At 38.0% G+C, this 115,343-nt stretch carries 114 protein-coding genes and 2 tRNA genes (2 of these 116 running past the window's edge); 62 read left to right on the plus strand and 54 right to left on the minus strand.

The window, feature by feature from the left end; genetic code table 11:
* The 3 genes from A37Q_RS0100575 to A37Q_RS0100585 all read left to right on the plus strand — a co-directional run.
* Window positions 1-48: the 3' end of a glutathione peroxidase gene (locus tag A37Q_RS0100575; RefSeq protein ID WP_018298314.1), read on the plus strand. The gene continues 681 nt to the left of window position 1, outside the view; only the last 48 of its 729 coding nucleotides appear in the window; its start codon lies off the left edge, out of view; it ends in the stop codon at window positions 46-48.
* Window positions 49-224: 176 nt separating this feature from the next.
* Entirely contained in the window at window positions 225-1,565 is a 1,341-nt protein-coding gene (locus A37Q_RS0100580) for a dihydroorotase (RefSeq protein ID WP_018298315.1), read from the plus strand.
* A gap of 54 nt (window positions 1,566-1,619) precedes the next feature.
* Window positions 1,620-2,105: a methylated-DNA--[protein]-cysteine S-methyltransferase gene (locus A37Q_RS0100585; RefSeq protein WP_018298316.1), complete on the plus strand. Its 486-nt coding sequence runs from the start codon at window positions 1,620-1,622 to the stop codon at window positions 2,103-2,105.
* Here the strand turns inward: A37Q_RS0100585 and A37Q_RS0100590 are convergent.
* A complete protein-coding gene (locus A37Q_RS0100590) occupies window positions 2,102-3,043 on the minus strand; it encodes an RluA family pseudouridine synthase (RefSeq protein ID WP_018298317.1) in 942 nt (313 codons plus the stop codon). The two genes, A37Q_RS0100585 and A37Q_RS0100590, sit on opposite strands and share 4 nt — an antisense overlap.
* Window positions 3,044-3,214: 171 nt before the next feature.
* Between A37Q_RS0100590 and A37Q_RS16565 the strand changes: the two genes are divergently transcribed.
* From A37Q_RS16565 to A37Q_RS0100605, 3 genes are all read left to right on the plus strand, one after another.
* The gene (locus A37Q_RS16565) at window positions 3,215-3,415 is read left to right on the plus strand and encodes a hypothetical protein (protein ID WP_234393746.1); all 201 of its coding nucleotides are present in this window, start codon (window positions 3,215-3,217) and stop codon (window positions 3,413-3,415) included.
* A gap of 114 nt (window positions 3,416-3,529) precedes the next feature.
* Window positions 3,530-3,820, plus strand: coding sequence for a helix-turn-helix domain-containing protein (locus A37Q_RS0100600; RefSeq protein ID WP_018298318.1), 291 nt, complete (start codon window positions 3,530-3,532; stop codon window positions 3,818-3,820).
* 145 nt (window positions 3,821-3,965) lie between these two features.
* On the plus strand, window positions 3,966-4,247 hold the full coding sequence (locus A37Q_RS0100605) for a GNAT family N-acetyltransferase (protein ID WP_018298319.1): 282 nt from the start codon (window positions 3,966-3,968) through the stop codon (window positions 4,245-4,247).
* A 243-nt stretch (window positions 4,248-4,490) separates the two neighbouring features.
* On the opposite strand, the gene A37Q_RS0100615 is transcribed toward A37Q_RS0100605, so the two are convergent.
* Complete coding sequence (locus A37Q_RS0100615; RefSeq protein WP_018298321.1) at window positions 4,491-4,931, minus strand: hypothetical protein; 441 nt, start codon at window positions 4,929-4,931, stop codon at window positions 4,491-4,493.
* Between the two features lie 343 nt (window positions 4,932-5,274).
* Here A37Q_RS0100615 and A37Q_RS0100620 point away from each other — a divergent pair, with 343 nt between their 5' ends.
* From A37Q_RS0100620 to A37Q_RS14260, 6 genes are all read left to right on the plus strand, one after another.
* Complete coding sequence (locus A37Q_RS0100620) at window positions 5,275-5,991, plus strand: response regulator transcription factor (RefSeq protein WP_018298322.1); 717 nt, start codon at window positions 5,275-5,277, stop codon at window positions 5,989-5,991.
* 6 nt (window positions 5,992-5,997) lie between these two features.
* A complete protein-coding gene (locus tag A37Q_RS15700; RefSeq protein WP_018298323.1) occupies window positions 5,998-7,242 on the plus strand; it encodes a sensor histidine kinase in 1,245 nt (414 codons plus the stop codon).
* A 157-nt stretch (window positions 7,243-7,399) separates the two neighbouring features.
* The gene (groES, locus tag A37Q_RS0100630) at window positions 7,400-7,687 is read left to right on the plus strand and encodes a co-chaperone GroES (protein WP_018298324.1); all 288 of its coding nucleotides are present in this window, start codon (window positions 7,400-7,402) and stop codon (window positions 7,685-7,687) included.
* 60 nt (window positions 7,688-7,747) lie between these two features.
* A complete protein-coding gene (groL, locus tag A37Q_RS0100635; RefSeq protein WP_018298325.1) occupies window positions 7,748-9,397 on the plus strand; it encodes a chaperonin GroEL in 1,650 nt (549 codons plus the stop codon).
* 438 nt (window positions 9,398-9,835) lie between these two features.
* The gene (locus A37Q_RS16350; RefSeq protein WP_018298326.1) at window positions 9,836-9,994 is read left to right on the plus strand and encodes a hypothetical protein; all 159 of its coding nucleotides are present in this window, start codon (window positions 9,836-9,838) and stop codon (window positions 9,992-9,994) included.
* A 12-nt stretch (window positions 9,995-10,006) separates the two neighbouring features.
* Window positions 10,007-10,843: an alpha/beta fold hydrolase gene (locus tag A37Q_RS14260; protein ID WP_018298327.1), complete on the plus strand. Its 837-nt coding sequence runs from the start codon at window positions 10,007-10,009 to the stop codon at window positions 10,841-10,843.
* 409 nt (window positions 10,844-11,252) lie between these two features.
* On the opposite strand, the gene A37Q_RS0100650 is transcribed toward A37Q_RS14260, so the two are convergent.
* Complete coding sequence (locus A37Q_RS0100650; protein WP_018298328.1) at window positions 11,253-12,290, minus strand: type IV pilus assembly protein FimV; 1,038 nt, start codon at window positions 12,288-12,290, stop codon at window positions 11,253-11,255.
* 174 nt (window positions 12,291-12,464) lie between these two features.
* On the opposite strand from A37Q_RS0100650, the gene A37Q_RS14265 reads away from it, so the two are divergent.
* Genes A37Q_RS14265 through sufD form a run of 4 tightly spaced genes read left to right on the plus strand, consistent with a single transcriptional unit; the run spans window position 12,465 to window position 16,396 of the window.
* Complete coding sequence (locus A37Q_RS14265) at window positions 12,465-12,935, plus strand: SUF system Fe-S cluster assembly regulator (RefSeq protein WP_018298329.1); 471 nt, start codon at window positions 12,465-12,467, stop codon at window positions 12,933-12,935.
* Window positions 12,925-14,367: a Fe-S cluster assembly protein SufB gene (sufB, locus tag A37Q_RS0100660; RefSeq protein WP_018298330.1), complete on the plus strand. Its 1,443-nt coding sequence runs from the start codon at window positions 12,925-12,927 to the stop codon at window positions 14,365-14,367. The genes A37Q_RS14265 and sufB overlap by 11 nt, the downstream gene beginning before the upstream one ends.
* Window positions 14,368-14,388: 21 nt before the next feature.
* Window positions 14,389-15,132 (plus strand): Fe-S cluster assembly ATPase SufC, encoded by a 744-nt coding sequence (sufC, locus tag A37Q_RS0100665; protein ID WP_018298331.1) that lies wholly within the window; start codon window positions 14,389-14,391, stop codon window positions 15,130-15,132.
* Window positions 15,133-15,139: 7 nt separating this feature from the next.
* Window positions 15,140-16,396 (plus strand): Fe-S cluster assembly protein SufD, encoded by a 1,257-nt coding sequence (gene sufD, locus A37Q_RS0100670; protein WP_083906938.1) that lies wholly within the window; start codon window positions 15,140-15,142, stop codon window positions 16,394-16,396.
* A 1-nt stretch (window position 16,397) separates the two neighbouring features.
* Here sufD and A37Q_RS14270 read toward each other — a convergent pair whose 3' ends face one another.
* From A37Q_RS14270 to A37Q_RS0100685, 3 genes are all read right to left on the minus strand, one after another.
* Complete coding sequence (locus A37Q_RS14270; protein ID WP_051074460.1) at window positions 16,398-16,793, minus strand: response regulator; 396 nt, start codon at window positions 16,791-16,793, stop codon at window positions 16,398-16,400.
* 78 nt (window positions 16,794-16,871) lie between these two features.
* Window positions 16,872-17,390: a porin family protein gene (locus A37Q_RS0100680; RefSeq protein WP_018298334.1), complete on the minus strand. Its 519-nt coding sequence runs from the start codon at window positions 17,388-17,390 to the stop codon at window positions 16,872-16,874.
* A gap of 90 nt (window positions 17,391-17,480) precedes the next feature.
* Window positions 17,481-17,870: a hypothetical protein gene (locus tag A37Q_RS0100685; protein ID WP_018298335.1), complete on the minus strand. Its 390-nt coding sequence runs from the start codon at window positions 17,868-17,870 to the stop codon at window positions 17,481-17,483.
* Window positions 17,871-17,923: 53 nt separating this feature from the next.
* Between A37Q_RS0100685 and A37Q_RS0100690 the strand changes: the two genes are divergently transcribed.
* On the plus strand, window positions 17,924-19,132 hold the full coding sequence (locus tag A37Q_RS0100690) for an AGE family epimerase/isomerase (protein ID WP_154648591.1): 1,209 nt from the start codon (window positions 17,924-17,926) through the stop codon (window positions 19,130-19,132).
* Here A37Q_RS0100690 and A37Q_RS0100695 read toward each other — a convergent pair.
* The 6 genes from A37Q_RS0100695 to A37Q_RS0100720 form a co-directional block, all read right to left on the minus strand.
* On the minus strand, window positions 19,129-19,695 hold the full coding sequence (locus tag A37Q_RS0100695) for an NUDIX hydrolase (RefSeq protein WP_018298337.1): 567 nt from the start codon (window positions 19,693-19,695) through the stop codon (window positions 19,129-19,131). The genes A37Q_RS0100690 and A37Q_RS0100695 overlap by 4 nt on opposite strands.
* Before the next feature lie 212 nt (window positions 19,696-19,907).
* Window positions 19,908-21,473, minus strand: coding sequence for a hypothetical protein (locus A37Q_RS0100700; protein ID WP_018298338.1), 1,566 nt, complete (start codon window positions 21,471-21,473; stop codon window positions 19,908-19,910).
* A gap of 69 nt (window positions 21,474-21,542) precedes the next feature.
* Entirely contained in the window at window positions 21,543-21,722 is a 180-nt protein-coding gene (locus tag A37Q_RS0100705) for a hypothetical protein (RefSeq protein WP_018298339.1), read from the minus strand.
* A 253-nt stretch (window positions 21,723-21,975) separates the two neighbouring features.
* The gene (locus A37Q_RS0100710; protein WP_018298340.1) at window positions 21,976-22,803 is read right to left on the minus strand and encodes an amidohydrolase family protein; all 828 of its coding nucleotides are present in this window, start codon (window positions 22,801-22,803) and stop codon (window positions 21,976-21,978) included.
* A gap of 98 nt (window positions 22,804-22,901) precedes the next feature.
* Window positions 22,902-22,976: transfer RNA gene (locus A37Q_RS0100715), tRNA-Gly, on the minus strand.
* 6 nt (window positions 22,977-22,982) lie between these two features.
* Window positions 22,983-23,059: transfer RNA gene (locus A37Q_RS0100720), tRNA-Arg, on the minus strand.
* Window positions 23,060-23,283: 224 nt separating this feature from the next.
* On the opposite strand from A37Q_RS0100720, the gene A37Q_RS0100725 reads away from it, so the two are divergent.
* From A37Q_RS0100725 to A37Q_RS16435, 11 genes are all read left to right on the plus strand, one after another.
* Window positions 23,284-25,095 carry a hypothetical protein gene (locus A37Q_RS0100725; protein WP_018298341.1) on the plus strand — a complete coding sequence of 604 codons (1,812 nt, stop codon included), beginning with the start codon at window positions 23,284-23,286 and terminating at the stop codon, window positions 25,093-25,095.
* 70 nt (window positions 25,096-25,165) lie between these two features.
* On the plus strand, window positions 25,166-26,281 hold the full coding sequence (proB, locus tag A37Q_RS0100730; protein ID WP_018298342.1) for a glutamate 5-kinase: 1,116 nt from the start codon (window positions 25,166-25,168) through the stop codon (window positions 26,279-26,281).
* Window positions 26,278-27,543, plus strand: coding sequence for a glutamate-5-semialdehyde dehydrogenase (locus A37Q_RS0100735; protein ID WP_018298343.1), 1,266 nt, complete (start codon window positions 26,278-26,280; stop codon window positions 27,541-27,543). Before proB ends, A37Q_RS0100735 begins: the two co-directional genes overlap by 4 nt.
* 181 nt (window positions 27,544-27,724) lie before the next feature.
* Window positions 27,725-28,159, plus strand: coding sequence for a hypothetical protein (locus A37Q_RS0100740; protein WP_018298344.1), 435 nt, complete (start codon window positions 27,725-27,727; stop codon window positions 28,157-28,159).
* A gap of 123 nt (window positions 28,160-28,282) precedes the next feature.
* Complete coding sequence (gene hpf, locus A37Q_RS14275) at window positions 28,283-28,681, plus strand: ribosome hibernation-promoting factor, HPF/YfiA family (RefSeq protein ID WP_018298345.1); 399 nt, start codon at window positions 28,283-28,285, stop codon at window positions 28,679-28,681.
* Window positions 28,682-28,757: 76 nt separating this feature from the next.
* Complete coding sequence (locus A37Q_RS0100750; RefSeq protein WP_018298346.1) at window positions 28,758-29,204, plus strand: PTS sugar transporter subunit IIA; 447 nt, start codon at window positions 28,758-28,760, stop codon at window positions 29,202-29,204.
* 29 nt (window positions 29,205-29,233) lie between these two features.
* The gene (locus tag A37Q_RS0100755) at window positions 29,234-29,662 is read left to right on the plus strand and encodes a phosphoenolpyruvate carboxykinase (ATP) (protein ID WP_018298347.1); all 429 of its coding nucleotides are present in this window, start codon (window positions 29,234-29,236) and stop codon (window positions 29,660-29,662) included.
* Between the two features lie 49 nt (window positions 29,663-29,711).
* Window positions 29,712-30,611, plus strand: coding sequence for an RNase adapter RapZ (gene rapZ / locus A37Q_RS0100760; RefSeq protein WP_018298348.1), 900 nt, complete (start codon window positions 29,712-29,714; stop codon window positions 30,609-30,611).
* The gene (locus A37Q_RS0100765) at window positions 30,608-31,009 is read left to right on the plus strand and encodes a PTS sugar transporter subunit IIA (protein ID WP_018298349.1); all 402 of its coding nucleotides are present in this window, start codon (window positions 30,608-30,610) and stop codon (window positions 31,007-31,009) included. Before rapZ ends, A37Q_RS0100765 begins: the two co-directional genes overlap by 4 nt.
* Window positions 31,002-31,277 carry an HPr family phosphocarrier protein gene (locus tag A37Q_RS0100770; protein WP_018298350.1) on the plus strand — a complete coding sequence of 92 codons (276 nt, stop codon included), beginning with the start codon at window positions 31,002-31,004 and terminating at the stop codon, window positions 31,275-31,277. The genes A37Q_RS0100765 and A37Q_RS0100770 overlap by 8 nt, the downstream gene beginning before the upstream one ends.
* Window positions 31,278-31,486: 209 nt before the next feature.
* Entirely contained in the window at window positions 31,487-31,789 is a 303-nt protein-coding gene (locus tag A37Q_RS16435) for a helix-turn-helix domain-containing protein (protein WP_018298351.1), read from the plus strand.
* 10 nt (window positions 31,790-31,799) lie between these two features.
* On the opposite strand, the gene asd is transcribed toward A37Q_RS16435, so the two are convergent.
* Window positions 31,800-32,675 (minus strand): archaetidylserine decarboxylase, encoded by an 876-nt coding sequence (gene asd, locus A37Q_RS0100780; RefSeq protein WP_018298352.1) that lies wholly within the window; start codon window positions 32,673-32,675, stop codon window positions 31,800-31,802.
* A gap of 92 nt (window positions 32,676-32,767) precedes the next feature.
* Here asd and A37Q_RS0100785 point away from each other — a divergent pair, with 92 nt between their 5' ends.
* The gene (locus A37Q_RS0100785) at window positions 32,768-34,129 is read left to right on the plus strand and encodes an L-serine ammonia-lyase (RefSeq protein ID WP_018298353.1); all 1,362 of its coding nucleotides are present in this window, start codon (window positions 32,768-32,770) and stop codon (window positions 34,127-34,129) included.
* Here the strand turns inward: A37Q_RS0100785 and A37Q_RS0100790 are convergent.
* The 3 genes from A37Q_RS0100790 to ttcA all read right to left on the minus strand — a co-directional run bounded on the left by A37Q_RS0100790 (window position 34,126) and on the right by ttcA (window position 36,770).
* Window positions 34,126-34,902 carry an exodeoxyribonuclease III gene (locus tag A37Q_RS0100790; RefSeq protein WP_026196430.1) on the minus strand — a complete coding sequence of 259 codons (777 nt, stop codon included), beginning with the start codon at window positions 34,900-34,902 and terminating at the stop codon, window positions 34,126-34,128. The genes A37Q_RS0100785 and A37Q_RS0100790 overlap by 4 nt on opposite strands.
* A gap of 92 nt (window positions 34,903-34,994) precedes the next feature.
* Window positions 34,995-35,870: an FKBP-type peptidyl-prolyl cis-trans isomerase gene (locus A37Q_RS14280; RefSeq protein WP_018298355.1), complete on the minus strand. Its 876-nt coding sequence runs from the start codon at window positions 35,868-35,870 to the stop codon at window positions 34,995-34,997.
* Between the two features lie 69 nt (window positions 35,871-35,939).
* Window positions 35,940-36,770 (minus strand): tRNA 2-thiocytidine(32) synthetase TtcA, encoded by an 831-nt coding sequence (gene ttcA / locus A37Q_RS0100800; RefSeq protein WP_018298356.1) that lies wholly within the window; start codon window positions 36,768-36,770, stop codon window positions 35,940-35,942.
* Window positions 36,771-36,939: 169 nt separating this feature from the next.
* Between ttcA and A37Q_RS0100805 the strand changes: the two genes are divergently transcribed.
* Together A37Q_RS0100805 and A37Q_RS0100810 are read left to right on the plus strand one after the other, a co-directional pair.
* The gene (locus A37Q_RS0100805) at window positions 36,940-39,954 is read left to right on the plus strand and encodes a DEAD/DEAH box helicase (RefSeq protein WP_018298357.1); all 3,015 of its coding nucleotides are present in this window, start codon (window positions 36,940-36,942) and stop codon (window positions 39,952-39,954) included.
* Window positions 39,951-40,778: an SWIM zinc finger family protein gene (locus tag A37Q_RS0100810; RefSeq protein ID WP_018298358.1), complete on the plus strand. Its 828-nt coding sequence runs from the start codon at window positions 39,951-39,953 to the stop codon at window positions 40,776-40,778. Before A37Q_RS0100805 ends, A37Q_RS0100810 begins: the two co-directional genes overlap by 4 nt.
* 91 nt (window positions 40,779-40,869) lie before the next feature.
* Here A37Q_RS0100810 and A37Q_RS0100815 read toward each other — a convergent pair whose 3' ends face one another.
* Both A37Q_RS0100815 and A37Q_RS0100820 read right to left on the minus strand, forming a co-directional pair.
* Window positions 40,870-41,817, minus strand: a complete 948-nt coding sequence (locus A37Q_RS0100815) for an acetyl-CoA carboxylase carboxyltransferase subunit alpha (protein ID WP_018298359.1) — start codon at window positions 41,815-41,817, stop codon at window positions 40,870-40,872.
* Between the two features lie 15 nt (window positions 41,818-41,832).
* A complete protein-coding gene (locus tag A37Q_RS0100820) occupies window positions 41,833-43,119 on the minus strand; it encodes an MFS transporter (protein ID WP_018298360.1) in 1,287 nt (428 codons plus the stop codon).
* Window positions 43,120-43,517: 398 nt separating this feature from the next.
* Here A37Q_RS0100820 and greA point away from each other — a divergent pair, with 398 nt between their 5' ends.
* Genes greA through A37Q_RS0100835 form a run of 3 tightly spaced genes read left to right on the plus strand, consistent with a single transcriptional unit; the run spans window position 43,518 to window position 45,533 of the window.
* Window positions 43,518-44,000, plus strand: coding sequence for a transcription elongation factor GreA (gene greA, locus A37Q_RS0100825; RefSeq protein ID WP_018298361.1), 483 nt, complete (start codon window positions 43,518-43,520; stop codon window positions 43,998-44,000).
* Between the two features lie 3 nt (window positions 44,001-44,003).
* Entirely contained in the window at window positions 44,004-44,912 is a 909-nt protein-coding gene (locus A37Q_RS0100830; RefSeq protein WP_018298362.1) for a DMT family transporter, read from the plus strand.
* Window positions 44,913-44,969: 57 nt separating this feature from the next.
* On the plus strand, window positions 44,970-45,533 hold the full coding sequence (locus tag A37Q_RS0100835; protein WP_026196432.1) for a DUF4823 domain-containing protein: 564 nt from the start codon (window positions 44,970-44,972) through the stop codon (window positions 45,531-45,533).
* A 12-nt stretch (window positions 45,534-45,545) separates the two neighbouring features.
* On the opposite strand, the gene mltA is transcribed toward A37Q_RS0100835, so the two are convergent.
* Window positions 45,546-46,667, minus strand: a complete 1,122-nt coding sequence (gene mltA, locus A37Q_RS0100840; protein ID WP_026196433.1) for a murein transglycosylase A — start codon at window positions 46,665-46,667, stop codon at window positions 45,546-45,548.
* Window positions 46,668-46,970: 303 nt separating this feature from the next.
* Between mltA and grpE the strand changes: the two genes are divergently transcribed.
* The 5 genes from grpE (at window position 46,971) to A37Q_RS0100865 (ending at window position 52,713) form a co-directional block, all read left to right on the plus strand.
* Window positions 46,971-47,582, plus strand: a complete 612-nt coding sequence (gene grpE, locus A37Q_RS0100845; RefSeq protein WP_018298365.1) for a nucleotide exchange factor GrpE — start codon at window positions 46,971-46,973, stop codon at window positions 47,580-47,582.
* Between the two features lie 76 nt (window positions 47,583-47,658).
* Window positions 47,659-49,611 carry a molecular chaperone DnaK gene (gene dnaK / locus A37Q_RS0100850; protein WP_018298366.1) on the plus strand — a complete coding sequence of 651 codons (1,953 nt, stop codon included), beginning with the start codon at window positions 47,659-47,661 and terminating at the stop codon, window positions 49,609-49,611.
* A 161-nt stretch (window positions 49,612-49,772) separates the two neighbouring features.
* Entirely contained in the window at window positions 49,773-50,909 is a 1,137-nt protein-coding gene (gene dnaJ / locus A37Q_RS0100855; protein WP_018298367.1) for a molecular chaperone DnaJ, read from the plus strand.
* 106 nt (window positions 50,910-51,015) lie between these two features.
* On the plus strand, window positions 51,016-51,954 hold the full coding sequence (locus A37Q_RS0100860) for an alpha/beta hydrolase (RefSeq protein ID WP_018298368.1): 939 nt from the start codon (window positions 51,016-51,018) through the stop codon (window positions 51,952-51,954).
* Between the two features lie 114 nt (window positions 51,955-52,068).
* Window positions 52,069-52,713: an O-methyltransferase gene (locus A37Q_RS0100865; protein WP_018298369.1), complete on the plus strand. Its 645-nt coding sequence runs from the start codon at window positions 52,069-52,071 to the stop codon at window positions 52,711-52,713.
* Here the strand turns inward: A37Q_RS0100865 and A37Q_RS0100870 are convergent.
* Window positions 52,701-54,053: a hypothetical protein gene (locus tag A37Q_RS0100870; RefSeq protein ID WP_018298370.1), complete on the minus strand. Its 1,353-nt coding sequence runs from the start codon at window positions 54,051-54,053 to the stop codon at window positions 52,701-52,703. The two genes, A37Q_RS0100865 and A37Q_RS0100870, sit on opposite strands and share 13 nt — an antisense overlap.
* Before the next feature lie 676 nt (window positions 54,054-54,729).
* On the opposite strand from A37Q_RS0100870, the gene A37Q_RS0100875 reads away from it, so the two are divergent.
* From A37Q_RS0100875 to hflC, 9 genes are all read left to right on the plus strand, one after another.
* Window positions 54,730-56,439 carry a hypothetical protein gene (locus tag A37Q_RS0100875; RefSeq protein WP_018298371.1) on the plus strand — a complete coding sequence of 570 codons (1,710 nt, stop codon included), beginning with the start codon at window positions 54,730-54,732 and terminating at the stop codon, window positions 56,437-56,439.
* Window positions 56,440-56,675: 236 nt separating this feature from the next.
* Window positions 56,676-59,495 (plus strand): cyanophycin synthetase, encoded by a 2,820-nt coding sequence (gene cphA, locus A37Q_RS0100880; RefSeq protein ID WP_018298372.1) that lies wholly within the window; start codon window positions 56,676-56,678, stop codon window positions 59,493-59,495.
* An 18-nt stretch (window positions 59,496-59,513) separates the two neighbouring features.
* Complete coding sequence (locus A37Q_RS0100885) at window positions 59,514-61,211, plus strand: Mur ligase family protein (protein WP_018298373.1); 1,698 nt, start codon at window positions 59,514-59,516, stop codon at window positions 61,209-61,211.
* Between the two features lie 22 nt (window positions 61,212-61,233).
* On the plus strand, window positions 61,234-62,055 hold the full coding sequence (locus A37Q_RS0100890) for a cyanophycinase (protein WP_026196435.1): 822 nt from the start codon (window positions 61,234-61,236) through the stop codon (window positions 62,053-62,055).
* 184 nt (window positions 62,056-62,239) lie between these two features.
* Window positions 62,240-62,761 carry a hypothetical protein gene (locus A37Q_RS0100895; protein ID WP_154648592.1) on the plus strand — a complete coding sequence of 174 codons (522 nt, stop codon included), beginning with the start codon at window positions 62,240-62,242 and terminating at the stop codon, window positions 62,759-62,761.
* 174 nt (window positions 62,762-62,935) lie between these two features.
* The gene (hfq, locus tag A37Q_RS14285) at window positions 62,936-63,304 is read left to right on the plus strand and encodes an RNA chaperone Hfq (protein ID WP_018298376.1); all 369 of its coding nucleotides are present in this window, start codon (window positions 62,936-62,938) and stop codon (window positions 63,302-63,304) included.
* A gap of 82 nt (window positions 63,305-63,386) precedes the next feature.
* A complete protein-coding gene (hflX, locus tag A37Q_RS14290; protein ID WP_018298377.1) occupies window positions 63,387-64,685 on the plus strand; it encodes a ribosome rescue GTPase HflX in 1,299 nt (432 codons plus the stop codon).
* Window positions 64,686-64,721: 36 nt separating this feature from the next.
* Complete coding sequence (gene hflK, locus A37Q_RS0100910; protein WP_018298378.1) at window positions 64,722-65,804, plus strand: FtsH protease activity modulator HflK; 1,083 nt, start codon at window positions 64,722-64,724, stop codon at window positions 65,802-65,804.
* Complete coding sequence (hflC, locus tag A37Q_RS0100915; RefSeq protein ID WP_018298379.1) at window positions 65,801-66,727, plus strand: protease modulator HflC; 927 nt, start codon at window positions 65,801-65,803, stop codon at window positions 66,725-66,727. Before hflK ends, hflC begins: the two co-directional genes overlap by 4 nt.
* A gap of 11 nt (window positions 66,728-66,738) precedes the next feature.
* Here hflC and A37Q_RS0100920 read toward each other — a convergent pair whose 3' ends face one another.
* From A37Q_RS0100920 to plsY, 8 genes are all read right to left on the minus strand, one after another.
* A complete protein-coding gene (locus A37Q_RS0100920; RefSeq protein ID WP_018298380.1) occupies window positions 66,739-67,755 on the minus strand; it encodes an FUSC family protein in 1,017 nt (338 codons plus the stop codon).
* Window positions 67,742-68,710, minus strand: coding sequence for an HlyD family secretion protein (locus A37Q_RS0100925; protein ID WP_018298381.1), 969 nt, complete (start codon window positions 68,708-68,710; stop codon window positions 67,742-67,744). The genes A37Q_RS0100920 and A37Q_RS0100925 overlap by 14 nt, the downstream gene beginning before the upstream one ends.
* Before the next feature lie 103 nt (window positions 68,711-68,813).
* Window positions 68,814-69,596 carry a sulfite exporter TauE/SafE family protein gene (locus A37Q_RS0100930; protein WP_018298382.1) on the minus strand — a complete coding sequence of 261 codons (783 nt, stop codon included), beginning with the start codon at window positions 69,594-69,596 and terminating at the stop codon, window positions 68,814-68,816.
* A 236-nt stretch (window positions 69,597-69,832) separates the two neighbouring features.
* A complete protein-coding gene (gene dinB, locus A37Q_RS0100940) occupies window positions 69,833-70,876 on the minus strand; it encodes a DNA polymerase IV (RefSeq protein WP_018298384.1) in 1,044 nt (347 codons plus the stop codon).
* A gap of 71 nt (window positions 70,877-70,947) precedes the next feature.
* The gene (ychF, locus tag A37Q_RS0100945; RefSeq protein WP_018298385.1) at window positions 70,948-72,039 is read right to left on the minus strand and encodes a redox-regulated ATPase YchF; all 1,092 of its coding nucleotides are present in this window, start codon (window positions 72,037-72,039) and stop codon (window positions 70,948-70,950) included.
* 20 nt (window positions 72,040-72,059) lie between these two features.
* Window positions 72,060-72,641 carry an aminoacyl-tRNA hydrolase gene (pth, locus tag A37Q_RS0100950; protein ID WP_018298386.1) on the minus strand — a complete coding sequence of 194 codons (582 nt, stop codon included), beginning with the start codon at window positions 72,639-72,641 and terminating at the stop codon, window positions 72,060-72,062.
* Window positions 72,642-72,776: 135 nt separating this feature from the next.
* On the minus strand, window positions 72,777-73,067 hold the full coding sequence (gene rplY, locus A37Q_RS0100955) for a 50S ribosomal protein L25 (protein ID WP_018298387.1): 291 nt from the start codon (window positions 73,065-73,067) through the stop codon (window positions 72,777-72,779).
* Window positions 73,068-73,177: 110 nt separating this feature from the next.
* The gene (gene plsY, locus A37Q_RS0100960; protein ID WP_018298388.1) at window positions 73,178-73,768 is read right to left on the minus strand and encodes a glycerol-3-phosphate 1-O-acyltransferase PlsY; all 591 of its coding nucleotides are present in this window, start codon (window positions 73,766-73,768) and stop codon (window positions 73,178-73,180) included.
* A gap of 445 nt (window positions 73,769-74,213) precedes the next feature.
* On the opposite strand from plsY, the gene A37Q_RS0100970 reads away from it, so the two are divergent.
* Both A37Q_RS0100970 and A37Q_RS0100975 read left to right on the plus strand, forming a co-directional pair.
* The gene (locus A37Q_RS0100970) at window positions 74,214-76,418 is read left to right on the plus strand and encodes a glycosyl hydrolase family 18 protein (protein WP_018298390.1); all 2,205 of its coding nucleotides are present in this window, start codon (window positions 74,214-74,216) and stop codon (window positions 76,416-76,418) included.
* Window positions 76,419-76,479: 61 nt separating this feature from the next.
* The gene (locus A37Q_RS0100975; protein ID WP_018298391.1) at window positions 76,480-77,196 is read left to right on the plus strand and encodes a hypothetical protein; all 717 of its coding nucleotides are present in this window, start codon (window positions 76,480-76,482) and stop codon (window positions 77,194-77,196) included.
* On the opposite strand, the gene A37Q_RS0100980 is transcribed toward A37Q_RS0100975, so the two are convergent.
* Together A37Q_RS0100980 and A37Q_RS0100985 are read right to left on the minus strand one after the other, a co-directional pair.
* Window positions 77,193-77,939, minus strand: a complete 747-nt coding sequence (locus A37Q_RS0100980) for an endonuclease/exonuclease/phosphatase family protein (protein ID WP_018298392.1) — start codon at window positions 77,937-77,939, stop codon at window positions 77,193-77,195. The genes A37Q_RS0100975 and A37Q_RS0100980 overlap by 4 nt on opposite strands.
* Window positions 77,940-77,957: 18 nt before the next feature.
* Window positions 77,958-79,352 carry a phospholipase D-like domain-containing protein gene (locus A37Q_RS0100985; protein WP_018298393.1) on the minus strand — a complete coding sequence of 465 codons (1,395 nt, stop codon included), beginning with the start codon at window positions 79,350-79,352 and terminating at the stop codon, window positions 77,958-77,960.
* 142 nt (window positions 79,353-79,494) lie between these two features.
* Here A37Q_RS0100985 and hemH point away from each other — a divergent pair, with 142 nt between their 5' ends.
* From hemH to ilvD, 7 genes are all read left to right on the plus strand, one after another.
* Entirely contained in the window at window positions 79,495-80,457 is a 963-nt protein-coding gene (hemH, locus tag A37Q_RS0100990; RefSeq protein WP_018298394.1) for a ferrochelatase, read from the plus strand.
* Window positions 80,458-80,564: 107 nt separating this feature from the next.
* Window positions 80,565-82,124: a glycoside hydrolase family 15 protein gene (locus A37Q_RS0100995; protein WP_018298395.1), complete on the plus strand. Its 1,560-nt coding sequence runs from the start codon at window positions 80,565-80,567 to the stop codon at window positions 82,122-82,124.
* Window positions 82,125-82,235: 111 nt separating this feature from the next.
* Complete coding sequence (locus A37Q_RS14295; protein ID WP_018298396.1) at window positions 82,236-82,937, plus strand: DUF2147 domain-containing protein; 702 nt, start codon at window positions 82,236-82,238, stop codon at window positions 82,935-82,937.
* A gap of 265 nt (window positions 82,938-83,202) precedes the next feature.
* Window positions 83,203-84,903, plus strand: coding sequence for a biosynthetic-type acetolactate synthase large subunit (ilvB, locus tag A37Q_RS0101005; protein WP_018298397.1), 1,701 nt, complete (start codon window positions 83,203-83,205; stop codon window positions 84,901-84,903).
* A gap of 4 nt (window positions 84,904-84,907) precedes the next feature.
* Window positions 84,908-85,213 carry an acetolactate synthase small subunit gene (locus tag A37Q_RS0101010; RefSeq protein WP_018298398.1) on the plus strand — a complete coding sequence of 102 codons (306 nt, stop codon included), beginning with the start codon at window positions 84,908-84,910 and terminating at the stop codon, window positions 85,211-85,213.
* Between the two features lie 9 nt (window positions 85,214-85,222).
* On the plus strand, window positions 85,223-87,016 hold the full coding sequence (thrC, locus tag A37Q_RS0101015; RefSeq protein WP_018298399.1) for a threonine synthase: 1,794 nt from the start codon (window positions 85,223-85,225) through the stop codon (window positions 87,014-87,016).
* Between the two features lie 76 nt (window positions 87,017-87,092).
* Complete coding sequence (ilvD, locus tag A37Q_RS0101020) at window positions 87,093-88,778, plus strand: dihydroxy-acid dehydratase (protein WP_018298400.1); 1,686 nt, start codon at window positions 87,093-87,095, stop codon at window positions 88,776-88,778.
* 69 nt (window positions 88,779-88,847) lie between these two features.
* On the opposite strand, the gene A37Q_RS0101025 is transcribed toward ilvD, so the two are convergent.
* Both A37Q_RS0101025 and A37Q_RS0101030 read right to left on the minus strand, forming a co-directional pair.
* Window positions 88,848-89,720 (minus strand): helix-turn-helix transcriptional regulator, encoded by an 873-nt coding sequence (locus A37Q_RS0101025; protein ID WP_018298401.1) that lies wholly within the window; start codon window positions 89,718-89,720, stop codon window positions 88,848-88,850.
* A gap of 151 nt (window positions 89,721-89,871) precedes the next feature.
* Window positions 89,872-90,612 carry an HTH domain-containing protein gene (locus A37Q_RS0101030; protein WP_026196438.1) on the minus strand — a complete coding sequence of 247 codons (741 nt, stop codon included), beginning with the start codon at window positions 90,610-90,612 and terminating at the stop codon, window positions 89,872-89,874.
* 390 nt (window positions 90,613-91,002) lie between these two features.
* Here A37Q_RS0101030 and A37Q_RS0101035 point away from each other — a divergent pair, with 390 nt between their 5' ends.
* A complete protein-coding gene (locus A37Q_RS0101035; protein ID WP_154648595.1) occupies window positions 91,003-92,472 on the plus strand; it encodes a phosphatidylinositol-specific phospholipase C domain-containing protein in 1,470 nt (489 codons plus the stop codon).
* A 32-nt stretch (window positions 92,473-92,504) separates the two neighbouring features.
* Here A37Q_RS0101035 and A37Q_RS15705 read toward each other — a convergent pair whose 3' ends face one another.
* From A37Q_RS15705 to A37Q_RS0101115, 15 genes are all read right to left on the minus strand, one after another.
* Window positions 92,505-93,239 carry a prepilin peptidase gene (locus A37Q_RS15705; protein WP_169710219.1) on the minus strand — a complete coding sequence of 245 codons (735 nt, stop codon included), beginning with the start codon at window positions 93,237-93,239 and terminating at the stop codon, window positions 92,505-92,507.
* A 16-nt stretch (window positions 93,240-93,255) separates the two neighbouring features.
* Window positions 93,256-94,293 carry a type II secretion system F family protein gene (locus tag A37Q_RS0101045; RefSeq protein ID WP_018298405.1) on the minus strand — a complete coding sequence of 346 codons (1,038 nt, stop codon included), beginning with the start codon at window positions 94,291-94,293 and terminating at the stop codon, window positions 93,256-93,258.
* Complete coding sequence (locus tag A37Q_RS0101050) at window positions 94,259-95,833, minus strand: GspE/PulE family protein (RefSeq protein WP_018298406.1); 1,575 nt, start codon at window positions 95,831-95,833, stop codon at window positions 94,259-94,261. The genes A37Q_RS0101045 and A37Q_RS0101050 overlap by 35 nt, the downstream gene beginning before the upstream one ends.
* 9 nt (window positions 95,834-95,842) lie before the next feature.
* On the minus strand, window positions 95,843-96,469 hold the full coding sequence (locus A37Q_RS0101055) for a hypothetical protein (RefSeq protein ID WP_018298407.1): 627 nt from the start codon (window positions 96,467-96,469) through the stop codon (window positions 95,843-95,845).
* Between the two features lie 63 nt (window positions 96,470-96,532).
* The gene (locus A37Q_RS0101060) at window positions 96,533-97,753 is read right to left on the minus strand and encodes a hypothetical protein (RefSeq protein ID WP_018298408.1); all 1,221 of its coding nucleotides are present in this window, start codon (window positions 97,751-97,753) and stop codon (window positions 96,533-96,535) included.
* 8 nt (window positions 97,754-97,761) lie between these two features.
* Entirely contained in the window at window positions 97,762-99,255 is a 1,494-nt protein-coding gene (locus A37Q_RS0101065) for a hypothetical protein (protein WP_018298409.1), read from the minus strand.
* A gap of 10 nt (window positions 99,256-99,265) precedes the next feature.
* Window positions 99,266-99,781: a hypothetical protein gene (locus A37Q_RS0101070; RefSeq protein ID WP_018298410.1), complete on the minus strand. Its 516-nt coding sequence runs from the start codon at window positions 99,779-99,781 to the stop codon at window positions 99,266-99,268.
* On the minus strand, window positions 99,778-100,464 hold the full coding sequence (locus tag A37Q_RS0101075) for a type II secretion system protein (RefSeq protein WP_018298411.1): 687 nt from the start codon (window positions 100,462-100,464) through the stop codon (window positions 99,778-99,780). Before A37Q_RS0101075 ends, A37Q_RS0101070 begins: the two co-directional genes overlap by 4 nt.
* Window positions 100,461-100,910, minus strand: a complete 450-nt coding sequence (locus tag A37Q_RS0101080; RefSeq protein ID WP_018298412.1) for a hypothetical protein — start codon at window positions 100,908-100,910, stop codon at window positions 100,461-100,463. The genes A37Q_RS0101075 and A37Q_RS0101080 overlap by 4 nt, the downstream gene beginning before the upstream one ends.
* A gap of 65 nt (window positions 100,911-100,975) precedes the next feature.
* Window positions 100,976-101,503 carry a type II secretion system protein gene (locus A37Q_RS0101085; RefSeq protein ID WP_018298413.1) on the minus strand — a complete coding sequence of 176 codons (528 nt, stop codon included), beginning with the start codon at window positions 101,501-101,503 and terminating at the stop codon, window positions 100,976-100,978.
* A gap of 39 nt (window positions 101,504-101,542) precedes the next feature.
* Complete coding sequence (locus tag A37Q_RS0101090; RefSeq protein ID WP_018298414.1) at window positions 101,543-102,070, minus strand: type II secretion system protein; 528 nt, start codon at window positions 102,068-102,070, stop codon at window positions 101,543-101,545.
* 38 nt (window positions 102,071-102,108) lie between these two features.
* Window positions 102,109-102,576 (minus strand): type II secretion system protein, encoded by a 468-nt coding sequence (locus tag A37Q_RS0101095; protein ID WP_018298415.1) that lies wholly within the window; start codon window positions 102,574-102,576, stop codon window positions 102,109-102,111.
* Between the two features lie 64 nt (window positions 102,577-102,640).
* Window positions 102,641-103,240: a type II secretion system protein gene (locus tag A37Q_RS0101100; RefSeq protein WP_018298416.1), complete on the minus strand. Its 600-nt coding sequence runs from the start codon at window positions 103,238-103,240 to the stop codon at window positions 102,641-102,643.
* Between the two features lie 402 nt (window positions 103,241-103,642).
* Window positions 103,643-104,902: an MFS transporter gene (locus A37Q_RS0101105; RefSeq protein ID WP_018298417.1), complete on the minus strand. Its 1,260-nt coding sequence runs from the start codon at window positions 104,900-104,902 to the stop codon at window positions 103,643-103,645.
* Window positions 104,903-105,225: 323 nt separating this feature from the next.
* Window positions 105,226-105,846 (minus strand): LysE/ArgO family amino acid transporter, encoded by a 621-nt coding sequence (locus tag A37Q_RS0101115; RefSeq protein WP_018298419.1) that lies wholly within the window; start codon window positions 105,844-105,846, stop codon window positions 105,226-105,228.
* 92 nt (window positions 105,847-105,938) lie between these two features.
* On the opposite strand from A37Q_RS0101115, the gene A37Q_RS0101120 reads away from it, so the two are divergent.
* The 3 genes from A37Q_RS0101120 to A37Q_RS0101130 all read left to right on the plus strand — a co-directional run bounded on the left by A37Q_RS0101120 (window position 105,939) and on the right by A37Q_RS0101130 (window position 109,326).
* Window positions 105,939-106,838, plus strand: coding sequence for an ArgP/LysG family DNA-binding transcriptional regulator (locus A37Q_RS0101120; RefSeq protein WP_018298420.1), 900 nt, complete (start codon window positions 105,939-105,941; stop codon window positions 106,836-106,838).
* A 52-nt stretch (window positions 106,839-106,890) separates the two neighbouring features.
* Complete coding sequence (locus tag A37Q_RS14305; protein ID WP_018298421.1) at window positions 106,891-107,463, plus strand: flavodoxin family protein; 573 nt, start codon at window positions 106,891-106,893, stop codon at window positions 107,461-107,463.
* 90 nt (window positions 107,464-107,553) lie between these two features.
* The gene (locus tag A37Q_RS0101130) at window positions 107,554-109,326 is read left to right on the plus strand and encodes a TIGR03546 family protein (RefSeq protein ID WP_018298422.1); all 1,773 of its coding nucleotides are present in this window, start codon (window positions 107,554-107,556) and stop codon (window positions 109,324-109,326) included.
* A gap of 162 nt (window positions 109,327-109,488) precedes the next feature.
* On the opposite strand, the gene A37Q_RS0101135 is transcribed toward A37Q_RS0101130, so the two are convergent.
* The 5 genes from A37Q_RS0101135 to A37Q_RS0101155 form a co-directional block, all read right to left on the minus strand.
* Entirely contained in the window at window positions 109,489-109,797 is a 309-nt protein-coding gene (locus A37Q_RS0101135) for a helix-turn-helix domain-containing protein (protein ID WP_018298423.1), read from the minus strand.
* Window position 109,798: 1 nt separating this feature from the next.
* Window positions 109,799-110,152, minus strand: a complete 354-nt coding sequence (locus A37Q_RS0101140; protein WP_018298424.1) for a type II toxin-antitoxin system RelE/ParE family toxin — start codon at window positions 110,150-110,152, stop codon at window positions 109,799-109,801.
* 286 nt (window positions 110,153-110,438) lie between these two features.
* Complete coding sequence (gene zapE, locus A37Q_RS0101145; RefSeq protein WP_018298425.1) at window positions 110,439-111,506, minus strand: cell division protein ZapE; 1,068 nt, start codon at window positions 111,504-111,506, stop codon at window positions 110,439-110,441.
* A 15-nt stretch (window positions 111,507-111,521) separates the two neighbouring features.
* Window positions 111,522-112,838 (minus strand): MFS transporter, encoded by a 1,317-nt coding sequence (locus A37Q_RS0101150; RefSeq protein WP_018298426.1) that lies wholly within the window; start codon window positions 112,836-112,838, stop codon window positions 111,522-111,524.
* Between the two features lie 115 nt (window positions 112,839-112,953).
* A complete protein-coding gene (locus tag A37Q_RS0101155) occupies window positions 112,954-113,961 on the minus strand; it encodes a sigma-70 family RNA polymerase sigma factor (RefSeq protein WP_018298427.1) in 1,008 nt (335 codons plus the stop codon).
* 242 nt (window positions 113,962-114,203) lie between these two features.
* Here A37Q_RS0101155 and A37Q_RS0101160 point away from each other — a divergent pair, with 242 nt between their 5' ends.
* Complete coding sequence (locus A37Q_RS0101160) at window positions 114,204-114,383, plus strand: hypothetical protein (protein ID WP_018298428.1); 180 nt, start codon at window positions 114,204-114,206, stop codon at window positions 114,381-114,383.
* On the opposite strand, the gene secB is transcribed toward A37Q_RS0101160, so the two are convergent.
* Together secB and mutS are read right to left on the minus strand one after the other, a co-directional pair.
* Window positions 114,380-114,841 carry a protein-export chaperone SecB gene (gene secB / locus A37Q_RS0101165; protein WP_018298429.1) on the minus strand — a complete coding sequence of 154 codons (462 nt, stop codon included), beginning with the start codon at window positions 114,839-114,841 and terminating at the stop codon, window positions 114,380-114,382. The genes A37Q_RS0101160 and secB overlap by 4 nt on opposite strands.
* Window positions 114,842-114,914: 73 nt before the next feature.
* Window positions 114,915-115,343, minus strand: partial view of a DNA mismatch repair protein MutS gene (gene mutS / locus A37Q_RS0101170; RefSeq protein WP_018298430.1) — the end only. It continues 2,154 nt past the right edge of the window; 429 of the gene's 2,583 nt are visible here — the last part of the coding sequence; the start codon falls outside the window, past its right edge; it ends in the stop codon at window positions 114,915-114,917.

Genomic DNA, 115,343 nt, shown 5'->3' on the forward strand with positions numbered 1-115,343 from the left:
GGTAAACACATCGGCGGCGCGGATGATTTGGAAGCATATTTCAAATAAATTAAGCTCTTATCTGACCAATTAATCAGATAAGTCACTAAAAACATGATCAAAGCACTTTTTAGGATATCACTGTCTTAAACGGTGCTTTTTCTTTTATCATTGCTAAAGTGCTGCCAAATTGATAAACGACGCGTTATACTAAAGACACATTAAATAGTGCAAAGCAATCTCTCATGTCCTCTTATTTGATTAAAAACCCAACGATTGTAAATGAAGGAAAAACATTTATAGCAGATGTTTATATCAATAACGGAAGAATTGAAAAAATCGGCAGTGATTTAACAGTTGAAAATGCTGAAATTATCGATGCAGAAGGCTTACATCTTTTCCCGGGGATGATCGATGATCAGGTGCATTTTCGTGAGCCAGGTTTAACCTATAAAGCAGATATTGAGTCAGAGTCAAAAGCTGCCGTTATGGGTGGGATCACCTCTTATATGGAGATGCCCAACTGTACGCCTCCTACGGTGACAATTGAAAAGTTAAATGATAAAAAAGCACTGGGTGCACAAAAGTCGCATGCTAATTTTGCCTTTTATCTTGGTGCGACCAATGATAATGTCTCTGAGTTACAGCGTTTAAAACCCTCAGATGCTTGTGGGGTGAAAATCTTTATGGGCGCCTCAACGGGCAATATGCTGGTTGATAATCAAAAAACATTGGAAGGTTTTTTTGAGAACTGTCCAATCTTAATTGCAACTCACTGTGAAGACACGCCAATGATTGCAGCGAATGAAAAGCGATATAAAGAGCAATATGGCGAGAATATGCCATTTGATTTACATGCAGAGATTCGCTCTCGAGAAGCGTGTTTAAAATCCTCAAATTTAGCCGTTGCATTAGCCAAAAAGTTCAACAGCAAGCTGCATGTTTTACATATTACAACACAAGATGAATTGGCGCAGTTTAAAACAGATTTACCATTACATCAAAAACGCATTACTGCTGAAGTTTGCGCGCATCATTTGTTTTTCTCAAGGAAAGACTATCAAACACATGGCGCTTTAATTAAATGTAATCCTTCGGTTAAAGAGGAATCTGACCGCTTGGCACTGCTTAAAGCGGTGAATGAAAATGTAATTGATGTGATTGCAACTGACCATGCACCACATACTTGGGCGGAAAAATCGGGGAGTTATTTCAAAGCACCCTCTGGGCTGCCATTGGTGCAAGATGCCTTTTTATCTCTTTTAGAGCATTATCATAAAGGGGTATTTACTTTGGAAAAAATTGTGCAAAAAACAGCACATGCACCAGCAATTGTCTATCAAGTGAAAGAAAGAGGTTTTATTCGAGAGGGCTATTTTGCTGATTTGGTACTGGTTAATCTTAATGCGAAAAATATGAGATTAGATGCAAAGGCAAAATACAAATGTGGTTGGACACCTTTTAACGGGGCTGTTTTCTCTTCAAATATTGAAAAGACATTTGTAAATGGTGTACTGAAATATGCCGATGATAAAATTGTATCTGATCAAAAAGGAGAAGCTTTAGCTTTTTCACATGCATTTTAATCGCCTATAAATGCATTAAACTAATTTACAGTCTCTAATAAAGAGGAAAGCTCTATGTTAAATGCAGTCGCTTATGATCAAAGTGTTATTCATACGCCAGTTGGTTTTTTAAGGCTTGTGGCGGATGATCAACATTTACTAAGATGTGATTGGTCTTCAGATCAAAAAAATGATACTGACTCGAGAGAGACTCATTCAAAAATCATTCGTGAAACCATCAAGCAGCTAACTGCCTATTTTGATCGAAAATCATCACAATTTGATTTACCTATTTCACTTGAGGGGACACACTTTCAAAAGTGTGTATGGCAGGCGCTACAAAACATTCCCTTTGGGCAAACCATCAGCTATAAAACACTGGCTAAGAATGTTGATAACCCAAAGGCTCTAAGAGCGGTGGGATCAGCAAATGGCAAAAATCCCATCTCTATTATTGTCCCTTGCCATCGGGTTATTCGAGAAAGTGGCAATATCGGTGGCTATGGTGGTGGGCTTAAAGCGAAAAGAACACTCTTAGCACTGGAAGGTATCAATCTTTAGTTTTTCTTGCTAAGTGCGCTCAGTAGTTTGTTACACTTTTGGTCATAAGGTGCAGTGAAAAGTTGTCTTTCATTTGTTTTTGGATCAATAAAGGAAATACTATAAGCATGTAAGAACAAGCGATTAAATCCTTTTTTCATTATTTTCAAATCACGCTCTTGCCAGCCATATTTCTTGTCACAGACAATAGGGTGATTCTCAGAGGCAAGATGCACACGAATCTGGTGTGTTCTGCCTGTATGTGGCTTGGCTTCAACGAGTGTATAATCAGAAAAAGTTTGTAGTGGTTTAACTGAAGTTAGCGCCTCTTTGCCTTCAGAGTGATCTATTTTCACAATACGCTCGCCATGGGCAAGTAAGTGCCTTTTAAGGGGTGCATTAATTTTCTTTTGAGGCGACTGCCAGTGACCGTGAACAAGTGCATGATAGATTTTTTGTGCTTTTCGGTCTTTTAAGATTTGATGAAAATACGTCAAAATACTGTACTTTTTAGCGATGATAATACAGCCTGAGGTTTCTTTATCGAGCCTGTGTGCAAGCTCAAGTTTTTTGGCTTTTGGTCTAAGCTGTCTTAATCTTTCAATTAAACCTGAGTTCACGCCTGACCCGCCATGCACGGCTATGCCTGATGGCTTGTTGATAACCATATAATCTTCATTTTCAAATAAAATCAACGACTCAAGATAGGTTAAATGATCCTCTTTTACTGGGATGATTTCTTCTTTGTCTTCTAATTGAAAAGGTGGAATGCGGATAGTATCTCCCGCTGTAACACGATAAGTGGGCTTGATGCGTTTTTTGTTAACACGCAATTCACCTTTACGCAGCCAGCGATAGATCAGTGTCTTAGGCAATCGGTTAAAATGACCGATAAGGAAGTTATCAATACGCTGCCCCTCTCTATCAGGGTCAACGCTTAGATACTGTACTTCTGGCATAATAAGGTCTGTTACACTGTTTGATCGTTTAATCTTGCTACAGTGTAAAAGATTATCACTTAAGCGACAAAGGATTTGTGATTTTATATGATAAATATTTTGTACGCCATTGACTTACTTTTTGATGAAGTATAAACTCAATAACAAGTAGGTAATGCTAGGTGTATCAAATTGATCTTTATTGAAACAGATATTTTTACTGAAGATGTAAAGGCATTACTTAGCGATGATGAATATGCCGAGTTTCAGTCCTATTTAGCTGAAAACCCTTTGATTGGTGATGTAATACAACAAACTGGTGGATTAAGAAAAGTCAGGTGGTCAGCAAAAGGTAAAGGGAAACGAGGTGGTGTTAGAGTTATATATTATTAACGTATTGCCTGATTCACAGATCAGGCTTTTATTGATTTATCAAAAAGGCAAACAAGATGACTTAACACTAGCGCAAAAGAAAATATTAAAGCAGCTAAATGAAAGGTGGCAGTGATGGAAAATAAACTTTTTGATCGATTGGTTGAAAGCATGCAGCAAATGAATGAAATTGTAGATGGAACACGTCCCCCATCGCGTGAATTCACAATCAATGCTATGAAAGTAAAAGAGATTCGCAATAAAACAGGATTGTCTCAAGCAAAGTTCTCCCAATTAATTAATGTAAAGTTGCCAACCTTAAGAAATTGGGAACAAGGGCGTAGAGAGCCTACTGGACCTGCCAAAGCTTTGCTAAAAGCCATATCAAAAGATCCAAAGCATGTTTTGCTTGCGCTATCTCAATGAAAAAAGATACTGAGAAATCCACAATATTATGTGGATTTCCTGAAGGGATTCATTTTATTTGTTGAAGTACAAGAAAAACGAGGGTTGAATTGGTGGTTTTGATATATCACTAATAAGTGAATGTAAATAGAAGTAGGTAAAGATAATGACTAAATTTGACTTACGTAGGTTTAACAACAATGATGCTATGTCGCTATTTGATTCCTTAAAAGATGGTCGTGTAATCAAACACATGGCTAGCACTGGTTTTACGATAAAAATTTGTCAGGAAATTGTAGATAAATCTGACAAGCATTGGAAGGAATATAATATCGGTGATTTTGCAGTTATTAATAAAGTAACAAATGAAATTATAGGATGGGCGGGATTTAAGCTTTGGCAAGCAAATCAATTTGAGATTCTTGTAGTATTAAATCCAAGCTCATGAGGGCTAGGGTACCAAGTATATTCAGAACTAATTAATTTGGCAAAAAATAAATTTAAGTTAAATGAAATTTATATTTTACTGCCAAAAACTCGAAAATCATTTCGTGTAGTAGAGTCACTTGGATTTAAATTTAGTGAAGAAACTATGTTTAATGATGAAGTTTTTATTAAGTTCATCAAAAAACTATAAAAGTTTACATTTTTTGCATTGATGCATTTAATCCGCCAATATAAGTTGTAAACCTTATGGAGCAAGCGCTGGTTGTACAGGAACGGGTGGTTGTGGTTGGTAAGCCCCCATTGCAGCTCTTGGCATTGCTCTTTTATGCTTAAAACGTGGTTTTGGATAGACTTGTATGCGACCATTTTGTGCATTAACCACAAAGAAGTTCGTGTTATTATCCTGTGCTTTTTTACCAACATAAACAAGATAGAATACCTGATCTTTTCCAAGGCGAATCGTATCGACTTTTTTGATCTGCTTCTTGTCTGCTTGACCATGTTCAATAAGTCCTGCATTGACCAGAGTTTTAGCTTGTTCCTGTGTTAAGTTGAGTGGCTTTTTATGGGCTTTTTTAACCATCGGGCCTTGTGGTTGCATAGGCATGTTGGGAATGGCATTAGCAATAGAAAATCCACCAATTGCTGCTGTTGTCACTGCTAGAGTTGTGATAAGCTTTTTCATAGGTATCTCCTTAATTATAAACGATTTGAATCATTGCATTTGGCGATGCAAGTGTTAGTTTATAAATGAAACGTAATAGGCATATGACAAATGGAAAGTTTTTTGTAACAACTTTGTTATATATACCACTCGCGAATCATTTTGCGGTGTTTAATGTTGAAGAAGTTTTTGATAGTTTTGAGTCATTGGGTTGCAGGTAATAGCTCGGACTATTAGCAATATTTGATGACTCAAAAGAACAAGAAATTCAATGGCAGAAATAGGGTAAAATGGTTTGCGGGTGGTATAAAGTGACTTAGATTTATTTTGTCATGGGTATGCTCAACGTTAAAAGGGAAGAAGTATGGATAAAAAACGTGTATTAATTATTGATGATGACAAAGAAATAGGCGCATTATTATCAGAATTTTTGAGTAACTTTCATTACGAAGTCATCTATTTTCTAGACGGTGATCAAGCGATTAAAGCGATGAAAAACTCGCTTTTTGATATTGTCCTTTTGGATATTATGTTGCCAAATACAAATGGGTTTGAACTTTGTAAAATCCTGCGTGAAAGTTATGATGTTCCCATTATTATTATCAGCGCGCTTGATCAAGATAGTGATCGGATTTTAGGTCTTGAAGTTGGCGCGGATGATTATTTGCCAAAGCCGTTTAATACAAGGGAATTGCTGGCAAGGATGAAAGCACTTTTACGCCGCGCAAATGGTCATATGATTAAAGGAAGCTCAACAAGGCACATGGTTCATTTTGAAAAGTGGAAGCTTGATAGACACAGGCATGTGCTTGTCGATCAAAATGAGATCACCATTGCATTAAGTGCTAAAGAGTATCGCTTGTTGGAGATATTTTTGGCACATCCAAATCAAATTCTAACGCGTGATCAAATTATGGAACATCTATATGATCGCGATTTTGACCCATTTGATCGAACAGTTGATGTATTGATCGGTCGTTTAAGAAAGAAAATTGAGGTGGATTTGAAATCCCCCAAATTGTTAAAAACAGTGCGCGGTGAAGGATACCAGTTCTGTGTTTCAAAACATGATGTAGGGTAATAAGTCATGAAAACAAAATTAGCAAAGCAAACCTATTTGATCTTAATCAGTGGGCTTTTATTTATGGGTTTTTTACTGTGCTTGATTGGCTTTCAATTAAAAGAGCTCTCTGGCAACAGCATTTATGGGCGCATGGCACAGATGAATATTTTACGGATATTAAATGATACGAATCAGTCAGTTGATGAGCTTAAAAGGCGCTTAGAGATGATCCCCGGAATTCGTGTAAGGCCTGATAAGAATGTTCAGCAGCGACAAGAAAAGCGACAGTTACCAGTTTTTATGCTTGGCGAGTTAAAACCACCATTTGACTGGACGCGGCCTTTTATTATTGATTATCAAAATAAGAAGATACTCGTTAATTTCACTGCCTTTAATATGGTATCGGTGATGGTGGGTATTTATATTTTTGTGATGGCAATATTGGTGATTGCGATGCTGCTTTTGTGTTATTGGGCAATGAGACGCTTAGAGAAAATAAACCTTTTGGCAAGGGCTGCATTGGCGCAATTAGCAGAGAATATAAACACACAGATTGTTTTACCGATTGATCATCGAGAGGCGGCATTATTACATAATGATATACAGCGAATTCAAAATATCATGCAAGAGTCATTACAAAAAAGAACACAAATGCTGGCAGCTATTTCACATGATTTGAAAACACCTATTACACGTTTGAAACTTAGAGTTGAGCTATTGCATGAGCATGAGAAAAAAGAGGCGCTATTAACAGATATTGAAAAACTAGAGAGCATGTTGGCTTCTATCCTTGCCTTTTCAAAGAACTTCTTACAGGAGGAAAACACGGTACAATTTAATCTCTCAGATCTTGTGAGTTCACTGTGTGAAGATGCAGTGGATATTGGAGAGAGTATTGATGCCGAAATTGAGGAGAACATTCTCTATCAGGGGCGTTTGATGGGAATCAAGCGTGCCATTGGTAATGTGCTTGATAATGCACTTAAATACGGAAAGGTAGATGTTGTTGTTAAATTATTTGAAGATAAACAAAAAAAACGGATTCTCTGTGAGATTAGCGATCAGGGAAAAGGGGTAGATGCGTCTTTGTATCAAAGGTTGTTTGAGCCCTTTTATCGTGTTGATCAATCAAGGGGAGATCAAGTGTCAGGTTCAGGTTTGGGCTTAAGTATTACCAAAGAAATTATCGAAGGGCATGGTGGTAAAATCAGGCTGATGCCTCGAAAACCACATGGATTGTTGGTGCAGATTGTTTTGCCGTGCTCTTAAAGAATATTTCATACTAATTTTGTGCATTTATAGCACTTTTCCTTTGTGGGGATAAAAAATTTTGTTTTTTTCCTTGAAATCAAAAATCACAGCTCCATATATCTCGGTGCAACTTAACAAACAAATGAATGTTAAACGGTTATAGGAGTAAAACATTATGTCAATTCGTCCATTACATGACAGAGTCTTAGTGCGTCGTGCTGAAGAAGAAACTACAACAGCCGGTGGTATTGTATTACCAGGCAGCGCACAAGAAAAACCAATGCAAGGTGAAATTATTGCAGCGGGTAATGGTAAGATTTTAACAGATGGTGGCGTTCGTGCGCTTGATGTTAAAATTGGTGATAAAGTTCTTTTTGGCAAGTACTCAGGCACAGAAGTGAAGCTTGATGGTGAAGAGCTTTTGATGATGCGTGAAGAAGATATTATGGCGGTTGTTGAGTAATCTTTTGCTCAGTACCATTCAAAAATTAAAAAGATAAAGTTTAAAGAAGAGGAAAATTTTATGGCAGCTAAACAGGTAATGTTTTCAGATGATGCACGTTCTCGTATGCTAGAAGGTGTTAACACATTAGCAAATGCAGTTAAAGTAACACTTGGGCCTAAAGGTCGTAACGTTGTATTAGACAAGTCTTTCGGTGCACCGAATATCACAAAAGATGGTGTTTCTGTTGCAAAAGAAATCGAGTTAGAAGATAAGTTTGCTAACATGGGCGCGCAAATGGTTAAAGAAGTTGCTTCTAAAACATCTGATATTGCAGGTGATGGAACAACAACAGCAACTGTTTTAGCGCAAGCAGTTTTAACAGAAGGTTTAAAAGCAGTTGCAGCTGGTATGAATCCGATGGATCTTAAGCGTGGTATCGATAAAGCAACAATCAAAGCTGTTGAAGCATTAAAAGGTCTATCTAAGCCATGTTCTGACAATAAAGCGATTGAGCAAGTTGGAACAATCTCTGCGAACTCTGATGCAACTGTAGGTAAAATCATCGCTGAAGCAATGGCAAAAGTTGGCTCTGAAGGTGTGATTACGGTTGAAGAAGGCAAAGGCTTTGAAGATGAGCTTGACGTTGTTGAAGGTATGCAGTTTGATCGTGGTTACTTATCACCATACTTTGCAACAAATCAAGAGAATATGACAGCTGAGTTAGAAAGCCCTTATATTTTATTGGTTGACAAGAAAATCTCCAATATCCGTGATTTACTTCCAACACTAGAAGCAGTTGCAAAATCTGGCAAGCCACTTTTAATCATTGCTGAAGATGTTGAAGGTGAAGCCTTAGCAACACTTGTTGTGAATAATATTCGCGGTATTGTTAAAGTTGCAGCGGTTAAGGCACCGGGTTTTGGTGATCGTCGTAAAGCAATGCTTGAAGATATCGCTATTTTAACAGGCGCAACAGTGATCTCTGAAGAAGTTGGTCTATCACTTGAAAGTGCAACTTTAGAGCATCTTGGTACAGCTGGCCGTGTTCAAATTACTAAAGATGACACAACAGTGATTGATGGCGCAGGTCAAAAAGAAGCAATTGATGCGCGTGTTTCACAAATTCGTAAGCAAATTGAAGAGTCTACTTCTGATTATGATCGTGAAAAACTACAAGAGCGCCTTGCTAAATTAGCAGGCGGTGTTGCCGTTATCCGTGTGGGTGCTGTTACTGAAGTTGAAATGAAAGAGAAAAAAGATCGTGTTGACGATGCGCTTCATGCAACTCGTGCAGCGGTTGAAGAAGGTGTTGTTGCCGGTGGTGGTGTTGCGCTATTACGTGCACAAGCAGCTATCTCTGAGTTAACAGGTGACAACGAAGATCAAAACCACGGTATTGCTTTAATGCGCCGTGCAATGGAAGCACCTCTTCGTCAAATCGTTAAAAATGCTGGCGGCGAAGCATCTGTTGTTGTAAACAATGTTCGCTCTGGCGATGGCAGTTATGGCTATAATGCAGCAAATGACAGCTATGGCGATATGATTGAAATGGGTATTTTGGATCCAACAAAAGTAACTCGCTCAGCATTACAACACGCAGCATCTGTTGCAGGTTTAATGATTACAACTGAAGCCATGGTTGGTGAAATTAAAGAAGACAAACCTGAAATGCCAGCCGGTGGAATGGGTGGCATGGGCGGAATGGGCGGCATGCCTGGGATGATGTAATCCTTTCGCTTAAGCTAAAACCAGTAGTTTCAATCTGGTTATTCTAAAATAAAAAGCCACTGTGATGTTGTTACAGTGGCTTTTTTTGTGCATAGCAAAAAAGTTATAAATTGTAAGGAAACTACATGGATTTTATGGAAGATAGTCGGTAGAATCATAGCAATATGCACTGATAGCAGCATAAAGCATTACAAATTTGAGCGTTAAAATAGGCTCGAATGTGTTTGATTGCTATAGCGCATACTCAGAGGTTTACTGTTTTGATAGCTGTAGACGATAGTTACAAATAAATGCGTATTTGCATAGCTTACAAGGAAAGGTGTCAGTTGTTGCTGACATAGTCAGGTTAGCAAGTTTGTTTGTAATAGCAGTAGTAAAACCCAATAGATGGCAATGAATCATTGTTATGTATCAACCAGTTAACTCAGGGAGAGAATAATGCAACCAAAAGAAGTGAAGGCGCAAAAAAGTAATTTGGCTCAAAATAGAGATAAGTTACGTGAGGCACAAGAGATGAAAAAGCTCGGTGTTCCAATTTCGGTGATTGCGAAAACAACAGGCTTAACACCAAAGCAAATTATTTCAAATAAATCATAAAAAGGATGATCTATGCATTCGGCAAATATAACTGTCAGTGATGGAGCTGTACTACATTATATGGAGTCAGGCTCAGGGCAAAATATGTTAATGCTATCAGGTGGTGGATTTGCTGTGAGAAGTTTTAAGCACCAGATAGAACACTTCTCACAAAAAATGCATGTAATTGCACTTGATAAAAGAGGGCATGGCGATTCTGAAAAAGTTGTCCATGGTTATCGAATCGCACGATTTGCTAAAGACTTACATGATGTGATAGAAGCGCTGGGGCTAGATAATATTACCTTACTTGCACATTCGCTTGGTGCGGCAATGGTTTATGCATATATTGATTTATTTGGCTGCGATAAATTATCAAAACTGATTATTGTTGATGAGCCGCCGGCACTATTGATCAATCCTATTTGGTCGGAAGATGAAAGAAAAAGTTACGGTGCTATTTATGATGCGGCGAGTTTACATGAGTTAACAAACGGATTTGTTGGTGATGATGTGGAGGCGCTTAATCAAAAAATTGTTGATGTGATGACCACTCAGTATGCAACAGAAGAGCAAAAGGCCTTTTTGAGAAGTTGCATTGATATTGAAGGGGCGGCTGCACAGAGGCTCTATTTAAATAATATCATGCAAGATTTTCGTGATGTAATGGAGAAAATTACGATACCAACATTATTTATCACCGGCGATAATAGTCTTCACCCACCGGAATCACATCATTGGATGCATAGCAAAGTGCCCAATTCAAAACTTACTCTTTTCAGTGAAAAAGAGGGCGGGAATCATTTTATGTTTATAGAGAATCCTGAAAAGTTTAATGAGGTAGTTGATAAGTTTATTTCCAATTCATGATAGATTTTTGTTCAAAAATATTCAAAAAGCATTTATCTCCAACTAAGATTAAAATACAATCTAATTTAAGTTATTCACTGATCAGTAGTCATGGATGATTTAAATGTGATGAAAGTATCGTTTATAAAAGCTAAACCAAGGTTAATAAGTTAAGCGCTTATTGAAAGGCTATAAAGTGATAGTATTTTCGACTTGGAGTTGTATCTGATATTAATTTTAGTACTAGATATGCACTTTTAAACACTAAAAATAGCTGAAGTTACCAACTATGGAGGATGCGTATGCGATTGTTAAGAAAGATATGGGCGTTGGAAAAGGAATTTATTAAAGAGACAAAATCAGAGGATGGAAGGTATATTTCTCATTTGTTGTTGTTTAAATAACTAGGCGCATAAGCTGGCTGATAGCTTTACCGGCCAAAGAAGTATTTTCGATGCATTGCATCTATTGTTTTCCAGCGCACATCATCATACGGAAGCAGGTTAGAAGCAAGATAATCTCTTTCACTATTAAATGAAATCTCATCATTATCTGCACCATAAACAGCTAATAGTTTAATGCGAATATCTAGGTTTTTAGGTTCATGGTTAAGCGCTTCTTGCAAGGTTGCTTTTGCTTGAGGAATGTCACCTTTAGCGATGTATTCATCAGCTTTTTTTAAAATATTGTTTAAATTAAAAGGTGCCTTTTTTTGCGGGTGTGGAATGTCTTTAGCATCAATATTCGGCGTATCAACAAGCTTTTCTTGATAGAATGCATCTTTCATGTTTTTTGTACTGTTTTGCTCTTGTTTTTTTGAGCGTCGGCGCCAAAGAAATACAACCAAAATCACCAATATAACTAAAAGAAACCAGCCAAAATTAGTACTGGAGCCATCTTGTGCTTTTTCTGTTTTGACAGGGCTCGTTGCTTCTTTATTGTTGTTTCCTTGAATAACAGCCGGTGGAACAATCACTGTGTTACTATTGCTCGCTGTATTTTGAGCACCTTTATTTTCAGGTGTTACTTGTGCATTGACTGTATTATTTTGTGGTGGGTTGTTAGTGGCGCTATTAGTATTAGGTTCTGTTGTTTTAGCTGCGCTGATACTTTTAGTATCTGAGCTTACAGCTGGGGTGCTTGGTGTAGGGTTTTTACGCACATATTGAGAGTGCCTTAAATGATACAGTTTTAAACCATCCTCAACCTCGCTTTTGCTGTCAGGCAAAGCAAGTTTTTGATTGATATTAACAATGTCATCATTGATCGATGGGTTTTCTTTAGAGTTGATCCCTTTGATTGCTTTAATTAAATCTTTACTACTATAGCCTTTTACAGGGTGTTTGCTGGCAATTTTCCATAGCGAGTCGCCGGATTTTACCGTATAGACGGTAATGGAAAATGCCGGTAGTGTGAAAATAGCAAAGCTAAGTGAAATAAGGATTTTAAATGTGCTACGCCGTGACACGTGAATGCTCTCTTTGAATAAACAGGTTATGACTGTAAATTGTAATCTAAATATTCTTTGATGCCTATAGTCTTCTGTAGCGCATATCAGGAAAATTCAAATGACTTATTAATTGACACACACATTAAAACAAATTACCCTTTGTCGGATATGATACTAAGCTAGTACTATTTCATGTTAAGAGTGAGCAAGTTGGCTGATTATGGGGTAATGATTGTTGTGAGGATGGCAAAAGATCCAATGCGCTTATATAGTGCAACGGAGCTAGTTGAGCTGACACGTTTAAATCTGCCAACAGTCAGAAAAATTCTTAAATTATTGAGTGTTAATGGTGTGTTAAAAGCAAAGCGTGGCGTTGAAGGTGGCTATGTATTGTCAAAAGCAATCAATAGCATTTCGATGGTTGAAATTATTGAAGCCATTGATGGCCCAATCGCCTTTACTGAATGTTGTGTTGATGATGCACATAAGTGTTTGACTATTAATTGCCAAATGCACTCACATTGGAGAATTATCAACCAAAAGGTAAAAGGGGCATTGTCACATTTCATGCTTTCTGAGTTAATCAACAATGACAAAATAAAAGACAATCAAGAGAATAAAAAAAGTGGGTATAAGCAAGAGATAAATCACTATGGCGGATGAAAAAATTAATAAATTTATCAATGATGAATACCAGCATGGGTTTGTTACTGATATTGAGCAAGAAACTTTCCGTGTGGGATTGGATGAAGAGATTATTGCCAAGATTTCAGCGCGTAAGAATGAGCCGGCATTTATGCTTGAGTGGCGTCTTCAAGCCTATAAAAAATGGCTTGAAATGAAAGAGCCCACTTGGGCACATGTAAAGTATGAGCCTGTTGACTATCAGAAAATTAGTTATTACTCAGCACCAAAATCAGATAGTGATCGCCCAAAATCTTTAGATGAAGTTGACCCTGAGCTACTTGAAACTTACAACAAGCTTGGTATTCCGCTTCATGAGCAAGAGATGCTTGCTGGGGTTGCTGTTGATGCGGTATTTGATTCGGTTTCAGTTGTCACTACTTTTAAAGATAAGCTCAAAGAAGCTGGGGTGATTTTCTGCTCTATCTCAGAGGCGCTACAAGAATACCCTGAATTGGTGAAAAAATATTTAGGTACGGTTGTTCCACAGGGAGATAATTATTTTGCTGCGCTTAATTCGGCAGTATTTAGTGATGGCTCTTTTGTTTATATTCCAAAAGGGGTGCGTTGTCCGATGGAGCTCTCTACATATTTTAGGATTAATGCTTCAAATACAGGGCAATTTGAACGTACATTAATTATTGCCGATGAAGGAAGTTATGTCAGTTACTTAGAAGGCTGTACAGCGCCTATGCGTGATGAAAACCAGCTTCATGCAGCAGTAGTTGAACTGGTTGCATTAAAAGATGCTGAGATTAAATACTCAACGGTACAAAACTGGTATCCCGGTGATAAGGATGGCAAGGGAGGTATCTACAATTTTGTCACCAAACGTGGGGTATGTAAGGGAGATAATGCCAAGATATCATGGACGCAAGTTGAAACTGGCTCTTCGATCACATGGAAATACCCCTCTGTGATTTTGAAAGGAAATAACAGTGTCGGTGAGTTCTATTCTGTAGCATTGACGCGTCATGCACAACAAGCAGATACCGGCACAAAGATGATTCATATGGGTAAAAATACCAAAAGTACGATTATCTCTAAAGGTATTTCAGCTGGCAAAGCACAAAATGCCTATCGTGGTTTGGTACGCATTCTCCCAACGGCAGATAATGCAAGGAATTTTTCTCAATGTGATTCACTGCTTATTGGGCATCACTCAGGTGCGCATACCTATCCTTACATTGAAAATAAGAATAATAGCTCTCAGATTGAGCATGAAGCAACCACCTCAAAAATATCAGATGAGCAATTATTTTACTGTCGTCAGCGCGGTATGAGTGAAGAAGATGCGGTGGCGATGATCGTGAATGGTTTTTGTAAAGATGTATTTAAAAAGCTGCCACTAGAGTTTGCAGTAGAAGCACAAAAACTAATGGAAGTCAGCCTTGAAGGGGCAATTGGTTAAACTGAAATAAACGAGCAAAAAATGTTATTAGAAATTAAAAACCTACATGCAAGTGTTGAAGATAAAGAAATTTTAAAGGGTGTGAATCTAACGATTAAAGCAGGTGAAGTTCACGCAATCATGGGGCCAAATGGTGCAGGGAAAAGTACTTTAGGTAATATTTTATCTGGGAAAGATGGTTATAAGATAACAAAAGGTGAAGTGCTTTTTAATGGTAAGAGTATTTTGGATTTAGACCCAGAGGAGAGGGCTGCTTTAGGTGTGTTTTTAAGCTTTCAATATCCAGTTGAGATCCCCGGTGTGAGTAATACGCAATTTCTAAAAACAGCGGTTAATAGCGTGCGCAAAGCACGAGGTGAAGATGAACTTGATGCGATGAATTTCATGAAGACACTTCGCCAAAATATGCAGATTTTGCAGATGGATCAAAAATATATGAAACGTGGTGTAAATGAAGGCTTTTCAGGTGGCGAGAAAAAAAGAAATGAAATGCTTCAGATGATGATGCTTGAACCAAAGTTGTGTATTTTGGATGAGACGGATTCAGGTTTAGACATTGATGCGCTTCAGGTTGTATCTAAAGGGGCAAATCATATGCGCACGGAAGATCGAGGATTTATTGTTATTACGCACTACCAGCGCCTTTTAAATTATATTACACCGGATTATGTACATGTTTTAGCCGAAGGTAAAATCGTTCGCTCTGGTGATAAAACACTAGCGCTTGAGCTTGAAGAAAAAGGTTATAGCTGGGTTAACGCATAGGAGCTAAATGATGTTACATCTGGAAAAGTCCTTACAAGATCTATTTGAAGATGTTGGTGAAGCGATGAAACTTCGCTCATCGTATTGGGAGAAGTTTCAACAAAGCGGATTACCAAGCAAAAAAGAAGAAAATTGGAAATATACAGATATTCGGTCGCTGTATAAAAAATATGGCATTGATAAGCTGCAGGCCGAATGTAATTGCCAAGAAGAGTTTTGCTCATTGGTGAAGCTTAATCTGGATGACAGTAATTATAATATTATTGTTTATGATGGCAGTATCATGCATGATGATGTTGCTCAAAAAGGGGTGAAGCTTAGTGCCATAACGCCAAAGCTCTCTGAGAATGTAACTAATGAGAGTGAGCTTGTTTCATTAAATCAAGCGGCATCAGTCAGCGGCATTTCACTTGAAGTTATGGATGATGTTGTGTTAGATAAACCAGTTGTGATTTCCTATGTGCAAGATGCATATAATCATCGCTCGGTGATGAATTATCGAAATAGTATTCACTTTGGTCAAAATGCAAAAGGGATGATCTATGAGCGTTTTATTAACCTTACAGAGCATAACTCAGCACTTAATATTAGAAGTGACTTTGATTTAGAAGCTGGGGCGAGCTGCCAATTTGATCGAGATCAAGGACAAAATGAGACATCTTTACTATTAACGTATCATTGTGAAATAAACCTCAAAGAAGCTGCCAAGTTTTCAAGTTTCCATCTTGTTTCTAATTCAGCACTAACACGTTATGATTTCCATGTGAATTTAAATGGCAAAGAGGCTTTATTTGATGCCGATGGAATTTATATTCTCTCAGCTAAAGCGCATTTAGATTATCACTTTTATGTGAATCATTTGGCTTCTTACACTCAAAGTGATGTTAATTTCAGAGGTGTTGTAGGGGGTGATGCCAGGGCTGTGTTTAATGCAAAAGCCATGGTAGGTGAAGGACTTTGTGGCATCAAAGCGATGCAAAATAATCGTAATCTACAGCTGACAAAAACTTCAGAGATTAATACTAAGCCTGAGCTTGAAATCTACTCAGATGATGTGGTTTGTTCACATGGTGCGACCGTGGGGCAGCTAGATAAAAGTGCACTTTTTTATTTAAGATCTCGCGGTATTGATAAAAAAGATGCTGAAAGACTTTTGATGGAAGGTTTTACCAAAGAGGTTGTGTTAGCTTTAACAAGAGATCAAAAGAAGATAGAGCATTATATGGAGATATTGTCTGAATATTTGCAGAATATAGGAAGCTAGATTATTGTTGTGATGCGTCGCAAAGGCGTTTCACTTTTTCAAGGAAAGCCTGCATGGAAAAGGGCTTTTGGATAAAATCAACAAAGCCTCTTTTTCGAAGTTCAATAATTTCATCGTTTTCGGTATAACCACTTGAAAATAAAATAGGCACCTCAGGGTTAATCGCTCTTAAAGCTTTAAATGCATCTATCCCATCCATAACAGGCATGATTAAATCAAGTATAACCATTGTGATATGTGCTTGATGTTCCTCATAAAGCGCTACGCCAATTTGACCATTTTCAGCAGTAAGATATTCGATGTCTTCATTAACGCTTTCGATAAAGCCCATTGCAACTTCTCGGATGATCTCCTCATCATCAATAATCAGAATTTTTTCTGCTTGTATCTCTAGCACAGTGCCATCCTTTGGTAAGCATTTGATATTATCAGTATATACCAAAATGCTGCAAAATCATCCTCTATACATGGATGCTTAAAACTTATACATCAATCCCAGGGTGTATGAGCCAACATAAGATGAACTGCCGCGGTTATCAGTAAAGAAACGGCTTGATTGGAAAAACAGGTTAAAGCCAAATAAATCGTATCCAACTTGAATGGCCGCTGCAGGGCGCCAAAGTGTTGAAGGTATCGCTGAGTCATTAACGTTAAAGCGATTATAAGCATAGCCAAGTTTGGCGGCAAGGTTAAGACCAAGTGGAAGATCGACTGTTGCTGTGGCATAAAGTGGAATGTTATACATGCCGCCACTTTGACCATTTGTGTCAATGGCTTTGCCAACATAGTTATATTGCGTTTCAAGGCCGAGGCTTAAAATAGGAAGTATTTTAAAGTCATACCCGGCAAGAAGTGTGGTTGCAAGGTTTGTGCCACCGTTTAGATTCTCTGAAGTCCCGCTGACCCCAGCGCCTGCACCAATATAGGGGCCTGCATTCAATGAGCCAATAGCTAAAGTACTGCATGCGCTTAAAAGTAAAATTTTTTTGATCATATTATTTCTACATTCAAATGATAAGAGTGCTTACTATAGCACTTTTTTTGCTGTGTTAAGAGTGAGCGAGTGGTATATAGATGAGATGCGCTAAGATTTCAATTTCGCTGCACTTTGAATGAGCGCGGCAATCACTCCCCATAGATAATTAAACACAATGTTCATAAGTACGATTTGAAGTGGTGCATGAATCCCAAATAAGCCGTAACCTTTGGCTGGGAAAAGGATAATAAAGTTAAATAGTATCACTATAATGCCTAAAATAGAGCCACGAATAAGCACACCTTTTGGTTTTGGGATAACCAGTAAAATAGCCCAGATACCTCCCCATACCATAAGCTTGTAGAGTTGTTGCTTAAATTCAGCATTGATAACAAGCGTTCCATGGTGCATGACTAAGGTTGCAATAAAAAATAAAAAAGCGGCACTGATAAGCCCCGCAGTAAATGAAATAAATAAGAGGTTTAATGATTTTTTCACACCTATTTTCCCTGTTAATCGTGTTATGACTAGTCCAAGTATAGAAAACACCTGTGAAAAATATACCCCTAATCGATTATTTTCCAGTATTATGCTTTGTACTTAGAGTTGATAGCTGGGTTAATATGGCAGTGAATAATCATTTATTAGAGAGAGTTGAGAAGTTTATACAAACGACATTGGCAACTTGGTCAGAAGTAGGAGTGGATAGAGAAACTTTTGATTTTATTGAAGCTTTAGACTTTGATGCAAAACCACTTAGAAAGCTTGCGCGTAGAGGCAGAGTGCAAGCAAGGCAAATTCTAACGTTGGCAATGGCAAATAAGATGGGGGATGATCAAAATAATACCTATCTTTCACTTGCTGAGAGTGTTATTGAAAAAGGGCTTAATCACTATCTGGAAGATGGGGCATTAATTGCTAAGTTAGATCATAATAAAGAGAAAGATGGACATTTATTTGCCTATGAGCAAGCCTTCTTATTATCAGCCTACGCTTGGCTTTATGCTGCAACAGGCAAACAAATATATGCACGAAAAGCAGAAGCGATCTGGCAGTGGCTAGAGACACATTTAGCAAATCAGCAATATGGCGGTTTTAATATTTGCCTGCCAGATGATGAGAATAATCAAATACGCCAACAAAATCCGCATATGCACCTATTTGAAGCGTGTTTAATTTGTGTTGAACATATAGGTGAAAACAACTGGTTGGAGCGAGCACATGGATTATTTAGTCTCTTTGAAGCACATTTCTATTATCAAGGTTCAAATAAGCAAAAAGTACTATTAGAATTCTTCACAGATAACTGGAAAAAGGATGAGCGCAAAGGGGATATTATTGAACCTGGACATCACTTTGAGTGGGTTTGGCTTTTATCTGAATATCAGCGTTTAGGATCAGTGGATACAAAAAGCTATCAACAAGCACTTTTCCAAACTGGCATAAACTATGGATTAAATGCGCTTGAGTTTGGTGTGGATGAGTTAAATTTAAAGACGATGGAAGTTGCTCGTCCTAGTACTCGATTATGGGTTGAATGTGAGCTATTAAAAGCCTATGTCGCGATGAATGAATTAGATAAGGCAGATGAGTTGGTAGATAAGCTATTTAAGCATTTTTTAATTGAAGATAAAGGCATTTGGTATGATCAGCTGAATGAAAATCAACAGAACATCGCAAAAAATGCCCCAGCAAGTACATTATATCATTTGTATATTGCGTTGAATGAATATAGGAAAGCTGGGCATAAACCCAACTAGAGCATTTGAGTAAACTTATTGATGAATCGTTTCATATGTGGATCGGTTCGTTCATAAGGAATATTATTTAGATCAAACCACTGAATATCTAAAAACTCGTCACGGTCATATTGATAATCAATTTTGATACTTCCTTTTATTACATACCATAAACTGACATCAATATGACCTGCAGTCTTGCCCACCGTTAAGGTCTGAGTAATAAAAATGGGTGTTTCATGCCAGAAAATAGCCTCAGTTTTCAGCTCCTCTTGACACTCTCTTTTGACGGTGTCAGCAGGGTCTTCGTTTAGCTCAACATGCCCTCCTGATGGGAGCCATAACTCTGCATTTCTATGATCGACAAGTAGTACTTTTTTGCATGTTTCATCAAATACTACGAAATAGGAAACTAAATGCTTATTTGGGTGATTAGGCTTGCGTATCCTAAAAATTTGCTCGCCACTTTCAACCCAAGAAATAGTATCATGGAGATGATGTTTTTCTAATGAGTCATAAGGATGGATTTTGTCTAGAATATCAAGAATGTTTTTAATTTGGTCGTTTATTATAATATCAGGCATAATTGTCTCTGGGGGTAGGTTTTTTAGTTGAATTTTATAGCTTTAAGGCACCGCCATTTCTAATTTGAAAGAGTCGGCAATATAAGATATAGCTAGTGCCTGTCAAATTCTGTCGTATGTAAAATCGAATTGCAAGCACAGCACTCTGGATAGATTAACAAATAGTATTAAGTTAGAAGTGACGAAATTTATATGAATAGAGAACAGCAGTGTTACGATGTAATATAATCTAAAGCCCCAATTAGTCCGCTGGAATTATTTGTATTTTGAGGGGTGTAGCAATAGTTAATTCCTTGACTACCAAACTCTGTAACATTACAGATTGAACCCTTGGCAGTTGTGGTAACTTGTTCTAGGGCAGCATTTGGGTTGCAGTAACCCCAAGCATTATAATACACACGCTCGGCTGTCAACGTCGGGATGCTGGATTGCTTTTGTGCATTTTGAAGCTCATACATTAAGGGATTTTCATAGCTTGTGCCATTTAAGATATTGCTTGCCATCAGTGCATAATCAGCTATCGCTGGATGTACTGCTGCATAGTTAGAACTAAGATTGTAGGTGATTAAATCACTTGTTGCTCCATAGGTTTTTGAAAAATCCGCGCATGAGTTAAGCGTTTTTGTCGAACCTGCTGGTTTAGCTAATTGTGCATAAGGAACTAAGATATTACTTTGATCGACAAAGAATATGTTTTTTGCTTTATTGACATTACTCTCACCATAGAGATTAGCAAGCTTTTTCGCATAATAAGCTGTGGCGTAGTATGCATATCCTGTTACGCCATCAATCGAACTTGTATGCGTTCCTGATCCATCTGGCCAGAATGAGCGTTCAGGTACGCTGGCAATCACAAAAGCATGAGGAACGCTTCCCATTGAAGTATTAATCTGGGATATAATTGCTTTTACTCTTGCAACAATTGTGTCAACAAAATTGGCACATGCTGAGCTATCTTGCATGCCTTCGATACAAGTGGAGCGTATAGAGTAGTTTTGTGTCAATGCGGAAAGATCATTTGTTCCAAGTGAGATAACAAATACGCTAGGAGATGTGCCTATTTCACTGGCAAGCCAGCCTTGATTGGGTGCGGGGAAAAGACCATTTGTATTGCCTGTCGAAGTTGGCGCATTAAGATAGTTATTAAACTGAGTTCCAGTTAAATCTGTGCATGAAGGCGCTGAGGCTAAGGTTGGTTGATAGTTTGTGGTATCCCAGTAGCCAAAGTTAGGATCGGGATTAATAATGTGGCTTTGTGAATCAGTGTAATAGAAACTCGGCTGTATTGAAGCACTTTTGTTTAACGCGCACAGCACATCAAAAGTGGTTGCACCTTCGGCTCCGATATAGTCATAGTTCTGTGTTTTACAGAGCACTGAGTTACTGTTTGTGCAGCTTATGCTTGAGGGAATAGGGCTTGAGCTAACCTGAGTACCAACACGATTTCCAATTAATTTGACATTCCAAGTAGCCTGATTACTCGTAATAAACTTTAATTCAGCAGGGGTGCTCGTGGCATCATATTCAAATTTGCTACTTGTTGAAGCAAGCTGTAGGGTATAACCCCTAAAGCCACCGGTATCCGTTCCTGGTGCATCAAACACCGGTGCAAGATTCCCACTGTTATCAAAGTTTACTTGCACTGGTTCTGAGTAGGTTCCAGCCACGTGTGAGTTAGTAATCGAATCACCAATAAAAACGATCTTTACAGTATCATTTGTGCTGCTGGCAAGTAAAAAACTTGGGGTGGCCAACAGCAAGGCTAATGATTTTTTCATTTAATTTCTCCATGAAAAGTGGACAATCCACAAAATGATGTTTTGATATAAAAACCTGAATATTAAGCGCTATTTTCCTCCGGTATCATATGAGGAGTTTTCTTGCTGAGAGAGTCCAGAGGCTTGCTGAGAGAGAGATACATCGCCCATCTTCTTATCTGGGCTAAAGGCGCTACTCACACCAGAGGCGCAAGCAGAAAGTGATAAAGCAGCAACGAGTAAAGTAATAGCAGTATAGGTCTTTTTCATAATAATCCTTATTGTCATTTATCAATCTGAAGATCTCTCAGATTGGTTTGTGTTTATACAATCATCCGGTAACGTATTTAGCATATGTTTGAAAATACGATCGTTAGCCAATTAAGTTTGTAAAGGAACTTGTATTTGGCATAAGATTTGTTCTAATAGAATTAAGCGAAAAACTAACTCCTTTAGTTCTAAAACGTCCAAGTGAGATAATATTAACCTAAAGGTGATATTATGTATACAGTAGTAACTACGGTTATGGTTTGCTTGGCCAGTAGAGGGCTTTAGCTGTATTGTAAAAGATATCTCCTTGTAGCTCCTTTGGTGTTAATTTTTGAAGTGTATTTTGCCAAAGCTCATAGTTATCGGTATTACACACAGGGTGATTTGAACCATAGCATATTCTATTTGCAGGGATATAAGTGAAGATATAATCAAGCGCACGCTGTAAGTCATCTGATGTGTTGCCATCTAACATAAAAAAACCAGAGAGCTTTACGTAGATATTCGCTAGCTGTGCAACATTCTGTATCATCTCTTGCCATAAGCTAAACTCTTTTTTTTGCTGGCAAAGAGGGAGTCCCATGTGTTCAATGGCTGTTGTTGCATTGCTTTTCTCTATTACATCAAGGGTGTTTAGAATCTGTTGCGGATACATCTGACATTCAAAGATCATTTTTGTTGTGCTAAGTAAAGTTAATTTGTCAGTGAAATCTTGAGGCAAACGACTATTTTTTAATGGTGAGTAGCTGCTATGATCATTATGTGCCAAAATTTGTCTGACCCCAGAGACGCGTTTATGCTCTGCAAGCTTTTGAATCGTAGTTTGATAGATTTTAAAATCTGTAAAGTAATCTATGCAAGAGATATAACGCATATCGGTGGCTGGATACTCTCTATCGAGCCAGTTGATTTCTTTAAAAGTATCAACAGCAGAATCATGGGCTTCAATATGTACAAAAGCGCTTGCATTTAGGTTCTGAGGGCTGAAGTCCTTTTGTAGCTGATTGGGTGCATTTTCCACCCAGCGGTTGATGTTGTTACTAAGCTTCCAAAAATGAATATGGGCGTCAATGATATCCATGAAGATTACTTATTCTTTTGATGTATTTGCTAGTATCACAGCATTTACAAAATCATCAACAATTATTCGCATGATTCGGACGGCGTTGGAAAGCAAAATGGAGCGGGAAACGAGGTTCGAACTCGCGACCCCAACCTTGGCAAGGTTGTGCTCTACCACTGAGCTATTCCCGCAAAATATGGCGCGCCCGGAAGGATTCGAACCTCCGACCGCCTGGTTCGTAGCCAGGTACTCTATCCAGCTGAGCTACGGGCGCGTATTGGATGTTATTCAGTTACGTTGAAGGTAACTTGAAAACGAGATGAATGATAGAGCTTTGCAGGAATGATGTCAACGCTTATTTAATTGAAAAGTATGGTTTTTTTGCTATTCAATATTTTTGATTATGAAGTATTCAGTACGCTATTTATGCTGGTTTGTTTTCGATATACTTTTTCCTAGATTAGTTTTTCATCAAAGTAAATGACTGGAGGCAGTTTTATGATATCAGACATTAAAAGAAAAGCTTTGGCAACTGTTGCAATACTCAGTGTGTTGGCAGTAAGTGCAAATATAAGCCATGCAAATAACATTCACAGCATTAGGACTAATATGGAAGGTGTGAAAAACTTTACAAAAATTCACGATTTACAGCTTAATAATCCCGGCAACTCGTTTATCAAGGTATTGGGTGAGAAGCTAAAAGCAATGGGGAAATATCCCTCTCATGCTTATGCAACAAAGGTATTTAATTTTGAGTTAGACCATGATCGTCATTACATGGCAATTGGGATGTCAAATGGTGAAGTGATCTTAACGCAAATCACGCCAGATTTTATGCCAACTAATGTTATTGTCTATGACCAGCATAATAATCTACAAATGGGGCATCCTGTTTCAGCGCTTGCGTTGGGACCTGGTTTTTCCGAGCCAAATTTATATATCGGTCATCAAACAAGGAGTATTACGACAGATCAAACAGATAACAGTTTGCTTGCTTGGTTTTGGCCAAACCATAATGTATACGAAGAGAAAAGAGTGACAGAGCACCATGGTGGCAGATTGGAGGTGATTCGTCTGGGCAGTAAAGATGCGAAAGCTCAGGCATCGGCCCAAATGATGGATAAAGGAAGCTATGGCGTTGACACACTTGTGCCATATTTATCCTATAACGGTAAAAGCTATATGTATGTATCTTACTCGGGATACAGTGCTATGCAGTATGTGGTAACAATTGGTGTTGATTTGGAGTTCTGGAAAAAAATACCTTATGCTTCAGGTTCATTGACTAAAGAAGGGGTGAACCAAAAAGATGTAAAGGGACTATTTCGTGTAGATCTTGACGCAGGTGAAAAGGGTAACTGGAGTGTGCAGGATGCCAAGATTGATCCCAATGGAATTAGTACCATGCTAGATGAGGGTGGGCATATCTTTATCGGTTATCAAAATGGGAAAGTGGTTGCGATTAAAGAGAAAAATAATGGCAATGATATCGTGCCAGAGGAAATACTTCCATCTGGATTTGGTAAGGTTGAGACCATTCAATATGATTATAGGAATAATACGATTATGGTCGCAAGAAACCAAGGTGATTCATTAAGTCAGATTTATTTATTAAAGCTTGATGATCATGATAATATCATTCAAAAGAAAGAACTTGGGACAAAGTGGAATAGAGTGCGTACAGCAATAGTGGATACAAAGCGACATATTTACTATTTAGGGATGAGAGGTGGCTCAGTACAAAGTATTACATTGAATAATGATGGTGATGTTAATGCTGCTAGTATAAAAGAAGTTCAACCACAAGGCTGGGCAGATATCAATCGACTTGAGCTTCAGGATGATAAAGATGGACACACTATGTATGTAGGGATTAAGGATGGCGCGGTGGAAAAAATCACTTTGAACGCTGAAGGTGAAAAAGAAGGGCAGGTAAATGAATTAATTCATCCAGATACATTTGCAAGAGAGGATCATAACCCTGTGACAGAACTTACTTACCTTAGCAATAATAAACTTATCGTTGGGGTTGGAACAGGTGATGCCAATCAACATGTCGGACATAGGGATGGCTATCATGCTGCTACGTATCAAGATGACGATGATTTTTATGTGGGAATGTCAGGCGGGCAATATCAAGTAAATACTGATAAAACAGGTGAGTATAAAACGCTTGTTAAGAATGCTTTTGTAGGAAGTTGTCGTGTAAAAGTTACAGTTAGGGAAGGGTATATCACGAAAGATCCTACTTGGAAAGACTGTAGCGAGGATGAGTGGCATGATTATGCGCCAAAAGGCCAGCCAAAATAATTGCATAATATCCTGCCAAAGGATATAGTTTTGAGTCAGTTAGGATAAGTTTTATAGATAATGAATATAAATGGCAGCATTCTTAAGAAATTATAAAAGAATTGTCGTAAAAATTGGCTCATCGCTTCTTGCTGATAATAAGTTTGTCATTCGGCAAAGTTGGCTTTCAACACTGGTAGAAGATTTAATGATGCTGTGCGATGAAAAAATAGAGATTGTACTTGTCTCCTCAGGTGCAGTTGCGCTTGGGCGAGGAAGTTTTCGCGCTGAAGTCGCACAAAGAAAGCTAAGCGTAGCTGAAAAGCAGGCAGCAGCAGCCATTGGACAGATTAAACTACTACATACTTACCAAAGTGAGTTTCTTAAATATAAGCGTGAGATTGCTCAGGTACTTTTGAGTCTTGATGATAGTGAAACAAGGCAGCGTTATATTAATGCGAAAAACACGCTAGAGATGCTCCTTAAGCATAAGCTGATTCCCATTGTTAATGAGAATGACACCGTTGCAACTGAAGAGATATCTTATGGTGATAATGACAGACTTGCTGCGCGTGTTGCGCAGATGGTTGATGCAGATCTTTTGATTTTGTTATCCGATATTGATGGCTTGTATACGGCAAACCCTAATTTTGATAAAAATGCGAGGCATATTCCTCTTATTGAAACTATAGATGCTGATATTAAATCAATGGCTGGGGAAAGCCATACTAAAATTAGCTCTGGTGGCATGATAACCAAAATCCTTGCTGCTGAAATTGCAGTGGAAAATGGCGCAGATATGATTATTTGTAATGGCATGCAAGATCATCCGATAAGTAAGCTGAAAAAAGGCAGCTACAGTTTATTCAAAGGGAGACAACAAAGAGCAGATGCAAGAAAACGCTGGATTTCAAATCATCTTAACGCTAAAGGTACTTTGGTGATAGATGAGGGTGCCAAACAGGCGCTTCTTCTAGGGAAGAGTCTGCTGGCAGCAGGCATTGTATCGACTGAAGGCAGCTACCAAGCCACGGATATGGTGAATATTTATGATAGTAATAATACCCTGATTGCGCTTGGCATGATTAACTATCACAGTGAAACGATTGCACTGGTCAAGGGGAAAAATAAGCAAAAAATGCAATCACTGTTAAATAATGAGAGTGTCAAAGCTGTGGTGCATAGAAATGATATGGTGATGTTATGAGTAGTGCCAATATGGAATATGAGATTAAACAACTTGCAGCGAATGCTAAAAAAAGTGCACACCAGCTTGCGATGACAACAAATGAGCAGCGAAATCACGCACTTCAGCTTATTGCTCAGCGTTTAGTTCATGAAAAATTAGCCATTTTAAAGGCAAATCAAAACGATTTGGATCAGGCAAGAGAAAAGGGTCTATCCCCTTCGATGATAGATCGATTAAAACTTGATGATAAACGTATTGATGCCATGGCAGATGGACTGTTAGAAATTGCCAAACAAGAAGATCCGCTGGGGCGTACATTGTGGCAAAGTGTTAGACCTACAGGGCTTGATATTCGTTCAATTTCAGTGCCACTTGGTGTCATTGCAGTGATCTATGAAGCAAGGCCAAATGTGACGGTGGATGCGGCTGGACTTTGTTTGAAATCAGGCAATAGTGTTGTGCTTCGTGGCGGCTCTGAGGCAAAATACTCAAATAGAATGATCGTTGAGATTATTCATCATGCGCTTGAGCAATCTGATATTTCTCCAGATGTGATTCAATTTGTGAATACGCAAGAAAGAGATGCAATTAAGCTGCTTGTCAGTCAAAGTGATAGTATTGATGTTGTTGTGCCTCGAGGTGGAAAAGGCTTAATCAACTATTTAACAGAGCATAGTAAAATCCCATTATTTAAGCATTTAGATGGTATTTGCCATACGTATATTCATAAAGAGGCAGATGCAAAAAAAGCGCTTGATGTGTCACTTAATGCAAAGATGCGACGTACTTCTATTTGTGGTGCGACAGAAACAATATTGGTTGATCGAGCACTTAGTAAAACGATACTTCCTAAGCTACTTAATCTTTTAGCAAGCGCAGGCTGTGAAGTGAAAATTGACCCTATGCTTGAAGGTGAGTATAGGGATTATCCTTTGGCAAATGATGAAGATTGGGGGCGTGAATATCTTGATAGCATTGTCTCTGTAAAGCTAACTGAAGATATAGATCACGCAGTTCAGCATATTAATCACTACGGCTCACACCATACAGATAGCATTATTACTGAAAACCTTAAGATGGCAGAGTACTTTATGCGCTCGGTGGATAGTGCAGTGGTGATGCATAATACCTCAACGCAGTTTTCAGATGGGGGTGAGTTTGGTATGGGCGCTGAGATTGGCATTGCAACAGGGAAGCTTCATGCAAGGGGACCAGTTGGAATTAATCAGCTGACAACGTTTAAATATTATGTTGTTAGCGATGGTGCAACAAGGAAGTGATTAAACTTGCCATATATCAAAAAAATATGACAAGCTGCTAAATATCTATTGTTTTCTCGTATCAGGTTTGTTAAAACTGAATGTATAAAAATAGAACGAAAAGTTAGGGTTCTATTTGTTACAACAATTTGAATAAGTACTATAACCTAAGAGCAGGTTGTCATAAATAAAAGGCAGGAATATGGTCAAAAAAAGCCTGAGTTTCCTTTTACTGATTTTAATGGGAACGTCATTAAGCTTAACAGTATTTGCAACATCAACTGAATCAAAAGTATCAGATGCAACGAATGAAACTGCGTCATCTACAAGTGCAAAAACCACAGCGACAGAAGATAATTGGACATTGTTTAAAAGTGGTGTGGCAAGTGCCTCAACCGCAACTAAAAACTCTGTTTCAAATGCTGCAGATGCAACTGGAGATTATGTTGATACCAATTGGGGAAAAGCCAAAGTGATTGCAAGTGAAAGTTGGAGCAATATCAAAGCATCAACACAAAAAGGCTGGGAGAGTGTGAAGTCATCCACCAAGTCAACTGCCGATAAAGTAGATGCTTATTTCAACCAAAACGTAACAAAAACAAACCAATCTAAACAAGGAGATGAAAATAAAAAATAGTTGATTTTTTTATTTGGTACGCGCTGGTATTTTAAGCTTAACAGCACTATCTTTATAATTAGAGAATAATACAACCCGCAAACGCAAAAAAGCAAATTGTGGAAAATATGGAGGACAATAACTATGCCAATTCAAATTACAGGTCGTCATCTAGAAGTCACCCCAGCACTTAAAGAGTATGTCGCAGAAAAAATGAATAAACTCAATAATCACTTTGACCATATTATTGCCACCCGTGTTATTCTGTCAGTAGAGAAAGATAATCAGTGTGCAGAGGCCGTTGTTAATGTCCCTGGGACTGAATTTGTTGCTAAAGCTGAGAATTTTGATATGTATTGTGCGATTGATATGTTGGAGGACAAGCTTGATGCGCAAGTTAGAAAGCATAAGCAAAAACTCAAAGATCATCGAGCAGAACGTTTGAAAGCTGAAGAAGTAAAGACTGAAGAAGAAGCAGAGCTAATTAAAGAAATAGACGATTTCCCTTCAGCGGAACAATATTCTGATGGCACTCGAGGCTGATAACCGATAAAATGCTCAGACGTTTTGTTATCAAAGTTATATAAATCCTATCTTTTTTATGAATCTAGAGTCAACAATGAACTTTCTTTCTCCTTTTATCTCTCAAGAACGTACTTTAAATAAAGCAAGCCTTTCAAGTCAAAAGCGGGTGTTTGAAGTGCTCAGTAATTTGTTGCAAAACCCAGATGATGGGGTTAGCGGAGATTTAATTTATCAAAAATTATTTGAGAGAGAACGAATTGGTAGCACGGTGATTGGTCGAGGCGTTGCGGTTCCACACTGCCGAGTTGAAAAACTGGAAGTGACTCGTTTGGCCATTTTAACTTTGGAAAGTCCTTTAGAGTACGATACTAACCAGCAGGCAGTAGAGGTTTTTATTGCAGCTATTTTCCCACTTGAAGTGAATGATGTTCATATACAATTTATGGCTGAGTTGGTTAAGTTTCTAAAAAGACCTAATATGCTTGAACATATTAGAAAAGCAGACTCTAATGAGGCGTTGTATGCATTATTCTCTCAATAGAATGCTAATGCTGGGTTAACTGATCACCAATGAGTGATGTCCCTTTAGATGCATATCTACATGGAAATATGCTAAGCTATCAAACCAAAGGTATATTACTGTTAGGTGCGCCAGCAAGCGGCAAGTCATACTTAAGCTATGAGCTTGTTTGTCATTATGACTGCAAGCTGATTGCAGATGATTTAGTCCATGTGAGATATCATAATGATAGGCTTACAGGTGAAATTGCCAATCAGAAGTTTTTAGGCAAAATTCATTTAAGAGATGTCGGGTTTTATGACGTGGATTATCAGTTATCTCCATTTGAAATTCATTATATATATTGTTTTAGCGAGCTATCTAATCAGCTTAAAGAGAGTTGGCTGATGGCGCATTTAGAAAGCAGATTAATTTTAAAAGGGCAGTATTTAAATACTCAGCGACTTTGTCAAAAAATAATGCAGATTGTGCAAGGGTGAAAAAGAGCTATTGCAAAAATTGAATATTTGTTAAACTATATTGTGTAAAATGAATAAAATGGTGTATACAACGGTGGATGAAACCGAGCATTCAATTATTATCGTTGCCGGCGTTTCTGGTGCGGGGAAATCTTCAGTATTGGATGTGCTTGAAGATTGGGGTTATTATTGTATTGAAAACTTGCCGCATAGCTTATTGCTGGAGACATTAAAGTCACTCAAAGATGCGCCTAAGCATCATCAAAATATTGCAATTTCTCTTTCATCAACTTCTTTTTGGGAATCAGAAAGCACCGCCTTTGAAAAGGTGAAGCTGCAAAATGATGCTATTCAGTATTGGTATGTTACAGCGGATCCTGAAATTTTGGTAGAGCGTTATAATGAAACCAGAAGGCGGCACCCTTTATCAGGCTATATTAAGCAGTTATCAACGGCAATTAAAGAGGAAATACATGCGCTTAGCCTGTACTCCGAGTTGACAGATTATATCATAGATACCAGTGATTTATCTGTTCAAAAGCTGCATTATAAGCTTAAAGATAAGCTTCTTCAAGGGCAAGATTTTGCCCGTCCAGCTAAAACATTGATTAATCTTTTTTCTTTTGGTTTTAAGTATGGCAGACCAAAAAGAGCGGATTTTATCTTTGATGTTCGAGTGTTACCAAACCCTTACTGGGTTAAACCATTACGGGCTTATACAGGAAAGGATCAACCCGTGGTTGAATATTTAGAAAAAGAGCCTTTAGTTAAGGCGCTATTGAATGATCTTGAAGCCTTTTTGGTGAAATGGTGTCATGAGTTTGAAAAACAATCAAGAAGCTACGTTGAAATAGCAATTGGTTGTACAGGTGGTCAGCACCGCTCTGTTTATATGGTTGAGAAGTTATTTTGCCTTTTAAAACAGCGATTTGAAAATGTGAGTGTTGCTCATAGGGAGTTGAGTGAATGATTGCAATTGTGTTGATTACACATGGAGAGATTGGGCAGACGATGGTTGATGTAGCTTCAAGGCTTGTGAGCTTTGATAAAAAGTATATACAAGTTGTATCTTCTTGTGCATATAAGCAGCAGGAGCTTCTAAAGCGAGTGAAATTCGCATTTGATGCTATGCCAGATACCAGTGGTTATTTAGTGCTAACCGATCTTTTTGGTGCAACACCAACCAATGTAACGCAGTTTTTTATGCATCAATATCCACTTGCGGTCATTAGTGGCCTTAATATGCCAATGTTACTCAAAGCATTAACGTACTGTAAAAATGATAATACCTTGGAAATTGTTGCCAAAAAAGTATATGAATCCTCGCGGGAGTGTATCGTACTGACAGAGGGTCAGCCAGATGATTGAAGTGGCATTGGTAATTTCAAATGAGCTAGGGCTTCATGCTCGTGCATCTTCCAAACTTGTGAGTCTAGCTTCAAAATTTGCCAGTGAGATCACAATCAATGCATTAAATGAAAAAATGAGTGCGAATTGTAAAAGCATTATGGGCATTATGATGCTTGGTATTGGTGTGGGAACAGCTGTACAACTTACTTTTGAAGGAGAAGATGAATTCGAAGCATCAAAGGCAGTGAAGGCCTTAATTCAAGATAAGTTTGGTGAAGAAAAGTAGTATTTTAAAATAAGTGTCACCGCTATTACAACAATATCGAATTTGCGCTATAATACTGAAAGTTGAGAATATTATTAATTTGTAAATATTATAAAAAAATAACAATACTCAATCATGAATTGGGAAAAGCTTAAGCTTTTCTTAAGATTGGCTGCTTATAATATTGAATTAATAAGATTTAAGGTAAAGAAACAAAGAGGACATGTGCGATGGCTAATCAGTATACAGGAAGCTTTGAACATATTATTCAGCAAAAATTCTCCTGCTCTGCAAAGGAAATTTTGCAGCGCTGTGCAGATGAGGGAATGACTTATCAAGATGCTGAAAAGATGTTAGGGTTTAAGCATGGAACGATTCGTAAATGGGCTAACCGCTTTGATATCAAGTTAAAATCAGGGATCGTTGAGAAAACAGTAAAACGTGACAACTTCTCTAAGATGTTTCAACAAAAAACAATTAATAAATATAATGTATTGAGTCGATGCTGGGGGCTAAAGCGCGCTGTAGCATAATTGGCTGAATTTACAAAATTATAAAAATATCTGCAAGTTTGTTGCCAAGCTGAATCGCTTGGCTTTTTTGTATCTGCTCTACCTTGTTATCTGGGAACAGGCAAATAATCGTTGAACCAAAGTTAAAGCGTCCAATTTCAGCTCCTTTTTTAAAGGTAATATCGTGATTTGAATAATCCCAGCTTTGTGGTGTTTGTGTGTAATTTGGTGCAACTTGATGGTGCCATACGGTCTCTATGCCGGCAACAAGCATTGCACCAACAAAAATAACCGCTACTTCGCCAATGTGTGTATCAAAATAACAAACCAGCCGTTCATTGAGGGTAAATAAATTATCAATGTATTCAGTCGTAATGGTATTGACTGAAAATAACTTACCGGGGATATAGGTCATTTTTGTTAGCTTGCCATCAATTGGCATATGGACACGGTGATAATCACGAGGTGATAGATAAATAACCGAAAAATCGCTGAAGTTGGTTGAAGCAGGCTCACCAAGAAGTGCGTTTAGAGAGTAGCTTTTGCCCTTTGCCTGAATTAATGTTTGATTTTCTATTTTACCAGATTGCGTTAACATGCCATCACATGGTGAAATAATCACACGCTCATCATGATCAATTACTCGGGCATCTGCTTTAAGCTCACGCGTAAAAAAAGCATTAAAGCTTTTATACTCATTAATATCACTAAAAAGTGCTTCATCAATATTAATATTAAATCGTTTTAAAGCAAGTTTGATAAGAAAATTTTTTACAGTAGGCTGTTCACAATTTGCTAATTTACCAGCAAGACGCGATAATAGCGCCTGAGGTAAGATTTTTTGTGCACTGATAAAAAGATGATCTTTAAGGCTCATTGTGAATATTTGACTTCTTAACTTATTCATTAATTGCTTTGCATTGTAAATGATTTTACTTTTGTCGACTACTGATTTATTGTGACTCAGTTTGAGTGATAAAGATTTAAAGGGGTTAGGTTATGGGTGTTAGTATTTTTGATTTATTTTCCATTGGAGTTGGGCCATCATCTTCGCATACGGTGGGTCCTATGCGTGCAGGCTTTAAATTTTTAAAGCACTACCAGTCAAAACTGCCCTCAGTAACACGGATACAAATAGAGCTTTTTGGATCGTTGGCATTGACTGGAAAAGGTCATAGAACAGATTATGCTGTCTTACTTGGTTTTGCAGGAATTGAACCTCAAAGCATTGATATTGCTCATGCAAATAAGGTATATCAAAGTATCCTACAAGAGGCTCGTATTTCATTATTAGACAAGTTTAAGGTTAATTTTAACTTGGAGAGTGATTTAATCTTTCACTATACAAAAGCACTGCCAGAGCATGCAAATGGTATGCAATTTAGTTTGTATCATAATGAAGAGCTGATTGGTCAAAGAAAGTACTTTTCTATTGGTGGTGGCTTTATTTTAGATGAAGATGAAATGTTGAAAGAGTCTGACCCTCAGCCTGCAAAGGCGTATAGTTTTCCCTATGGCTTTGAAAGCGCGGGTGAGCTATTGGATATTTGCGCTAAGAATAATATGAGTATTGCTGAGGTAATGTTGGCAAATGAGTGTGCGAGGGCTTCTCTAGATCAGGTGAACAAGGGTGTGCTTGAGATCTGGAATGTCATGGATGCATCTATCAATGAAGGGCTTAGAAATAAAGGGGAATTACCCGGTGGACTTAAAGTGGCAAGGCGTGCTAATAGGCTAAAAGATCGCTTGGAAAAAGAGCGTTTAGATATTAAAGATTTAAACTGGTTAAATGTTTTTGCAATCGCTGTTAATGAAGAGAACGCCGCTGGTGGTAAGGTAGTTACAGCGCCAACTAATGGTGCAGCAGGTGTTATTCCCGCGGTCTTAAAGCATCATTTGATGACACATCCATATGCCGGTGAGCGGGATATTATTAACTATCTACTCACTACGGCAGCAATTGGGATTTTATTTAAAAAAGGTGCCTCAATCTCAGCGGCTGAGGTAGGCTGTCAAGGTGAGGTGGGCGTGGCGTGCTCAATGGCGGCAGCAGGCTTGTGTGCTATTTTAGGCGGAACGGTAGAGCAAGTTGAGAATGCAGCTGAAATGGGGATGGAGCATAACCTTGGTTTAACTTGTGACCCTATTGGCGGGTTAGTGCAGATTCCTTGTATTGAAAGAAATGCAATGGGAGCGGTTCAAGCCGTGAATGCAGCAAAGCTTGCCTTGTTTGAAGATGGGCAGAATCATGTCAGTTTGGATAAAGTTATTCAAACGATGAAAGAGACAGGCAAAGATATGTCTACTAAATATAAAGAGACCTCTTTGGGCGGATTGGCGGTTAATTTACCAGCTTGCTAATAGGTGTAATCATAATCAATAACAAGTGGCGCATGATCTGAGAAAAAGTTTTCTTTATAGATAAATTCATCCTTAATACATTTTGCCAAATCAGGTGTAATGATTTGATAATCAATGCGCCAGCCTACATTTTTTGCGCGAGCCTGACCTCTGTTTGACCACCATGTATATTGACTTGGCTCATGATTAATCACGCGAAAGGCATCTACCCATCCAAGCGAAAAAATATGATCAAGCCAAGCACGCTCTTCTGGTAAAACGCCAGAGGTTTTTTGATTTTGTTTCCAGTTTTTGATATCAATTTCTTTATGAACAATATTCACATCGCCACAAATAATAAAGCTTCTGTTTGCTTTGATTTGCTGAGCTAAAATTTCCTGATACTTCGCTAGAAAGTCCATTTTATAGGCTTGTCTTTCTTCTCCACTTGAGCCAGAGGGGATATAGATTGATGCGATACTTAGTGTATCATAATCAAACTGAATATATCGCCCTTCATTGTCAGCCCAGTCAATGCCAAGCTTGTGCGTGATGTTAAGAGGCTTTTTCTTCGCATAAATTGAAACGCCGCTATAGCCTTTTTTAACCGCATCGGTATAAGCGTAAGCATAACCCTCTGGGAAGTAAATAGGATGATCTTGTAGTTGCGAAAACTGTGCCTTGGTTTCCTGAATACATAAAAAATCAGCATCTTGCTGGCTGAACCAGTCAAAAAAACCCTTGCGTGTTGCAGCGCGAATGCCATTGGCATTAAAGGAGATAACTCTCATAATAATCCCTATATAAATCAGCAATAAAAAAGCCCGCCTGAAGAATAATTAAATTCTTAAGCGAGCTTTCTGATATTTGTTTTTATTTGTTAATATTAGCTGGCAGCTTTAGCTGTTGTTTGTGCAGTTGCATCACTTGCTTTTGCGCTGTGATGCGCATTGTCTGCAGCAGCTGGTTTCTCAGCGGCTTTTGCGCTAATTAATTTCACTTTAAAGCTAAGGACCTGATTTGGACCAATTTGTGGTGGCGCCATTTCACCATAAGCTGTTTTTGGTGCACAATACAGAATTACTTCTGAGCCAACTGGTACTTGACTGAGTGCATCAGTCCAGCATGGAATTACTTGATTTAATGGGAAAGTTGCAGGTTTTCCAGTTTTCTCTGAACTGTCAAATACTTTTCCTAATAGCTCGCCTTTAGCAAGTTTTGCTTGAGCATCTTTGTCACTGCTAAATACTTTTGCAGGCGTTGTTCCTGTGTAGTCAACGGTTACAGTATCTGTTTTTGCTGGCGCTTTGCCATCACCTTTTTTAAGGACTTGGAAATACACACCATCAGCTGCTTTTTGAATACCTTTTTCTTTAGCGATAGCGCTCATAAAGGCATCAGAGCTTTTTAAGTTTTCAGTGCTTGCCGCTTTCAACTTCTCTTGTGCTTTTTTAATCATCTCCTGTTGAAAGGCTTGCATAATTGCTTTGGAATCTTCTTGAGAAATGGCTGAATCTTTTCCTTGGAGTCCGGCATTAATCCCTTTATTAAGCTCATCCACGCTAAGGTCAATATTTTGAGTTTTAAAGCCTTTACCCATTTCGTAGCCAATGATATAGCTAACTTTATTCATATCAACTTTAGCGTCTGCTTGAGGCTTATCTACCGTTGTTGCCGCAGGCTGAGTAGTAACATCAGCCGCATATGCACTCATAGATCCAGCCAGCATTAGCGCTGTGGTCAGAGCAATAATCTTTTTCATGATAACTCCTAAGTTCTGTTTAGTAGATTACTTACATCAGAACTATCGTAGAAACTGTCTTCAAGATTGTCAATAATGTTCTGCCGATAAGTTATTGAGGTTTTTAAAATCAAAGAGCTTATGATCGAGAAGCTGGGAGGGCGCAATGTTTTGTAATGCACTGAAAATAGATTCTTTTCTTCCCGGAGTATTTTTCTCCATTTCTTTTAACATCTGCTTTATTGCTTGGCGTTGGAGGTTTTCTTGTGAGCCACAAAGATTGCATGGAATAATGGGAAAGTTCATTAATTCAGCATAGCGTGCTGTTTCTTCTTCACTAATGTAGGCAAGTGGTCTAATGAGCATATTGCGGCCATCATCGCTTTTTAGTTTTGCGGGCATGGCTTTGGTTTGACCATTGTAAAATAAATTTAGAAAGAAGGTTTCAATGATGTCATCTTTGTGATGTCCTAGGGCAATTTTAGTCACATTGTGTTCATAGGCAAAATCATATAAGATTCCTCGTCGCATCCTAGAGCAAAGCCCACAAGTGGTTTTTCCCTCAGGAATAACACGCTTTACAACAGAGTAGGTATCTCGCTCAATAATATGAAAGGGGATGTTTTTTTGCTTGAGATAGTTCGGTAGCACCTCCTCTGGAAAACCAGGCTGCTTTTGATCTAGATTAACAGCAAGAAGCTCAAAGTGAATAGGAGCTTTTTTTTGCAAAAGGCATAGAAGTTCTAATAAGGCATAAGAATCCTTACCACCAGAGAGACAGACCATAATCTTGTCTCCCTCTTCAATCATATTGAAATCTTCTATTGCTTTACCAATCTTTCTTAAAAGACGTTTTTCTAATTTGGCTGGAGTGAGTGTCGATAGATTCGTGTTTACTGCCGGAAGGTTTGATTTAATCACGGAGAATAGATAAGGTTCATCAATTTGGCGTTATCATAACACAAAGCGTAAGATTTTTCTTTTGTTAGTGTATTATCTGTGCTATTAATTGAGGCTATTTTTATGCGCATTATAACCTGTTTTATAGTGCCTAAGTCAAAGTATAAAAACATGGGTGAATAAGTAACTTATGAAATTGTTACATCTGAGCTGGGTAGTAAGTGAGGGCTTTTACAACAATGGAGTGCTTCATTTTTGGATAGAGACTACTAAGGATACCAATAAGGCGCCTTATTATCCATTTTCAGCAAATGAGTCCACGCTTGAGCGATTTATAGCAGAGTATATGAAAGAGCAATATATGCAAAAAGATATGCTAACGCTTATGTTGCCTTGCACTAAAGATGACTCACCAATTCCGTCTTTATTAATTGCAAATTTGTTGCAGCAAGAGGAGCGGGAAGTAGCGCTGCTTAAAGCTTTTCAAATTCCATCACTGCGTGTTTATGACTCACTGGTATTTTTAAAGTCATTGAATTTTCTGAGTTATTACCTTGATAAAAGCATTCAGCTTGCAGATGATGCAAAATTTTGGATTATGGTTGCTAGAGAATTATCAAAAGTCGTGTCATTTGATCAGTATATTCCTTCTTTGGTTGCAAAGTCAGCTTATAAGCACGACAGTTATGCGCCAAAATGGGAAATTTTCTCTCATGAATATAAAAAAAATATTGAGCGTCTTGCTGAATCCATGCCAAAATCAGCTTCCTTTCATATTGATACGACACCGGTGAGTCTTGTCACACATTTTTGTGAAAATGAGCTTTCAAAGCTAATCTGGCAAACACCATTTCCACAAAAGCATATCAAGATGACAGCGGGGAGCTTCTTAGAAGAGGCAATGAGTACATCAAAGGCTTTTTACCTTAATGAGGAGACATGGCGCGTTTGGAAAAAATGGCGCAACAACTTAGCTTATGATCATTTTGGCGCGCCTTTTAATTTAGGGATGAGAGTTATTGCGCCTGAAAGTGTTGATGGTAAGTGGCATTTAAGTTTCTTTTTGCAGTCAAAGGAAGACAGCGCATTTATACTTTCTTTAAAAGACTTTGAGGCAGCAGAGGGTGCTGAGATAAAGTTATATCAAAAGATGTTTGGTACCTCTATTGAGAAACATTTATTATTACAGCTTGGCTATGCCTGTCGTTTATACTCACCTATTGAGCGCTTGTTTAATAAGGGCTTAGAGGTGGGGTCTGTGAGTCTATCTAAAGAGGAAGCGCATCAGTTTTTAAAAGAAGATGCTTGGACACTTCATGCTTGTGGTTATCGTATTATCGTGCCTTCATGGTGGACAAAAAAAGGGCGGTTGAAGGCTAAAGTCAAAGTGAAGGCGCGAGCTAGCAAAAACAAAAGAGAAAAACTGCAAGACAATCCAAAGGGTTATTTGGAATATGATAATCTTGTAAAATTTGATTATAACTATGCGATGGGTGAGCATGATTTGACTGAAGAGGAGTGGGCGGTATTTTTGGCTGCAAAGTCTGATTTAGTCTTCTTTAAAGGGCAGTGGGTGGAAGTCGACCCGGTTGAAATGGGGCGAATTGCAAGTTTTATGGAGAGCTCTGCTCTGGCAGATCATGAAGGACAGGTTATCGACCTTCTGGAGGTTTCAGCAAATAATGAGGCGTACGAGTTAGAGCTTGATGATGCCTTATCTTTGGTGCTAAATAATATCAATAACCATGCAGGGATCACTGAGCTTGAAACACCGCCTGCACTTAAAGCTGTGTTAAGAGATTATCAAAAAAGAGGGCTTAGTTGGCTTCACTATATGGAGTCAATCGGTCTTAATCCATGTTTGGCCGATGATATGGGGCTTGGTAAGACAATGCAAATCATTGCACTTTTATTACATGCGCCAAGGGAATTGCCCGCGCTTTTGGTTGCCCCCACCTCTGTTATTGGCAATTGGTATAAGGAAATAATGCGCTTTGCGCCATCGTTAAAAGCACTTATTTACCATGGTACAAAAAGAAAATCGAAAAACACGCTGTCAGCTGTGCAAAAGGCAGATATTGTCATTACATCTTTTGGACTTTTACGTCAAGAGAAAGGCTTTTTTCAATCACAAAAATTCTCGCGTATTATTGTTGATGAAGCACAAAACATCAAAAACCCGCTTGCTTCACAAACCAAGGCGCTTTGTGCGCTTGAAGCAGATTCACGTATTGCCTTAACAGGGACGCCGGTAGAGAATAGACTGATGGATTTATGGTCTATTTTCAATTTTTTAAATCCAGGTTATCTCGGTGCAAAAAATGAATTTAGAAAGCTCTTTGAGCTTCCGATTCAAAAAGAAAATGATGCGAGAAAAACGGATGTGTTAAAGTCAATGATTGAGCCTTTTATTTTGCGTAGAGTGAAATCAGATCAGTCAATTATTAAAGATTTACCAGCCAAAGTTGAGCAGAAGGTGTATTGTCAATTGACCAAAGAGCAGGCGGCCTTATATCAAAAGGTGGTTGATGAGGTGAAATACGAGCTTGATGAAGAAAAAGAGAATGCCAGCGCAATTTTCCTTTCCTCGCTTCTTCGTTTAAAACAAATATGTAACCATCCAGCACAACTTTTGCAAGATGGTAGTGAGTTTAGTGTTAAGCGCTCCATTAAGCTTGAGCGGCTGTTAGATATGGCTTCAGAGATTATTGAAAATGGTGAAAGCTTGCTAATATTTAGCCAATTCACCGAGGTTTGCCAAGAGCTACAAAGATTGATTCAGAAACAAAATCACCCTTGTTATTATCTGCATGGTGGGACTTCTAGATCAAAAAGAGAGAAAATGATTGAAATGTTTCAATCAAAAAGCTCACCGCCTTCAGCATTTGTGCTCTCACTTAAAGCCGGCGGGGTTGGTATTACTCTGACAAAGGCCAATCATGTGATTCACTTTGATAGGTGGTGGAACCCTGCTGTGGAAAATCAAGCAACCGATAGGGCGTATCGTATTGGTCAAAAAAAGTCAGTGTTTGTCCATAAATATATTACGCTTGGCACAATTGAAGAGCGTATTGATCAGATGATTGAAGATAAGAAAATTGTGTCGGATAAGATTGTTGGTTCGGGAGAGTCGTGGTTAAGCAATCTAACAACAAAATCCTTTATGGACTTAATTCAACTTAAAAATGAAATGGTGGCAGAATGAGTCAGTCAAAAAGCTGGTGGGGAAAACTCTTTCTTGAGAGATTAAGTGAGTTGATGGACGCTGGGAGACTCTCTCGAGGAAGCGCTTATGCCTCGGAGTATCGTGTGATTAATTTTAATATCACTGCAAATAAAGTTACAGCGACAATAAGAGGGAATAAAAATCCGTATTTTGGCGTGCACCATGAACCAAAATATCAAGTTACGGTTGATTTTAATGCGATTAGTAAAAAGAGTTGGAGTGATATCATTGATCGGATTTGCATGAATCCAGGTTGGTTATCAAAGCTTATGCTAAATGAGCTTCCATCCGATATCGATGATGCATTTGGGGAGTTTGGTCTATTGCCTAAGAGCGCCAAAGATGTAAAAAGCAGCTGTAGCTGCCCTGATTATATCTCGCCTTGCAAGCATATTGCTGGGGTGTATTATAAGCTTGCCAATATGCTTGATAGTGATCCAATGCAGTTATTTTCACTAAGAGGGATATCATTAGTAGAGTTGGATGCTGAGCTTAGAAAAAATAAGCTTGGGAAAGCGTTTTCAGAGCATCTCAATGCAGAGATTGAGATTAACTGGATTGAAGAAAATGCGCAGTTTTCCGAGTTATGTCATCGTGATTTAGCAGTACTACCAAGTGCAAAAAACTACTGGGAGATGGGGGAGGTTCAGCTTGAAGATGCTACAGGAGAGCCGATTGATGCTGCTGTGATCAAAAAGCAAGGTGACTACCCTGAATTCTGGCAGAAAAAAGCCTCATTTATTGATACGATGGAGCATATATATCGCTATGTGAAGCTAAAAAATAAGAAAAGATTGTTTTAGTAGATTAAGGGTGTCTTATTCGCTAACAGATATAATATGTTAGAGGATATGGTTATGTTATGATTCGTGAAAAAGGTAAAAGAGAAAAATACTATTCATCAAAAGCGCCAAACGACATAAGCTTTTGATAGCGAAGCTCTTCTCTTGATGTATCATCAAGCTTGGATAAATCGCTGAGTAATCTTGTTAAGGTTGATTGAATCTCTTCGGCAGTTTGATCAACATTGCGATGTGCGCCACCTAAAGGCTCTTTAATAACTTCATCAATAATATTAAGCTCTTTTAAACGATTTGCGGTGATTCCCATAATCTCTGCAGCATCAGCTGCTTTATCCGCAGTTTTCCATAAGATAGAAGCGCAGCCTTCAGGTGAAATAGTAGCAAAATAGCTATACTCTAGCATCACAAGCTTATCGCCGACGCCAATACCAAGTGCGCCACCAGAGCATCCCTCACCGATTACAACGCAAATAATAGGAACATTTAACTTTGCCATTTCCATTAGATTTCGTGCGATAGCTTCACTTTGTCCGCGTTCTTCTGCTTTAATGCCAGGGTAGGCGCCAGGAGTGTCAATAAATGTAATAACCGGGACAGAGAATTTCTCTGCAAGCTTCATTAATCGAAGTGCTTTTCGATAGCCCTCTGGGTGCATCATGCCAAAATTGTGGCGAAGCTTATCTTTTGTCTTACGGCCTTTCTCTTGACCAATGACCATAACAGATTGACCATTTAAACCTGCCAATCCGCCTATTACGGCTTTGTCATCTGCAAAAGCCCGATCACCATGAAGCTCTTGGAAGTCATCAAAAATTTTATTAACAAGATCAAGGAAATAAGGACGTTCTGGATGTCTAGCGAGTTGAATGATTTGCCAGTCAGATAGTGAACTATAGACTTTTTTCATTAATTCAGAGGTGCGTGTTTGTAGTTTGTTAATTTCTTTTTGAATATCCTCATTATGAGTGTCGGATTTTGCGAGTGCTTCAATTTTCGCTTCAAGTTCAGCGATAGGTTTTTCAAATTCAAGAAATTGCATGGATATCCCTTTTTACTAAATTTGGCGTTTACAATACGTTTCTTTAATGAATAAAGCAAATATAATACTGATTATAAACCCAATTAGCAAAATTCCCATACCAAAATTTAGCCCAGCTGCGGCCATTGGTTCATGACCTAGAGCATGATTAAAGCTTGTTGTGATGATACCAAAAAGTGGCATTGCAATAACGCCTCCCCATAGAAGTGAATTGATCGAAACAATACTGGTTGCAACAGCGTTATTTTTCATATCATTAATCTCACCAACCAGTGGATAAGCGACAGTTTGTGCACTTGTAACAAATCCCAAAAGGAAGAAAAGTACACATAAGCCAAGGATATTAACATTACTGAACATTAAAATGGCAATGATAATCACTGAGGAAACAGCGCCGAGAATAAGTGGTGTTTTTCTGCGCTGTAGCTTTCCAGTTAGCCAGCCCCAAAAAGGATAAGCAAAGATCATTCCAAGGAATAAAAACCCTGTAATGGAGCGCGCATCCAATATGCTAACCCCTTGGGTTTTGACTAAATATTCATTTGACCACATGCCGCCTAGCATCCATGTGCCAATGTTAATCAGTCCAACATAAAGGCCGCAAAACCAGTTTTGCGGTTTTTTAAGAATGTTTTTAAGACTTGAAAATACAGCTTCTTCCTTTAAAGATTGAAGTTGTGTTTTTCTATCTTCCCTTAATGACTTTGGTGCATCTCTAACAATCGTTAAAATAGATACGGCCAAAACAAGGCCGAATAAGCCAATAACTAATAAGGTGCTCTTAAGACCAACAGCATCAAGAAGGTGCCCTACAGGTGCTTGTGCAGCATAGCCTCCAAGCATGCCGATGGCGATAATAATGCCAATAACAAGTCCAAGCTTTTGAGCCGGGAACCAATTTGTTGCAATGCGAACACAACCAACAAGGCTAAAGCTTGCACCAAGACCCATTAAAAGTCGTGAGATCGCAAGAAGGTAGACATTTTGTGTCATGGAGAACATTAAAATGCTTAATGCGCATACTGTTAGTGCTATTGCAATTGCATAACGTGGAGAAAATCGATCCAAAATATAAGCTGCTGGAATAAGCCCTAATATATTTGTATAAAAGTACAAGCTTGAGATAAAGCTTATGCTGACAGGGGTCAATGATTGGTATTCGCTTAAGATGGCTGGTGTAAGGGTGTTAAAGGCATTGCCAAGGCCAAATTCAAAAAAGAAGAAAAAAGAAATCAACAGCACGGTTGCCCATGAACGCACTAGCGATATTTCAGTTAATTTAGCTTGATATGTGTTTTCCATGAATGCTCCCTGTTCAGCAAAAGTGAAGGCGATAATATACAGAAAAGTTAACATTTTTACAATCTAAATATTTAGTTATAGTAAAGTGAATAAATATCCATCGATGCATTAATGTGGGGAAAAGTACTGCTTGGATAGCAGGAAAATCTAAAAATTAAAAACCTTATGGTTTCTCTTGTGGCAATTTTCGTTATAATACTCGCTTGGCTGTTAAAACAGTCGTCTAACTTGCGGTGCGCAAAATGGTTGTTTTGTCGTTAAGTGTTAAGCTTAGAGTTCTTACGAAAAGGATGCCAAAATGTGTAACGCTCGTTTCTACAATAGATTCTAACCAATCTGACTATGGGTTGGTTTTAAGTTTCTATGAAAAGGCGTAAATAGACTAAGTGGAAAGAAAAATGGTAACACAACGTATTCCTATGACTGTGCAAGGTGAGCTTGCGCTTAAAGATGAGTTAAAAGATTTAAAAAGTGTTCAAAGACCTAAGGTTATTGCGGCTATTGCTGAGGCAAGAGAGCATGGTGACTTAAAGGAAAATGCAGAATATCATGCAGCAAGGGAGCAGCAAAGTTTTATTGAAGGGCGAATTAAAGAGCTGGAAGGCAAGCTGTCAAATGCACAGGTGATAGATGTCACTAAAATTGCCAATGCAGGAAAGGTGATTTTTGGTGCGACAGTGATGCTTTTTAATGTAGAGAGTGAAGAAGAGATAAGCTATCAGGTCGTTGGAGAGGATGAGGCAGATATTAAACAGAATAAGGTTTCTGTCAGCTCGCCATTGGCGCGCGCATTGATTGGTAAAGAAGAAGGTGATGAGGTGGCAGTAAAAACACCTGCTGGCGTTACAGATTATGAGATTATCTCGGTGGAGTACCTTTAATTTATGAATTATCTGTTACTCCTATTAATCGGTGCAATTTGGGGGGCGCAGTTTGTGCTGATTGATGCCTCACTTATTGCCTTTTCTCCAGAGCAGCTTGCTTTATTTCGTACATTTTATGCGGTTGTTTTTTTAGTATTATTTTGTCTGATTTTAAATATACGAAGATCCAATGCGCGCTCTTTAACTGATTGGGTTAAAGTGGCTTCAATTGGCGTTTTGGAAGTGGTAATTCCTTTTACCTTAGTCATGTGGGCACAACAGTTTTTAACCGGAAGCATGGCATCAATTTTGATGGGAACTATTCCTTTTTTCACTTTGCTTTTAGTTATGCTTACTAAAGTCGAGCGGGCAAGTGTCTCAAAGTTTGTTGCCATGATTGTTGGATTTATTGGGCTTTTGGTGTTGCTCGCGCCTGATTTACTCTCAAGTGGTCTTTCTGGCTCAGTTGTTCCAAAACTTGCGATTTTGCTTGGATCACTTTCATTTGCAGGTGCGCTTATTGTGATTAAGAGCATGCCAAAGGAAAATGCATTTATTTTGTCTCGCGATGCATTTGCCTTTGGGACTGTGATTATGTTTGTGATTAACCTTGCGCAGGGGAATTTATCAGATTTACATTTTCCATTGATACCGGTAACAACTTCGGTTGTTTTAGGTGTGTTTTGCTCCGGTCTTGTCTATGTGCTTTATGTCTATTTAATCAAACGTGCAGGAGCTGGTTTCTGTTCGCTGTCAAATTACCTTGTTCCGCTTTTTGGCAGTGTTCTTGGTGTTTTGATTATGAATGACCATATTACATTAAGAATGGTTGTGGCATGCCTTTTGATTTTGCTTTCTATTGCTGTTGAGCCATTTTTAAGTTATTTGAAGTATATTGTTAAATCTCGACAAGGCGCTAAAAGTGCTTGATGTGCTAGAGTCATATTTTGTATACTATTTTCATGGTTAATTTGTAAAATTATCATTTTGAAAAAAGTTCTGTTGATTTTGCCCTTCTTGCTTACAGGATGTGCAAGTACAAATGAGGTTGTTTCAAGTTCAATAGAGAATACTGTTGCTTCTGGAACATCAACTGTACAATACCAAGACGATAAGCCTGTTACAGTGCCAAAAGGTTCATCTGCTTATATTGCCTATCCAAATGAAGGACATGATGATTATAAAATCTATGTAGATAGTGCAAAGCAAACAATGTCAGTTATTACCAAATGCTTTAAACCTTATCTTGGGAAACTTGGTGAGGCGGATAGTTATCAAAGTGCGCGTGTTGAATATCTAAAGGCGCAAAAAGAAGGCTATGAGCTTTTTATATTGCCTAGAATACAGAGTTGGACTGATAGTTATACGCTTTTTACTGGCGTTGCAGACAAGGTATCATTAACCCTCAAGATTTATTCACTTAAAACCAACTCGATGCTAGATTCAGTTGAGATAACAGGGGAAAGCTCAAGGATGCCAGGATATGAAAAAACACCGATGGAGCTTTTAGAAAAGCCGCTATCCTCAGTAGCAAAAACAGTTTTTGTTTAAGTGGTTTAATCTTTATTTATCTATTGCTTTGGGTAGTAGAATGTACATTGAGCCTTTGTGCTTCATGTGGCCTGCATAGTATTCCGCGAGCTTACCATTGCCCCAGAATACATCACCACGAATGGGCCCTTTGATTGCACCACCACTGTCTTGAGCAATAAGGAGCCGATTAAGCTTGTTCTCTTTTTTATCGGGTGTTTGATAAGTCGTATCAAGCCAAATAGGGGTGCCGTATTGATAGTACTTCGGATCGATAGCAAGTGAGTAGCCAGGTGTCAGCGGAATGCCTTGTGAACCAACGGGATTTTCTTGATCAACAAACTTAAAAAATACAAAGGAAGGGTCAAAATTTAAAACTTTATCTCTTTGTGTGGGATGATTTTCAAGCCATGCCCTAATGGATTGCATTGTGATTTGATCACGAGGAACCAGCTTATTTTGCAGTAGATAGCGACCAATTGGGCGATACGGTTGACCGTTTTGCCCTGCATATCCAACAAGGAGTTTTTTCCCATCTGGTAGAATAATTCGCCCTGAGCCTTGAATTTGTAAAAAAGTACGATCGATTCGAGATTTCACCCACAGAAGAACATCTTCTTTAGGAATTAGGTTAGGGTTATTTGCGATTTCTTCTCTTGTATAAAAGGGAGTAAGTTTGCCTTTAACCATATAACCATAACGTATTTTGCCATTAATTTTCTTTCTGACAAGCTCCTCTGGTGTTTTATACAAAGGGATATTATATACTTTTGAGGGCGTGAGGCTGCCTTGTAAAAACGGCTCAAAATAGCCTGTGAAAAGTCCCTTGGTTGTGTTGTTATCTTTAATAAGATAGGGGGTGAAATAGCGCTCAAATAATGCTCTTGCTTGTTGATTTGTATTAATGTTAGCGTTTAACACTGCTTTACAGGCATTGAGCCATGTGTTGTCGTAATTGCTGCTGTTAATAATACTCTTACAGGAATTTTCAAGCGCATAATAAGAGTGTAGTTGCTCGGCTGTTTTCCAGCCGTTCAGTTGGCTGTATTTCACAGGAATATATTGCACATTTGTATCAGGTGGAAAGGCTGCAGCTGCATGTAATTGATTGGTGTATAAAGAAATACTCAAGGCGTATAAGAGTAGCTTCGCCAAGCGAGTAGATGACTTTTTTACTGGTTTGAATGTCCTTTCTCTATGGTATAAGTGTAACAAGGCAGTTACCGTTAGTCTCTCATCTGTATCAGCTTTTAATTATTATGATAATGCTGCTAAAGTGCAATTTATTTAAATTAAATTTAGATTTTGACTTGAAAAGTATATAACTGCCATCACTTCTAACACCGTATAAGAAATTTCTACAGTTCTTTTGATAAGAAGCTGGAAAAATGTAGATGAAGCTATAGATTTGTATCTGAGTTAAGCTCAGATTGAATAAATCAAACAGATAGGTGGAAAATGACAAAACACAAAAAATCACACCAGAAGGTAGAAGGTATCAATGAAGAGATTGAGCAGATGGCAGCTGTACAAGATGAAGTAGATGCAACTGACAATCAAAACGCTGCGCTTAAGGCTAAAATTGATGCGCTTGAGGCGAAAATCAATGCGAATGAACAAAAAGTGCTTGAAGCAAAAGACTCAGTACTAAGAGCGCATGCTGAGATGGAGAATATTCGAAGAAGAGCACAAAAAGATGTGGAAAGTGCGCATAAATATTCCCTTGAGAAATTTGCCAATGCACTTTTGCCGGTTCTTGATAGTATGGAAAAAGCAGTTGAAGCCGCCGCTCATGCGCAAAATGCCGAAGAAATGGCAAAAGGTGTCACATCGATGGCAGAAGGTGTTGAGCTCACGATGAAGATGCTGGTTGATACCATGGAAAAATTTGGTGTAGAGCAAATTGATCCACAAGGAGAGGCGTTTGATCCAAATGAACATGAAGCGATGGCAATGCAACCGCACCCTGAGTTTGACGACAACCAAGTAATGGATGTGTTTCAAAAAGGCTATAAGCTTAATAATCGTATCGTGCGACCTGCGCGTGTTGTTGTCGTAAAAAATAGTTAAAAAGATTGAAATAAATACTTGAAAAAATAGTGATTGACGGCATATAAGTTGTCGTTAATGAATTAAGGAGTAAAAAATGGGTAAAATTATCGGAATTGATTTAGGAACAACCAACTCTTGTGTGGCTGTAATGGATGGCAAAGAAGCTAGAGTGTTGGAAAATTCAGAAGGTGGACGTACAACGCCATCTATCGTTGCTTACACAGAAAGCGGCGAGATCCTTGTAGGGCAAGCGGCAAAACGCCAAGCTGTTACAAATGCAACTAACACACTATATGCAATTAAGCGTCTTATTGGTCGTAAGTTTGATGAAAAAGTTGTGCAAGATGACATTGTTAAAAAAGTACCATACAAAGTGATTAAAGCTGACAATGGTGATGCATGGGTTGAAGTGCTAAAAGATAAAAAAATGGCACCGCCTCAAGTATCAGCAGAAGTACTTCGCAAAATGAAAAAAACAGCAGAAGACTTTTTAGGTGAAACGGTGACTGAAGCCGTGATTACGGTTCCTGCGTATTTCAATGACGCACAACGCCAAGCGACTAAAGATGCCGGTAGAATTGCAGGCCTTGATGTTAAGCGTATTATCAATGAGCCAACTGCTGCGGCATTAGCTTATGGTCTTGATAAGAAAAAAGCAGATCAAACCATCGCGGTATACGATCTAGGTGGTGGTACATTTGATGTGTCTATTATTGAAATTGCAAATGTTGATGGCGATAGCCAAATTGAAGTACTTGCGACCAATGGAGATACTTTCCTAGGTGGTGAAGACTTTGATGTTGCGTTGATGAACTATCTTATTGATGAATTTCAAAAAGAAAGTGGTATTGATTTACACAATGATACTTTGGCGTTACAACGTTTACGTGAAGCAGCTGAGAAGGCAAAAATTGAACTTTCATCTGCACAGCAAACAGATGTGAATCTGCCATATATTACAGCAGATGCAACAGGACCTAAGCATTTAAACATTAAAGTAACGCGTGCTAAATTTGAATCATTAGTAGAAGATTTAGTAAAGCGTTCTATTATTCCATGCAAAAAAGCAATTGAAGATGCAGGCCTAAAAGTATCTGATATTTCTGATGTTATTTTGGTTGGTGGTCAAACACGTATGCCTAAGGTGCAAGAAGAAGTGAAAAGCTTCTTTGCTAAAGAACCACGCCGTGATGTCAACCCGGATGAAGCTGTGGCACTTGGTGCTTCTATTCAAGGGGGTGTATTAGCTGGTGATGTAAAAGATGTATTGCTACTTGATGTAACACCGCTATCTTTAGGTATTGAAACAATGGGTGGTGTGATGACCAAACTGATTGAACGCAACACCACGATCCCAACGAAAAAATCTCAAGTGTTCTCAACAGCAGAAGACAACCAGCCAGCTGTGACTATTCATGTGCTTCAAGGTGAGCGTGAAATGGCTTCAGCAAACAAATCATTAGGCCGTTTTGATTTATCAGATATTCCACCATCACCACGTGGTATGCCGCAAATTGAGGTAACATTTGATATTGATGCAAATGGTATTTTGAATGTTTCAGCGAAAGACAAAGCAACTGGTAAAGAGCAGACGATTGTCATTAAAGCATCTAGTGGCTTATCTGAGGACGATATTAACCAAATGGTTGAAGATGCGAAAGCAAATGCGGATACAGATAAAGAATTCCATGAGCTTGTTACAGCAAGAAATGCAGGTGATACACTTTTACATAGTGCGAGAAAGTCTATTTCTGAGCTTGGCGATAAAGTCTCTGATGAAGAGAAAGCAAAAGTTGAGGAAGCAGCAAAAGCGCTAGAGGAAGTGCTTAAGACTGATAATAAAGCAGATATCGAGCTTCGTACAAAAGCATTGGAAGAAGCGTTCTCTCCAATTGCACAAAAAGCTTATCAAGAGCAAGCACAAGCGGGCGCTCAGCCTGAAGGTGCAGAGGGGCAAGAAAGTGCAGGTGCTCAGGAGCAAAAAGCAGATGACAATGTTGTTGATGCTGAGTTCGAAGAAGTAAAAGATGATAAAAAAGATAAATAATCTTTTTATGTTCTAAATCACTTGAAAATGCGGGAAAGCCCCGCATTTTTTATATATTGATTTTAATTTAATCGTTGTCATTAAAGATTTAAATAGTAAAATTTAACTCTCTTATGCCAATGAGCAGCAAAATAAACAACAAATAAAGATGGTTAACACCGATGCCAAGAGATTATTATGAAATATTAGGCGTGTCAAAAAGCGCCACAGAGCAAGAGCTGAAACGCTCTTATCGTAAACTTGCAATGAAATATCACCCAGATAGAAATCCAAATGACAAAACTGCTGAGGCAAAGTTTAAGGAAGCTTCAGAGGCTTATGAAGTCTTAAGTGATCCGCAAAAACGTGCAGCCTATGATCAATTTGGCCATGCAGGTGTTAACCAAGGTGGTGGTCAAGGTGGCTTTGGCGGTGCTGGGGCCGGTGGTTTTGGTGATATCTTTGGTGATATTTTTGGCGATATCTTTGGTGGCGGTGGTCAGTCACGTTCTCAAGGTGGCTCAAGACAGCGAGCACAGGGAAGAAGAGGTTCTGATCTTCAATATAATGTTGAGATTACATTGGAAGAGGCTGTACACGGCGTGACGAAAAAGATTAAAGTGCCAACGTATGTAAATTGTAAAACCTGTCATGGTAGCGGTGGAAGTGGTAAGCAAAATTGTGCTACTTGCCATGGTGCTGGCAGTGTAAGAATGTCACAAGGCTTTTTCTCCGTGGAGCAAACTTGTCCAAGTTGTCATGGTGCTGGTTCAACCATTAAAGATCCTTGTCGCTCTTGTCATGGAACTGGGCGTAAAGAAGATGTAAAATCTCTGTCAGTTAAAATTCCAGCAGGTGTGGACACTGGAGATAGAATTCGCCTTTCTGGTGAAGGTGAAGCTGGTGAACATGGTGCGCCGGCAGGAGATTTGTATGTACAAGTGCATGTGAGAGAACATGCTATTTTTGAGCGAAATGGCTCTGATTTATATTGTGAAGTACCGATTAGCTTTTCAACAGCTTGTCTTGGAGGCGAGCTTGATGTGCCAACCATTGATGGTAAGGTGAAGTTAAAGATTCCAGCAGAGACACAAACAGGCAAGCTCTTTAGATTAAGAGGTAAGGGTGTTAAGGCACTTCGTGGCAACTCGATGGGTGATTTGATGTGTAAAGTGACGGTTGAGACGCCGGTTAACTTAAATGCCAAGCAAAAAGAGCTTTTAGACCAATTTGCAGATTCTTTGGGGCAGCATCATAACCATGCACCAAAGTCAAAATCATGGTTTGATAATGTGAAAGAGTTTTTTGCAGGTAATTAATCGCAATATTTTAAAATTCTCTGCTAAGTTATAGTTATATTGAGCTTGTGCCAACTATGAACTTTGTGAAGGAGTTTATGATTGGCTATATATGCATAGGGAATATATGACTTATCATCCACACATTGAAGCGTTAATTGACACACCTGAAATTCGTAAAATCAAATCAATGCCCATTGCTGATCAGCGAGCATTTTTTAAAGAGAAGTCCGAGGAATATCTCAAAACCTTGCCAAAACTAGGCATTGAAAAAACGGATATCAAGTTTGATTTTATTACAATTCGTCATTATGCTCCGCGAAAAAAATCGGATGCCGCTATCTTTTTTATTCATGGTGGAGGCTGGTGCCTTGGCTCTATTGAAAGCTATGATCATATTTGCGAATATTTAAGTTTTCATGGGGATATTCATGTATTTTCATTGGAGTATCGCCTTTCGCCTGAGTGGGCTTTTCCTTGCGCAGTTGAGGATAGTTTGACAGGATATAAATGGTTATTAAAGAACGCTCATCAGTATGACATCGATGCGAGTAGAATCGTTATTATGGGAGATAGTGCAGGGGGGAATCTTGCAACAGTTGTTTGTCATGAGCTTATGAATACAGAGTATTCCTTGCCATGCGCCGAGGTGTTGATTTATCCAGCACCTGATTTACTAAACAAATATGAAAGTCATCAGAGATTTAATGATCACAAATATCACCTAACTGCTGACTGGATGGGGCTTTTTGAAAAGAGCTATGCGCAAAATTCGATAGATAATGAAAATCCAAAATGCTCACCTATTTTATATTCATCACACAAAGGCTTGCCGCCTACTTTGGTTATTGCAGCAACACATGATGTATTAATTGATAGTATTAATGCTTATATGAAAGATTTAAAAAGAGATAATGTAGAGGTAATAAGTTACTATGATGAATCTATGTTTCATGGATTTATCGGGCTTTTGGGCTTTTTTGAGGAGTCAGAAAAAGCGCTCAAAGTGATATTGAAATATACCCATAAGCAATTAGCTTTGCTGAGGGGGCATGCAAGTAATTGATAAACCCGGCAGGGATATAAAAAACAAGTGCTACTTCGACTATGCAATGACAATTCCATAAGATCACAGTAAAATAATGACCTTAAGAATAGTATCAATTTAAACTCTACCTATATGCAGCAAAATGAATTAACAGACCCAAAGATTTGGCAATATGCGCTTGATCACACCAAGGACAACTCTCCTCGGCTTATTGCATTAAAAGAAGAAACCTATGCAAGTGTCAGTGGTGCACAGATGTTATCTGAAACGTTAGTAGTAAAAGTGCTGCAGTTTTTTATCCGTTTGCAAAAACCAAAGCGCTGTGTTGATGTGGGGACTTATACAGGGCTTTCAGCATTAGCCATGGCTGAGGTAACAGATAGTGATACTGTTATTTATACATTGGATAAAAAAAATCAGGTAGGTCATAAGCTTGCCAAAAAGCATATTGAAAAAAATGGTTTTGAAGACAAGGTCAAGTTTCTTATCGGTGAAGCCAAAGAGAGTATTTCATTGCTCCCAGATGATCTTGATTTTATCTTTATTGATGCGGATAAAAAACAGACCACAGTGTATTTTGATCTCTTATTGCCAAAACTTCAAACAGGTGGAGTGATTATTGTCGATGATGTGCTGTGGCGTAAAGAGGTTTTGAATCCAGAAGACAAAAGAGCCAAAGCATTGGATGTGTTTAATAAATATATTGCTTCACACCCTGAGGTGGATAATATGCTATTGCCCATCCGCCATGGATTGAATATTATCTATAAAAAGTGACGGATTACTTTTAGAAGATAAATGGATAAGGCTATAAGTGCAAAAATATTCCAAAGGATTACAAAGTATAATGTGGCTTCAAAATGTGCCTCTATCGTGTTCTTGAGCAGAAAGAATGCAATAATTATTACAAGAAAACCAATTATGGAAGCCAGCATTGGGATAAGATTTTTCCCAAGCGCTCTTAGCACCCCTGCAATATTTGATAATATGGACAGAAAAAACAGCGAAGCGCTACAAAAGGCAGATAGTTGCACTATTGTATCAGTATGGTGGGTTATATAACTAGTATCAGGAAGAATTAACTGAAAGAAGTAGTGACCAAAATAATAAAAACATAACCAATAGAAAATGCCGATGATGGTTGCAAGTGAAATGGATAATATTAACGTCTGAACAAGGTTAGAGTCTTTTCCTTGCTGTTTATTTTGCTGAGAAATAATTTGTAAAACAGACTGTGCTAGGGTAGCTGGAACAACACTTAAAGTGAAAATCCAAAATATGGCAACGCTGTAAAGCGGAGATAGAGAGTAATGATACGTTACAATAATAAAAAGTGAAGATAAGAAAATAAGGTTATCAATCAAAAACACTAGCGCAACTTGCCAGCTGGCAATAAAAATATCTCTAGCATGCTTATATAATACCCTAAAGCTGACTTTACACTTAACTTTGTGAAATTTTAGCCCAACTTTTCTGGTGATGTATAATGCTAGCCATGTAATGACTGCATTTTGAATAAGAATTAAACTAGGTGTTGCAGACCCCGTTAGGTTTAATAGCGCAATGGTGCTTAGTGATGTAATGGATGCAAGTAGTGTGATGATTGTAAAGAGCCCAGCTTTGTTGTGTAGTGAAATTTGTGCGCGATATATTAATATGATATATGCGGCTGGAATGTAACAAATAAGCGCGAAGACAAGTTGCTTCATCTGTGTAACTAAGTTTGTGGGGTAGTCTAATTGAAGCAGGAAATACGGTGTTGATAGCTCTATGACTATAATGATAATGGCATATGTAATAGCAACAATGACGCCAGAGTGCATGACGGCTTGATAGATGTAGGTGTCTTTTTGGTGAATTGCTTTTGCAAGTACAGGGTAAATTGTCTGCAGGGCATAGCTGATCAGCACATAAGCAGTTAGGTTTATCTGAGATAATAAACTGTAGGCTAGATAACTATCTTTGCTATGCTGACCGATTGATTTTGCAATATAGATGCTGACAAGAACTAAAGAAGCTTGAGTAATAAGGTTCTTTAGCCAAAGTATGGTGAGCGCTTTGCCATGTGTTAGTAATAAAAAAGTTTTTTGACTAAAGGATAGCTCTCCTTGAATCATTATTTTCCCCTCCCTTGTGTGTTCCATTTAGATGTTATCTAAATAGAAGCTTTTCTTTGCATGTAGTAAATAAATTGCTGGATATGATTTCTGTAAGCGCGCATTAAACTTCAATTACCATTGGTATGGTGAACTTTATTGTAATGAGAGAATAACAAGTATTTATGCTTTGGTGAAGCTAAGTATTTAGACAAACTTTCTTGTCATACTATAAAACACGAAAACGTTAATATTTTAAAAAAACTGGATTTTTATTTTAAGGTAGTAAAAGGTGTAAGTTTTTTATTATTTAAAAGGGGGTTCTTGTGTCTTATCTGTGTGTTTATGTTTATATTTGGGTCAACTTAGATATAGGATAAAGGTAAATGTTTTAAAAAGTACACTTTGCATAATAGGCATGACAGCATTTGTGCAATACTCTACTTCGCAGTCTAGATATTTGCTCTTTAGATGTGTGTTAAGGAAAGAAGCTTGATTTCACAAAATGTAGATTTTTTAGTTATATAGACTAATGGTGTTTGGTTTTTGAGCCAATTATGTTAGATCAGTCAAAATAGCGAACCTCCTCGGGGTTGACAAGATTTGTTGTAGATATTAGGTTTATGAATAGCTTGGCGCATAGCGCTTAGCTATATGTTATGGATTTGACGCTTCAAGGATAAGGAATTTTATTGATATGAAAATAGTAATATACTTTTGTGGTACTAATGTTTATGGCCCTAATAGATCGATTATTAGAAATTTATGTGTTGAAGGAGGGGATAGTAAAACTATAGTTTTAACGGTTCCTGGATGTGCTTATTATCACACTCCATGGTTCAGGTTTTTAGCGCCGGGAACTACAAAGAGTGTTTCAGCTAGCAGTGCTATTACTGGAATTGAAGACCGTAATAGTCCGGCAGGTAGCGTGGGAAGGACGGCTTTTGTAGATGTTAAGCATGATGCAGCATGGATGAAAAGCATGTTTTTTGCAGGTGCTAGTATGAGGGACAACGTTGAGGGCTATGCAGCAAGGTTAAGAGAGTTAGGCGCTAGTGTTGGTACCAAATATACCTGTGCTGATAGGCGTGGTGCCAGTGAAAGGCTTCCAGAGCACCTTGCTATATATCCAAGTGCTATAGCGGGCGACTGTCAGCCTGAAGAGCTGGAAAGTATTATATTATGTGGATTTAGCCGCGGAGGTGTCATGAGTTTTATATTGGCAGATATGCTGTATCAGGACTATAAACTCAGAGCAATACCTGTGTATATTTCTGCAATGGAGCCGGTGCCTGGGAATTTTGTTACCATGAGAAAACTAAAATCAGCACTAAACTTTCTCCCATTTAGGTCAAACGCACTTGAGGCTGGCAATCTGAAGCGTTGTCATAATATTAAATGCGCCGTAATCTATCTTGGGCATTATGATAGCTTGTTTATGAAACAGATTATTCCAACTTTTAGCATTGTTACTAAAACAAGAGTTTTTGTTTGTAGTAGGGCTAAAAAACATGGAGGTGGAGTGGCGAAATTTTTAACTTCCTTTAATAAGGATGTAGCGCTTTTTATGAAAAACGATTTTCGTCATCTTGAGATAGAGAGACTCCCACCTCAGTTAGAACAACAGGAATATCCGGTTTGTGGTAAAACTTTTAGTATTCACATGTATCAAAATGAGCTAACAAAAGACCTTCCTGAATATAGTGTGGCTAGAGCTCTGAGAGAGGATAGCCCTTATCTAATCAATGATGAGAGCTTAAGAAAAATGCTAGGTGAGCTTGTGCAGAACTTAAGAGGTAAAGGATCATTTGTACTTTTTAAAGAGAAGAAATTCAAAAACTTTGAAATAGCTCTTCAAAGAGTAGAAAGGCTTAGCTTTAATGATTTGAATACAGCTGAGTTTATTCAAAGTATTGTGCAAGAGGCATTTAGGCAGCGAGGTGTTATTAATACGGGTGTTAGCTCTACTGGCTATGCTCTTGCCAAGGAGTTGTCTTTATCTGGCATTAAGAAATATGTTCCTGATAAATATCGAGCAGAACATTTAGCATACCTTACAACACAGTATGGTTATTTGGGAATATGGATTAATGCGATGACGCATAAGTATGATATGCTGACTCCGGCTATATTAGATTTTGACAGTGTAAGTATAGAGTATGTTGAAGAGTTAATGTGCATGCGTTTAATGATGTTTATGGAGTATAGTGCCGAGGAGTTATTAGAAAATCTTGAGCGTGTAGAAGAAGTGAGTCAGATGCTCGAGTTAGCAATGGCTAGGAAGTGCCGTGTCGATATATCAGCACATGGAGAGTTACACATTCTTGAAAGTAGAATACCTCAGAGAAATGCGCATGGCAAAGATCGTTTCTCTCGTGATGATTATCACTTGTTAGCGGATGCCTAAATTGTACCATATTAAGGCTCAACTTTAGATGCTATATGAGATTAGTATACACTTGGAAATAAAAGTGCGCTGAATAGAAAGCTGCAGCTAAAATACAGCAGTTTTTGTGTAATAACTTTTCATCTTTGAATAAGTTGCAACCCCTTATAATTAAAGGTGTAATCACCTATATACCTCGCTATATATTTGTATTATGATGATTTGAGTGTCTAGAAAATGAATTAAGGCAAACTGTCATGGAAATTATCTCTACCAATGTATACCAAGGTCCCAATTTATATGCAAACTTCCCTGTGATTCGTCATGTGATTGATTTGGGTGAGTTAGAGAATTGGCCATCAGTGAAATTAGGCGATGCTTTTATTGAAAGGCTAATTAGTGCTTTACCAGGACTCTATGAACATGGTTGCTCTTACCGTGAAAAAGGTGGGTTTGTTCGCCGCCTCAAAGAAGGTGAGGGAACTTGGATGGGGCATATTTGGGAGCATGTGGCGATTGAGCTTCAGGATATTGCAGGCAGTGATGTTAGCTTTGGGCGGACACGATCTACTGGTGAGCATGGTCAGTACAATATGGTTTTTGAATATAAGCAAAAAGATGTTGGGCTCAGAGCAAGTCGTTTAGCGAAAGATTTATTGTTGTCACTTTTACCCGAGGCACTCAAAGAAAAGCTGAATGTTACCGATGATGATTTTGATTTTGAAGAGGAGAAAATTCGCTTTATTAAATTTGCGCAAAGCAAAGAGTTTGGCCCAAGTACAGGGTCGCTTGTTGATGCGGCGACTAAAAGAGACATTCCTTATATTCGCTTAAATGAACATTCCCTTGTACAGTTTGGGCATGGGAAATACCAAAAACGCATTCAAGCAACCATTACCAGCGAAACAAAGCATATTGCTGTTGAAATCTCTTGTGATAAAGAGCAAACCAATACTATTTTAGATGGCCTTGGACTTCCAGTGCCAAAGCAGCGCACCGTGCGTTATGAAAAAGATGCCCTTTCGGCTGCAAAGCGTTTGGGTTATCCGCTTGTTGCCAAGCCACTTAATGGTAATCATGGCCGTGGGATTAGTATTAATATCAAAACAGATGAGGAATTACTTGAAGCATATCATGTTGCTAAAGAGCATGGCAGATGGGTGATTATAGAGCAGTATATAGAAGGCTTTGATCACAGAATGCTTGTTGTTGATGGTAAGCTTGTGGCTGTTGCTAAGCGTGTCCCAGGTCATGTGACTGGCGATGGTAAACATACAATTAGTGAGCTGATTGATATTGTGAATCAAGACCCAAGGCGTGGTGTTGGGCATGAAAAAGTGCTGACGCAACTACAACTTGATCATCAGGCCGTAAGCTTATTGGAAAAAGCAAACTATACAAAAGAGAGTATTTTAGCAGAAGGTGAGATCTTTTATCTTAGAAAAACGGCTAATCTTTCAACTGGCGGCACAGCGATTGATTTAACTGATGTGGTGCATCCAGATAACCGAGAGATGGCAGAAAGGGCGATTAATGCTATTGGTCTTGATGTTGGGGGTGTTGATTTTCTCATTCAGGATATTACAAAGTCTTATCGAGACATTGGTGGAGCCATTTGTGAAGTCAATGCTGCGCCTGGCTTTAGAATGCATGTGGCGCCAAGTGAGGGAGAATCTCGTGATGTGGCTGGTGCCGTAATTGATATGCTTTTCCCTGATACAGAAAAAGCACGCATTCCTATTGCTGCGATTACCGGTACAAATGGTAAAACAACGACGACACGCATGGTTGCGCACATGTGGAAAAGTGCCGGCAAGCAAACAGGCTATACAACAACAGATGGTGTATATGTTGATGGCAAGTTAACAGCACAAGGTGATATGACCGGTCCAAAATCTGCGCAAATGGTGCTTCGAGACCCTTCTGTGGAGGTGGCTGTGTTTGAAACAGCAAGAGGCGGGTTATTAAGAAGTGGTATGGGCTATGATTATTGCAATGTTGGTGCTTGTTTGAATATCACTGAAGATCATATGGGACTGAAAGGAATTAATACTTTAGAGGAACTCTCTCATGTAAAGCGTATTGTAACAGATGCTGCAAGAGATACAGCCGTTTTAAATGCAGATGATCCACATTGTCTGCGTCTATCAGCAACGACAAAGGCTGAGCACATTATGTATGTGACAATGAACCCAGAACATGCACTTGTTAAGGAGCATATCAGGCGTGGTGGGAAAGCCGCTATTATTGAAAAGGGTGTTAATGGAGATATGATTACGCTGTTTGATAATCATATTCATATGCCTGTTTTATGGACCCATTTGATTCCAGCAACAATGGAAGGCAAAGCGCTGCATAACGTACAAAATGCCATGTTTGCAGTTGCGATTTGTTATAGTATGGGAATGAGTCTTGATGATATTAAAAATGGACTTCGTACCTTTGCGACCTCGTTCTTCCAAACCCCGGGAAGAATGAATTGGTTTGAAAATCATCCATTTAAAGTGCTTTTAGATTATGCACATAACCCTGCGGCGGTAAGAGCAATTGCTAAGCTGGTCGATCGCTTAGAGGTCAAAGGGCAAAAAATATGTGTTCTGGCTGCGCCGGGTGACAGACGTGATCAAGATATTGCCGCCATTGCAAAAGAAGTGGCAGGGCACTTTGATTATTTCATTTGCCGCCAAGATGATACACTAAGAGGTAGAGCCTATTCTGAAGTGCCTAAGTTATTAAAAGCCGCGCTTATCCAATCAGGTGTGGCTGAAGAGCAAATTACTATTGTTGAGGATGAAAAACACAGTGTTGATGAAGCATTAGCATTTGCTAGAGCCAATGATCTTTTGGTGATTTTTGCTGATAATATTACGCGTTCTTGGAAGCAGGTGGTGCATTTTAATCAGGAAGTGTATCAAGAAGAACAAGAGACAGCTGAAGAGTATAAAGAAGCCTCTCAAATTAGCTTTGAAGAAGACACCTCACTGGCAAATGAAATCGCTGAAATTTTAAATCAAGGAGTGATTAGTGATGAGCGTGGTGTACGCTTGGCAGAAGTGCACAGTGAAGATGCAGATTAATTAAAATCAGGAGCTTCGATGGATACAATCGATGTAGGTTACTCAAGGCGTCTAGTGGGGCCGAATCTTTTTTTCAATGATACAGGCACCGTGCTGGATGTTGAGGTGACAACCGATCAGGATAAGCTTGTGATACTGTGGCAAGATGAAGTCAAAAGAATTATGCCTGTTTTCTCATCGCTTTGGTTTGACTATAAGATTGCGTATAAAGTATATCAAAGTGGGATACGCTTGGCGCTGTCAGCACCCAGTGACATTTTGCTTGGAGCTTGTGATGTGATTGATTTTATCTGGGCATCAGCGATTGATCGTTTTTATGGTGGCGTGGGCAAGACGCTACATGAAGCCAAAGAAAGTCTTTTGCCTGCAATACAAAAAGAGAGCAATATTTTTTATCGTGATTTGTATCAAAAAGCCTCCTCACTACAGCTGAATGTTTTTAGGGAAGAAGATGTTGCATATATTGGTTCAGGTATTGGCCGCTATAAGGTTGATTTAAACCATGAGGGTGTTGCAAGCATTCCATGGCAAGATGTCTTTGATATTCCGCAGGTGATTGTAACTGGTACAAATGGTAAAACAACCACGGTTAGGCTGATACATTTTATTTGTCAGTCGACAGGGAAGTTCACAGGTTATGCGTCAACCGATTGGGTGATGATCGGTCATGATATTGTGGATCATGGTGACTATTCTGGTCCAACAGGTCATCAGTTTGTGTTGACTAATCCTAAGGTGGAGCTCGCTGTATTGGAATCTGCTCGCGGTGGTCTTTTAAAGCGTGGTCTTGTTGAGCGCCATGTTAGCGCTGCATGTGTCACGAATATCTCTGCTGATCACATGTCTGAAGATGGTGTGGAAACCTTGGAAGATTTGCTTGAAGCTAAATCAATTGTCTATCAGGCGCTAGGGGAAGAGGGTTATGCAATTATCAATCTTGATGATCCGTTTTTATCTGAGAAGGCAAATACCCACATAGGCAAAAAAATCTTCATCTCACAACATGCTTTATCTACAAGTGCTAATAAGTTGCTCTCAAGCAATGATCATGCTTTTTTTGTTGAGGGGGGCTTTTTTTGCTATCAAAATCAAACAGAGAAAAAAACACTTATTGCTGTTCAAGATGTTCCGATTACGATGAAGGGCTTTGCTAAGCATAATATTGAAAATGCATTAAATGCGATGGCGCTTTCTTTTTCACTTGGCTGTGAGCTTGATGAGATAACTCGCGCACTGATGCAATTTGAAAATAGTGCAGACCTAAACCTTGGTCGCGGGAACTTTTATCAACTGCAATCAGGTGCAAAGGCGATTGTGGATTTTGCGCACAATCCTGCAAGTATGGAGGCAATATTATCATTAGCTAAATGTTATATGACTGGTGCCTCAAAGCTTTATCTTATGATTGGAACGACAGGTAATCGCTTGAATTTAATCGATGATGTTTCTAAAGTGATTTGTGAATATCAGCCAGATAAAATCTACATAAAAGAGCTTAAGGACTACCTAAGAGGTGCAGAATTAGGCGAAATACCACAAAAAATAAGCAATTCATTGGTTGCACATGGAGTAAATAACGCTAATATACAATTCGTTGACAATGAACTTGCAGGTGCTGAGATCGTGCTTGCAGCGCTATGTGAGAATGATGTGGCAGTGCTTTGTTGTCATGATAATATTGAGGCTGTGATTCACACGGTGATGAAGTATGTTTGAAGAAGCGAAGGAGAAAAAACCCATGCCAGCACCAACGGTTGAAGGCGCGCAAAGAGGCTATATTATTCCTATTGGAGGGCGAGAAGATAAGCTCGCCTCCCCTGAAGTTTTACAACGTTTTGTTGAGTTATCTGGTGGGAAGGATGCATATATTGCAATTATCCCAACGGCATCAAAGCTAAAAGATACAGGCAGTGAATATGTTAAAGTATTTAATAGTCTTGGTGTTAAAAATGCAGTGAGCCTTGAAATTGAATCAAGGGCTGATACCGAAAATGCAGATTATCTTGAGCATTTAGATAAGGCAACAGGCATTTTCATGACAGGTGGAAATCAGCTTTTGTTGTCAACTACCTTGGGTGGCACAAAAGTAGCACAAGCAATAAGGCGTCAAAATGCGCAAGGCACACATGTTGCAGGAACCTCAGCGGGAGCTGCATTTATCTCTGAGCATATGATTGCAGGTGGTGATACTGGTTTTATGCCTCGCTATAATATGGTTAATCTTGCGCCAGGGCTTGGCTTGACTAATAAAATGTTAGTGGATCAGCACTTCTCACAGCGTGATCGTTTGGGGAGGCTGTTAACCGCCTTATCTTATAACCCATTTGTCACTGGAGTGGGTATCGATGAGGATACCGCGGCCTTTTTAGGCCCAGATGGAGTGATTGAAGCGGTAGGTAGTGGCATGCTGACCATTATTGATATGTCACATTTAGAGCACTCTTCAATGCATCATGCCAGAGATAATGATCCTATTAGCCTTGTTGGAATTCGCATGCATCTATTATTAAGTGGTAGTAAATATGATACCAATATTCATGAGGTGACATTGAATAATTAGGAGTATGTGTTTGAAGGGAAGAAGTAAAGGGTATTATCAAGTACTTAATGTATATAAAAAAAGCGGTTTTCTATTTGTATGTAAGTCTTTTTTTCGGCTAAGCGATTATTTGAAAATAATTGCTTGCTTCTTTGTGCTCGGAATGATGTTTTTTTTACCTACATATACGTACTTTATAATTTCTTTGTCAATAGTCTTATTTATTCCATACTCTGTTTCTTTGATTGATAAAAGGATTATTGCTCATTACCATTTGGCTGATTGGCAAAAAGTATTTTATAAAAAGGAGAAAATTGGGTGGCGTAGCACAAGATATCTTTTATTTTGCACTTTCCTTCAGAGGGAGCCTATCGCTTTAACCACAACAGATGTCGATTATTTTATTGAGCGCTTGGAAAAGGAAGAGATGTATAAGAAACTTAATATTTTTGCTCATCCTATGTTTGCATTTGTCATTACGGTTATTATTGCATTAATTGGTGCAATGCTTGCTAAGTTCTCACTGGGTGTGCTGTTACAGTGTCTGGCAATTATTATTATTGTCATAATGGTGTTGGTTTGTTACCTGATATTCTATGGAGCAATAGCAAACATAAATGATCTGAAATTATTTTTATTTTGGTATAAGGAAGAGATTGCCAGCCATGAAAAGTTTGAAGATAAATCTATCAGTGAGAAAATAAAAAAAGAAACAGCTATAGCCTGAAGTTGAATAAATCTCTATTTCACCATGGCGGTTTTAAACTGGAAGTTAAAAATACTCTCTCAATGAGTAAATTTCTTTTTTATTGGCTGGATTGATGGTAGAATGCCCGCTAGATGCTGCTAGACAGCACGAGCAATTATAACAATAAATTATAATAAAAAGAGGATATAATACATGTCTAGAATCTCATCTTTGCAAGATCCGTTTTTAAATGCGCTTAGACGCGAGAAAATTTCTGTATCTATCTACTTGGTAAATGGTATCAAATTGCAAGGGTTTATTGAGGCATTTGATCAGTTTGCGATTGTACTTAGAAATAGCGTTAATCAGATGGTATATAAGCATGCGATTTCAACTATCGTGCCAGCAAAAGCAGTGCGTTTAGTGTATAGTAACTACAATCCGCATCATAACCAGAAGCATAATGCACAGCAGGATGAGCTACTTGATGATGATTTCGAATCAACAGAAGAAAACTATGAAGAGTCTTACTCTGAAGCAGTTGAAGAACCTGTTGAAGTAAATACACCAAGAGAGCAATAAGTTTAATATTTTATCGGTTATTTGAGTATGACTTACTTATAGGCAACTTAAATAACAGTATCTTTATTCTAGGTTATTATTTTTGGAAATCTTTCAGCAATATAAAGTCGGTGAGAGTTGTCTTCTTGTCGATATTAATTTCTCTTCAAATCCTGAACTAAATGCTGAGCTCTCTGAGCTTCAAGGTCTTGTCCATGCTGCCAACTGGCAGGTAAAGGAAGTTGTTTCACTTAATCGAAAATACCCAGATCCAAAGTACTTTTGTGGTCGTGGTAAACTGGATGAAATCAGTGAAAAGCTCAAAGAAGGTGGCATTGATCTTATCGTTTTTAATCATAGTATTACGCCCTCTCAGGAGAGAAATATAGAAACTTTACTGTCATGTAAAGTGATTGATCGCACGCGATTGATTTTAGAGATTTTCTCACAGCGGGCCAAAACTCATGAAGGTAAATTGCAAGTTGAGCTTGCGCAGTTAAATTATGCTGCAACAAGACTTGTGAGAGGCTGGACGCATTTGGAGCGCCAAAAGGGTGGTATTGGTGTTAGAGGTGGCCCAGGGGAGACGCAGCTTGAGCTTGATAGGCGTCTTTTAAGACAGCGCATCTCTCAGATTGAAAAACGCCTTGATAAGGTGAGAAAACAGCGCGGCTTATCACGTGCCTCGCGTAAGAAAAACAAAGTGCCAACAATTGCCTTTGTGGGCTATACCAATGCTGGAAAGTCAACTTTGTTTAATCATATTTCAGGCGCGGATGTGCTTGCAAAAGATCAACTTTTTGCAACTTTGGATCCAACCTTACGTCAAATTCATATTCCCAAGTTGGGTCAGGTTGTTCTGTCTGATACAGTTGGCTTTATTCGCAATCTTCCGCATGATTTAGTCGAGGCTTTTTGTGCAACGCTAGAGGAAGCAATTGAAGCGGATCTTTTGGTTCATGTTGTTGATTATGCTGATAGTGAATATATCTCCTATATTGAGCAGGTTAATAGTGTTTTGACGCAAATCAATGCACATGAAAAGCCAGTGTTAATTGTTTATAACAAAATCGATAGACTTGAGAGTGTTCACCCAGATATTCATTATCATGAAGATAAGCCTGCCGATGTGTATCTATCGGCAAAAGAAGGAATAGGCATTGATTATCTTTTTGAAGCGATTGCACGGCACTTTAACCAAAATTGGTTAAAAGGTGTTCTAACACTTGAGCCACAAAAAGCAAAAGTGCGCGCACAATTATATGCCCTCGGTGTGGTTGAAAAAGAGAAAATTGCAGATGATGGCAATTACCAACTTGCAATTACGATTGCTAAAAGTGATTTTGATGCAATTTCTCATATGAATAAGCTTGAGTTAATGGCAAATTTTAGTCAACATTAGTAGTAACGAGAGCGTAACCGAAAATGAACATACTTTATGGGTTTGAAATTCTTATCTTTGAATAAAAAATCAGATCAGGGCCCGCCTGATTTAGAAGAGGCTATTCGCCGCTTTTTAGGCAAAAGTCGCAAAAAAAATAATGCGCCACCACCTTCAGGGTCAAATGGTGGAGGTGATGATCATAATGATAGAGAAAGTATTTATTCTCGAAATGCAAAGTCACAAAAACCATTGCCCATTAAGAGCATTATTGGTGCAGCGATTGCCCTTATCATTATTATCTGGGCGTTGATGGGTATCTATGTAGTACAACCTGCCCAGCAGGCGGCTGTGCTTAAATTTGGTCGATTCGCAGGCATTGAAGGCCCCGGGATTCACTGGCATCCGCCTGGTTTTGTCGAAGTGATCAAGAAAGATGTGGAAGTGTTAAATAGTATTAGCCTTGATAAGTTGATGCTGACTTCAGAAGAGAATATTGTGCATGTTTCATTCTCTGTACAATATCGTGTTGGCAATTTAGAGAATTACCTATTTGCAACAACTTCACCAGAGTTGATATTGCGCCAATCATTAGAAAGTGCAGTGCGCCAGGTGGTTGGTGAGAATAAGCTAGAGAAAATTTTAACAACCTCAAGAACGCAAATTACCCAAGAGGTTCAGGCGGAACTTGAGCGCTTGTTGAAAAAATATAACTCTGGGATATTAGTCAATGAGGTAATTATGCAACCTGCAAAAGCACCAGAGGAAGTGAAAAGTGCTTTTGATGATGTGATTAAAGCACGTGAAGATAGAGAGCGTGTGCAAAATGAGGCGCAAAGTTATTCAAACAAAGTGATTCCAGTTGCCAAAGGTAAGGCTCAAAGAATTTTAGATGAAGCGCGTGCATACAAATCAAAAGTTGTTTTGGAAGCGCAAGGTAACGTTGCTGACTTTAATCAGTTATTACCTGTGTATAAGAGTAATCCAAACATTATTGAAAGTCAGATTTACTATCAAACTATGGAAAATATCTTCAAGCAAAATAAACTGTATATCATCGATGGAGATGGTGCGAAAAATCTTTTTTATGGTCAAAACATGACGCCTTTTGCCGTTTCAAACACAGGAGGTAAGTCATGAGTAATAAAATGATGGCGCTTATCGTCTTAGTTATTATCGTGGTGATTGTCCTTTTTAGCTCGGTCTTTAGAGTGACTCAAGGCACAGAATCAGTTATCTTGAAGCTTGGGGAGCTTAATAAAAACCCTGATGGAACAGTGAAAGTGTATCAGCCGGGTCTACACTTTAAAATTCCGCTAGTTGAACAGGTGAAAACATATGATATGCGTTTAAGAACATTGCCAGTGGATGAGTCGCGTGTTGTGACAAATGAGCAAAAAGATGTGATTATTGATGCTTATCTTGAATGGAAAATTTCAAACATTTCCCAGTACTATAGAAGTGTTGCAGGGAGTGATGCAAGAGCAGTGCTATTATTAAAACAATTTTTAGAAGCATCGCTTCGTGCTGAAGTAGGTAAAACAGATATTCAAGGGCTGATTAATAACCAGCGTGATGAGCTGATGCAGACTTTGACAAAGAGCGTGGGTGCACAGGCAAAACGAATCGGGATTGATGTTATTGATGTCAGAATCAAGCAGATTGATCTTCCAGAGAGTGTGACAGATTCTATCTACCAAAGAATGCGATCAGAGCGTCAGAAGGTTGCAGCGTCGATTCGTGCGCAAGGTGAGCAGTTATCTGAGTCGATTCGTGCGAATGCCGATGCGACTGTGACAATTACTTTGGCAACAGCAGATCGTGATGCAAAAGAAATTAAGGCGAAGGCGCTTGCAGAGGCGGCTGACATATATGCTAAATCTTATGCGCAGTCTGAAAAGTTCTACGATTTTTGGCGTAGTATGCGTGCTTACCAGACAAGCTTTGATAATAAAGAAGGAGATGTCTTTATATTGAAGCCAGAGGGCAAGTTTTTTAAACATTTTGATCCAAACCAGCTTGCGTCTAATACAAATGTAAAAAGGCCGCTAGCAACCTCTTAAAATAGCTCTTTTTAGTTTCCTATTATCTTTCTTATAATGTGTACATGGATGAAATGAATCACGCTCACAATGCAAATGCCAAGGAAAATGCCAAGGGCTCGATATAATCCATCAACAAAGCTCGTTGCTGGATAAAGTGTTGGGAATGCAGTGATTGAAAAGGCGACTGCTGCCTGAAGTCCTGCATAACCATGTTTTGGGTGATGAAGGTGATAATAGATAAAACAGGTGCATGTGATAACAAAGATAATAAATAGTAAAACCAAAGAATAGCTGGATAAAATCAAGGCCGATAATCCGCATATTACACCAATAATACAGCCAAAAAAACGATTGGCTGATTTTATCAGAATTTGATCGTAGTTAATCTCAGCAATAACAATAATGGTGATGGCAATATTAATAACACCGCCTGGAATATTAAAGGCCAGCCAAATTAAAATAGCGAAGAAGGTGGATAGGGAAATATTAATAGCATAATAAAGTGCTTCTGATTTTTGATAAGGCTTGATAATAGGCTTTTTATAGCCATTAAGCTGAAAGACGATGAGTGTAAATAAGGTAATAAGCGCAATCCCAATGCTATTGGTGAGTATACGTTCCTCAACTAGGGAGTAGCTAATACTTGGATCAATAATCATAGCAGATCCAAGAAAAACTAAGTGAACAGCAATAAACAAAAGAAGATAGTTTTCGCTGAGGCGCTTAGAAAAATAAAAAATAACAGCACTTAGGCAGATTAATAAGATAAGGGCAAAAAAGCCTCCATTTGCAAATAAAAGCACAAATATAACTGCAAGGATTGCACCAACAACTGTACCAACAAATCGCCGCCAGAATTTATATAAAATAGGGGTGCTTGAGGTGGCGGACAACGCAAATACAGAAATGGCTGCCCAAAAGGGGTTGTTGATATGAAGTGCAAAGCAAATAAACAAAGCGATAAGCGCAAGTAATGTAAAAGAAAATGCAAGGATAAAACGCTCTTTAGAGTCGTTTTCAATATCAATGGATTTAAAACCAAACATGCGCATCAGCACCGAGTTTAAAATGCTTCTGCTCAGGTGTCTTCTCAAGTTGGATAATCACTGGAAAGCGATAATCAAGACGAATCCAGTCGGTATTTCGTTTAATGTCGGCTAATGCTTCAAAGTGCGCATATTCCGGTCTTAACACCCCTGATTCAATATAAATGATTTTCCCTTTGAACTTTGTGAAACCAGTGACGCTTGTGGTCACAGAAACACTTTGTCCAATAGAGAGGTTATTGGTATTAGACTCTGCAACATTGGCAATGACATACCAGTGTTGAGTATCAATAATTGAAAATAATGCTTTCCCTGCATTAACATAGTCGCCAGGCTCCAGATGAAAACTGCTAATAATGCCTGAAAATTTGGCGCGGATAGTGCATTTACTGATGCTGATTTGAAGCTCATGCATTTTCGCATTAAGAATGTGAACCTCAGAGGTGGTTTGATTTTGCTCTGAGCTTAAACTTTGTAGTGCTTGCTCGGCGGTGGTTAGCTTTGCTTTTTTAAGCTCTAATTGACTTAACTGTGTATCATAGCTTTGTGTGGAGATTTCTTTTCGTTGATAAAGTGTATTAAAGCGATTAAAAGATTGTTGCTCAATGGCAAGTAGTCTTGTGCTTATATCAACCTGCTTTTGGGCAAGCGTGCGTTCTTTTTTGATATCAGTGATATTCTGTGAGAGCTTTGCTTTTTGAGTACCTAAAGATTGCATTTGTGCCTCTAAATCACGACAGTCCAATGTGAAAAGTGGTTCGCCTTTTTTAACATGATAGCCATCATGAATGAATGTCTTAACCACTTGACCACTTTGTTGCGCATTAACTTTTGAAAAGCGAGCATATAAATAGGCATCTCTGGCAAAGCTTTTGTCAAAATATAAATATAAGCAAATAGCAAAAATAATGATAATAAGAACAATAATACTCCAAAGGAGTTTAGATAATTTCATAGATAGTATAGTGTTATCAAAAGATAGTAATCAGTATAGCTGAAGATAGTGCTTGATGGGCGAGAGGATAAATGAATATTCGTTATAGAGGTATGCTTTTAGTTTATACAAGCATAATCACAGCAACGATAATCACCATTGCAATATAGATGTATTGTAATGGCTTCATCGGTAAAACATAGGTGAGTCTGGAGCCAATAATTGCACCGATGATGCTCGGAATAATCGCTGTTAGAAAAATGCTAAAGTTGAGATAACCTAGGTTATGCGGTGGGAGATGATCGGCATGAAGTCCAAATATAATCGTTAAAATCCCCATTATAAAAGACAGGGTTAATGTGATAATTGTTGAGGCGCCAATGGCATTTTTAATTGCTAAACCATAGCGAATAAAAAAGGGTACAAAAAATGCAGAAACGCCTGATAACATGGTGCAAAGACCAGCAATTCCAGCTAATAGTATTTTTTGTGTTTGACCGACATCTGCTTGTTTTGTTGGGGAAAATTGGCGCTTTATCATCCATATCGCAATGAGAAAAAGCACAATAGCAAAAAAGAGTTTCAGTTTGGCACTTGGAATGAGCGTCATTAAATAAACGCCAATAATAGCGCCGATTAAAATATAAATAAATGTTTCTTTAAGTGGCCTTGCTTGAACATGTGAATATTTTATTTGTTTCTTAGAGGCAAATAGCCCAATGAAAATACTAGAGGCAAAACAAGTAGAGATTGCTACTTGCATTAAATGTTCACTGTGTGGGTAGTAATAAGAAAGGACAGCGAAAAATCCAGGGACAAAAATAATGCCAGAGCCACCGCCAAACAGTCCTGAGATAATACCACCTGCTAAGGCGATGAGTATAATTAATAATATAAATGTAAGCATAAAAGAGGTTACTGCATTTAAATTACTCTGATTATAGCTGAAGATATTGCTTGTGGTGTAGATAACTTTAGTGTTTATGGCAAATAAACGATATGATATTTTGAAGATTATCTGGATAGAGGCGTTATTGTGAAATTATTGAAAAAACTAGAGCTTCCGGCGTTAATTCTTGGACCTTCCATTATCGGCACATGGCTTATTTTTGTTGTTCATCATGCCTATGATAAAATGTGATGTTATAGCTTAAGGCTTAATTGTTTATTTTCTTTTTCTGATAACTGCACTCCGATCCCTAAGAGGCGAATTGGATGAGCTGTTCTTGTAATAATCATTGGCAGCAATAATGAAAAATACTCTAATGAAGCCTCATGTGCCTGTCTTGTGAGCGTGTATTTATTGAATTTATTATCGGTGATTTTGAGGACTAAGCTTGAGATACATAAGGCTTGTGCATTACTGATCCGTGTGAGTAATTTTGGATACAGTTTACCAAGTGCGGTTTGACAGGCTTCAAGGCTGTTTAAATCTGAGCTGAAAGTTTGTTCAACTGAAATAGATTTTCGCATTCGACTTGGATTGACCACTCTCTTATCCATTCCTCGGCAATAATAATATAAGCTATTACCAAACTTACCAAAGTGTGCCTGAAGGGTAGAGAGTGAGAGTTTTTGTAATTGATGACAATACTCAATGTTAAGTGAGCTCAGCTTCTTTTTTGTTGCGTGACCGACACCAAATAATTTGCTAACAGGAAGATGGTGTATAAAAGTATCTATCTCTTTGGGTCTGATTGTATAAAGTCCATTTGGTTTATTGAGGTCACTTGCAATTTTTGCCAAAAGTTTATTGGGAGCAATGCCTGCTGAAGCTGTGAGCTGAGTTTCTGTAAAGATTTGATGTTTGATTTCCTTGGCAATGAGCGTTGCGCTATTTTGATGTAAATTCACGTCAGTCACATCCAAATAGGCTTCATCTAAGGATAAAGGCTCAACGATAGGGGTGATCTTATAAAATATCTGGCGAATAATTGTCGAGGCGGCTTTGTATTTTTGCATATTGGTGGGCAGAACAATAAGGTGCGGACACTTCTCTTTGGCAAGTTTTGTTGGCATCGCTGAGTGGAGTCCATAGTCTCTTGCAATATAGTTACAAGTTGCTAAAACGCCTCTATTTTCACTGCCGCCAACTGCAACAGGTTGCCCTTTTAGTTTAGGATTGTCTCGTTCTTCCACTTGCGCATAAAAATAGTCTAAATCGATATGAATAATTTTTTGGACCATAAAGAAAGATAAAAGTATACAAGCCTAAGATTAGTTTAGCTTGTTTTTAATCTTGAGGGTAGGCAAAGAAGTTAAACATTAAAGCGAAAGACAATAACATCGCCATCATGAACAATATACTCTTTGCCTTCAAGTCTGGCTTTTCCAGCTTCTTTTGCTGCTTTATCACCGTTGTAATCGATATAATCACCATAAGCAATGACTTCAGCACGAATAAAGCCGCGCTCAAAATCTGTGTGAATTTTGCCAGCAGCTTGTGGGGCGCTTGCACCAACAGGAATCGTCCATGCGCGCACCTCTTTTACACCTGCTGTAAAATAAGTTTGTAAGTTTAAAAGCTCATATCCAGCGCGAATAACACGATTAAGCCCCGGCTCAGATAGACCAATATCTTCCAAAAACTCAAGCTTTTCTTCTTCGTCAAGCTCAGCAATTTCAGCTTCAATGGCAGCGCAAACAGCAACAACATTTGCATTGTCCTCTTTTGCAAATGCGCATACTTTTTCTAGAAGGGGGTTATTATCAAAGCCATTTTCATCAACATTGGCAATATATAATGTTGGCTTATTCGTTAAAAGAGGTGTTTGTTTAATCCAAATGGATTGCTCTTCAGTATACTCAAAGCTCCTAGCAGGCTTTTCTTCCTCTAAGTGTGTTTTAAGTGATTGGTACATCTCGAGCTGTGATTTTGCTTCTTTATTGCCACTTTTTGCTATTTTTTGTAAGCGCAAGATGCTCTTTTCTACTGATTCAATATCAGCTAATAGAAGCTCAGTATTAATCGTTTGAATATCATCGATTGGGTTAACTGTGCCTGAAACATGGACGACATCGTCATTTTCAAAGCAGCGCACAACATGGGCGATGGCATCGGTTTCACGAATATTTGCTAAAAACTTATTACCAAGACCTTCCCCTTTGGAGGCGCCAGCAACAAGCCCTGCAATATCAACAAACTCCATGGTCGCAGGGATGATTTTTTGTGGGGATACAATGCCAGCTAAAGCATCAAGCCTTTGATCAGGAACCGATACAATGCCTACATTAGGCTCGATTGTACAAAAAGGATAGTTCTCTGCTTGAATGCCAGCTTTAGTTAAGGCATTAAAAAGCGTAGACTTTCCGACATTAGGCAGTCCAACAATACCACATTTAAAACCCATAAATAGATTCCTTATGTCTTTTAAGTTTTCTTTCGATGTAATTGATTCATTACACCTTGATGTTTGAAGAGTATTATATCGTCTAGATAAGAAATAGCACGATCTATGGCATGGTCGATTTCAATTTTATCCTCGATCGGTGGTTTGCCAAGTACATAAGAGATGACTTTATTTCTATCTCCTGGGTGATCAATACCTATTCTCATGCGAAAAAAATCACGTGACCCAAGTGCGCGTTCAATATCTCTAAGCCCATTATGTCCGCCATGTCCACCTGATTGTTTCAAACGGATATCCCCAGCAGGTAAATCAAGCTCATCATGTGCAACGAGAATTTCATGTGCAGCAATTTTATAAAAATTGGCAATCGCACCAACAGCCAATCCACTTTTATTCATAAAGGTATTTGGGTAGAGTAGATAAAGCTTGTGAGAGTAATGGTTGATGGTTGCAACTTTGCCATGAAACTTGTTATTAAGGTTCATGGGAGTGTTAAATTTATCAGCAATTGTTTCGACAAACCACTCACCTGCGTTATGGCGTGTTCCAAGGTATTCATTGCCAATATTTCCAAGACCAACAATAAGGCGAATTTGAGACATAATATTTCTTTTTGCTATGTTTAGATTTAAGAGACGATGTTTATTTTATTTGATTCAAGTTAGGTGTGCAAATTAAACGCATAAAAAAACCAAGGCTTGCCTTGGTTTTGATAATCTATTAAGCTTTAGTTTTACTTAGATGCGTACAAAGTCAGCATGAAGTAATTTTGGCTTAAATGGGTGTCTTTGTAGCGCTTTAATTTTTACGCTTTCACTTTTACCTTCAACATCAATTGTTAAATCAGCTGTGAAGAATGTTTTATTTTCAGTTGCGTGAAGCAGTTTATCATGCTCAAGTGAAATAGTAACGGGTGCTTGATCTTTACCGTAAATAATAGCAGGAACCTTTCCTGCTTTACGTAGGCGGCGGCTCGCACCGGTACCTGTATCAGCTTTAGCGTCAGCTTTAAATGTAAATTCTGTCATAGTTATATCCTCTAAATTAATCATTTTCCAGCTATAAGTTATGCGACCCTAACCTATAACAAGAAGGGGATTGTAGCAAATAGCCAAAAGAAAGTTAATAAAAAGGTGGTTTATTTTTTGCTTTTTTGACCAATTTTGCTTTCAGTGCCTTGAATTAGGCGCTGAATATTTTGGTAATGACGTAAAATCACAATAATTGCCATGATTAAAAATGGAATTGCAGTGGTGATATTGAATAGCAAAATCGTGCTTAATGCCGATAAAAGCGTTGCGATTAATGCTGACAGGGATGAGTATTTAGTGATTAATGCACAAAGTAGCCAGATAATCAGAAAGATAACGCCAACCAGCCAATAAAACCCGAGCATAACACCGATGAGTGTTGCAACCCCTTTTCCACCTTTGAAGCCGAAGAATATTGGGAAAATGTGACCTAATACTGCTAAAAGTGCGACATAGCCAATTTCAAGGTGTGTTAAACCGATTCCATGAGCGATAATGACAGGAATAAAGCCTTTCAATGCATCACCGATAAGGGTGATTGCTGCTGCTTTTTTACCACCTAAGCGAAGAACATTTGTGGCGCCTGGGTTCCCTGAACCAATACTACGTGGAGAGGGTAAACGAAGTGCATGGCAGGTGAGAATTGCACTATTAATAGAGCCAAATAGATAGCCAATAATTAACATTAAAATAAACATGATAAATAAAGAGGTGTCCTTTTCTACTGAATGCACATAAGTGTCCGAAGTTTGGGAATTGATGTCAAGGGCTTTAGTTTGTCAGAGCAACAACCATTGAAATTTAACACAATTAATTTTTATACCAAAAATAAGTTTACAGTGCTTTTTGTTGAGGTTAAGCTATTTGAGCTGGAGTAAGATTTAGACTAGCAAAGTCCGCAGTCTAAATGTTACTAATTGATCATGATGTATTTTCATTCTGTATCAATTAACAGGTAAGGAGAAATGCAGTAATTGCTTTTTATATAAAGCAGGGGAGCTTGATTCTTTGTGAAAAGGGAGATAGTAAGGACATTAATTTGTCTTAATATATATTACGCCAAATCAATAATTAATTTTTAATAATAAGATTAATTATCAAGTTTGTGGACTGAGTTTATAAAAATAAAGGAGAGCATTAGAAGTGAAGAAGATAACAGGAGTTGTAGCTTTAGTAGCAATATCAATAGGTAGCGCATTTTCAGCTACATCAAGTGAAAATAATAAGCCTTATGTAATGGCATATTATCCAAACTATGTTGGGTATATGAATAACAATACCATTAGTAGCAGTATGGCGGTAGCAGGTCATCCAATTGCTGTGCCTTCTTATGTTATTCCGGGTGTAACTGAAGGTTATCCTGCAGTTGATAATAACACGATAGTAATACAGCACCAATCTACAGAGAATAAACACTTGATGAGTGCAGTGGAAGGCCTCAGTGCTTTAGCATATGGCTTTTTCCAGCCTCAAAGTGATGGAACCATTCGATTTAATGATTCTTGGTCAGACTTTAAAAACTCGGACTTAAAGAGTAATGGGCTTTGTGGTGAGAGTGAGGCTAAGTCATTAAAGTTGTGCTATAGAGATGGAAAACAGCCGTTTAGTAGAGGGGCGCAATCAGATCAGCAATGCTGGGGTAATGTCTGTTATGGTGGGTTTGATGCATTCATAAAACTCAATAATAGTCATAAAAGCTTGCAACATTATATTTCTATAGGAGGATGGACCTATCGTAATATAATGGATGATCTGGTTGCTGAAAATAATAATATTCAGACAAAAAACATAAATAACTTCCTTAAGAGTCTCAGCTATCTAAAAAGTCGTGGTGTACAAGGTGTAGATTTGGATATTGAGTTTGATAATAGTGGAGAGGGGTATCAAACAAGCCTGATATTTAAGGCCTTAGCAGAGAACCAAATCGTGCAAAAAATCAAAGCTATGGGCTTACAGTTGTCAATTACAATTCAGTCAAACCCTAAGTTGCTGCGCGGCATAATAAGTAATGGCTGGCTGTTATCATGGTTTAATCAAGGGCTAGATCATTTAAATTTGATGACATATGATTTTCATGGGGCGTTTGACGGTGTAGGAGCAAGCACAGGTTTTCACTCTAGTCTCTTTGCTTTGCCTAATAGCCCCTATGGGAAAAATGAGTTTTCTGTCAACAAGGCGGCTGAGGCGTTGTCAAGTTTAACTAAGGAGCAAAGATCAAAAGTTAACATTGGCATTCCTTCATATGCACGTTCAGCATTAACACATATTTCAAATGAGAATAATGGACTATTTCAAAAGATTACAACACAAACACAAATTGTACCCGGAGACCTTGACTCAACTTACTGTGATACTTCATTAACACCTAGTAATCCAGCATTACAGTGTAGTGGAACTTTCTCATATATTTATATTCTAAATAATATGTTAACACCCAATGGTCCTTTTATGTCAAAAGATTGGACCTATACAGATCCTAAAACTGGGAAAACTTATAATATTGGTAGCACTTTATATGCAAATACGTGGAGAGCTACTACTGCGAAGCTGATTTATGCAGGAGATCAGCCTACTGCTGTTGACGTATCTAGCAATAACAAGAAAACATATGATGATGTTTTTATGAGTTACATATCGGCAAAAGATGCACATTCTTATGGTGAGTATGTAAAAGATAAGGGGTTAGAAGGTGCGATTATCTGGACGGTTAATGATGATGTTAGTTATCAAGATAGAACTAATTCACTTATGTATAACTTTGAACAAGGCTATATTGGAGCTAGCCCTGTTGTGACACCTTCTATTATATGGGCATCTGGAGGTGCTCCTAGTTCAGCAAACTTAAAAGGTGGAAAGTTTACAGCAGATGCAACGCTTAAAAATGCGTCTGAAGATGATCGTATTATTTATAGTTGCAAAGATAAAACGAGTACTAGCGCCTCATGTGCAATATCAAATGCAGGTCAATTTACATTGTCAGGCGCTGCGATAAATGACCAGATCATTATAACGGCGCAAGATAGCCTAATGCAAACTGAAAAAGTTGAAAGTGCTCCCATTATTGTGCAAGGTTCGAGGCCAACTCAAAAAGTGCAAGTTTCAGTATATGGAACCATTCAATACTATCATATCATTGGTAAGTCTATAACCTCAATGAACTGGTATACAACTTATAACCTTGGGGAAATAAATCTAAATGAAAACCCTGTTCAAATTGATGCATGGAATGATGGTTGGATGCTTAAAAATGTTATTAGTTGCCCTTTGCCAGAGTCAGGTGCAACAAGTATTTCTTATTTAGTGAGTGGGACATTAAATGCTGTAACATGCTCAATCAAACATGGTTAACTCTGTGTTTAGCTGAAATAAAGTAAGATAAAATAAAATAAAATAAGCATTAAGGAGAAAAATGAAAAAGTTACCTTTATGTATAATGATCGCTGGATGTGCTGTGTCTTCAGTATGGGCAAACTATGAACTAACGGTCACAAATAAGAGTGTCGTTCCGCTTATTATTGCACCTCAAGGGCAAAGTAAGATCAGTGTGCCGGTAGGTAAAACAACAGCATTGTCGCTATCTACAGGGAGAAATGTGGCAATAGAGTATCAAGAATCCGGTTATCAGCCACAAAATATGGCCTATTTACATAGACCCACAACAACCTTTGGTGTTGCGGGAACGCCATTTGCAACGTCAGCTCCGGGGCGCCAGAGTTTAAGCGTTGATATCAATAACGGGAAGGGCAAGTTTATTACAGGTCCCGGTAATAAACTAAGTGGTATTTGTAGAGCCGATGGTGCAGGATTTTGGTGTCCAACAAACACTTCAGATAATGGCGGCGCTTTGCGTTTAACTGTAAGTGGTGGTAAGAAGCCAGCTCCTGTTGCAAATTATGTTACACCGACCTATCCAGATCAAAATAATGAAGTGAAAACCTGGCAATCGGGTGTTCAATATGGCAGTTGGAATCCGGGTAATTTGTTCTCAAGAGTTAAGTATAATGGTAAAGAATGGGTGTGCTGTTCATGGATTACTGATCCTAGCAAAACACCTGAAGAGGTCAATAAAACACAACAGTGGAAAGTTTGGGAAGTTTTTAATCCAAATCAAAATGTTTGCCACTAACGTGTGAACTTTAATAACAGTGGGTTATGATCAGAGATTTTTTCACTGTCAATTGCAGTAGATAGCGTGCAGTTAAGGTTACGATAAAGCACTAAATCTAAAGGATGTTTGGCAAAACGTTTAATGTGATGTGCATCAGAAAACTCAGCTTGTTTGAGTCCAAGTGCTTGACAGAAATCTTGAATCAAAAAATTCCTTCGCTTATTCCAGCAATTAAAATCTCCGGCAATAATAACAGGGACATGGGGGTGGAACTGTAAATAGCTATAAAGCTGATGAATCTCTTCAGCATAAACCTTTGCATTTTTAAAGTTAATGGCATGGACATTAATGATAATAAGGGGTGTGTGATCTTTGAAATAATAGTGACTGGCTAATGATGATTTATGGGTTTTAAATAAGAACTCGGTCTTTTTTGAAAGAATTTGTTCGGCATATTGTGTGGTAATGTTACTGGCTGTCAATACGCCATAAGCATGTGAGCGAAGTTGTAAATTTGCAGCAAAATGCATGGAAAAATCAAGCAAAGGAAAGGCGCTGGTATCTGTGTATTTTGCTTCCTGCAGACAGTAGAATTTCACCGCACAGCTTTGATTAATCTTTTGAATAAAATGATTAAATTTGTCAGGGTTTTTATGGTTGATTTTATAAATGTTCCAGCTCAATAGGGTAAATTCTTCTGGCACAAATTGATATGAGGGATTTGATGAGCAGGTTTGTATAATATTTTTTGGTCGTAACATAGGCTCTACAGGTTATAATTATAAAAGTGGCGCTAATAATTTTACCACAGTTTCACCAAAACCTCTGATTTTGGAGGGCGTTTCTAGGCGATGTTCGGCGCCAATAAGAAAACCTTGCATCCAATTGGAGATATCGCGCACAATAGATTGATCATAGGCGAAGGTGACAATTTCATAGTTTAAAAAGAGGCTTCGATTATCCAAGTTAACCGAGCCTAGCATGACAGCTTTATCATCAAATAGTACGGCTTTTGCATGGATCATTTGTTTGTCAAATAAAACAATATCAACACCGATATTCTGTAACTGGCGCATAAATCCACTTCGTGCTAAATCAGCGATTAAATGATTTGAGACTTTGGGTGTGATAAGCTTCACATCAACGCCGCGATAATAAGCAATTTGAAGTGCTTCTAATAGAGAGTCCGATGGGACAAAATAGGGAGTTACAATCCAGATACGCTTTGTGGCAGCATAAATGCCAGCAATAAGTGAGTCATACAATGCATCGCTTGGAATGTCGGGCCCTGAAGGAACAACTTGTAATAAACTCTCACCATAATGGGATTCACGCTGCATTGAGGACATGTGAGCAATATGCTCCTTGGCTGAGTATTCCCAATCAGAAGTGAAGATATTATGAAAGTGGCAGACAGCATGACCTTGAATTAGAAATAAAAGATCATCCCAGCGTTTTGCATTTTTTGTGGGTCCTAAGTATTCATCTCCCAAATTCATTCCACCTGTTAAAACACTTTCATCGTCAAATAAATAGATTTTTCTGTGATTACGATAATTAATGTAGTTACGAAAAGGCATTTGAATAATAGGCATAAAAAATACCACTTTGGCTCCTGCCTCTTTAAGTGGTTTAAAGATACGTTGATAGAAAAAATATACTTTCCATGAACCAAGTGCGTCAATAAGCAACTTAACTGTTACGCCTTGTTGTGCTTTTGTTGTCAATGCCTTTAAAATGTTTGCAGTGACATCATCATTTTGAAAGACATAAGTGCTAATATAGATGGTGTCTTTTGCATTATTGATCTGAGTCATTAGCGCTTCATAAGCACTAATTCCATTGGTATATAAACTAAAGTCATTATTGCGTGTAGGCTTTGGAATGTGTTGATTAATCAATACAGTACGAATGGGATAGGGGCGACTTTCATCGACATGATCAATTTTCCTCAGGGTAAATTGTCCTTTATGTCGTCTTCTTTTTCGTTTTCGAATGCCAAAGATAAAGTAAAAAGGCACAGCAACATAAGGAATTAATAAAATAGCCAGAATCCATGCCATCATGCCGGTAGGCTTTTGTTTTTCAGCAACCATGCGGATTACAACCAGTAGAATAAGAATTTCACATATAAGAATAATGGTGTGTATTTCAAGAAAATTAAATATGCTCATTGAGATCCTTTTGCATATATTAAAATTACATTTTTATCATATCATTCATACGCTTAATTGTAGTAGAAAATCTCTAAATATCTTAGCAGTGCTATGAAAAATCGTTACAATAGTAAAAGATCAATTCAAAAGGGCAGCTCCTTTGAAAAAGACAGCAATTGTGCTTGTTAATTTAGGCTCTCCTAGTGCGCCGGAGAAAAAGGAAGTAAAAGAGTTTTTACTTGAGTTTTTATCAGATAGGCGAGTTATTATGCGCCAAGGATTACTTTGGCAGATGATACTGCGTGGAGTGATTTTGAATATACGACCTAAAAAGTCTTCAAAAGCCTATAAGAAAATTTGGTTGGATGATGGCTCGCCGCTGAGTGTTTATACAAAATCGTTAACAGATAAGCTGGCAGATCAGCTAACAGATGAGCACGTCAGTATCTCTTATGCCATGCGTTATGGTGAGCCAAGTATTCAAAATACGCTTTCAAAAATCATGCAAGAAGGCTGTGAGCGACTGATTGTGCTACCGCTTTATCCTCAGTACTCTTTGACGACTACCGCAAGTGTTTTTGATGCGGTATATGACTTCTTTAAAAAAGCCTCTTATATTCCTGAGCTTTGTATGATTTCAGATTATCATGATAAAGCGTGTTATATCGATGCAATCTGCCAATCTATTTTAGACTTTCAACAGCACAAAGGGCGGGTTGATAAGCTGATATTCTCTTATCATGGGCTGCCACAAAGTTATATCGAAAAGGGTGATCTTTATTATGATCAGTGCTGTCATACAACGCAAAAAATTGCTCAACGACTCCAGTTGCAAGAAAGTGAATATATCATGTGTTTCCAATCTCGTTTTGGTGTGGAGAAATGGCTTATGCCTTATACATTAGAGACACTTCAAAGTTTACCAGAAAAAGCTGTAAAGTCCGTTCAAGTTATCTGCCCAGGCTTTGCAGTGGATTGTCTAGAGACATTAGAGGAAATTGCAATTGAGAATAAAAATGCCTTTCTAGCTGCTGGGGGGGCATCTTTTGAGTATATTGATTGCCTTAATAATACCCCTGCACATATTAAAGTGATGAGTGAGATATTATCAGCGTATGTTTGATCTTCATATTCCTTAGACTGACGCCATTTTGGATGGGTGAATTATTTGCTATGATCGGTGCCTTTAATATCATAAATGTTCATTCAACCACGGAGGTGTAATTCGCTATGAAATTAAAATTAATCGGGATGGCAGCATCTATGCTCGCCAGTAGCACAGTGTTTGCTGTGCCTTCTATGTGTAGTAATCCTGTTTCTGAAAAACTCTCAATTAATGATGTTCAAGCGCAAGCTAGATATGAGCAGTTGATGTTAGCTAACATCGCAACAAGCAATCATCTAACTGTGCAAGGAGAAGTGTTTAACACGCTTCCTGGGATGATTGTTGCTGCGCAGTCAAATTATAACCCTGATTATGCCTACCATTGGGCAAGGGATGCTGGGCTTACGATGTTGGCGGTAAATGATCTAGCTAAACAAAACTTTAGTAAATACCAAAGCTATTTGGATAATTATATTAACTGGTCTTCGCATATCAATACACTATCGCCAGTAAATTACAGTTGCGAAAATGAGGCCTGTCCCGTACTTGGGGAGCCAAAGTTTAACCTTGATGGTAGTATATACACTGGTCCATGGGGGCGAAATCAAAATGATGGTCCGGCAATAAGAGCAGTTGCATTGATGCAAATCTTGGATAATTATGCAAAGAATAATAAGACTCCTAAAGGTTATGACAACATTGATGCGGTGTTTAGAGAAGTCATTGAGCCAAATTTGAATTACGTGGCAAGTAACTGGCAAAGCCCAACATTTGATTTGTGGGAAGAGGTTAAAGGGATGCACTTTTTCACCCTGATGACGCAGTACACATCTTTAATTTTGGCTGATCAGTTTGCTAAAGCACACAATATATCGATACATCAAAATTACGATCAAATAGCCCAAGAGATTAAGAAATATCTTGAAGATCATTTTTATTATACTGGGAGTGGGTATACCTATCATTATGCTCGAGTGAATACATTAACAGCATTAGATATCCCAACTAAAGCAAACTGGAACTACTTTGATCAAAATAAGCATGCTTGGATGAATATTTCTATCATATTGGCAATTGCCTTTGAGCAGAAGTATCTCTCTAAGAAAGATCTCATTTGGTCATTATCTTCAGATGCAACTTTAAATACCGCCTATGAAACAATCAATTATTATGCTGATAAGAACGTTAACTCTCCAACGAATCTTGCAGCATATGGCGGTCCAAATATAGGAAGATATCCTGCTGATGTCTATGGTGGTACAGCGGGTGATCAAGCTGGGGCATGGTTTTTAGCAACAACAGTCATGTCGCGAGTATATTTACAGGTGGCAAGTGAGATTAATCAAGGAGCATTAACATCAATAAATAGCATTAATGTAAAGTTCTTTAACCAAGCAATTACGCTGTATCGCGCTATTACAGGAGATAGCTCCATGCAAATGCTCAAAGCTGGTGATAGCGTGAATAAAAAACTTGCCTCGGTGATGATGAGTTTGGCTGATAATATGCTTTATGCCAACCAAAGACATGGCAAACAGCCTTGTGGTTTTGGTAATTTCTCTGCTTGTAATTTGTCAGAACAGTATAATTTTTCAACTGGAGTTGAGCAAAGTGTCTCCGATTTGACTTGGAGTTATGCTGAGGTATTAAGAGCACTTCAACAAAGAAATAAGATCTGCTCTTAACTCTTATGTGCTAAATTCTCTGAGCCAAGCAATTTCCTATTGTGTTTGGCTTTTTATCTTGATAACAAGTTGCTATAGTTTTTAGGTAACAATCGATTAAGGAAATATACGATGAAGAAATTACTATGTGGTGCGAGCATGATTGCATTTGGCGCTTTGAGTCTATGTAATAGCGCATTTGCGAATGCAGCGCCAACCCAAAAGGCAACGGCAAAAAGTGCACTTAATAAAGAGGCACTTAAATCACCGGTTGGATATTGGCTTCAATATAGTGATAATGGCAAAGGCCAATCGATTATTGAAGTGTATAAAGGCAAAGATGGAAAGCTTGCGGGCAAAATCATTGTGCCATTTGTTAATATTGTTGATGATAAAGTTGAAGTCCCAGATGTTTCTTGTAAAAACTGTGGTAGTGGCGATGAAAATGGCTACAAATACGATTATACCAAGATGCCTGCAAATCAGGTTCAGGGACTTAAAATGATGTGGAGCTTTACAAAAGATGATGATGGAAGTGACAGCGAAGGACCTACTTATGATGATGGCTCTATTTTAGATCCATCAAGCGGGAAGGTGTATAGCTGTAAAATGTACACTACAAATAACGGCAAAAAACTCAATGTCAGAGGGTATATTGGTTTTTCTTTATTTGGACGTACCCAGACTTGGTATCGCATTGACAACACCATGGCTAAAAAGTATGTAGCACTTTGTGGGCTTACTGCAAAAGGGAGCTATCCATATGCAGATAAAACAGGAAAAATCATCAATAAAGCGCTATGGGAAGAGTGCTCTAATGTCAGCATTAAATAAGTTTTTTGTTATTTTTCAGAAAAAAAGCAAATTAATGGTTGTCTTTTAGCCGAGCACTTGATAGTTTGAATGATGTAAAGGTTAAATTTTAAAAGAGAGTTTTAAATGAATCAACGCAGTCACCTAATCAGCCTAATTCTGATTATTCTGGTCGTCATCGGACGACAGGAAGGTGCGTGGCTGTAAGTTTTAAAGCCTAAGAGAAAACCCGCATCTTCCGCCAAAGATGCGGGTTTTTTTTTAGCAAAAAAAGAGGGAAGTGTAGATGCAGATGACAGGTGCAAGTGCGATTATCCAATCGCTAATAGATGAACAGGCTGAGTGTATATTTGGCTATCCTGGGGGGGCAATCATGCCAACCTATGATGCCCTTTATCATAAGCGTGAGGACATAAAACATGTGCTTGTGCGTCATGAGCAGGCAGCGGTGCACGCAGCTGTAGGTTATGCAAGAGCAACGCACAAGGTGGGTGTGGCAATGGCAACCTCAGGGCCTGGGGCAACCAACTTAATTACGGGTATTACCGATGCGCTGATTGACTCTGTTCCGATTGTTTGTATCACAGGTCAGGTGTTTAGTGAACTTCTGGGGACAGATGCTTTTCAAGAGGCTGATATTATTGGCATGACAGTCACTTCAACTAAGTGGAATTATCAAATTACCGACCCTCAAGAGATTCCAAAAGTATTCAAAAAAGCCTTTGAAATTGCAAGAAGTGGACGTCCCGGACCGGTGTTAATCGATATTACAAAAGATGCTCAAGTTGGCTTGATGGAATATGTTAAAGCCAAAGCAAATACCCAAGAGAAAAAATGGTTGAAAAAACCGGTTTTAAATATGAATCAGATTCATAAGGCATCTGAGATAATTAATGGCGCTAAAAAGCCAATTATTATTGCTGGACACGGTGTTATGATCTCTGAGGCTGAAGAGATTTTGTTAAAAATTGCTGAAAAGTCAAATATTCCTGTTGTTAGTACACTGTTAGGATTATCTACTTTTTCTGTAGGCCATCCACTTTATAAGGGTATGCTGGGCATGCATGGTAACTATGCGGCAAATCTTTTATGTAATGAAGCAGATGTTGTTTTAGCTGTTGGCATGCGCTTTGATGATAGGGTGACAGGCAAGCTTGATGCCTATTTACCACATGCCAAGATTATACATATTGAAATTGATCAGGCTGAAATTGATAAGAATGTTAAGGCAACCATTGGCATACATGCTGATGCAAAAGAAGCTTTAACCGTTCTTTTCCCTTATATCAGACAGCAAAACTATCTCAATTGGCACACGAACTTCAGCGAGCTGAAGCAAAAAGAATATGATCAGGTAATTCATAAAGAGAGCTACCCAGAAAGTGGTCTGATAAAAATGGCTGAGGTCATCAGAAGAATCTCCGAGAAGACAAAAGGTAAAGCGGTTATTGTCACAGATGTTGGTCAACATCAAATGATTGCAGCAAGATACTATCAATTTGAAAACACAAAAGCACATATTACTTCGGGAGGACTCGGTACAATGGGTTTTGCGCTTCCTGCTGCGATTGGTGCTAAACTTGGTGTGCAGGATGTTAAAGAAGTTATTGCCATTGCAGGGGATGGTGGCTTTCAAATGAATATTCAAGAGCTTGCAGTACTTAAACAGGAAAACATTGCGGTTAAAGTGATTATTCTAAATAATGGCTATTTGGGGATGGTGAGACAGTGGCAGGAGCTGTTCTTTGAAGAGCGCTACTCATTTACTGAGATTAGTGCACCGGATTTTGTCAAAGTGGCTGAAGCTTATGGTGTAAAAGGAGAGCATGTTTTTGAGCGCGACACGCTGGATCAGGCTTTGGATAATCTTTTTGCTGCAAAAGAGTCTTATGTGTTAGAAATTGCAGTTGAACAGCAGGAAAATGTTTTTCCAATGGTTCCTGCAGGTGCATCAATTAGTGAAACAAAATTAAGTGTAGAGGGGTGAGAGAATGAAAGAGACAATTTATTTTATATCAATGACAACTGAAAATGCACTTTGTGTGTTACAACGTATTGCATCTGTTTTTTCAAGACATCGTATTAACATTGAACAAATGAATGTGTTTGAAACGGCAAATAAGGGCGTTTCACATTTCTCGCTTGTATTGCACTCAAATGAAGAAAAGATTCAAAAAGTTGTTAAGCAGCTAGATAAGGTTATTGAAGTGATGGATATTACTATCTCAAATCGAATTCAAATGAGTGATGTGGCAAAAGAGACAGAAAAGATGAAAACACTAAAGGCGGTCGCATAGGTTTATTCAATGTATCAACTAATTGACTTCAAAACAAAACAAACAGTAACAACAGATGATTTTGTATTCGCAGGGGAAGATACGCCTTGGGAAGTAAAAATGGATCTGGAAAAAATCAAGCGCAGAATTAATCTTGATTATTTTACACAAGCAGCGCCTTGTTTATCAAAATACTTACCACTTATGCCCATTCAGGAGCCTGCTAATTTTGTCTCTTTAAGAGAAAGTGCAACGCCACTTGTAAGAAGCAAAGTGATTGGTAAGGCGCTTGGTATTGATTTATATTTCAAAGTTGAGGGGAAAAATCCAACTGGCTCATTTAAAGATAGAGGCTCAGCAGTTGATATTACCTTAGCAAAAGAAATGGGTGCAAAAGGGATTGTGCTCGCTTCAACTGGGAATATGGCTGCCTCTTGTTCATGTTATGCTGCAGCGGCAAAAATGCCTTGTTTTATTATCGTGCCAGAGGGAGTGTCTATGTCAAAATTGGCACAGGTTATCTCCTTTGGTGGCAAGATTATTCAAGTAAAAGGTAGTTATAATGATGCTGCCGATCTTGCCTATAAGATTGCAAAATCTAAAAAGTTTTTCTTGGCTGGAGATTATGCTTTTCGTGTTGAAGGGCAAAAGACAGCTGCCTTTGAAATTATTGATCAAATGCTCTTTCAAGTTCCAGATGAAGTGGTTGTTCCTGTCGGTTGTGGTACCAATTTAACGGCTTATCGAAAAGGCTTTGAAGAATATCAAGCACTTGGCTTGATTGAAAAAAATCCTCGCCTTGTTGGCGTACAGGCAACAGGTGCGGATACCTTAGAGCGCGCCTTTAGTAATAATGAAAAAGAAATTAAGCCACTTAAAAGTGCCAATACTTCGGCAACGGCTATTGCTGTCCCTTATCCAATCGATGGAGATAAAGCGTTGGATGCGATTTATCAAAGTGGTGGTGAGGCCGTTTCAGTAAGTGATACTGAAATGCTTTCAGCACAATATGAGCTTTCTACTCAAGAAGGGCTCTTTGTTGAAAATGCATCAGCAGCAACGGTAGCGTATTTATTTAAAAAACACAAAGCAGGTAAACTGCCTCAAGGCAAAAAAGTTGTTTGTGTTTTATCAGGAGAAGGGTTAAAAGACCCTTCTGTTGTTTTAAAAGCAGCAATTCAACCGCCGATTATTTATCCGAATGAAGCTGATTTTGACAAGCTTTATAACAATAACTTCTTTGACAATAAAACCATGGTGTTTATTGAACAGAATGAAGTGATTTTTGCAAGTGTGCCAACGGTTCAAGAAGTAAAAGATAAGCTGATTGAGCTATTTGAAGCAAAGTATGACGATGATTTTATTGTTAAAGTACATCAAAGTATTCGCCACTTCCTTGGTAAGGGAAAGTCAATTACCGTGTCAGATTTGCAGGATATTGTCCAAGATGCAAGAGAAATGGTCGATCATGGCGCGAAAGATGCGCTTAAAGTCATTTCATTTAAAGTGGCAACTGCAAAAGATGGTATTGCTGAGGCAGAGGTCACAGTTGAGCGTGATGGACAGTTGTATTTTGCTTCAGATGAAGGTGTTGGTCCTGTTGACGCTATCATTAAAGCATTGACAAAAGCATGTCCAGGGGAAGTCAGTTATAAGCTGACAGATTATAAAGTACAAATTCGTGGGCAAGGAGCTGATGCGGTGGTGTATGTTGAGCTTAAGATGCTAAAAAGTGGACTGCCATCAGTTGGAAAGGCCATTTCACCTGATATTATTCAAGCATCAGTAGAGGCATTTATTGATGCATATAATATTCGTAGATAGTTTGAAGCTTGGCATATAAATCTGTATGCTAAATGAGCGTTATTTGTAGTAAGCATTAATTCAGAGGTTTTATTAAATGACAACAAAGAATAAATTAAATCGCTATAGTTCATCATTGACACAGGTCAAGTCCCAAGGTGCTTCACAAGCGATGCTTTATGGCACAGGCATGAATGAAGCAGATATGGATAAAGCGCAGGTGGGTATTGCCAGTGTGTGGTATGAAGGGAATACTTGTAATATGCATCTTAATACCTTAGCGCAGTTTGTTAAAACAAGCGTGCAAAGAGAAGAGATGGTTGGAATGCGTTTTAATACCATTGGTGTTAGTGATGGCATTTCAATGGGAACAGATGGAATGAGTTTTTCATTGCAATCACGCGATTTAATTGCAGATTCTATTGAGACAGTGATGTCTGCACATTGGTATGATGCACAGGTCTCCATTCCGGGTTGTGATAAAAATATGCCAGGATGCATGATTGCGCTTGGTCGGTTAAATCGCCCGGGTCTTGTCGTTTATGGTGGAACCATTCAAGCAGGTGTTGTCAGAGGAAAGCCTGTTGATATTGTGAGCGCATTTCAAAGTTATGGCGCTTGCCTATCTGGTAGTATTACTGAAGCGGAAAGAAAAGAGACGATTAAAAAAGCCTGCCCCGGCGCGGGTGCTTGTGGCGGTATGTATACTGCCAATACAATGGCCTGTGCAATTGAAGCGATGGGTATGAGTTTGCCTTATAGCTCATCCACCCCTGCAACCGATCCTAAGAAAATCGAAGAGTGTGATCAGGTTGGTAAAGCTATTAAAAAGCTTTTAGAGCTTGATTTGAAGCCACGTGATATCATGACAAAAGAAGCTTTTGAAAATGCGATGGTGGTGATCACTGCAATGGGCGGATCAACCAATGCAGTTTTACATTTAATTGCTATTGCTCACTCAGTGGGGGTGAAATTAACACTCAATGATTTTCAAAAAGTCAGTGATAAAGTGCCTCTTTTGGCTGATTTTAAGCCAAGTGGAAAATATGTAATGGCTGATTTACATGCCATTGGTGGTACACCCGCTGTGATGAAAATGCTCTTAAAAGAAGGGCTTTTGCATGGGCAGTGCATGACTGTTACAGGAAAAACTTTACAAGAGAATCTACAAGAAGCAAAAGATTTACCAGAGAATAATGATATTATTCACTCACTTGACAATCCGCTTAAGAAAACAGGCCATTTACAAATCTTAACAGGCAATCTTGCAACAGAAGGCTCTGTTGCCAAAATTACTGGTAAAGAAGGCGAGATTTTCACAGGGACAGCAAATGTGTTTGACCAAGAAGAAGCACTAGTTGAAGCGGTTGAAGCGGGTAAGGTTCAAAAAGGTGATGTCATTGTCATTCGCTATGAAGGACCAAAAGGTGGCCCGGGTATGCCGGAGATGTTAAAACCCACTTCACTTATTATGGGTGCGGGATTAGGTAAAGATGTCGCGCTTATTACAGATGGACGCTTCTCTGGAGGGTCACATGGTTTCATCGTTGGTCATATCGCCCCTGAAGCACAAGTCGGTGGGAATATTGCGCTTGTCGAAAATGGCGATAAGATCACCATAGATGCAAAAAATAATACCATTGATGTGCATGTGTCAGATGAGCTATTGGCTAAAAGGCGTGCAAAATGGCAAGCCCCTGAGCTAAAAGCAAAACAGGGCACCTTAAGAAAATATATCAAGACGGTTTCTTCTGCCTCAGAGGGCTGTGTGACAGATGCATAATTGAAGTGTTTATACCCATTGTAAAATGATTTACGATGGGTATAAACACTAATATCAAAATATAGCTATCTACTTTTTAGTAGCATCAAGCCCCGAGTAACTTAAAATATCGTGCAAAAAAGGAATGCTCAAATTAGCAATTTTATACAAAGCTTGTAGTGAGTACAGGCCAAGTTTGCTTTTGATTGAGTCGCAATAATAATATGCAGTTCTTTTTGGAATTTTCATATGTATCGCAATTTGATTAATATCACAATCTTGACCTAATAATGCTAAGCACATAAGCTCCTTTTTTGTGAGAGTCTCAAGCCCATTTTGTACTAAGCCAATTTTAAGTAAAAATCGGCTGATATGACTGACATCAAAGTAAAAGATATTATCTATTTCGACAGGAGCCAGCCACTTTGCCATTCCAAAGATTTTCAAGTCAAGAAGGGCACTGGGCTCAGGCTCTAACAGTATGCTGTTTTCGGCTTCAATTTGCCTAGCAAGTCGCATAATCTTTTGTCCAAATTGCTCAGAGATCACAATTTCAGTAGGTGAGTTAAATACATAGGTAATATAAGAGTGATCATTGAGTTTAATAATACAGTAGACCATAAACTCAAACTTGCCAATTTCACGAATGATCTTTAAACTCTCTGGTTTTTTGACATAAATCGTACTATCTAAATAGATGCCCGGGTGAATATATGAGGGATGCTTAATAATTTCAGACAGTTGATGCATATTATGTTGTGCGTATTGGCGATAAGTCTCCTTGCTGGCACTAGAGATCATTGAAAACATGCCATCTTCTTGTACATATAGTCGCCAAAACTTATTAAATCCAAACTTATCGATATAGTTATGATATTTTTGATGTAGAACATTATGGCAATGCTTGGAATGTTTAAAAAATGAAAGCATATTTTCCGGCAGTATAAAACTATTTTGGTTCATAGTTCTGTCCTTTATTAACTGGAGTGTTTTACATGACTTTTGTTAGATTTTTGAGGATTTAAAGTAATTGCTGTCATATCAATGTCATTGAGCAAAGTAAAGGAAACTTGCTTTGCTGTTAATAATAAAAGCAATTAATCAACTTGAGTTATCAGAGCAGCATATATTCTCTGAGATATGATTTCAGGTCACTGACTTTATCGACACTAAAGCGTGATTTGAGGCGGTTGAGATAATTATAGATACTGCGCTCAGTCATGTTAAGCTTTTGAGCAAGCTCTTTATAACTCCAGCTTTGCATAAACTCTAATAGAAAATCTTTTTCCTTAGGGTTTAGACAGATATGTGAGATTAAGTTTTTTTCAAGGCGCTGATGGCGCTGAATGGTCGAAATGACTTTGCTTTTTTTATATAAATGCCAGCCCAATAGATCTGACATATTAACAAGCTTTTGCTGGTAAATTATAGAGTGGTTGTTTTCTAAATTTTGAATGTAACAAAGAAGCACCTGATAGAGATTTTCATAGGCAATTAGCTTTGATGAGCTGCCAAAGAAGTAGATATCAAGCACATCTTGATCTTTTCTAAGCCAGACGGCAGAGCTGATGCAGTTAAATAATTGATTGTGTGTATGATGTGCATCATTATCATAGAGCTGACTCAAAGGGCAAAGATAATCACCATCTTGAATGTATATAGGGTGGGTAAATGCATGAAAATGCTGAAAAAGTTTATGCTCAAAAAAAGTGTTTTGTGCTGCAATGTCCTCTGTGAGCAAAAACATTTCATGTTTATCGTTAAGTCGAATTAAGTGAAAACTATCAATTTCAAGCAGTTGTAATGGCTCGATAACTTGGCGAATAAAATTGAAGTTTTTTAATGAGTATTCCATTAGCTGGTTCACCCCCACGTGCACTCCCCCTTATGCGGTCTCTTTCTAGATTTTTGATTATATATAAAGTATTAGGTTTACTTAAGTTCTCAGGTTGAATTCTCTGACTTTTACATTGTTCTTTCATGTTTTTACACTTTGAATCCAAAGTGTAGCAGAAATATTATTTGCTTGTCTTATATTGACAAGCAATTCTTACCCCATAAAAAAGGGGGTTGTATCACCATTGGATAGAAGGGTAGAGTTATTTTAAGAGTAAATGGAGGATATGTTATGAAGATATTTGTTGTATTAATGGGGTTTTTGCTATTACATTGTAGTGCTTTTGCAAGTGAGAATGTTAACGGTGTAGTCAATGTAACACCAAAAAGTTTTGACCCAGAGAGCTGGTTGTCAACCAAAGAACCATACCCATATGATAATGTTCCTATAAGGGAAATGGTGATTCCTATGAGTCATGACTCAGGAAGTTTTTCGATAAAATCTCTAGAGCCTGTTGATAAGTCAGCGGTGACACAAAATTTAAACTTTGTGTCACAACTTAATAAAGGATATAGAGCTTTTGACTTTAGGCTAATATATCAAAATAATGAAATGAAGTTCACACATGCGTCAATTTATGGTGAGCCCGAAAATCTAGGTTTGAAAAACATTAAAAATTGGCTGAACAGGCATCCAGATCAAATAATATTTATTTATGTGCAGCAAATTAAAGGAGGGGATAAGGCAAATTTACTTGGGATACAAAATATTATAGATACTTTGGGGAAAAGTGAAATATTTGAAAGGGGGTTTTTACAGTCGAATAAGGACGGTAGTGCTTTTACCTTGAATGATATCAAATATTTTCATCAGAATACAGGTGGGCATGAACAAGTGTTTTTAATTACAACAAGAGGTGTTGCAAATACAATACCAAGTCTGTCTCATTATCTGTTTATTGCGGGCAGAAGTGATGATGAAAATTCAGATTTTTATGAGTATCAACCACATGATACTGATGACAATGGTATTCTTTTCCAAACAATGCAGCAAAAAATTCATGGGACTAATGGATATCATGTCCCATATCAAAAAGACTTTGGTTCTTATATTAGATTTGAAAATACTCCAACTGTTAGTGATACTGCACAAATCATCTCATGCCCACTCTGTATGGCGGGGACTCCCTCTGATATGCTGCACTGGGGAATGGAAACAAATAAGTATTTACCTTCATTTTTAAGGCGTAGCTTGCAAGCTTATTTACAAGGAAAGGTAAATATAAACTTTATTAGTGTAGATGCAGCGGGAACACTATATATTGCTGATAATAATGCAACCATTGATTTTTCTTTTCTCGCATATTTAATGGATATCGCAAAATCTAAGATACTTTTAGGGCAGTCATCAGACTCAGTGATGAAATCATTTTTAAAAGATTGGCCGCACACATTTCTAGTTGTATCAAAGCCAGAAAGTCCCATTTTTAAAGAAGGTGATGTTGACAGGAGTGGGCAAGTAAGGTTTACGGTTAAGGCTAATGATGGCTCAGTGATATTGCAAAATAGAGTGTCTATAAATCATGCATATGCAGTCTCGTCAGCGTTATATTTTGGCAAGGGATACAGTATTAGTTTTCAAGGGTCTGCACCAGATAAAAGTTGGGAAGATTTAAGAGACAAAAATGGAAATATTTCTTTTACTATAGATGATTTATTTAATAATAATGCAGTTACCACTATTCATTCACATGCATGGTTGCATATTTTTTCGCATAGGTGGTTTGCTGAATCTACTAAAAATGAGCCATGGGTTTATTCTGATAGCTATGCTCATCATATTCCAGACGATAAACAATGGTTAGCAGGAGAATCTTAAATGAATAATGATTATTTATCTATTAGGTATTGTTAGAAAGAATAAAATAGAGCAGGCTGTAAACTCACCCATGCGCCAATCACTAAAAAAGGCGCAAAGCCAATGGCTGAGTGTGTTTTTTTTGCGGGGTGTAGAAAATAGTAAATGTAAGTTAAAAGTAGCAATATGCCTGCAATCAAAAGTATTGGTCCAATAACTTGCCAGCCAAACCACGCACCAAATGCAGCCATAAGTTTGGCATCGCCAAGACCGAGTCCTTCTTTTTTTGTAAATAAATGATACAAAGCATTAATGGTATAAAGCAATAAATAACCAGATATAGCACCAGTGACAGCAAATGTAATTGGGCTAAAGGTATTGTGTAAATTAATCGCGAGTCCAATCCACATAAGACTAATGCTCATCGAGTCAAAGATATACTGGTGATCAAGATCAATCCAAGCAATGCTAAGCGTATAAACAGCAAAAATCATCAATAAAGTAAGTTTAAATCCAGAGGGGTAATGTATCGCACCCATAAGCATGTAGAGCTCCAAAAGAGCAAAATTAAGATAGATTCGTTTTCGAATGGAAGGTGTAAAAAAATGGCGTTTAAATTTAAGATTTGTTTTAATAGGGGCTTTAATACGTAAGCTTGGTCGGTAGTTTCTTACAATATCAAACGACTGTTCAATCCATGACAATTGAACAAAGCGTGGATAACGATCACTAAAGTAGCTAATACCTATGGCAAGGAAAATGTTAATTAAAAAAAGTGTAAGGATCATATTTGTGAGATTCCTGTTAACTTGATAATGAAGTTGCTGTGCTATACATTGCATACATGGAAAAAGCGATATTAAACGCGCCTAAAGTTAGCAAAAAATAGCCGCAATATTTTGCATAAAGTGCCATTTTTTTAATTGCATGCTCAAAGATGTTATTCCCCACTTTTGGCAGTTGAGTCACTAAAGTGTTTGTTTCAAAAGAAATGGATAATATATGGACATAGTAGGAGAGAATGAGTCCTGTATCCAACACAGAGCCAAAATTGGTAATGCCTTTTGAAAGGTTCTTTTTTGCCACTTCACAATGATAACGGATATAGCCCTTGTTGGTAGCGGAAATATAATCAAGCGCTTGGCTTAGCATAATACCGCTTGAAAGAAATACACTTAAGTTTTGAAGCCAATAAGCACCTTGAAAGCGTGAGTAAACTCTAAATATTGGCAGTTTGTCTAAATGACTTCGTATCTGACCGCTGTAGTTGGGCAAAAAGAATCTCAAAAATAGCATCAATAAGATAAGTGTGAGGATCACAACGGGCAAATAATGTAGATAAAAATAGGCAATTTTAATGAAATAGAGCGTTGTTTCTGGTGGTGTTTTGCCTTGAAATGAACTCAGTAGCTTATCAATGATGCTTTTGTAGTAGATGAATAAAACACTTGATGCCAAAAACACAATAGTGGGATATAGAAGTGAGCTTAAAGCAGGGGCAATAGATTGTTTTTTACGTTTTAGGAGGCTAAGTGCATTTTCAAGTCCAGCGGTGAGCTGACCTGCTCTCTCACCAATTTCAATAAGATAGACGATGTTTCTGGCAAAAAATGTATTAAAGCAATGTGATATTGAAGCCCCCTCTTTGAGCGCGAGCGTAATGCGTTTATTGAGTTTAGCAATAACGCCTTTTTTAAATACTGAAGGCATAATCTCTTCAAAAATTTGCTTTAGAGACATCCCATAACTTAACATTTCAATCGTCATTTCTAGATATTCAATTTGCTTTTTGCTGGTAAACTCAAGCTTAATCAGTAGCTGTTGAAGTTTGTTCTGTATCATAGCTGCTCTTTATAATATTGTTATAGTTAATGCCTTGTATTTCTTTTTCAAATGGACTGAATTGACCTAGAATCATTTCAGCATCATATAAATCAACTTGCCCGTGTTTGATTAAAAGGCGTGCTTGATCAATATGGGAGTGAAAGTGTGCCCTTTGCAGGTGAGCTTTCCAGCCAAGATAGTCGTGCTTTAATATATACTCTCTGGAGATGTCATCTAACCAGATAATCTCTGCAATAACGCGTCGCCCAAGATATCCACTATTATTACAGTGTGTGCAATGATGGGTAGTACCTTTGGCATAAGATCGATGCATATTAACCTGATCAAAGAAATTGATATCATCAGTTAAAAAGTATCTCTCCCAGCGCTCGATATCTTCTTGATTAAGCTTGCAGTCGTTTATTGGTACTGCACAGTGGGGGCAAAGTACCTTGATCAGCATTTGAAAGGCTAGAAGCACCAAAAAGCTTTCATCAGCAAGCTGTGAAGGAGTAAGCTCTAAATCCAGTAGTCTTTGAATAATATTAATGGCGCTATTACTGTGAACAGTAGAGAGAACTAAATGCCCCGTCATCGCGGCACGAGAAGCCATTAGTGCTGTTTCATGATCGCGAATCTCACCGATACAAATGCAATCAGGATCTAATCTTAGCGTTTGTCTTGTCATGCTAGCAAAACCTTTTGAATCAACCTCAGTATTAACTGGTATTTGTGTTGCATTAGAGATGATTTTTTCAACGGGATCTTCAATAACATAGAGCTTTTTATGTTTAGGAAGTGTGCTTAGAAGGGCAGCTAAGGTGGTTGTTTTACCACTACCTGTGGGACCTGCAATAATAATTGCGCCACTTGGTTTTTTAATGGCAGTTTGTAAGAGTTGGGTTTGTTGAGAACTATAACCACACTGTGATAGATTTAGCTGCTTTTGCGCATCGGTATTAAGAATCCTAAGTACAACATCAAAGCTTGGAAATGGGTGTGCCGGTACACTGGCAAGGCGGATTCTAACACGTATCCCAGAGGTAAGCTGTAAGCTCATTGATGCATCTTGTGGAATATGTCCATTAAAGTGTTGCTGGGTATGATCAGTTTCTTTATTAAAGGCAACAAAGCATATTTTGCGTGCAAGTTCTGTTGACCATGTATCATAAAGTACTAGCTCACCAAGCTGTCTGAATTTTACTTCACACTGAGTCAGTCGAACTTCAATATGAACATCGCTCACATTTTGGCTAATGGCTTTTTCAATACAGTTTCTAAGTTGTAGCTGTACTTTAGATAAGCTTTGAATAAAGTGAGGGTCCATCTGTGCTAGTAAAGCGTCAATTTCACTTGCAGAGCGAATATGAATTTGATTAATTTTAATGCCCTTATTTTTCATTAGCACTTTGCAGTTTTGTAGATTGGGGGCTGTTTTTTTTGTCACAAGGACATCGCCATTTTCAATCACTGCAATAGGAGCGCCTTTTTGAGAGCGACACCATTTAAGCATATCTAAGTGCATTTTAGGATGTGAATATGTGCTAGGTGATTGCATGGTGATTTCCTAGATATGTAATGTTAAGTGTTGGTTATTTGAATCAGTTAATTTCACAAGGTTTTTTGAAATACTATCAACATGATATTTTATGTTACTCGTCGGTATCTTAAAGCTCTCTCCTGTATGAACTTGAATGGTTTTCCCCTCTATGGATAGCATGGCCTGCCAAAGGTTGTTGAACTTAAACACTGCACCAACAACGATGTTTTGAGTATTATTCAGTGAACCTTGTAACATTTTTGTTTGGATTTGTGTTTTAAGCAGCTCATTTTTGAGTTTTTGCTCAAAAATTTGATTTTGAACCTGTAGATAAGCTTGTGCTAAGTGATCTTTGGGCCCTGTGGTTTTGATGCTTGCTTCAGGGATTTTTTTAACTTCACTGGCCACTTTTTTTGGCAATTGAGGCTTAGGATTAGGAGATTTCTCTCTACTATCTATAGCCAGAGGTGTATGTCTTTGTGTTATTGGCATTGAGAAATTAGACTCGCTTTGTGCTGTACTATGATAATAGTAGAAGCTTGCAATCAAGATAATTAATACAATCACAGCGATGATAAGCGATTGTTTTTTTGTGAGTCGTAGTGACTTTTTATTATTTGTTTTGGGTTCTAAATCTTTGTTTTGCTCATTCATTGTGGTGCCTTAATTTAAGTAGATTATGGTGAATACAATTAGGGGTGACAGTGAGATGATTTATTAAGTGCCATAGAGCGTTAAGCTAACATTCAAATCAATAAGGGTATCTTTTGGAGAGAGCTTTAGTGTTTGTAACACCAGTGGATAAGATGATAAATGAGTAAGGAGGTTATTATTAATAAAATTAGCAGACAGATCATGGCAGTTGATAGTTAATTGTTGGGACTGGTAGTAATTAAAATTAGCGCGCTTCCCAAGTGACAAGGTGCAGTTTGGCATCTGATGCAGATAACTTACCAAATGACTTAAGTTATCTGTAAATAAAGGAAGGGTGTCTAAGTTTCTTTTTTTAAAGACAAGCTCTTTTTGTAGAGTGACTTCATTATCTGAAAGGTAAGCAAGTGTTAAATGATGCTTGTGTGCAAATTGATTGATATCAATATCAGACCCTAATGGTGATTCAACTAAATCAATAGAAACAAGCGCTTTTTGTAAGTTAATATGTTTAATGTTCCAACCTCTTGCATATAATTGCAGCGAAATTCGGTAAAACTCGCTGAGTATTTTGCTGCTTTGAGATAGCGCATTTGTTGATAATGCTTCTTTTAACGCTAAGTAGTGATCAACCGGTGGGGGCGTGTAAATGACCTTCTTTGGTGGCGTTGGAGTATAGGCAAAAAAGCCGATAATAATAAGAATGATCAATACAAGCATAGTGCAAAGTAGGGGGTGGCGAGAGGTATAGAATAGCAATAATGCAAGTTTTTGGTTTTTTAGTGTTAGCTTTCTATTTGGTGCAAGACTTTTAACTACTGAGCTCTCAAGTTTTATTGATGATATATTGGGAAGAAGATGCACATCATTATATAGCTGATTTATATCAAACCCGTAATATTTGATTTCAAATGAATCCGCATACTCTAAATTTGATAGGATATCTGCAAGTTCATCAAGCTGGACAACATCATCTAGCATAATATGGTGTTCATGAATATGGATGATAATGTATTGCTGATTATCAGCGAGCTTTTCTAAATAAAGCAATGTACGCGGATAAGCAAAATAAGCTTGAATACTTTCAGCAAGAAGTTGTCCTTTTTCTTTAGAAAAACACACGACCACACGATCGATATCTTTATGGCTTATATGGATATAGTTGCCAAAGTCTTTGCTGGAAATGGATATTTGCCTAGAGAGTTTTTTCTTTTCATACTCTGCTCGATAGACACTATAGATATAGTTTATAAGCTTATTATTTTGGTTGGTTACAGATAGTTTCATCTTGGTACCTAGTTGATAATATGAGGAGAAATTAAAAGCACTGTTTCTTCACGGTCACTTAATGCTGCATTACCACCAAGCGCCAATGTATTAAAATGCTTAACAGTGTTGGTTTGTCGGGTGGTATTATCAAACCCTGAGATAACAAGTGTCTGGCCATTTAATAATAGTGATTTTTGATTGAAACTTTTAATCGAGACATTCGGTAGCTGAACGCTACTATCATTATCCCCATTGCCTGTTTGTACTTGTTTTAGACTATCAAGTGATGATAATGAAACGGAAATTTGCAAATAAATTTTACCTTGATCAATTTTTGGTAGAACAAAGAGCTTTAAGCCAGTTGTAACCTGACCTGGGTTAATAGAAGATTCAGAAGCGTTATCACCATTTGCAGGGAAAATGGTAACAGATTGTGATTTGACATAGCTTGTTTGTTTGATTTGTTGAATTTCTGAGACCTCATTATTCAAGGTCGTGATAAGTGGCTTATTAACAACAGATACTTCGCCTTGCGTTCGCAGCTGATCAATAATAAAGCTGCTACCCGATAAAAAGCCAGTGTTGATTTTGCCAACAAGTGTATGACCAACTGAGTTTAACATTGAGGTAGACATATTAGTAAAAAGATCTGCCCCATAATTTAAAGAGATGGCTTTGGTGATCATATTCCAGTTAATGCCAGAGGAGAATTTATCGTATAAATGAACAGTGACGATCTGAACCTTTATGCTGACCTCACGGCTCATGTTTTTGTTAATACTATCAATCCATTGTTTAACTTTTTCAATGTGACGCCATGTATCAGTAACAGTCACTGATGAGGTGGCTTGTGATACTTTGAATTTGCCATGGGTTGATAGTAAATCAGGCATTGATTGCGAGATATCTTTCCAGATGCTTGTTGAGCCTTGTTGCTTTGCGGTGTTCTTTGAGCTGTTATCACTACTTGTGTTTGAATCTGAGGTTGTGCCAGCTGCATCACTGCCAAGAGAAAAGTTGTTATTACCGGGCAAATTATCAATCTGAAAGCGCTGTGTGATATACTTTTGCCATAAAATACGCTGATCATTGATGCTATAGTGATAGTTGGTTTTGATCTCAAGATATTTTAGCACTTGGGAGATAGAGCCCGAGAAGTTTACTTTTAAAGGCATATCAAGTGAGATATCCTGAGCAAAAACCATTTGTATTGGAGTGTTTCTCTCAATGATATTAATGATTTGCTGAAAGGTTAATGTGCCGTGAATTTCAAGGTTTTTGTGCATCCAAAGAGGCTCCATTGGAATGGCTTCTAGACCCGTGTAGGCTTTGGAGACAATTGCTATATTTGATTGCTCTTTTGGGATGAGGTTTTCTTTAGCCGTATGTATTGCTTGCAAGTTGTTATTAATTTTATGATTTTGCTCGGCAATAATCGCTTGTCCGCAACCTGACACACTTAAAAGCGTTATAAGTGATAAGCTACTTAAAATATATGGGGTCAGTTTTTTAAATACCACAATAAGCTCCTTAATATCCACTATTAGAGGCAAGAATGATTTGAACGACGTGATTTTGAGTGTAAATTTTTGCTTTAACAGGATAGCCTGAAAGTAGCTCGCTTAATGTTTTACTAAGCCCCTCAATGGGAATGGTATAGTTATAAGGGATTTTGTAATCTATTTTTTGTTTTAACCAAACAAGGTGCCAACCATAGACAGCTTCAACTAAGTGCTTAGTCTCTTGATATAAGCTGCCTTCTTTAACATGATATACGCCAAGATTGTTGGTGGATTTATCTATGGTGTTATTTGCTTTACTAGGAGATGGAATATCTGCATCTGTGTGGTTATTTGACATATTTTGCGATGTGTTTTCTAGACTAACGTCGCTATTTTGCTCTTTTAAATAGTGCTGGTATTGTTTTTGCAGTGAAGCTTCAAGCATCTTTTGTGCATATTGATCAGTCATTTCACCAATATTATTGGCAAAAACAATAGAAGGTGCGATTATGGTGAGAGTCAGAGCTTGTTTTAATAAATTCATGATGCATTTCCATTTGTGTTACTGGTGCAATAGACATAGGCAATTGCTTGATAAACATTAAGCGTGCCGATCGGTATAATTTGCCATGTGTTTTCAGATGGTGTGGCTTGAAACTGCTCCTTAGGATCAGGTGATAAGATTAATATGCTGGCAGTTTCATTATCGTTACAAGTAGGCTTCTGAATTAAAAGGCTTTGAGGGTTTTGGCTACTAATAATATGAATAGGATTCATTTGAGTATTAGCAGCGAAACTGACAGTGCTTGTGAGTTTAATGTAGTCACTATCTGTACAATCTGAGCTGGTGGTTGTAGCGGGCAACATGGTTGCAATTTTTGCTGCCAGATCCATTGTAGGTACACAGGTGGACAGTTGAATATACTGCTTATCGTTATTGCTTGTTAAAGTATATTTTTGACCAAAGATATTGGTATGTAAATTAGCAGGCAAGAAGCTGTCTTTAATAATATCATCAACACTTTGAGGCCAGTTGTCATTTTGCTGCTTATAGGCAAAAGCGCTAGAGAAAATCTCTTTGATATCCATTGCTGTTTTATTGGCTTGTTGTAGCTGTGCAATACGTTTGTAGTAATGACTTGCAATCACAATCATCATAGCAATAATGACAAGTGCCAACATGGTCTCAAACAGAGCAAAGCCTTTGTCTTTATGTAACATTTTCATGCTGCACCCACCAAAAAGTTGTGCATTGGTGCTTGAACTTGCTCAAACTTGGCAAGAGGGAAGCGCCAAGTAAGCTTTATATCTTGCTGCTTTTGAATATAAGTAGGATATAAAAAATGCGTAATTTCAGATCGTGTGTAACCTTTTAAATCACTATTTTGGTAAGTGATTTCTAACTGGGTATAGTGATCATGTGATTTGGTAATTTGAATATAGTAATCTTTGAAGGCTTGTGTGTTTTGCAAAAGGTGTGCTTTGATAAGCATTAAAATAGAGAACACTTTAAGCTTATTAGGTTCAGTTTGATATTTGTTATAAAATAGAATGCTGGCATTTCGTATTTTATCGATATCTACCTGAATCTGGGATAATCTTTGTGCATGAGTGCTTTTATTCACAGCTTGTTGAATATAGATAAACCCACCACCTGTTAATAAAATCAACAAACAGATACCTAGTAGAGTGTATCCATGGTTGTTTTTTAGTATAGTAAATTGATGGTGGGTCATGGTTAGGCCGTGATTTGTGCGTTTTTTTCAATTTGGTGTTGAGCGTTTGTAAGCTCAGCAATATCAAGATTCACAATACTACCGGTGCAACTAGGTGTGACATTGTTATTATGGGTTAACCATAACCTACGAATACGCTGACATGCTGCATTATTCTGAGTGTCAAAACTTAAACGAAAAGCAGAATTTCCAAGTGCGTTAACGTGAAAAGCTGTATGAAAAGATGAGTTTGGCAGCGCATAGTTGATGTGAGTATAACCAAGGTTGTATAAATCACCAAGGCTGCCAGCCATGGTGGTGTTCCCCTCTAGCATATACTCATATTCTGCTGCCGTAATTGTTTGCACTTGACTGGCGCTTTGACTAATATCATAGCTTAGTTTTGTATTGTGGTAGGCATATAAAAGCGTCACCACAGCCACACCGATAACAGCAATAGTTAACCCTAACTCAATTAAGGTATAACCATTTTGCTGTAGGTTATGCGGACGCTTTGATAACCAATTCAATTTGTGCTGTAGCTTATGCATTTATAGCTCCGATATTCAGTTTAATATAGTCGTTTGTGCTTATGATAATTGTGAGTTTGGATTGTAAAGCACATGAAGGATGCTACCGTTTGTTCCAGAGCTGCCTTTGCTACCAGTTGAACTATTGTCACAATAAGCTGTTGTGCCAGAGGTTGAATTGTTCCATTCTTGAACAAGACGTGTACAGTTCTTATCTTGCGAGGCATCAACATTGACATAAAAGTCGGTATTATCAGAACTTGAATTTACACTAAAGTTTGTACCAAAAGGGCTAATACCGCCTTGTGAAAAATCATAATCAGTGTAACCCTTATTATATAAATCTTGAATACTATCTGGTGTGCCAGTATGCTGCTCTAACAAATAACCGTTCTCAGCAGCGCCAATCATCTGAATTTGCTCATTTACCTGCTGCATATTATAAGATCGCTGTACAGAGCCATAAGCATATAAAAGTGCAGCAATAGCAACTGCAATCACAGAAAACACAAGACCAAGTTCAATCATAGATAGACCTTTTTGTGATTTCTTATTAATTCTACGTGATAAGTTTAATTTCATTCTCATTATTGTTCTCTCCTAATAATAACTGTTGTAATCTGGATTTAGCTTTTAGGGTTATAAGTGATCGTAATTGTTTTATCTGAACAATTAGCCTTAGTCATTGCAGAGGCATGAGACCACTCATTCTCCATGCGTTGGCAAATACCAGTGTCATGGACATTAAGCGCAATAGTGAATTGACGCTCATTATCGGTATCACTAACAGAAGCAACACTATAAGTACCACCAAATGGTGAGTTTGTTTTTGAAAAATCCTGATCAATATATCCCATAGTATGAAGTTTATTTAGATCTGTCTGTGGCCCCTGTGCTTGAGAGTCATACATATAGGCTTCTTCAGCTGTTGCAATTAGCTGCATTTCAGTATTTGTCTGTTGAATGTTGTAGGCATTTTTAACTGAGCTATAAGCATATAAGGTTCCAGCAATCGCAACAGCGATCACTGTAAAGACTAAGCCAAGCTCAATCATTGACAGCCCTTTTTGCTTTTTATGATTTAGTTTTTTCATGATGTGATTTATCCTTCTCATTGATAGACCTCTTTGGTTGTTTTACGTTGATAAATGTTGTTAATTAACCTGTGATTAACTGACCAGCTTGGCATGAACCATCTTGCACAGGTATGTCACTATTAAATTGGATACATAAGTTATAATGCCCGCGAGCAACATGACAGTTGGACATCGTTGAGAATAATTTGCCATTTGCCTTTAACATGCCACGTACACGTTCACAAATTTCCTCTGTTGGAAAATAATCCTGAATCCTAAATAGCAAATTATTATCAGGATCAATCTTAAATCCCTTAGCACCATCTTCAGCGCCAGTGATAATTTCAATGTCTTGACCAAATGCATTATAAGCAAGGTCATTATGCCAGTAGTCATCTTGAGCAAGTTTATAGGGTTTGGTGCTCGAGTATTTCTGTGTATATAGCTGCGAGAGACCAACAGGTTGCTCTTGAAAACTTTGCTCAGCAAGGTATTGATTTTCAGCAGCAGCAATTTCTTGGATTTGCTTAACAAGCTCTTGCTCTTTATCTGCCGTCATAACACTGCTATAGGCATAAAATATCCCTGCAATTGCCACAGCAATAACAACAAATATAAGCCCAAGCTCAACCATTGACAGGCCTTGTTGTTTGTCTTTATGTAAAATATTGTGTATTGTCATTAGTTCTCCCATTCACCGCCTATTGTTTTATTTGTCTTGATAAAATGATCATCGTTATGAAATCTCCCTTGTTGTTGTGATTTGAACAAAAGCCATGATAAGCATTCTGATTTCTCTTAGCAGTGAAAAGGGCGGAAGATGTAGGTGAAATGAGATGAACGGAATATGTGAAAATAAGAAACATTAGCTGTAAAAATATGCAATTTGTGTGTAAATCTGCCGTGAAAACTGTTGTTTTCAAACTAGCTTCCCCTCATGAAAATGGGGTTATTCTGAAGGTGATTATCTGAATATAATTCAAACTAAACGGTTTAATGTTTTCAATATTTAGTAAGTTAAGCCATCATGCAGCAAGTTAAAAGGTGTATCTTAGGGGGTAAAATGGGGAAAATAAAAATAGCATCATGCTTGGCAGGCTGTTGGCCGATTGATATGCTCTTGTACCGTGTTCTTGGTGGCGGTTTGGCGAATTAAAAAAACTGCACCAAGCGCTGCTAATATATAGCCAGCAAGGACAATCAGCATTCCATTGTAGTAGCTATGCGCACTATAGAGATAATTGCCCACATTTGCGCTTTCGCTTGATCGAATGACATAACCGATAAGGGGCTGAAAGATAAAGCCTGAGATAACCACGGCCATATTATTAAAACCAATTGCGGTTGCCCTGTGTTCTATTTTGTTATTTCTGCTTACAAGTGAGAAACTCAAAGCCTGTCCTGCACAAGCAGCGCCTGCAAGCAAAAAAAGTACAATGAGCATTGCAAAAGAGTGCTTAGGAATCAGCATAATGACAGCGAAAGAAAATGCCCCTAATAGCGCACAAAGAGAAAGAGTAAGGTGAATACGATTTGTTTTATCTGCAATAAAGCCAAATAGAGGGCTTCCAATTGCAATGCCAATCCACATAAAAGTGACGATACTGGCAGCACTACTAAAAGGAAGGTGAAAGTAGCTTTCAACAAAGGGTACACCATATAGTGATGCCACCACTGCCATTGGCATCCATAATAAACAAGCATAAAAGGCAATTGCCCAAGTTTGAGGTTTTTTGGCCACACTTAAAAAGGCAAAATGTGTTTTATCAGGGTTTTTGCTTAAGTGTTTATGAGGAAGTTTTAAAAAGAAAAACATAAGCACAATTAATACAACGCCAAAGCTTGTGACAATCATCATCGTTTCACGCCAACCAAAGTGTTCAATCAATGGCAAAAGTGGTAATGCGCCACACATGGCACCTAAGGCTGCGAGCATTTGCGTCACCCCTGCAATGAGAGTGAAATAGCGTTTGCTAAAGACATGGCTTGCAACCACAAGGACACCAATAAAGGCAAAGGCAGAACCAAATCCCATAAATATTCGAGCAAAGGCGGCGAAGTAAAAATTAGGTGCTAATGCAAACAAAAAACCACCAACAATACAAATAGCCAAAGGCAGCATAATAACACTTCGGGCAGAGAATCTGTCATAAAAGAGTCCAGCTGGAATTTGCATTAAGGTGTAAGTAATAAAATAAGCCCCTGAGGTAACGCCAAGCCAAAATACATCAATGTGAAGTGATTGCATTAAGTTTTGTGTCATGATGCCAGGGGAGACTTGAAGTGCCATTTCAAAAAAGAGAAAAAGCGCAGCTAAAATAAATAAAAATACGGAACGTAGCATGTTTTATCCTTGATAAGTACATTCATCAATAAGGGGTTGTTTAATTTAATTGTAAATAAGGTGGAAACGCTCAGTCACAGCCAAGCTAAAATACTAAGTGTGACTGAGCATGCTACATCGATTGAGACAACAGCTGATAATGCTAAGAGAGCTAAGCTTCTTTGCAGCGCATTGCTTTTTAACTTGCTGTGTGAAATTGCGCGTTCTAGCCATTTTATTGATGTAATTGTTGTTCTTTCAGTTTATTCCCTAACAGATTTATCACACTTTTAAATTAAAGGAAAGATTTTTAAAGTCCCATTTTATGATTTGGCATTACATCGTTATAAGTAGATTGATGAAATGAGTAAATGAATGGCGATTGCTAGCATAATCATTCCGCTTACCAGTTCAATAATGCGCCAAGCTCTATCATGTTGTAAAAAATGGCTAAAGCAATGGACTGTATAGGTAAGCCCTAAAAACCACAAAATACTTGCAAAAATAGCGCCAATCATAAATTCATTTTGAATGTATGTACTTTGATAAGTGCTAGCAACACCACCAATTAATATCACGGTATCAAGAAGTGCTTGTGGGTTTAGTAAACTAAATGATAAAGCAAGCAAAATGATATTGGATAAAGAGATAGTGTGCTGTGATTTCCATGTGTTTTGTGTAATAGGTACTCTACCTAGTCCTGATTTTATTGATAACCCGCCATATATCACAAGAAAAATAATGGCAGCAGCTAAAAAAGCTGTGTGTAATATGGGTAGATAGTGTAATAGAAATTTAGTAAAGTTAACGCTAATGCCTATAAGAACAATATCACACACAATACAAATACTCGCAGCGATGTAGCTATATTGACGTTTTGTTGCTTGTTTAATAATAAAAATATTTTGAGCGCCTATGGAAATAATTAAACCCATTCCAAGTGCGAATCCATATAAAAAAGTCATATTTATCTCTCATCAGTAAAAACTAGCTGTAGTGTAAAAAATCAATTAACATAAGTTAAATTAATTATATTGATATACCATTAAATAACCTTATGAGTCACCCCATAGATTATCGAGGAATTATTGCCCTTAAGACCGTTATAGATTTGCAGCATTTTGAAAAAGCTGCACAGAAGCTTAATATCACTCAATCTGCAGTGACTCAAAGAATTAAGACACTAGAGAAAAGCTTTGGAGAACCTTTATTGATTCGCAGTTTACCCTATAAAGCTACGAAACTGGGAGAGGTGTTGCTAAATCATCAGCGCCGCGTTGAATTCTTAGAGGGGTCTTTGTATGAAAAAGTAGAAATAGAAAGACTGAAGGCTAAATTTTCTATTGCAATAAACCATGATGCTTTAGAAACTTGGCTAATGGAAACAATTGTGGGAATACCTGCTTTTCAAACGTTTCATTTAGAGGTTATAACAGAAGATCAAGAGTTGACTTTAGATTTGCTTGAAAATGCACGAGTGCTTGCCTGCATTTCAACAAACCATAAGCGTATGTCAGGTTGTGATAGTGCATTTTTAGGTGAGTTTGAATATGTTTTAGTCTGTTCAAGCCAGTTTAAGGAAAAGTACTTTAAAAATGATAGAAGCTTAAAAGATAATCTTTTGGACTCACCCTATCTGAGCTTTAATTATAAGGATCAGCTCAATCAAATTTATATGGCTAGAATGTTTAATTGCGAACTAAATGCAGATAATACACATATTATTCCATCAGTAAAAGGCTTTAGAGAAATGACTTTAGCAGGGTTTGGATGGGCGCTTATTCCTAGAATAGACATTGTAGATTGCTTAGCAGATGGCAGATTAATCATCCTAGAGAGCACAAAAACATGGAGAATGCCTCTTTATTGGCATTACTGGCAATTGCCAGATCGAAAATACCAGAGGTTAAATCAGTTATTTATAGAAAAAGCACAAAAAAGGCTTCACCTAAAGTGAACTTGATGTCGTAGATTAGTCATATCATGATCAAGCAAGCAAGTGAATTAATATGAAGATAGTTATCGTTTATTTTTCAAAAACAGGAACCATCAAGACATTGGTGCAGTACGCCCAGAGAATCTTATCTCAATATGATGTTGATTTGACTATTAGTAAAATTAAAGCCTCTGAGATTATTCATGGAAGATATACAAATAATCACACGTTAGTTGAGTTAAGAAGTTCAGATGGTGTGATATTTGCAACTCCTACTTATTTTGGTGGGGTGCCTGCCCAGTTTAAATCATTCCTTGATGCAACTAGCATCTTTTGGCAATCACAGTTATTGGCAGGGAAGCTGCTTTGTGGAATAACATCAGGAGGTTATGTTAATGGCGATCAAACGCATACCTTACAGTATTTGCAAACCTTTGCTAATCAACAGGGTATGCTCTGGGTTCCTCTTGGTCTGGTTGATGATCGTTACGGTGTGCAATCTGGTATTAGTGTTGTATCAAATACTAGAAAATCACTAAAAGAAGAAGATTTTTCATTGGTAGGGCATTTGGTAACACATCTACACTATTTATTGAAAATGCGCTTACATGAAAATGAGCAATACGCTTCTCAACCGAGAGCATAAATTGGATAGAAATTTAATATTCAGCTCGTTAGTATAAGAATATTCATCTAATATCTTATGTAAAGCATATGGCGTAAGAAGGGTAATGATATGAAAACATGGAAACGAGTCTTAAAGATTATTTTTGGTCAAGCAACAGGGATGCAGCTGTTTCTAGGAGTATTATTTGGCTGTATCTTGGGTTTTATTCCTGGATTTTCCTATGCGCCATTTTTAAGTGTACTATTTATCTTTTTGGTTTTAATTCTTAATGTAAATATTGGCTTTGTAGTCATTTTATTTATTCTTGCCAAAATCCTGTCTTTTGCGATCGAACCGGTGTCATTTTACTTTGGTATATGGTTATTAGATGGAGCGTTCCAGCCAATCTTTAAATCAATGATTAATATGCCTGTTTTGGCTTATGCTGGATTTGACTATTATCTGGTAACAGGCGCATTTGTTCTTTCAGTTATTCTAGGGGTTATCGTGGGTTTAGTGGTTGCTTTTATGTTTAAAAGCACTCGCAACAGGCTTGCGCATATTCAAAGCGATAAGGCTTTATATCAACAAGCGGTTAATAAATGGTGGGTGAAGCTTAGCACTTGGGTGATTTTGGGCAAATCACTACATAAGGTTGATTGGGTTGCGCTAAAGAATAAGCGTCTTAAGCATCCTTTTAGAATCTCTGGGGTAGTGATTGTCATTGTTATTATTATACTTGCCTTTTTGATGCAAAGTATGCTCCAGAGCAAGATGGTCAGTAACATTTTGAAAAATGAGCTGACTAAGGTAAATGGATCAACGGTTGATTTTAACCATTTAACAATAAGTGCGACAAAGGGGCAGTTGTCACTTGAAAACTTAGGTTTTAGTAATCCAGATAAACTCGATTATGATCAATTTTATGCGAAAAAACTCTTAGCACGTGTTGATATTAGTGCGCTTTTAAGTAAACGCTTGGTGTTGTCCAACGTTGAGGTTGATACTGTTCTTAGTAATCATAAGCGTATGCACCCAGGGAAATTGTATATAAAAGAATCCGCTCAAAAAGCAAAGGAAAAACCAGCACCTACAGAAGATCAAACTAAAGAAAAAGAAGTGACAAAACAAGATGAAACACGGACATTTGAGATTGAGAAATATCTAAAAAACGCCAAAGAATATCGATCTTATCTTGATTATGCAAATAGAGCGCTTCAATTGATTGGTGGAGGTGAAAGTGTAGCGAAGCCAGAGGATCAAAGTGCCAATGCTAAAACACAGGCTCAAGTGTATGGTTATGCCAATGTTCGTGCTAATTATTTGATTACTAAAGTGCCAACACTAACCATTAGAACCTTAAATGTGAAAAATATCCAGCTCTCAGATAATAGGCATTTACATTTATATGCTGAGAATATCGCAACAGAGCCCCAACTTTTAAATGTGGCAACAAAAGTACAGCTAACTTCCGAGGCAAATTGGTTTGAGGGTGAGTTGATTCGTTATCCGGATACTCAAATGGATAATAAAATCTCCTTTTCAATCAATAAAATGCCTGTCGCATCACTTTTAGAGAGTGTTAACTTTGGCAGTAATTTTTCTTTAATGGCAAAAGAGGCTGATGTGAATGCGAAAGGCAGCTGGAAGGTGAAAAATGGACAGATAAGTATAGATCTGCCTACAGATATCATCTTGTATAAGACTCAAGTCAAGGTAAATAAAACACCTGTTAATATCAATAATCTACCATTAAAAGTGCGCTTTTTAGGTGAGCTCAGTAATCCAAGTTTGACATTGGAAGCTGGGCAAATGAATAAGATTCTCAAAGAAGCCGGAACATCAGCAGCTAAAGATGCAATCCAATCAAAATTAAAAGACAAACTGCCATTTAGCTTTTAAATAATAAACTATTACAGGGTGGATTAAAAATATCAGTGTAGAAAATGTATAAAATTAATAAGAAATGCTCGTTTTCAGGGGTGACTTGTGGTGTATTCAAGTCGGTTTGAGCATGATTTTTAAAGTTTATGTTTTGACTATCGTAAAACGATCATTTTGGTACTATATGTTTTTATTATGTAGTGCTTGATATACTATTTCTGGATTTTTTGAAATAACAGTGAGATATGCCCTTGTTGCAGAATCAGGCATTGTGATTTTTTGTTCCCATTTCTCAAGTGTTCTTAATTTAAATCCATACTTTTCACAAAACTCACTACGACTAACGTTTAGTTTTGACCTGATTTCTTTAACATCAAGGTTTTCAGGGACTAAAAATTTATGCACCTTACCAGGGTTGACTTGCCCTTTTGATATTTGGAGAGCTTCTTCGGCACTTTGTCGTAGACTTTCATTAAAATCAAAACTCATACTATTTACCTCGCAGATTTTTGTGATTCTTAACCATTTGTTTAACAATTGTTTTTAATGTATTTGCAGTTTCAGCATTAATATTGTCAGCTACTGATTTTGGGTATGCTAAGAGCAGATATATTGGCATTGTTGAATCGTAAAAGTAATATATCGTTCTTATACCGCCACTTTTCCCAGAGCTTCGATTTCTTTGCCATCTTAGTTTTCTGCAACCACCTGTATTGGGAATAATATCTCCAACTTCTGGGTTTTGTGAGATTATCTCAATCATTTCATCAACAATATCACGTTCGCAAAACTTTTCGGTAATCTTTAAAAACACAGGGGTTTCTACAATTGTTATCCAACTCATTAAATATTTTTACTATACATTACATAATAAAATTATACCCAAACCGGGTAAATATTCAACCCATTTCGGGTATTAACTTTAATTGACTTTTGGTGCTTTTAATTCACAATTGACTACATCATTAATATAAGACTACCTTGATTTATCCTGCAAATTTAGGATACTTTAGTTTCTCAGGTTTTATCTTAAATACAGCTAATTAGAAGATTAGCAAAACAGCTCAATCTTGAGTTGTTTCAGTTAAGAGCTTCCTTTATAGAGAATTTATCAAATCTTAAACTCTGCGTTAGTGCTTAGCATATTCATCGCTTTGCATTTCTTGCAAGCGGCTTATGGTGCGCTGAAATTCAAATTTCAGTCGCTCTCCTTGATAAATCTGATTAAAGTCAGCTTCAGCAGCAATAATAACCAGTTTTTCTTGATCATAAAACTCATCGATAAGCGCAATAAAGCGGCGCGTCTCGTTTTCATGTTTTCGGGTTAATATTGGCAGATTGCTAATGAATAACGCATCAAATCGTTTTGCTAAAGCAATATAATCATTTACGCCACGCGCATGACCACATAGAGAGATAAAATCAAACCAGATGATGCTTTCATCCACAGCTTTAACGGCTATGACCCTATCTTCCAAAATGATGTCACTATTATACAGTGCATGTTCTGTTGCCTTTGATAGAAAGAGTGCTTTAATTTCTTTATTTGCAGTCGCTAAGGGGAAAAAATAACGCCTATTATCCTCGCTCATCTCTTGGCGATAATCAATACCACGGTCTAAGTTAAAAACATCGCAGTGCGATTTAATCTCATCAATAGCAGGTAAAAAAAGTGCACGTTGCAGTCCACTTAGATAAAGCTTGTCAGGGGGAATGTTGGAAGTCGCAACCAAGGTAATACCAAGCTTAAAAAGCATGGTAAATAAGCTGCCAAGGATCATTGCATCAGCAATATCTTCAACAAAAAACTCATCAAAACAAATAACTTTAGAGCTATTTGCTATCTCTTTGGCAACAAGATTCAGTGGGGATTTTTTCCCTTTATTATCCTGTAGCCTTTGATGAACTTCTTTCATGAAATGGCTGAAATGTTGTCGGCGCTTTGCTGGGAAGTTCAGGTTGTTATAGAATAAGTCCATAATAAAAGTTTTACCGCGACCCACGCCACCCCAAAGATATAAGCCCTTTATATATGTTGGTTTTTGTGAGCGAAAAAAAGACCATTTTGATGTTTGTATACCAGCATTTGTTAAGTGCTCAGAGATAATTTGCAGTTTGTTAATAGCTTCTAGTTGTAATGGATCGCTTTGATAGCCTTCAGCTTTGATGATTTTTAAATATTGCTCACTAAGCGTCATGGAAATTTCCTAGTGCTATTTTTCAGTGTAAGCTTTGTCTTTTACAAAGCATAGTAAAATAAAGGCAAGTATCATACTAAAGGTTAAAATAGAAAATGCCAGATGGTATGAGCCAACTGCAAAGTGTTTGACTGCGCCGACAGGAACATGACCATGGGCGTAGTGCACAATTTGACCGGCAGCATTAATATAATTTCCGTTCCAAGTAAGCTCTAGAAAATAACCAATTAAGGGATCAAAAATCGCGCCGAGCACAGGTTCACCTGTATTGATAAATGCCGCAACCGTTGCAGCAACGATAATACTATTGATTCGTCTGCCTATTGCAAATGTCAGCATATAAATACCAAGGCAAAAACCGAAAATAAAAAGCAAAATAGAGGCAACCAAGGGTGAGGTTTTAACTGTCAAAACAATCGCTAGACTTAACGTTGCAAAAACATGAAAAGTCAGCATGATAGGTTTTCTTTTATCAAGCTTTTCAGAGAGTTTACCAATAACAGGTGAACCAATAGCAAGGCCGATAAAGATCATCGAAATCATACCGGCGGCATGTTCTGTTGATACTTGATATTGCTCACGAAAATAATTATTTCCCCAAAGGCCAGCAAATGCATCAATAGCAGTGAAGCTTAGGCCCGAATAGAGCGTTAAAAGCCAGTTATTATAATTGAAAAAAGTATTTTTAATCGCCTGCCAGCTAAATTTGGTACTTTCATGTTTCTGAAAATCAGCATTGGGGTTTTTATCGCGTACGATACAGACATAAATAATCGCGCCAATTATCCCAATAAGAGCACAAATAAATAGCCCTTTTTGCCATGAACCTGTATGAGTAATAAGAAAAGAAAGCGGTGCTTGGCCAGCAATGGCACCAAGCATCGCAGCACTTGCTAGAAAGCTTGTGACAAAAGCAAACTTTTCAGGTGGGAACCAGACAGAGACCGCTTTGATATAACTCACTGTTGCAAACGCTACTCCTGCACCGATCATAATTCTGCCAAGATAAGCCAAAGATAAATCACCATGGTTTGCAGCATAAATAAATAAAAGGAGCCCAACAGAGGAAACAAGTAAAGAAAGAGCGCTAATAAAGCGAAAGCCAAATTTATCCAGCACGAGCCCTGAGAATAACTGCACAATAACAATGGTCCAAAATGTTGCCGCAACAAGCGCACCAGCACCAGATGCAGAAATACTAAAAGAAGACATGATGTCATTAGCAATAAGTCCTGGAAAGACTTGCATAATATATTTATAGAAGAGTAAAAAAGCGCTTAGAAAAACGATAATCCAGCCATAACCTTTTATTTTATGGACCAAAAATGACATGGTGGTAATCAAAACCTCATAAGTTGATTAATATGCATAAGCTTATGAGTTTACCGAGAAAAATAAAAATAGAAATAAAAAAGTAAAAAAGAGTTAGAATTTAGCCGATTGCAATCTAGCGCGCAAATAAATCCGGCTTAATGTCATTTGCCGCTGCAATCACTTTAAGGCGCTTTAGGGCATCTACTTGAATTTGGCGTACCCGTTCACGAGTTAACCCAATTTGCATGCCGGTTTCTTCTAGTGTTTTAATATCATGTCCACGCAGTCCAAAGCGCATTGCGAGCACAGCGCGTTGATTGTCGGTTAGCTCATCTAGCCATTGATCAATAAACTTTGCTGCCTTTTCATGAAGGTGAATGTTCTCAGGGTCAATTGAGTTTTCATCTGCAATGGTTTCAACCATTGAGCGATTAGAATCATCAAATGAGTCATCGAGCGAATCCATTTGCACCGTTGATGAGAGAATTTTACGGATATCCTCAACGGGTCTATCAATAAACTCTGCAATTTCCTCAGGAGAAGGCTCATGATCAAGCTGTTTGGTGAGCTCATTTGCTGCACGCAAATAGACATTAAGCTCTTTTAATATATGCACAGGAACACGAATGGTTCGTTGGTGATTTAAAAGAGCACGTTCTATATTTTGACGAATCCACCAAGTGGCATAAGTGGAAAATCGCCAGCCCAAATCAGGGTCAAACTTCTCAACAGCACGAATCAATCCTAGATTGCCCTCAGCAATTAAATCCAGAAAGCTTAAACTATTTCCTCTTGGTTTATAACGCTTTGCAATTTTAACAACCAAACGAAGGTTGCTTTCAATCATGATGTTTTTTGCTTTCAGTTCGCCTTTTTGCACCTTCTTTGCATAATAAAACTCCTCCTCTTTTGTCAGAAGAGAGCGAAAACCAATATCAACCAGATACATTCTTGTTGCATCAGCTTCTCCTTGAGAGAAGTCATACTGCTCATCATTTTCAGACTCTGCATTACTTTGCTCTAGATCTGCCGTACCTTCATCTGTATCCATATCCTCAGTTAACTCAACCTCAGCGAATGAGGCAGGTCCGTTTGAGTTTGCGCTATTCTCCTCAGGTGTATAATTCTTAGTGTCCGACACAATATCTACTCCTATCTCTTGATTCCAAAGGTACTTGGATAAATTCATTATCTCAGAGGGATAGGAAAAGATAAATAGTGAATTATCGCTTATCGTTTTTATTTTCTAGAAAGGGGTGAAATATACTCGGTATTTGTGTATCAAATATGCTACAAACTGTTACACCCTTGAAACAGCAAAATAAAATACAGTGTGCTATAACTTTAAATACAAGCTAAAGTATTAAAGCGTAAGGAAGATTAATGTTAAAAACAACAAGTTACGTTATGCTCGCAGCAGCTTTCGCTTTGATTGTTATGCTGATAGCGGTATTTATGACACATCAAGGTCTGTATTTAACTGATGCCAAAGTTGCCCCGGATCATCACCTTAACAGCTATAAAAATGCTCAAGTGCAAGGGCTGGGAGTAATCTCTGGCTAGTGCTGTGTGGCATCAGCTGTATTTTGCTGAGCTGCTTTTTGCATATAAAGTGCATCAAAGTTAATTGGAGCAAGGTTGATTTGTGGGAATCCAGCTTTATTAATGAGGCTATCGATAACTTCCTTTGCATAGGGGAATAAAGAAGTTGGGCAAAAGGCGCCAAGCATAGGATCAATCTGATCTTGAGGCATGTTTTCAATCGTAAAAATGCCTGCTTGCGTCACTTCGATTAAATAGGCTGTTTTATCAGCATTTTTTACAGTGACAGTTAAAGTTAACTCAACTTCATGTACATTGCCTTCTAATATGTTTGACTGTGTGTTGACGTTCACATTAGCATCTGGTTTCCATTCTGATTTGAATACTTCAGGTGTATTCGGTGTTTCAAATGAAATATCTTTGGTATAAATTTTTTGGATAACAAAATTCGGTTGTGGGTTTTCAGTTGTATTTTCCATTATTATATCCTATTGGTTAACTGTAATTTTATCGAACACATTATGCCTGAAGCAATTGAAAAGACCAAGTGGGTTACTGGTCTTTTATCAATGATTTTAGCTCATCGAGTACGCTGAGTGCTTGAATTGGTGTCAAGCTATTTGGATCAAGTGCATTGAGTTTATCAATGAGCTCATCATAGGAAGAAGAAGCGCTATTTTTGGGTGTTTCTTGTAAATCCAGCATCATTTGTTTAGGTGTGTAAGGTGTGATGCTGTCAGCTTCTAACTGATGCAAAATTGCCTTTGCTTTTTTAATTACATCAGCTGGTACCCCTGCAAGTTTGGCAACTTGAATGCCATAACTTTTAAGTGCAGGTCCTGCTTTGGCATGATGTAAAAATACAATAGTCTCTTGATGTTCTGTGGCTTCAAAATGAATATTGGTTGCGGTTTTGTATTTTTGTGATAGCGCGGTGAGCTCAAAGTAATGTGTTGCAAAGAGTGTGTAGCTATTAAGTGC

The organism is Fangia hongkongensis FSC776 = DSM 21703, assembly GCF_000379445.1.
Classification (GTDB): domain Bacteria; phylum Pseudomonadota; class Gammaproteobacteria; order Francisellales; family Francisellaceae; genus Fangia; species Fangia hongkongensis.

Excerpts from the sequence above, each read along its gene's own strand:
- pth (WP_018298386.1), bottom strand. The coding sequence starts at position 72,641 with ATGTCTCAAATTCGCCTTATTGTTGGTCTTGGAAATATTGGCAATGAA.
- A37Q_RS0101060 (WP_018298408.1), bottom strand. The coding sequence starts at position 97,753 with ATGAAACTATCTGTAACCAACCAAAATAATAAGCTTATAAACTATATC.
- A37Q_RS0100600 (WP_018298318.1), top strand. The coding sequence starts at position 3,530 with ATGGAAAATAAACTTTTTGATCGATTGGTTGAAAGCATGCAGCAAATG.
- hpf (WP_018298345.1), top strand. The coding sequence starts at position 28,283 with ATGCCAATTCAAATTACAGGTCGTCATCTAGAAGTCACCCCAGCACTT.
- A37Q_RS0100750 (WP_018298346.1), top strand. The coding sequence starts at position 28,758 with ATGAACTTTCTTTCTCCTTTTATCTCTCAAGAACGTACTTTAAATAAA.
- A37Q_RS0100785 (WP_018298353.1), top strand. The coding sequence starts at position 32,768 with ATGGGTGTTAGTATTTTTGATTTATTTTCCATTGGAGTTGGGCCATCA.
- groES (WP_018298324.1), top strand. The coding sequence starts at position 7,400 with ATGTCAATTCGTCCATTACATGACAGAGTCTTAGTGCGTCGTGCTGAA.
- A37Q_RS0101160 (WP_018298428.1), top strand. The coding sequence starts at position 114,204 with ATGTTAAAAACAACAAGTTACGTTATGCTCGCAGCAGCTTTCGCTTTG.
- A37Q_RS0100985 (WP_018298393.1), bottom strand. The coding sequence starts at position 79,352 with ATGAGCATATTTAATTTTCTTGAAATACACACCATTATTCTTATATGT.
- A37Q_RS0101130 (WP_018298422.1), top strand. The coding sequence starts at position 107,554 with ATGAAAACATGGAAACGAGTCTTAAAGATTATTTTTGGTCAAGCAACA.
- greA (WP_018298361.1), top strand. The coding sequence starts at position 43,518 with ATGGTAACACAACGTATTCCTATGACTGTGCAAGGTGAGCTTGCGCTT.
- A37Q_RS0101115 (WP_018298419.1), bottom strand. The coding sequence starts at position 105,846 with ATGACTTTTTTATATGGATTCGCACTTGGAATGGGTTTAATTATTTCC.
- A37Q_RS0100890 (WP_026196435.1), top strand. The coding sequence starts at position 61,234 with ATGCCAGCACCAACGGTTGAAGGCGCGCAAAGAGGCTATATTATTCCT.
- A37Q_RS0100820 (WP_018298360.1), bottom strand. The coding sequence starts at position 43,119 with ATGGAAAACACATATCAAGCTAAATTAACTGAAATATCGCTAGTGCGT.
- A37Q_RS0100765 (WP_018298349.1), top strand. The coding sequence starts at position 30,608 with ATGATTGCAATTGTGTTGATTACACATGGAGAGATTGGGCAGACGATG.
- A37Q_RS0100810 (WP_018298358.1), top strand. The coding sequence starts at position 39,951 with ATGAGTCAGTCAAAAAGCTGGTGGGGAAAACTCTTTCTTGAGAGATTA.
- sufC (WP_018298331.1), top strand. The coding sequence starts at position 14,389 with ATGTTATTAGAAATTAAAAACCTACATGCAAGTGTTGAAGATAAAGAA.
- A37Q_RS0100755 (WP_018298347.1), top strand. The coding sequence starts at position 29,234 with ATGAGTGATGTCCCTTTAGATGCATATCTACATGGAAATATGCTAAGC.
- A37Q_RS0101075 (WP_018298411.1), bottom strand. The coding sequence starts at position 100,464 with ATGAAAATGTTACATAAAGACAAAGGCTTTGCTCTGTTTGAGACCATG.
- A37Q_RS0100695 (WP_018298337.1), bottom strand. The coding sequence starts at position 19,695 with ATGCCTGATATTATAATAAACGACCAAATTAAAAACATTCTTGATATT.
- A37Q_RS0101095 (WP_018298415.1), bottom strand. The coding sequence starts at position 102,576 with ATGAAAAAACTAAATCATAAAAAGCAAAAAGGGCTGTCAATGATTGAG.
- A37Q_RS0100580 (WP_018298315.1), top strand. The coding sequence starts at position 225 with ATGTCCTCTTATTTGATTAAAAACCCAACGATTGTAAATGAAGGAAAA.
- plsY (WP_018298388.1), bottom strand. The coding sequence starts at position 73,768 with ATGTTTATTTTAATGTTAATTATTGGCTATCTATTTGGCTCTATTAAT.
- A37Q_RS14295 (WP_018298396.1), top strand. The coding sequence starts at position 82,236 with ATGAAGAAATTACTATGTGGTGCGAGCATGATTGCATTTGGCGCTTTG.
- A37Q_RS0100995 (WP_018298395.1), top strand. The coding sequence starts at position 80,565 with ATGAAATTAAAATTAATCGGGATGGCAGCATCTATGCTCGCCAGTAGC.
- A37Q_RS0100830 (WP_018298362.1), top strand. The coding sequence starts at position 44,004 with ATGAATTATCTGTTACTCCTATTAATCGGTGCAATTTGGGGGGCGCAG.
- A37Q_RS0100980 (WP_018298392.1), bottom strand. The coding sequence starts at position 77,939 with ATGTTACGACCAAAAAATATTATACAAACCTGCTCATCAAATCCCTCA.
- grpE (WP_018298365.1), top strand. The coding sequence starts at position 46,971 with ATGACAAAACACAAAAAATCACACCAGAAGGTAGAAGGTATCAATGAA.
- dinB (WP_018298384.1), bottom strand. The coding sequence starts at position 70,876 with ATGGTCCAAAAAATTATTCATATCGATTTAGACTATTTTTATGCGCAA.
- A37Q_RS0100740 (WP_018298344.1), top strand. The coding sequence starts at position 27,725 with ATGGTCAAAAAAAGCCTGAGTTTCCTTTTACTGATTTTAATGGGAACG.
- A37Q_RS0101070 (WP_018298410.1), bottom strand. The coding sequence starts at position 99,781 with ATGAATTTATTAAAACAAGCTCTGACTCTCACCATAATCGCACCTTCT.
- A37Q_RS0100885 (WP_018298373.1), top strand. The coding sequence starts at position 59,514 with ATGGATACAATCGATGTAGGTTACTCAAGGCGTCTAGTGGGGCCGAAT.
- A37Q_RS0101105 (WP_018298417.1), bottom strand. The coding sequence starts at position 104,902 with ATGCTACGTTCCGTATTTTTATTTATTTTAGCTGCGCTTTTTCTCTTT.
- hfq (WP_018298376.1), top strand. The coding sequence starts at position 62,936 with ATGTCTAGAATCTCATCTTTGCAAGATCCGTTTTTAAATGCGCTTAGA.
- dnaK (WP_018298366.1), top strand. The coding sequence starts at position 47,659 with ATGGGTAAAATTATCGGAATTGATTTAGGAACAACCAACTCTTGTGTG.
- A37Q_RS0100875 (WP_018298371.1), top strand. The coding sequence starts at position 54,730 with ATGAAAATAGTAATATACTTTTGTGGTACTAATGTTTATGGCCCTAAT.
- A37Q_RS0100725 (WP_018298341.1), top strand. The coding sequence starts at position 23,284 with ATGATATCAGACATTAAAAGAAAAGCTTTGGCAACTGTTGCAATACTC.
- A37Q_RS0100585 (WP_018298316.1), top strand. The coding sequence starts at position 1,620 with ATGTTAAATGCAGTCGCTTATGATCAAAGTGTTATTCATACGCCAGTT.
- A37Q_RS0101120 (WP_018298420.1), top strand. The coding sequence starts at position 105,939 with ATGAGTCACCCCATAGATTATCGAGGAATTATTGCCCTTAAGACCGTT.
- A37Q_RS14265 (WP_018298329.1), top strand. The coding sequence starts at position 12,465 with ATGTTAAGAGTGAGCAAGTTGGCTGATTATGGGGTAATGATTGTTGTG.
- cphA (WP_018298372.1), top strand. The coding sequence starts at position 56,676 with ATGGAAATTATCTCTACCAATGTATACCAAGGTCCCAATTTATATGCA.
- A37Q_RS0100615 (WP_018298321.1), bottom strand. The coding sequence starts at position 4,931 with ATGAAAAAGCTTATCACAACTCTAGCAGTGACAACAGCAGCAATTGGT.
- A37Q_RS0100870 (WP_018298370.1), bottom strand. The coding sequence starts at position 54,053 with ATGATTCAAGGAGAGCTATCCTTTAGTCAAAAAACTTTTTTATTACTA.
- A37Q_RS0100920 (WP_018298380.1), bottom strand. The coding sequence starts at position 67,755 with ATGTTTGGTTTTAAATCCATTGATATTGAAAACGACTCTAAAGAGCGT.
- A37Q_RS15705 (WP_169710219.1), bottom strand. The coding sequence starts at position 93,239 with ATGATCCTTACACTTTTTTTAATTAACATTTTCCTTGCCATAGGTATT.
- sufB (WP_018298330.1), top strand. The coding sequence starts at position 12,925 with ATGGCGGATGAAAAAATTAATAAATTTATCAATGATGAATACCAGCAT.
- A37Q_RS0101030 (WP_026196438.1), bottom strand. The coding sequence starts at position 90,612 with ATGGAATACTCATTAAAAAACTTCAATTTTATTCGCCAAGTTATCGAG.
- sufD (WP_083906938.1), top strand. The coding sequence starts at position 15,140 with ATGATGTTACATCTGGAAAAGTCCTTACAAGATCTATTTGAAGATGTT.
- A37Q_RS0100680 (WP_018298334.1), bottom strand. The coding sequence starts at position 17,390 with ATGATCAAAAAAATTTTACTTTTAAGCGCATGCAGTACTTTAGCTATT.
- A37Q_RS0100700 (WP_018298338.1), bottom strand. The coding sequence starts at position 21,473 with ATGAAAAAATCATTAGCCTTGCTGTTGGCCACCCCAAGTTTTTTACTT.
- groL (WP_018298325.1), top strand. The coding sequence starts at position 7,748 with ATGGCAGCTAAACAGGTAATGTTTTCAGATGATGCACGTTCTCGTATG.
- thrC (WP_018298399.1), top strand. The coding sequence starts at position 85,223 with ATGTATCAACTAATTGACTTCAAAACAAAACAAACAGTAACAACAGAT.
- A37Q_RS0101085 (WP_018298413.1), bottom strand. The coding sequence starts at position 101,503 with ATGCATAAGCTACAGCACAAATTGAATTGGTTATCAAAGCGTCCGCAT.
- secB (WP_018298429.1), bottom strand. The coding sequence starts at position 114,841 with ATGGAAAATACAACTGAAAACCCACAACCGAATTTTGTTATCCAAAAA.
- ilvB (WP_018298397.1), top strand. The coding sequence starts at position 83,203 with ATGCAGATGACAGGTGCAAGTGCGATTATCCAATCGCTAATAGATGAA.
- A37Q_RS0101050 (WP_018298406.1), bottom strand. The coding sequence starts at position 95,833 with ATGCAATCACCTAGCACATATTCACATCCTAAAATGCACTTAGATATG.
- hflK (WP_018298378.1), top strand. The coding sequence starts at position 64,722 with ATGGGTTTGAAATTCTTATCTTTGAATAAAAAATCAGATCAGGGCCCG.
- A37Q_RS0101010 (WP_018298398.1), top strand. The coding sequence starts at position 84,908 with ATGAAAGAGACAATTTATTTTATATCAATGACAACTGAAAATGCACTT.
- A37Q_RS0101135 (WP_018298423.1), bottom strand. The coding sequence starts at position 109,797 with ATGAGTTTTGATTTTAATGAAAGTCTACGACAAAGTGCCGAAGAAGCT.
- A37Q_RS0100815 (WP_018298359.1), bottom strand. The coding sequence starts at position 41,817 with ATGCAATTTCTTGAATTTGAAAAACCTATCGCTGAACTTGAAGCGAAA.
- A37Q_RS0101025 (WP_018298401.1), bottom strand. The coding sequence starts at position 89,720 with ATGAACCAAAATAGTTTTATACTGCCGGAAAATATGCTTTCATTTTTT.
- A37Q_RS0100975 (WP_018298391.1), top strand. The coding sequence starts at position 76,480 with ATGAAAAAGTTACCTTTATGTATAATGATCGCTGGATGTGCTGTGTCT.
- hflC (WP_018298379.1), top strand. The coding sequence starts at position 65,801 with ATGAGTAATAAAATGATGGCGCTTATCGTCTTAGTTATTATCGTGGTG.
- A37Q_RS0100805 (WP_018298357.1), top strand. The coding sequence starts at position 36,940 with ATGAAATTGTTACATCTGAGCTGGGTAGTAAGTGAGGGCTTTTACAAC.
- A37Q_RS0100710 (WP_018298340.1), bottom strand. The coding sequence starts at position 22,803 with ATGGATATCATTGACGCCCATATTCATTTTTGGAAGCTTAGTAACAAC.
- A37Q_RS0101090 (WP_018298414.1), bottom strand. The coding sequence starts at position 102,070 with ATGAGAATGAAATTAAACTTATCACGTAGAATTAATAAGAAATCACAA.
- A37Q_RS0100605 (WP_018298319.1), top strand. The coding sequence starts at position 3,966 with ATGACTAAATTTGACTTACGTAGGTTTAACAACAATGATGCTATGTCG.
- A37Q_RS0100705 (WP_018298339.1), bottom strand. The coding sequence starts at position 21,722 with ATGAAAAAGACCTATACTGCTATTACTTTACTCGTTGCTGCTTTATCA.
- A37Q_RS0100770 (WP_018298350.1), top strand. The coding sequence starts at position 31,002 with ATGATTGAAGTGGCATTGGTAATTTCAAATGAGCTAGGGCTTCATGCT.
- dnaJ (WP_018298367.1), top strand. The coding sequence starts at position 49,773 with ATGCCAAGAGATTATTATGAAATATTAGGCGTGTCAAAAAGCGCCACA.
- rplY (WP_018298387.1), bottom strand. The coding sequence starts at position 73,067 with ATGACAGAATTTACATTTAAAGCTGACGCTAAAGCTGATACAGGTACC.
- A37Q_RS16435 (WP_018298351.1), top strand. The coding sequence starts at position 31,487 with ATGGCTAATCAGTATACAGGAAGCTTTGAACATATTATTCAGCAAAAA.
- A37Q_RS0100925 (WP_018298381.1), bottom strand. The coding sequence starts at position 68,710 with ATGAAATTATCTAAACTCCTTTGGAGTATTATTGTTCTTATTATCATT.
- A37Q_RS0100930 (WP_018298382.1), bottom strand. The coding sequence starts at position 69,596 with ATGCTTACATTTATATTATTAATTATACTCATCGCCTTAGCAGGTGGT.
- ychF (WP_018298385.1), bottom strand. The coding sequence starts at position 72,039 with ATGGGTTTTAAATGTGGTATTGTTGGACTGCCTAATGTCGGAAAGTCT.
- A37Q_RS14305 (WP_018298421.1), top strand. The coding sequence starts at position 106,891 with ATGAAGATAGTTATCGTTTATTTTTCAAAAACAGGAACCATCAAGACA.
- A37Q_RS0100590 (WP_018298317.1), bottom strand. The coding sequence starts at position 3,043 with ATGCCAGAAGTACAGTATCTAAGCGTTGACCCTGATAGAGAGGGGCAG.
- A37Q_RS15700 (WP_018298323.1), top strand. The coding sequence starts at position 5,998 with ATGAAAACAAAATTAGCAAAGCAAACCTATTTGATCTTAATCAGTGGG.
- A37Q_RS16350 (WP_018298326.1), top strand. The coding sequence starts at position 9,836 with ATGCAACCAAAAGAAGTGAAGGCGCAAAAAAGTAATTTGGCTCAAAAT.
- A37Q_RS0100860 (WP_018298368.1), top strand. The coding sequence starts at position 51,016 with ATGACTTATCATCCACACATTGAAGCGTTAATTGACACACCTGAAATT.
- zapE (WP_018298425.1), bottom strand. The coding sequence starts at position 111,506 with ATGACGCTTAGTGAGCAATATTTAAAAATCATCAAAGCTGAAGGCTAT.
- A37Q_RS0101150 (WP_018298426.1), bottom strand. The coding sequence starts at position 112,838 with ATGTCATTTTTGGTCCATAAAATAAAAGGTTATGGCTGGATTATCGTT.
- A37Q_RS0101045 (WP_018298405.1), bottom strand. The coding sequence starts at position 94,293 with ATGATACAGAACAAACTTCAACAGCTACTGATTAAGCTTGAGTTTACC.
- A37Q_RS0100735 (WP_018298343.1), top strand. The coding sequence starts at position 26,278 with ATGAGTAGTGCCAATATGGAATATGAGATTAAACAACTTGCAGCGAAT.
- A37Q_RS0101140 (WP_018298424.1), bottom strand. The coding sequence starts at position 110,152 with ATGAGTTGGATAACAATTGTAGAAACCCCTGTGTTTTTAAAGATTACC.
- A37Q_RS14260 (WP_018298327.1), top strand. The coding sequence starts at position 10,007 with ATGCATTCGGCAAATATAACTGTCAGTGATGGAGCTGTACTACATTAT.
- A37Q_RS0101100 (WP_018298416.1), bottom strand. The coding sequence starts at position 103,240 with ATGACAATACACAATATTTTACATAAAGACAAACAACAAGGCCTGTCA.
- A37Q_RS0100620 (WP_018298322.1), top strand. The coding sequence starts at position 5,275 with ATGGATAAAAAACGTGTATTAATTATTGATGATGACAAAGAAATAGGC.
- A37Q_RS0101055 (WP_018298407.1), bottom strand. The coding sequence starts at position 96,469 with ATGAATGAGCAAAACAAAGATTTAGAACCCAAAACAAATAATAAAAAG.
- ilvD (WP_018298400.1), top strand. The coding sequence starts at position 87,093 with ATGACAACAAAGAATAAATTAAATCGCTATAGTTCATCATTGACACAG.
- rapZ (WP_018298348.1), top strand. The coding sequence starts at position 29,712 with ATGAATAAAATGGTGTATACAACGGTGGATGAAACCGAGCATTCAATT.
- proB (WP_018298342.1), top strand. The coding sequence starts at position 25,166 with ATGGCAGCATTCTTAAGAAATTATAAAAGAATTGTCGTAAAAATTGGC.
- asd (WP_018298352.1), bottom strand. The coding sequence starts at position 32,675 with ATGAATAAGTTAAGAAGTCAAATATTCACAATGAGCCTTAAAGATCAT.
- A37Q_RS0100865 (WP_018298369.1), top strand. The coding sequence starts at position 52,069 with ATGCAGCAAAATGAATTAACAGACCCAAAGATTTGGCAATATGCGCTT.
- A37Q_RS14280 (WP_018298355.1), bottom strand. The coding sequence starts at position 35,870 with ATGAAAAAGATTATTGCTCTGACCACAGCGCTAATGCTGGCTGGATCT.